This is a genomic window from Pseudomonas sp. Tof1 (assembly GCF_055390395.1).
This window is the reverse complement of sequence record NZ_AP024344.1, coordinates 3,592,860-3,703,636: the sequence shown is the minus strand read 5'-3', so window position 1 is coordinate 3,703,636 and position 110,777 is coordinate 3,592,860. Positions and strand designations below refer to the sequence as shown.

General features: G+C 64.0%; 99 protein-coding genes and 16 pseudogenes (2 of these 115 cut by a window edge). 51 read left to right on the top strand and 64 right to left on the bottom strand.

The genetic code is table 11. The annotated features are described in order from the left end of the window. A protein-coding gene (locus ACZ5KU_RS16510) for an EamA family transporter (RefSeq protein ID WP_464735837.1) crosses the window boundary here: on the bottom strand, positions 1–703 show its 5' portion. It extends 158 nt beyond the left edge of the window; the window shows 703 of its 861 coding nt (coding positions 1–703); its start codon is at positions 701–703; its stop codon lies off the left edge, out of view. Further along, positions 703–1,587: a MurR/RpiR family transcriptional regulator gene (locus tag ACZ5KU_RS16505; protein WP_416769078.1), complete on the bottom strand. Its 885-nt coding sequence runs from the start codon at positions 1,585–1,587 to the stop codon at positions 703–705. Before ACZ5KU_RS16505 ends, ACZ5KU_RS16510 begins: the two co-directional genes overlap by 1 nt. Positions 1,588–1,672: 85 nt before the next feature. On the opposite strand from ACZ5KU_RS16505, the gene ACZ5KU_RS16500 reads away from it, so the two are divergent. From ACZ5KU_RS16500 to ACZ5KU_RS16490, 3 genes are all read left to right on the top strand, one after another. Continuing rightward, entirely contained in the window at positions 1,673–2,410 is a 738-nt protein-coding gene (locus tag ACZ5KU_RS16500) for an oxidoreductase (protein ID WP_464735836.1), read from the top strand. Then, positions 2,407–2,568, top strand: a complete 162-nt coding sequence (locus tag ACZ5KU_RS16495; RefSeq protein ID WP_464735835.1) for a ketopantoate reductase C-terminal domain-containing protein — start codon at positions 2,407–2,409, stop codon at positions 2,566–2,568. Before ACZ5KU_RS16500 ends, ACZ5KU_RS16495 begins: the two co-directional genes overlap by 4 nt. Before the next feature lie 114 nt (positions 2,569–2,682). Next, on the top strand, positions 2,683–3,609 hold the full coding sequence (locus ACZ5KU_RS16490) for a hypothetical protein (protein WP_464735834.1): 927 nt from the start codon (positions 2,683–2,685) through the stop codon (positions 3,607–3,609). 272 nt (positions 3,610–3,881) lie between these two features. Here the strand turns inward: ACZ5KU_RS16490 and ACZ5KU_RS16485 are convergent, their stop codons facing one another. After that, complete coding sequence (locus ACZ5KU_RS16485) at positions 3,882–4,340, bottom strand: winged helix-turn-helix transcriptional regulator (RefSeq protein ID WP_273822980.1); 459 nt, start codon at positions 4,338–4,340, stop codon at positions 3,882–3,884. Positions 4,341–4,437: 97 nt separating this feature from the next. On the opposite strand from ACZ5KU_RS16485, the gene ACZ5KU_RS16480 reads away from it, so the two are divergent. After that, positions 4,438–5,379: an aromatic alcohol reductase gene (locus ACZ5KU_RS16480; RefSeq protein WP_054062463.1), complete on the top strand. Its 942-nt coding sequence runs from the start codon at positions 4,438–4,440 to the stop codon at positions 5,377–5,379. Between the two features lie 152 nt (positions 5,380–5,531). Here ACZ5KU_RS16480 and ACZ5KU_RS16475 read toward each other — a convergent pair whose 3' ends face one another. Continuing rightward, positions 5,532–5,744, bottom strand: a complete 213-nt coding sequence (locus ACZ5KU_RS16475) for a protein L (RefSeq protein ID WP_239688016.1) — start codon at positions 5,742–5,744, stop codon at positions 5,532–5,534. Positions 5,745–5,824: 80 nt separating this feature from the next. Between ACZ5KU_RS16475 and ACZ5KU_RS16470 the strand changes: the two genes are divergently transcribed. From ACZ5KU_RS16470 to ACZ5KU_RS16425, 10 genes and pseudogenes are all read left to right on the top strand, one after another. Beyond that, positions 5,825–7,288: a methyl-accepting chemotaxis protein gene (locus ACZ5KU_RS16470; protein ID WP_464735833.1), complete on the top strand. Its 1,464-nt coding sequence runs from the start codon at positions 5,825–5,827 to the stop codon at positions 7,286–7,288. Between the two features lie 9 nt (positions 7,289–7,297). Further along, complete coding sequence (locus tag ACZ5KU_RS16465; protein WP_017905089.1) at positions 7,298–7,666, top strand: response regulator; 369 nt, start codon at positions 7,298–7,300, stop codon at positions 7,664–7,666. 24 nt (positions 7,667–7,690) lie between these two features. Beyond that, entirely contained in the window at positions 7,691–7,978 is a 288-nt protein-coding gene (locus tag ACZ5KU_RS16460; RefSeq protein WP_054059319.1) for an STAS domain-containing protein, read from the top strand. Between the two features lie 107 nt (positions 7,979–8,085). After that, positions 8,086–8,235: pseudogene (locus tag ACZ5KU_RS16455) on the top strand (Hpt domain-containing protein); the annotation flags it as partial. Positions 8,236–8,487: 252 nt separating this feature from the next. Next, a pseudogene (locus ACZ5KU_RS16450) lies at positions 8,488–10,058 on the top strand (chemotaxis protein CheA); the annotation flags it as partial. Positions 10,059–10,087: 29 nt separating this feature from the next. Beyond that, the gene (locus ACZ5KU_RS16445; RefSeq protein ID WP_464735832.1) at positions 10,088–11,776 is read left to right on the top strand and encodes a methyl-accepting chemotaxis protein; all 1,689 of its coding nucleotides are present in this window, start codon (positions 10,088–10,090) and stop codon (positions 11,774–11,776) included. 1 nt (position 11,777) lies between these two features. Continuing rightward, positions 11,778–12,316, top strand: a pseudogene (locus ACZ5KU_RS16440) (chemotaxis protein CheW). Positions 12,317–12,325: 9 nt separating this feature from the next. Continuing rightward, positions 12,326–13,135 carry a CheR family methyltransferase gene (locus ACZ5KU_RS16435; RefSeq protein WP_054059323.1) on the top strand — a complete coding sequence of 270 codons (810 nt, stop codon included), beginning with the start codon at positions 12,326–12,328 and terminating at the stop codon, positions 13,133–13,135. Beyond that, positions 13,132–13,623: a chemoreceptor glutamine deamidase CheD gene (gene cheD / locus ACZ5KU_RS16430; RefSeq protein WP_054062467.1), complete on the top strand. Its 492-nt coding sequence runs from the start codon at positions 13,132–13,134 to the stop codon at positions 13,621–13,623. Before ACZ5KU_RS16435 ends, cheD begins: the two co-directional genes overlap by 4 nt. A gap of 3 nt (positions 13,624–13,626) precedes the next feature. Continuing rightward, a pseudogene (locus tag ACZ5KU_RS16425) lies at positions 13,627–14,708 on the top strand (protein-glutamate methylesterase/protein-glutamine glutaminase). A 91-nt stretch (positions 14,709–14,799) separates the two neighbouring features. Here ACZ5KU_RS16425 and ACZ5KU_RS16420 read toward each other — a convergent pair. From ACZ5KU_RS16420 to ACZ5KU_RS16355, 14 genes and pseudogenes are all read right to left on the bottom strand, one after another. Continuing rightward, on the bottom strand, positions 14,800–15,879 hold the full coding sequence (locus ACZ5KU_RS16420) for a protein-glutamate methylesterase/protein-glutamine glutaminase (RefSeq protein WP_054062468.1): 1,080 nt from the start codon (positions 15,877–15,879) through the stop codon (positions 14,800–14,802). Beyond that, on the bottom strand, positions 15,876–16,385 hold the full coding sequence (locus tag ACZ5KU_RS16415; protein WP_054059327.1) for a chemotaxis protein CheD: 510 nt from the start codon (positions 16,383–16,385) through the stop codon (positions 15,876–15,878). Before ACZ5KU_RS16415 ends, ACZ5KU_RS16420 begins: the two co-directional genes overlap by 4 nt. Continuing rightward, positions 16,378–17,187 carry a CheR family methyltransferase gene (locus ACZ5KU_RS16410; protein WP_054059328.1) on the bottom strand — a complete coding sequence of 270 codons (810 nt, stop codon included), beginning with the start codon at positions 17,185–17,187 and terminating at the stop codon, positions 16,378–16,380. Before ACZ5KU_RS16410 ends, ACZ5KU_RS16415 begins: the two co-directional genes overlap by 8 nt. Before the next feature lie 13 nt (positions 17,188–17,200). After that, positions 17,201–17,734 (bottom strand): chemotaxis protein CheW, encoded by a 534-nt coding sequence (locus ACZ5KU_RS16405; protein ID WP_054059329.1) that lies wholly within the window; start codon positions 17,732–17,734, stop codon positions 17,201–17,203. 55 nt (positions 17,735–17,789) lie between these two features. Continuing rightward, the gene (locus tag ACZ5KU_RS16400) at positions 17,790–19,427 is read right to left on the bottom strand and encodes a methyl-accepting chemotaxis protein (protein WP_416769075.1); all 1,638 of its coding nucleotides are present in this window, start codon (positions 19,425–19,427) and stop codon (positions 17,790–17,792) included. A gap of 29 nt (positions 19,428–19,456) precedes the next feature. Continuing rightward, positions 19,457–19,978 (bottom strand): chemotaxis protein CheW, encoded by a 522-nt coding sequence (locus tag ACZ5KU_RS16395; protein ID WP_054059126.1) that lies wholly within the window; start codon positions 19,976–19,978, stop codon positions 19,457–19,459. Positions 19,979–20,109: 131 nt separating this feature from the next. Then, a pseudogene (locus tag ACZ5KU_RS16390) lies at positions 20,110–20,785 on the bottom strand (methyl-accepting chemotaxis protein); the annotation flags it as partial. Between the two features lie 105 nt (positions 20,786–20,890). Then, positions 20,891–21,535, bottom strand: a pseudogene (locus ACZ5KU_RS16385) (methyl-accepting chemotaxis protein); the annotation flags it as partial. A gap of 398 nt (positions 21,536–21,933) precedes the next feature. After that, positions 21,934–24,095: pseudogene (locus ACZ5KU_RS16380) on the bottom strand (chemotaxis protein CheA). Next, on the bottom strand, positions 24,095–24,400 hold the full coding sequence (locus ACZ5KU_RS16375) for an STAS domain-containing protein (RefSeq protein WP_054058752.1): 306 nt from the start codon (positions 24,398–24,400) through the stop codon (positions 24,095–24,097). Before ACZ5KU_RS16375 ends, ACZ5KU_RS16380 begins: the two are co-directional and overlap by 1 nt. Positions 24,401–24,413: 13 nt before the next feature. Further along, complete coding sequence (locus ACZ5KU_RS16370; protein ID WP_054058751.1) at positions 24,414–24,782, bottom strand: response regulator; 369 nt, start codon at positions 24,780–24,782, stop codon at positions 24,414–24,416. Between the two features lie 9 nt (positions 24,783–24,791). Next, positions 24,792–25,556: a methyl-accepting chemotaxis protein gene (locus ACZ5KU_RS16365; RefSeq protein ID WP_416773504.1), complete on the bottom strand. Its 765-nt coding sequence runs from the start codon at positions 25,554–25,556 to the stop codon at positions 24,792–24,794. Between the two features lie 630 nt (positions 25,557–26,186). Next, positions 26,187–26,816: a response regulator gene (locus ACZ5KU_RS16360; RefSeq protein WP_416769074.1), complete on the bottom strand. Its 630-nt coding sequence runs from the start codon at positions 26,814–26,816 to the stop codon at positions 26,187–26,189. Next, positions 26,813–28,636 carry a PAS domain-containing sensor histidine kinase gene (locus ACZ5KU_RS16355; protein WP_416769073.1) on the bottom strand — a complete coding sequence of 608 codons (1,824 nt, stop codon included), beginning with the start codon at positions 28,634–28,636 and terminating at the stop codon, positions 26,813–26,815. The genes ACZ5KU_RS16360 and ACZ5KU_RS16355 overlap by 4 nt, the downstream gene beginning before the upstream one ends. A gap of 314 nt (positions 28,637–28,950) precedes the next feature. On the opposite strand from ACZ5KU_RS16355, the pseudogene ACZ5KU_RS16350 reads away from it, so the two are divergent. Continuing rightward, positions 28,951–29,528 (top strand): annotated as a pseudogene (locus ACZ5KU_RS16350) (DUF1349 domain-containing protein). Positions 29,529–29,639: 111 nt separating this feature from the next. Here the strand turns inward: ACZ5KU_RS16350 and ACZ5KU_RS16345 are convergent. Beyond that, positions 29,640–30,083, bottom strand: a complete 444-nt coding sequence (locus ACZ5KU_RS16345; RefSeq protein WP_416769072.1) for a tautomerase family protein — start codon at positions 30,081–30,083, stop codon at positions 29,640–29,642. A gap of 96 nt (positions 30,084–30,179) precedes the next feature. Between ACZ5KU_RS16345 and ACZ5KU_RS16340 the strand changes: the two genes are divergently transcribed. Next, the gene (locus ACZ5KU_RS16340) at positions 30,180–31,151 is read left to right on the top strand and encodes a GlxA family transcriptional regulator (RefSeq protein ID WP_054058759.1); all 972 of its coding nucleotides are present in this window, start codon (positions 30,180–30,182) and stop codon (positions 31,149–31,151) included. A 40-nt stretch (positions 31,152–31,191) separates the two neighbouring features. Here the strand turns inward: ACZ5KU_RS16340 and ACZ5KU_RS16335 are convergent. Next, positions 31,192–31,599 (bottom strand): annotated as a pseudogene (locus tag ACZ5KU_RS16335) (NAD(P)H-dependent oxidoreductase); the annotation flags it as partial. On the opposite strand from ACZ5KU_RS16335, the pseudogene ACZ5KU_RS16330 reads away from it, so the two are divergent. Next, positions 31,584–34,234, top strand: a pseudogene (locus tag ACZ5KU_RS16330) (excinuclease ABC subunit UvrA). The pseudogenes ACZ5KU_RS16335 and ACZ5KU_RS16330 overlap by 16 nt on opposite strands. 157 nt (positions 34,235–34,391) lie before the next feature. Here the strand turns inward: ACZ5KU_RS16330 and ACZ5KU_RS16325 are convergent. Continuing rightward, a complete protein-coding gene (locus ACZ5KU_RS16325; protein ID WP_054058747.1) occupies positions 34,392–34,778 on the bottom strand; it encodes a nuclear transport factor 2 family protein in 387 nt (128 codons plus the stop codon). A gap of 249 nt (positions 34,779–35,027) precedes the next feature. Between ACZ5KU_RS16325 and ACZ5KU_RS16320 the strand changes: the two genes are divergently transcribed. After that, a complete protein-coding gene (locus ACZ5KU_RS16320; protein ID WP_239687990.1) occupies positions 35,028–36,062 on the top strand; it encodes a GlxA family transcriptional regulator in 1,035 nt (344 codons plus the stop codon). A gap of 10 nt (positions 36,063–36,072) precedes the next feature. Here the strand turns inward: ACZ5KU_RS16320 and ACZ5KU_RS16315 are convergent, their stop codons facing one another. The 3 genes from ACZ5KU_RS16315 to ACZ5KU_RS16305 form a co-directional block, all read right to left on the bottom strand. Next, positions 36,073–36,555: a YybH family protein gene (locus tag ACZ5KU_RS16315; RefSeq protein WP_054063202.1), complete on the bottom strand. Its 483-nt coding sequence runs from the start codon at positions 36,553–36,555 to the stop codon at positions 36,073–36,075. A 5-nt stretch (positions 36,556–36,560) separates the two neighbouring features. Continuing rightward, positions 36,561–37,502: a DJ-1/PfpI family protein gene (locus ACZ5KU_RS16310; RefSeq protein WP_464735831.1), complete on the bottom strand. Its 942-nt coding sequence runs from the start codon at positions 37,500–37,502 to the stop codon at positions 36,561–36,563. A gap of 130 nt (positions 37,503–37,632) precedes the next feature. Continuing rightward, entirely contained in the window at positions 37,633–38,379 is a 747-nt protein-coding gene (locus ACZ5KU_RS16305) for an SDR family oxidoreductase (protein WP_054058745.1), read from the bottom strand. Positions 38,380–38,781: 402 nt separating this feature from the next. On the opposite strand from ACZ5KU_RS16305, the gene tatA reads away from it, so the two are divergent. Further along, positions 38,782–39,024 carry a twin-arginine translocase TatA/TatE family subunit gene (tatA, locus tag ACZ5KU_RS16300; RefSeq protein ID WP_054058744.1) on the top strand — a complete coding sequence of 81 codons (243 nt, stop codon included), beginning with the start codon at positions 38,782–38,784 and terminating at the stop codon, positions 39,022–39,024. Between the two features lie 25 nt (positions 39,025–39,049). On the opposite strand, the gene ACZ5KU_RS16295 is transcribed toward tatA, so the two are convergent. The 3 genes from ACZ5KU_RS16295 to ACZ5KU_RS16285 form a co-directional block, all read right to left on the bottom strand. Continuing rightward, entirely contained in the window at positions 39,050–40,846 is a 1,797-nt protein-coding gene (locus tag ACZ5KU_RS16295; RefSeq protein WP_054063203.1) for a sensor domain-containing phosphodiesterase, read from the bottom strand. 149 nt (positions 40,847–40,995) lie between these two features. Next, the gene (locus ACZ5KU_RS16290; protein ID WP_054063204.1) at positions 40,996–42,012 is read right to left on the bottom strand and encodes a polysaccharide deacetylase family protein; all 1,017 of its coding nucleotides are present in this window, start codon (positions 42,010–42,012) and stop codon (positions 40,996–40,998) included. Between the two features lie 12 nt (positions 42,013–42,024). Beyond that, on the bottom strand, positions 42,025–42,582 hold the full coding sequence (locus tag ACZ5KU_RS16285; RefSeq protein WP_081005975.1) for an ester cyclase: 558 nt from the start codon (positions 42,580–42,582) through the stop codon (positions 42,025–42,027). 131 nt (positions 42,583–42,713) lie between these two features. Here ACZ5KU_RS16285 and ACZ5KU_RS16280 point away from each other — a divergent pair, with 131 nt between their 5' ends. Together ACZ5KU_RS16280 and ACZ5KU_RS16275 are read left to right on the top strand one after the other, a co-directional pair. Beyond that, entirely contained in the window at positions 42,714–43,649 is a 936-nt protein-coding gene (locus ACZ5KU_RS16280) for a LysR family transcriptional regulator (RefSeq protein WP_464735830.1), read from the top strand. A gap of 212 nt (positions 43,650–43,861) precedes the next feature. Next, entirely contained in the window at positions 43,862–44,173 is a 312-nt protein-coding gene (locus ACZ5KU_RS16275; protein WP_054058740.1) for a hypothetical protein, read from the top strand. Between the two features lie 135 nt (positions 44,174–44,308). On the opposite strand, the gene ACZ5KU_RS16270 is transcribed toward ACZ5KU_RS16275, so the two are convergent. The 3 genes from ACZ5KU_RS16270 to ACZ5KU_RS16260 all read right to left on the bottom strand — a co-directional run bounded on the left by ACZ5KU_RS16270 (position 44,309) and on the right by ACZ5KU_RS16260 (position 46,267). Continuing rightward, positions 44,309–45,742 (bottom strand): methyl-accepting chemotaxis protein, encoded by a 1,434-nt coding sequence (locus ACZ5KU_RS16270; protein ID WP_464737415.1) that lies wholly within the window; start codon positions 45,740–45,742, stop codon positions 44,309–44,311. Between the two features lie 17 nt (positions 45,743–45,759). Beyond that, on the bottom strand, positions 45,760–45,939 hold the full coding sequence (locus tag ACZ5KU_RS16265; RefSeq protein ID WP_464735829.1) for a hypothetical protein: 180 nt from the start codon (positions 45,937–45,939) through the stop codon (positions 45,760–45,762). Positions 45,940–46,132: 193 nt separating this feature from the next. Continuing rightward, on the bottom strand, positions 46,133–46,267 hold the full coding sequence (locus ACZ5KU_RS16260; protein ID WP_275044505.1) for a hypothetical protein: 135 nt from the start codon (positions 46,265–46,267) through the stop codon (positions 46,133–46,135). A 394-nt stretch (positions 46,268–46,661) separates the two neighbouring features. Between ACZ5KU_RS16260 and ACZ5KU_RS16255 the strand changes: the two genes are divergently transcribed. The 3 genes from ACZ5KU_RS16255 (at position 46,662) to ACZ5KU_RS16245 (ending at position 48,245) form a co-directional block, all read left to right on the top strand. After that, positions 46,662–46,979 carry a hypothetical protein gene (locus ACZ5KU_RS16255; protein ID WP_054063206.1) on the top strand — a complete coding sequence of 106 codons (318 nt, stop codon included), beginning with the start codon at positions 46,662–46,664 and terminating at the stop codon, positions 46,977–46,979. A gap of 125 nt (positions 46,980–47,104) precedes the next feature. Next, complete coding sequence (locus ACZ5KU_RS16250; protein WP_054063207.1) at positions 47,105–47,293, top strand: DUF1737 domain-containing protein; 189 nt, start codon at positions 47,105–47,107, stop codon at positions 47,291–47,293. 181 nt (positions 47,294–47,474) lie between these two features. Next, positions 47,475–48,245, top strand: coding sequence for a PFL_4669 family integrating conjugative element protein (locus ACZ5KU_RS16245; protein WP_416769069.1), 771 nt, complete (start codon positions 47,475–47,477; stop codon positions 48,243–48,245). Between the two features lie 50 nt (positions 48,246–48,295). On the opposite strand, the gene ACZ5KU_RS16240 is transcribed toward ACZ5KU_RS16245, so the two are convergent. The 23 genes and pseudogenes from ACZ5KU_RS16240 to ACZ5KU_RS16130 form a co-directional block, all read right to left on the bottom strand. Continuing rightward, a complete protein-coding gene (locus ACZ5KU_RS16240) occupies positions 48,296–48,700 on the bottom strand; it encodes a TIGR03757 family integrating conjugative element protein (protein WP_416769068.1) in 405 nt (134 codons plus the stop codon). Positions 48,701–48,790: 90 nt separating this feature from the next. Continuing rightward, positions 48,791–51,547, bottom strand: a complete 2,757-nt coding sequence (locus ACZ5KU_RS16235) for a conjugative transfer ATPase (protein WP_416769067.1) — start codon at positions 51,545–51,547, stop codon at positions 48,791–48,793. After that, entirely contained in the window at positions 51,547–51,957 is a 411-nt protein-coding gene (locus tag ACZ5KU_RS16230; RefSeq protein ID WP_054058735.1) for a TIGR03751 family conjugal transfer lipoprotein, read from the bottom strand. The genes ACZ5KU_RS16235 and ACZ5KU_RS16230 overlap by 1 nt, the downstream gene beginning before the upstream one ends. Then, a complete protein-coding gene (locus tag ACZ5KU_RS16225) occupies positions 51,938–53,404 on the bottom strand; it encodes a TIGR03752 family integrating conjugative element protein (protein ID WP_464735828.1) in 1,467 nt (488 codons plus the stop codon). The genes ACZ5KU_RS16230 and ACZ5KU_RS16225 overlap by 20 nt, the downstream gene beginning before the upstream one ends. Beyond that, positions 53,394–54,260, bottom strand: a complete 867-nt coding sequence (locus ACZ5KU_RS16220) for a TIGR03749 family integrating conjugative element protein (protein WP_054058733.1) — start codon at positions 54,258–54,260, stop codon at positions 53,394–53,396. Before ACZ5KU_RS16220 ends, ACZ5KU_RS16225 begins: the two co-directional genes overlap by 11 nt. Beyond that, complete coding sequence (locus ACZ5KU_RS16215) at positions 54,260–54,928, bottom strand: PFL_4703 family integrating conjugative element protein (RefSeq protein WP_054058732.1); 669 nt, start codon at positions 54,926–54,928, stop codon at positions 54,260–54,262. Before ACZ5KU_RS16215 ends, ACZ5KU_RS16220 begins: the two co-directional genes overlap by 1 nt. Continuing rightward, positions 54,925–55,329, bottom strand: a complete 405-nt coding sequence (locus ACZ5KU_RS16210; protein ID WP_054058731.1) for a TIGR03750 family conjugal transfer protein — start codon at positions 55,327–55,329, stop codon at positions 54,925–54,927. The genes ACZ5KU_RS16215 and ACZ5KU_RS16210 overlap by 4 nt, the downstream gene beginning before the upstream one ends. Before the next feature lie 13 nt (positions 55,330–55,342). After that, positions 55,343–55,705: a TIGR03745 family integrating conjugative element membrane protein gene (locus ACZ5KU_RS16205; protein WP_054058730.1), complete on the bottom strand. Its 363-nt coding sequence runs from the start codon at positions 55,703–55,705 to the stop codon at positions 55,343–55,345. A gap of 36 nt (positions 55,706–55,741) precedes the next feature. Next, positions 55,742–55,981 carry a TIGR03758 family integrating conjugative element protein gene (locus tag ACZ5KU_RS16200; RefSeq protein ID WP_054058729.1) on the bottom strand — a complete coding sequence of 80 codons (240 nt, stop codon included), beginning with the start codon at positions 55,979–55,981 and terminating at the stop codon, positions 55,742–55,744. Then, a complete protein-coding gene (locus ACZ5KU_RS16195; RefSeq protein ID WP_081005974.1) occupies positions 55,978–56,307 on the bottom strand; it encodes an integrative conjugative element protein, RAQPRD family in 330 nt (109 codons plus the stop codon). The genes ACZ5KU_RS16200 and ACZ5KU_RS16195 overlap by 4 nt, the downstream gene beginning before the upstream one ends. Positions 56,308–56,409: 102 nt before the next feature. Next, complete coding sequence (locus tag ACZ5KU_RS16190; RefSeq protein ID WP_464735827.1) at positions 56,410–56,658, bottom strand: IncC plasmid conjugative DNA transfer DtrJ family protein; 249 nt, start codon at positions 56,656–56,658, stop codon at positions 56,410–56,412. A gap of 21 nt (positions 56,659–56,679) precedes the next feature. Continuing rightward, positions 56,680–56,884: pseudogene (locus ACZ5KU_RS16185) on the bottom strand (IncC plasmid conjugative DNA transfer DtrJ family protein); the annotation flags it as partial. 136 nt (positions 56,885–57,020) lie between these two features. Continuing rightward, positions 57,021–57,281, bottom strand: a complete 261-nt coding sequence (locus tag ACZ5KU_RS16180; RefSeq protein WP_054058727.1) for a hypothetical protein — start codon at positions 57,279–57,281, stop codon at positions 57,021–57,023. Between the two features lie 7 nt (positions 57,282–57,288). After that, positions 57,289–57,731, bottom strand: a pseudogene (locus tag ACZ5KU_RS16175) (integrating conjugative element protein). Between the two features lie 67 nt (positions 57,732–57,798). Then, entirely contained in the window at positions 57,799–58,356 is a 558-nt protein-coding gene (locus tag ACZ5KU_RS16170; RefSeq protein ID WP_241494382.1) for a lytic transglycosylase domain-containing protein, read from the bottom strand. Then, positions 58,353–59,063 (bottom strand): TIGR03759 family integrating conjugative element protein, encoded by a 711-nt coding sequence (locus ACZ5KU_RS16165; RefSeq protein WP_054060428.1) that lies wholly within the window; start codon positions 59,061–59,063, stop codon positions 58,353–58,355. Before ACZ5KU_RS16165 ends, ACZ5KU_RS16170 begins: the two co-directional genes overlap by 4 nt. After that, complete coding sequence (locus ACZ5KU_RS16160; RefSeq protein ID WP_464735826.1) at positions 59,060–59,743, bottom strand: hypothetical protein; 684 nt, start codon at positions 59,741–59,743, stop codon at positions 59,060–59,062. The genes ACZ5KU_RS16165 and ACZ5KU_RS16160 overlap by 4 nt, the downstream gene beginning before the upstream one ends. Further along, a complete protein-coding gene (gene pilL2 / locus ACZ5KU_RS16155; RefSeq protein WP_464735825.1) occupies positions 59,740–60,273 on the bottom strand; it encodes a PFGI-1 class ICE element type IV pilus protein PilL2 in 534 nt (177 codons plus the stop codon). Before pilL2 ends, ACZ5KU_RS16160 begins: the two co-directional genes overlap by 4 nt. A 174-nt stretch (positions 60,274–60,447) precedes the next feature. Next, positions 60,448–60,753 (bottom strand): hypothetical protein, encoded by a 306-nt coding sequence (locus ACZ5KU_RS16150; protein WP_054060431.1) that lies wholly within the window; start codon positions 60,751–60,753, stop codon positions 60,448–60,450. A gap of 359 nt (positions 60,754–61,112) precedes the next feature. Continuing rightward, on the bottom strand, positions 61,113–63,482 hold the full coding sequence (locus ACZ5KU_RS16145; protein WP_416769059.1) for a PHP domain-containing protein: 2,370 nt from the start codon (positions 63,480–63,482) through the stop codon (positions 61,113–61,115). A 49-nt stretch (positions 63,483–63,531) separates the two neighbouring features. Beyond that, positions 63,532–64,281: an ABC transporter permease gene (locus ACZ5KU_RS16140; RefSeq protein ID WP_419735957.1), complete on the bottom strand. Its 750-nt coding sequence runs from the start codon at positions 64,279–64,281 to the stop codon at positions 63,532–63,534. A gap of 7 nt (positions 64,282–64,288) precedes the next feature. Further along, positions 64,289–65,278, bottom strand: a complete 990-nt coding sequence (locus tag ACZ5KU_RS16135; RefSeq protein WP_054063221.1) for an ABC transporter substrate-binding protein — start codon at positions 65,276–65,278, stop codon at positions 64,289–64,291. A 13-nt stretch (positions 65,279–65,291) separates the two neighbouring features. Continuing rightward, positions 65,292–66,107 carry an ABC transporter ATP-binding protein gene (locus tag ACZ5KU_RS16130; RefSeq protein ID WP_464735824.1) on the bottom strand — a complete coding sequence of 272 codons (816 nt, stop codon included), beginning with the start codon at positions 66,105–66,107 and terminating at the stop codon, positions 65,292–65,294. Positions 66,108–66,250: 143 nt separating this feature from the next. On the opposite strand from ACZ5KU_RS16130, the gene ACZ5KU_RS16125 reads away from it, so the two are divergent. The 4 genes from ACZ5KU_RS16125 (at position 66,251) to chrA (ending at position 69,955) form a co-directional block, all read left to right on the top strand. Then, on the top strand, positions 66,251–66,973 hold the full coding sequence (locus ACZ5KU_RS16125) for a GntR family transcriptional regulator (protein WP_054060459.1): 723 nt from the start codon (positions 66,251–66,253) through the stop codon (positions 66,971–66,973). A gap of 110 nt (positions 66,974–67,083) precedes the next feature. Beyond that, the gene (locus ACZ5KU_RS16120; protein WP_464735823.1) at positions 67,084–67,575 is read left to right on the top strand and encodes a GNAT family N-acetyltransferase; all 492 of its coding nucleotides are present in this window, start codon (positions 67,084–67,086) and stop codon (positions 67,573–67,575) included. Between the two features lie 66 nt (positions 67,576–67,641). Beyond that, entirely contained in the window at positions 67,642–68,583 is a 942-nt protein-coding gene (locus tag ACZ5KU_RS16115; RefSeq protein WP_081006074.1) for a chromate resistance protein ChrB domain-containing protein, read from the top strand. Then, positions 68,576–69,955, top strand: a complete 1,380-nt coding sequence (gene chrA, locus ACZ5KU_RS16110) for a chromate efflux transporter (protein ID WP_464735822.1) — start codon at positions 68,576–68,578, stop codon at positions 69,953–69,955. Before ACZ5KU_RS16115 ends, chrA begins: the two co-directional genes overlap by 8 nt. Positions 69,956–70,096: 141 nt before the next feature. On the opposite strand, the gene ACZ5KU_RS16105 is transcribed toward chrA, so the two are convergent. Then, positions 70,097–70,630: a LysE family translocator gene (locus ACZ5KU_RS16105; RefSeq protein ID WP_464735821.1), complete on the bottom strand. Its 534-nt coding sequence runs from the start codon at positions 70,628–70,630 to the stop codon at positions 70,097–70,099. A gap of 177 nt (positions 70,631–70,807) precedes the next feature. Here ACZ5KU_RS16105 and ACZ5KU_RS16100 point away from each other — a divergent pair, with 177 nt between their 5' ends. Together ACZ5KU_RS16100 and ACZ5KU_RS16095 are read left to right on the top strand one after the other, a co-directional pair. Beyond that, a complete protein-coding gene (locus ACZ5KU_RS16100; protein WP_464735820.1) occupies positions 70,808–70,954 on the top strand; it encodes an Lrp/AsnC family transcriptional regulator in 147 nt (48 codons plus the stop codon). Then, on the top strand, positions 70,951–71,259 hold the full coding sequence (locus ACZ5KU_RS16095) for an Lrp/AsnC family transcriptional regulator (protein WP_464735819.1): 309 nt from the start codon (positions 70,951–70,953) through the stop codon (positions 71,257–71,259). Before ACZ5KU_RS16100 ends, ACZ5KU_RS16095 begins: the two co-directional genes overlap by 4 nt. Before the next feature lie 37 nt (positions 71,260–71,296). Here ACZ5KU_RS16095 and ACZ5KU_RS16090 read toward each other — a convergent pair whose 3' ends face one another. Continuing rightward, positions 71,297–71,842 carry a VOC family protein gene (locus ACZ5KU_RS16090; protein WP_464735818.1) on the bottom strand — a complete coding sequence of 182 codons (546 nt, stop codon included), beginning with the start codon at positions 71,840–71,842 and terminating at the stop codon, positions 71,297–71,299. Positions 71,843–71,900: 58 nt separating this feature from the next. Then, complete coding sequence (locus ACZ5KU_RS16085; protein WP_464735817.1) at positions 71,901–72,653, bottom strand: SDR family NAD(P)-dependent oxidoreductase; 753 nt, start codon at positions 72,651–72,653, stop codon at positions 71,901–71,903. Between the two features lie 108 nt (positions 72,654–72,761). On the opposite strand from ACZ5KU_RS16085, the gene ACZ5KU_RS16080 reads away from it, so the two are divergent. The 10 genes from ACZ5KU_RS16080 (at position 72,762) to argE (ending at position 82,600) form a co-directional block, all read left to right on the top strand. Further along, the gene (locus ACZ5KU_RS16080) at positions 72,762–73,679 is read left to right on the top strand and encodes a LysR family transcriptional regulator (RefSeq protein WP_464735816.1); all 918 of its coding nucleotides are present in this window, start codon (positions 72,762–72,764) and stop codon (positions 73,677–73,679) included. Positions 73,680–73,897: 218 nt separating this feature from the next. Further along, positions 73,898–74,233 (top strand): nuclear transport factor 2 family protein, encoded by a 336-nt coding sequence (locus ACZ5KU_RS16075; protein WP_464737414.1) that lies wholly within the window; start codon positions 73,898–73,900, stop codon positions 74,231–74,233. Positions 74,234–74,442: 209 nt separating this feature from the next. After that, a complete protein-coding gene (locus ACZ5KU_RS16070) occupies positions 74,443–75,936 on the top strand; it encodes an aldehyde dehydrogenase (RefSeq protein ID WP_464735815.1) in 1,494 nt (497 codons plus the stop codon). A gap of 270 nt (positions 75,937–76,206) precedes the next feature. Next, positions 76,207–77,130 (top strand): ABC transporter substrate-binding protein, encoded by a 924-nt coding sequence (locus ACZ5KU_RS16065; RefSeq protein ID WP_416773502.1) that lies wholly within the window; start codon positions 76,207–76,209, stop codon positions 77,128–77,130. A gap of 15 nt (positions 77,131–77,145) precedes the next feature. After that, entirely contained in the window at positions 77,146–77,949 is an 804-nt protein-coding gene (locus tag ACZ5KU_RS16060; protein ID WP_416769055.1) for an ABC transporter permease, read from the top strand. Further along, positions 77,937–78,770: an ABC transporter ATP-binding protein gene (locus tag ACZ5KU_RS16055; RefSeq protein ID WP_054060468.1), complete on the top strand. Its 834-nt coding sequence runs from the start codon at positions 77,937–77,939 to the stop codon at positions 78,768–78,770. The genes ACZ5KU_RS16060 and ACZ5KU_RS16055 overlap by 13 nt, the downstream gene beginning before the upstream one ends. A 192-nt stretch (positions 78,771–78,962) precedes the next feature. After that, positions 78,963–80,282, top strand: a complete 1,320-nt coding sequence (locus tag ACZ5KU_RS16050) for a flavin-containing monooxygenase (RefSeq protein ID WP_416769054.1) — start codon at positions 78,963–78,965, stop codon at positions 80,280–80,282. 56 nt (positions 80,283–80,338) lie between these two features. Continuing rightward, positions 80,339–80,755, top strand: coding sequence for a RidA family protein (locus tag ACZ5KU_RS16045; RefSeq protein ID WP_054063228.1), 417 nt, complete (start codon positions 80,339–80,341; stop codon positions 80,753–80,755). A gap of 13 nt (positions 80,756–80,768) precedes the next feature. Continuing rightward, entirely contained in the window at positions 80,769–81,446 is a 678-nt protein-coding gene (locus ACZ5KU_RS16040; protein WP_054063229.1) for a DUF1028 domain-containing protein, read from the top strand. Then, positions 81,443–82,600, top strand: a complete 1,158-nt coding sequence (argE, locus tag ACZ5KU_RS16035; RefSeq protein ID WP_464735814.1) for an acetylornithine deacetylase — start codon at positions 81,443–81,445, stop codon at positions 82,598–82,600. Before ACZ5KU_RS16040 ends, argE begins: the two co-directional genes overlap by 4 nt. Before the next feature lie 48 nt (positions 82,601–82,648). Here argE and ACZ5KU_RS16030 read toward each other — a convergent pair whose 3' ends face one another. Then, positions 82,649–83,560 (bottom strand): LysR family transcriptional regulator, encoded by a 912-nt coding sequence (locus ACZ5KU_RS16030; protein ID WP_054060473.1) that lies wholly within the window; start codon positions 83,558–83,560, stop codon positions 82,649–82,651. Positions 83,561–83,819: 259 nt separating this feature from the next. On the opposite strand from ACZ5KU_RS16030, the pseudogene ACZ5KU_RS16025 reads away from it, so the two are divergent. The 3 genes and pseudogenes from ACZ5KU_RS16025 (at position 83,820) to ACZ5KU_RS16015 (ending at position 87,885) form a co-directional block, all read left to right on the top strand. Next, a pseudogene (locus ACZ5KU_RS16025) lies at positions 83,820–85,426 on the top strand (GMC family oxidoreductase). A gap of 119 nt (positions 85,427–85,545) precedes the next feature. Continuing rightward, positions 85,546–86,396, top strand: a pseudogene (locus ACZ5KU_RS16020) (helix-turn-helix transcriptional regulator). A 106-nt stretch (positions 86,397–86,502) separates the two neighbouring features. Next, positions 86,503–87,885, top strand: a complete 1,383-nt coding sequence (locus ACZ5KU_RS16015; protein ID WP_464735813.1) for an aspartate aminotransferase family protein — start codon at positions 86,503–86,505, stop codon at positions 87,883–87,885. A 114-nt stretch (positions 87,886–87,999) separates the two neighbouring features. Here the strand turns inward: ACZ5KU_RS16015 and ACZ5KU_RS16010 are convergent, their stop codons facing one another. The 5 genes and pseudogenes from ACZ5KU_RS16010 to ACZ5KU_RS15990 form a co-directional block, all read right to left on the bottom strand. Beyond that, a complete protein-coding gene (locus ACZ5KU_RS16010; protein ID WP_464735812.1) occupies positions 88,000–89,361 on the bottom strand; it encodes a hypothetical protein in 1,362 nt (453 codons plus the stop codon). Continuing rightward, positions 89,358–95,668 (bottom strand): annotated as a pseudogene (locus ACZ5KU_RS16005) (AAA domain-containing protein). The gene ACZ5KU_RS16010 and the pseudogene ACZ5KU_RS16005 overlap by 4 nt, the downstream one beginning before the upstream one ends. 5 nt (positions 95,669–95,673) lie before the next feature. Continuing rightward, positions 95,674–96,327 (bottom strand): 4Fe-4S single cluster domain-containing protein, encoded by a 654-nt coding sequence (locus ACZ5KU_RS16000; RefSeq protein WP_416769049.1) that lies wholly within the window; start codon positions 96,325–96,327, stop codon positions 95,674–95,676. Between the two features lie 2 nt (positions 96,328–96,329). Beyond that, the gene (locus tag ACZ5KU_RS15995; RefSeq protein WP_416769048.1) at positions 96,330–98,162 is read right to left on the bottom strand and encodes an AAA family ATPase; all 1,833 of its coding nucleotides are present in this window, start codon (positions 98,160–98,162) and stop codon (positions 96,330–96,332) included. A 149-nt stretch (positions 98,163–98,311) separates the two neighbouring features. After that, a complete protein-coding gene (locus tag ACZ5KU_RS15990; protein ID WP_464735811.1) occupies positions 98,312–99,586 on the bottom strand; it encodes an MFS transporter in 1,275 nt (424 codons plus the stop codon). A 257-nt stretch (positions 99,587–99,843) separates the two neighbouring features. Here ACZ5KU_RS15990 and ACZ5KU_RS15985 point away from each other — a divergent pair, with 257 nt between their 5' ends. From ACZ5KU_RS15985 to ACZ5KU_RS15975, 3 genes are all read left to right on the top strand, one after another. Further along, positions 99,844–100,437: a LemA family protein gene (locus ACZ5KU_RS15985; RefSeq protein WP_054060480.1), complete on the top strand. Its 594-nt coding sequence runs from the start codon at positions 99,844–99,846 to the stop codon at positions 100,435–100,437. 24 nt (positions 100,438–100,461) lie between these two features. Then, positions 100,462–102,369, top strand: coding sequence for a M48 family metallopeptidase (locus ACZ5KU_RS15980; RefSeq protein WP_416769046.1), 1,908 nt, complete (start codon positions 100,462–100,464; stop codon positions 102,367–102,369). Positions 102,370–102,445: 76 nt separating this feature from the next. Beyond that, positions 102,446–103,348, top strand: a complete 903-nt coding sequence (locus ACZ5KU_RS15975) for a LysR family transcriptional regulator (protein WP_054060482.1) — start codon at positions 102,446–102,448, stop codon at positions 103,346–103,348. 116 nt (positions 103,349–103,464) lie between these two features. Here ACZ5KU_RS15975 and ACZ5KU_RS15970 read toward each other — a convergent pair whose 3' ends face one another. Further along, positions 103,465–104,235 (bottom strand): substrate-binding domain-containing protein, encoded by a 771-nt coding sequence (locus tag ACZ5KU_RS15970; RefSeq protein WP_054060483.1) that lies wholly within the window; start codon positions 104,233–104,235, stop codon positions 103,465–103,467. Positions 104,236–104,313: 78 nt separating this feature from the next. Then, a complete protein-coding gene (gene tcuC, locus ACZ5KU_RS15965; RefSeq protein WP_273820884.1) occupies positions 104,314–105,612 on the bottom strand; it encodes an MFS transporter in 1,299 nt (432 codons plus the stop codon). Positions 105,613–105,983: 371 nt separating this feature from the next. Here tcuC and ACZ5KU_RS15960 point away from each other — a divergent pair, with 371 nt between their 5' ends. The 5 genes and pseudogenes from ACZ5KU_RS15960 to ACZ5KU_RS15940 all read left to right on the top strand — a co-directional run. Beyond that, on the top strand, positions 105,984–107,297 hold the full coding sequence (locus ACZ5KU_RS15960) for an MFS transporter (RefSeq protein WP_192842778.1): 1,314 nt from the start codon (positions 105,984–105,986) through the stop codon (positions 107,295–107,297). A gap of 71 nt (positions 107,298–107,368) precedes the next feature. After that, the gene (locus ACZ5KU_RS15955) at positions 107,369–108,556 is read left to right on the top strand and encodes an MFS transporter (RefSeq protein ID WP_464735810.1); all 1,188 of its coding nucleotides are present in this window, start codon (positions 107,369–107,371) and stop codon (positions 108,554–108,556) included. A gap of 103 nt (positions 108,557–108,659) precedes the next feature. Next, positions 108,660–109,210 (top strand): annotated as a pseudogene (gene phnN, locus ACZ5KU_RS15950) (phosphonate metabolism protein/1,5-bisphosphokinase (PRPP-forming) PhnN). Between the two features lie 271 nt (positions 109,211–109,481). Next, positions 109,482–110,141, top strand: a complete 660-nt coding sequence (locus tag ACZ5KU_RS15945; RefSeq protein WP_054060487.1) for an ABC transporter ATP-binding protein — start codon at positions 109,482–109,484, stop codon at positions 110,139–110,141. Continuing rightward, positions 110,138–110,777: the beginning of an ABC transporter permease gene (locus ACZ5KU_RS15940; protein WP_464735809.1), read on the top strand. 1,850 nt of this gene lie beyond the right edge of the window; 640 of the gene's 2,490 nt are visible here — the first part of the coding sequence; its start codon is at positions 110,138–110,140; the stop codon falls past the right edge of the window. Before ACZ5KU_RS15945 ends, ACZ5KU_RS15940 begins: the two co-directional genes overlap by 4 nt.

Here is a 110,777-nt window from a genome sequence, read left to right as displayed (position 1 = left end):
TGGCCGTGAGAACGAGGACGTAGGCCAGCGGCGAGAGCACGGCGACGATGAGGATCGGCACCGCGTCGGCACGCAGGACGGCAGGGATCCGATGCCGGCGCCGCAGCGCCACGGGGGTCAGCATCAGGCATTGCAGCAGGAGTGTGCCGGCGTAATAGCTCAGCGGCGCCAGGTGCCACGAGGTGACCGAATAGCTGTCCCAGAGGGTGTAACTGGCAATGGTGGCACCCGTTGCTCCTCCCCAGAGCACCCCCGGCCGCGCCAGGCTGTTTGCGCTTCTGAACAGATTGCCGACAACGACGAGAATACCCACGACGATGAGCAACGCGCCGAACATCGCGACCACGGTGATCCGCTCCCCCAGCAGGAGCACCGCGACCAGCATCGTCAGCATGGGCCCCGTGCCGCGGGCGACGGAATAGACCACCCCCAGCTCTGCGCGCTGGTAACCGGCCTGCAGGATAAGGGAGTAGGCGATGTGCAATGTCGCCGAGACGGCGCAGCCCACCACGAACCGCCAATCGAACACCTGCTCACCCATGACCATGAGTGCAATGCCAATCGGCACGCAGAGCAGCGCCGAGGCGCAGCTATAGGCCCAGACGAACAGATAGGTGTCTTCGCGCTTGTATTTGGAGGCGATGTTCCACAGCGCATGGGCTGTCGCCGCGACGAGGACGAGCGCGACAGTGCCCGCGTTCATCAGTTGATGTCGGGCAGGTCGATGCCTGCCCGCTCGGCCCGACGGCTGCGCTGCGGGTCGCGCAGGGCGATGCCCGCGACCAGCGCGTCAATCACCACGAGTTGGGCCAGCCGGCTTCCCGCTGCGGCCATCTGCGCCGGCAGTGGCGCTCCGCCGACCACCAGCGCGATATCCGCGAGGGTCGCCAGTGGCGTGCCGTACTGGTTGGTGATGGCAATGAGCGAGGCCCCGGCAGAGGCGGCTGCATCGGCGATGGCGAGCGTGGATGAAGTGCGTCCGGTCGAACTGACGGCGATGACGACATCACCCGGGCCCAGGAGGCGGGTGGCGATCATCGCCGACAGGTAGTCCGGGATGCTGATAGTCGTGACGCCGACCGCGCGCAGGCGGAAGACGGCGTCGGCGGCGACCGTGGAGGAGGGGCCGGCGCCGAATGCAATCACCTGTCGTCCTGACAGGAGTGTATTGACCGCCTTGTCGAGCGCAGCGAGTTCGAGGGCCCCGCCGAGTGCGGTCAGGGCGTCGGTACCGGCGCGAATGGACGTCTCCAGCACGGCGGCCGACGTCGCGTCCGCGGCGAGGGCTTCTGGCGGTGCGAAGAACCTGGTGGTGCCGCGGGCGCGGGCGATCTCTATCTTCAGTTCGGCGAAGCCGCCGAACCCGATCGCACGCACCGCGCGAATCACGCTCGGCGGCGATACACCGGCCCGGGCGGCAACCTGCGCGGTCGTGCTGGCCCCGACGAACAGGGGATCGGCGAGCAGGACCGCGACGACCTTCGCTTCGCTTGCAGCCAGGCCACCACTACGGGCCTGAATGCTTCCGATCAATTGTCCCAAACGCTCGGCGTCGCCTGTAATATGGTTACTATTTTCCTTTGTCATGCGTAATAGATTACAGTTGCCGGGTTGATAGCACAATCACTGTATGAACCGGTGTTCCGCCTCAGACTCGAAGGAGTGCGTTTCAATGAACCCCACCATCAAAACAACCGTCGCTGTCCTGGGGCCGGGTGCGATCGGCACCACGATCGCCGCGGCGCTGCACGAAGTCGGCCGGACGCCGTTGCTGTGTGGACGTACGCCCCGCGACAGCCTGACGCTGCACGATGGCGATCGACTGATCGTCGTGCCCGGCCCGGTGCAGACGGATCCCGCGCCGATGGATCGACCGGTCGACCTGGTGTTTCTCGCGGTCAAGGCGACTCAAACCGCGGCGGCTGCACAATGGCTGGCGGCGTTGAGTGGTCCGCAAACCGTCGTATGTGTCCTGCAGAATGGGATCGAGCAGTTGGAGAGCGTCACCCCGCATTGCCCGCAGGCGCGCGTCGTTCCCGCGGTGGTGTGGTTCCCGGCCCAGACGCAAGCCGATGGTTCGGTACGCTTGCGTGGCGACGTGCACATCAGCCTGCCAGACGCATCGGCCTCCCACGGGGTGGCGCAGGTACTGCAAGGCACCCGATGCTCGGTGGATCTGGCCCCGGATTTCAAGGCTCTGGCGTGGCGCAAACTGATGCAGAACGCGGCGGCCGGCCTCATGGCGCTCACGCACCGTCGTTTGGGCATGTTCAGCCGGCCCGACATGGCCAGGCTCGCCCTGGACTATCTGCAGGAGTGTCTGGCCGTGGCACGCGCCGAGGGTGCCGAACTGGGCGATGAGGTGCCACAGGCGATCCTCGAGAAGTTTCAGGCAGCCCCGCCGACATGAGCACCTCCATCCTGACGGATCGCGAAGCGGGTCGGCCACTCGAATGGGATATCCGCAACGGTGTCATTGCGCGTCGCGGCCGGGCTCTCGGTGTTCCGACGCCCATCAGCGATGTCCTGGTGCCGCTTCTCGCCGCCGCAAGCGAGGGCCCTGGCTGATCCAGCGGCGCGGGCTGATCGCCGATAATGCTGCCGCCCTTTGACCAGGCGGCAGATTTTTATCCCGGAGTGTGAATCAATAGCCCCCCTCACAGACCAGTAAAGGTGATAGGAATGTTTGACTTCAGCCTGCTCGGGAAGAGCCGATTCGTGCGGCCTGGACCCTTGTGCCTGTTAGCGGTCTTGACGCTGCATGCTTCTTTCTCAAGTGCCCATGCAGTGGATACGCAGCCCGCTCTGGCCGATTCAGGCGCGACCAAAGACGGCTCCACAATGAACGACATTCCACCGCGCCTCCAGTGGACAGCGAACTATGGCTATTGCGGCGAGACAGCATTCATCAGCGCCGGGCTCTACTATGGCCAGTACGTTTCCCAGTTCGATACTCGTGCAATTGCCAGCCCGAATATCAACCAATCGAAACGGGGTAGCCAGCTCCTGTTGGGCGTGAATGATGGGGCCACCGCCGCTCAGATGCGCTTGAAGTCTGTCGAGTGGGACAGCGTTACCACGCCGAACGCCAATGAATTCCTGGCATGGATCAAGGGTAATGTGCTGTCGGGCTATCCGGTCATCATGGGCGTTTACGAAAATCTTTCCAAATTCGAAGTCTCCGGAGATGAACGGGCAGGTGATGATGAGTACGACCATATCGTGCCCGTCATCGGTGTTTCGTCCACAGGGCCAGCCAACCAGTCGGCTACCTACCAGGCCGATGACATCATTACGTTCAGCGATAATGGCCTTTGGTCGCCTGATGGACCGCCGGCCTATCTTTATCGCTTCAAGTTCGGCGCCTTTCAGGCGAGCCGCCAGGAGGCCAATAATGAAAATCGACCGGTGTATTCCTTGCCTCGCGGCGGAAAAAACTATGCTGTGGCCATTACCGGAATCATCGACCGGGACGGGCAGACTCTGCCGGTTCGTCTGACCACCGACGTGAACGAAGAAAGGCCCGTGATGGGCGCCGGTTCGAACACCCGCCCTGCATCGGCGAGGGTCAACCTGACCGTCACGGTGTCGGGCTCACCCCTGGCGTGACGTACACCCTGTACCGCTACGACAGCTTCGACAAGGTGCCCGACGCAGGTTTTAACAAACGAGCGTCCATGGCGGATAAACAGTGGAAAATCAACATCCAGACGGGGTCGACCTACGTGTTGAACGAAACAATACGTTCCGATCAGGTAGCTGTATATCGAGCCGTTCCAGTTACGGCTCCATGAGCCATCTATGCAGAACGGGCATAGATCCAAATGGTCGGGCCGCGCAGAAATGGGGGCAGGGTAAGCCGTTGCTTGTAACGCAAACGATTACTCGGATGTTTCCGGATCGGATGGCATTGACGTGGGGACCTGCCATGAAGGTTTTTTGCCATCCTGGCTGTCGAAAAGGCGACGCGCCTTGCGGAAATCCTCGACGTTTTCGACGACCCAAGTCCAGATAGGGGACATACGCAGCAACAGTCCCCTACCCAGCGGTGTCAGCTCATACTCCACGCGGGGCGGGATTTCACCGAACTCCCGCCGGATCAGCAGACCGTCCCGCTCCATGGCGCGTAGCGTCTTGGTCAACATTCGCTGAGTCACACCCGCCATCTGCCTCTTGAGCTCGGCATGGCGCATCTTACCGTACACCCCCAAGGCATGCAGGATACCCAATGACCAGCGGCTCCCAGCGTGAGCGAGGACTTCCCGCCTGACGCCGTCATCCTCCTCTCTAAGGGTCTGGCAGATAGCTTCTGCCCGGCTGAGAGTTTCATGATCGGTCATTCGTCCCCCCTGGTATCACGCGTGTGCCTTCTTACGAGTGCTGCCTGAATCGTGCAGCATTCGCGCATCCTACAGGCAACAGGTCCCAGGAGAAATCATGACCGAAGTGACCCAGCTTTCCCCCCAATCCATTCTTGTTCTAGGCGCCGGCGAACTTGGCCTTCCGGTTTTGCGCAATCTCGCGCGAGTGGCAAAGCGTAAACCCGGCTCCACCCTCAGCGTCCTGCTCAGGGATTCGACCATCCACACCCAGGTGGCTGAGAAAAAGCGGGAAATCGATGAGCTTCGGCACCTGGGCATCCAGATGGTCGCCGCAGACCTGGTGAATGATTCAATCGATCAGTTGGCTGAAGTGTTCGCACGGTTCGATACCGTCATCGGCTGCGCCGGCATGGTCGCAGGTAGGGAAACCCCGATGAAATTAGCGACGGCAGCCCTCAAGTCCGGCGTGAAGCGCTACTTCCCGTGGCAGTTTGGCGTCGACTTCGAGGTGATCGGCCGGGGCAGCCCGCAGGACCTGTTCGATGCCCAGCTCGATGTGCGCGAGTTGCTTCGCGCCCAGGACAAGACGGAATGGGTCATCATCTCGACGGGCATGTTCACCAGCTTCCTTTTCGAGCCTGTATTCGAGGTGGTCGACTTCGAAAACGACACGGTGAACGCGCTGGGCAGTCTTGCCAACAGTGTGACGCTCACGACGCCAGACGACATTGGTGCGCTGACAGCGGAAATCGTTTTCTTCGAACCTCGCTTGCGCAACCAGATCGTCTACCTATCCGGCGACACTGTGACGTACGCCGAGCTTGCGAGCCTACTCGAACACGTACTGGGACGCCCATTCAAACGTAACGTGTGGACGGTTCCGTACCTGCTTCAGGCGTTGGAGAAAGACCCCACTCATCACATCAAGAAGTACCGCGCGGTGTTCGCCCAGGGCAGGGGCGTGTCATGGCCCAAAGCGGGCACTTTCAACGAGCAGCAGTCGATTCGAGTCACCACCGCCGAGGCGTGGGCTCGGGAAAACCTGGCGGGCCGTTGAGTGCAATAGCCAGTCGCTTGAGGTCCCCGCGGAGGAGGGCGTAGGCCCATGGCGAAACCCACTGGCGAAGAACCCGGCCGGCCTGCCGATGCCTCCCGGTGGGCGCTCTGCTCAAGCATGCTGCCTGGCCACGGGCCGTAGCAGCCACCAGGCTAGTGGGCGGTCTTGACCACCAGGCGCCAGTGCACGCCCACCTTCTGGTCCGAGTGCCGGTGCTGGTTCCGGGGAGGGAAGTGGTCACCCTTGCGGGCGCTCAGTTCCTTGCCACATCCGGTGCAGAGATAGATGCCGGAGACCGGGACCGCAGCGTCGAATTCGTAGCTCAGATTCCACTCGTCCGAGTCACCCAGAAGTGCCATGGCCATCTTTCGATCCCTCATATGATGATGTCTGACTGCATAACGCTACTACCGCTTGGCTCAGGCCGGTTACTGGCATTTTGTCCATGCTGGATGCCCTGACAGGGCGTTCCACAGGTCGGCTACCGGCTGCGGGACAACCGCGTCAGTACAAGGTTTTCAAGGACTTGGCCGTGGCGGCCACGAGGTTCGCTTCCGTGCCCCGGAGCAGTCGGTCGTGCTGTCCAATGGCCATAAACCAGACGGAAGGTACAGGGAAAAGGCTAAAGTGGAGGCATATCTCGCAGATAACTTCTATGTTGTCTGCATCGGCAGTGATATTCAAGGATCGAACTCATGACCCACCTCAGTCCAGCCTTGGTTCCGTTTCTGGTCATCCGCGTTTTCGCTGGTTCGCGTTCATCCCGGTGATACCTGCCGTTATCTGGATTCTCCTGCAATCAACGTCCCCGGCCAACCTGGCGGCCTGCGCGGTGCTGGTGCTGATCGGTTTGGGGGCCTGCGCCTGGAGTGCCGGCTCGGTGCGCGAGGTGCTGCGTCGTTCCACTGCGCGGGGCTTGGCGGAGCAGGGCAGTAAAAATGCAGAGCAAGACCTCATGGCTTCGCGGGCGAAGCTGGATGAGGTGTTGCTGGGGGCCATGCCGATCTGGGCCAAGCAGGTGGAAAGTTCGCGCCTGCAGACAGAGGAGGCGATTGTCAGCCTGGTCAATCGGTTCAGTGGTATCGCCACGCGCCTGGAGGAAACGGTACAAGCCTCGCAGCAGGCGGCTGGCGAACTCGATGGCCAGGCCGCCGACGGCGCGCTCAAGGTACTGGCCCGCAGCGACAGCGAACTGAGCCAGGTGATCGATTCGCTCAAGGCCACCCAGACCAGCCGGGACCAGATGCTCGGCCAGGTGCGGGGGCTTACCGCCTATACCGGCGAATTGCGCACCATGGCCGCCGATGTCGCGGCGATTGCCGCGCAAACCAACCTGCTGGCCCTCAATGCCGCGATCGAGGCGGCCCGTGCCGGTGAGGCCGGCCGAGGTTTTGCGGTGGTGGCCGATGCGGTGCGCAACCTGTCGAGCAAGTCGAGCGAGACCGGCCAGCAGATGTCGGCCAAGGTCGATATCATCAATAACGCCATCACCCAATTGGTGGAGGCTGCTTCCAGCAGCGCCGACCAGGACAGCCATTCGGTGGGTGAGTCCGAACAGAGCATCCAGCTGGTACTCGAACGCTTCCAGAACATCACCGGGCGCCTGGCCGACTCCGCCGACCTGCTCAAGCAGGAAAGCTACGGGATTCGCGACGAGTTGACCGATGTGCTGGTCAACCTGCAATTCCAGGACCGGGTCAGCCAGATCCTCAGCCACGTGCGCGACAACATCAGTGCCTTGCACGATCACCTGCAGCAGGTCAGCCAGGCGCCGGAACGGGCCGAGGCCATCGACGTGCGGCAGTGGCTGGCGAGCATGGAGTCCACCTACGCCACCGACGAACAGCGGCGCACGCATCATGGTGCGGTCGCCACTCAGCAGACTTCACAAGACATTACCTTCTTTTAGGAGCCCATCATGGCGAAGAACGTATTAGTGGTCGACGATTCCAGCAGTGTGCGGCAGGTGGTTGGAATCGCCCTGAAAGGCGCCGGTTACGACGTGATCGAGGCGAGCGATGGCAAGGACGCGCTGAGCAAGCTCACCGGGCAGAAGGTGCACCTGATCATCAGTGACGTGAACATGCCGAACATGGACGGCATCACCTTCGTCAAGGAGGTGAAGAAACTGGCCAACTACAAGTTCACGCCTATCATCATGCTGACCACGGAGTCGCAGGAATCGAAGAAGGCCGAAGGCCAGGCCGCCGGTGCCAAGGCCTGGGTGGTCAAGCCGTTCCAGCCGGCGCAGATGCTGGCGGCGGTTTCCAAACTGATCCTGCCCTGACACTCCGATCGTGAGGAGGCTGCCATGTCCGTCACCCATGAAATCGTCGACGATACAGCTCGTGTCGGCATCGAAGGCGAGCTGACCATCTACACGGTCGCCGAGCTGGCGTCTGTGCTGTTGCCGAAGATTGGCGCGGCGCCGCGCCTGGAGCTGGACCTGTCGCAGGTCACCGAAATGGACGGTGCCGGGTTGCAGTTGCTGGCGGTAATCGAGCGTGAAGCCGGCCTCGGCGGTACGGCCCTGAGCCTGACCGGCAAGAGTCAGACGGTCATGCAAACGCTTCAACTCTGTCGCCGCAGCGCCTTGTAGCCGGCGCCGCGACCGTTTATCGATCGACAAGGAACGTCCAGGTGAGCATCAATCTCGATCAGGCACAGCAGACTTTCATCGTGGAGGCGCGTGAACTGTTGCAGACCATGGAGCAATCCCTGCTGCAACTGGAAAGCGAGCCTGGCGATCAGGATGCCATCGGCGCGATTTTCCGCGCGGCGCACACCATCAAGGGCTCTGCCGGCCTGTTCGGCCTCACGCCAATCGTCAGCTTTACCCATATCGTCGAGGATGTGCTCGATCGCCTGCGCGATGACAGTGTGGCCGTGGACGCCGCGCTGATCGCGCTGCTGCTCAAGTGCGGCGACCATATGCTTGAGCTGATCGAGGTGGTCGCCAACCGCGGCGAGGCGCTCGAACCGGCGGCGCTGGAGCGGGAAGCGGCCTTGCGGGCGGCGCTGAGTGTCTACCAGGCGCCTGCCGAGGCTGTCGAGCACGTTGAAGTCGCTGCAGCCGAAGCGGATGCGGGCACCCACGACGAGGTGCCCTGGCACATCTCCTTGCGCTTCGGCGTGGACGTGTTCCGTAATGGCATGGACCCCCTGTCGTTCCTGCGCTACCTCGATACCCTGGGGCGGATGACCCAGGTGACCACCCTGACCGATGGCATCCCGGCCCTGGAAAGCTGGGATCCGGAGAGCTGCTACCTGGGTTTCGAGATCGACCTGTATTCCACCGCCGCCAGTCATGCCACCCTCAATGAAGTGTTCGACTTCGTGCGTGACGAGTGCGAAGTGCGCATCTTCATGGTTGATGAGGCCCCCGGGGACCCTGTTGGCAGGGATGTCGCGCTGTCTGAGCCGCAAGCCGCGCTTGCCGTCCCCAGCGCCTGCCGGCGGCCAGCAAATCCAAACCCCTGGATGGCAACTATGTGCGGGTCAATGCCGACAAGCTCGACGAGTTGATCAGCCTGGTCGGCGAGCTGGTGATCGCCAGCGCCGGCGCCAGCCTGCTGGCCCGCTCCTGCAACAACGATCCGTTGCAGGAGGCCACTTCGAGCGTGTCGGGGCTGGTGGAGGAGATCCTCGATGGCGCGCTGCACCTGCGCATGATTCCGATCGGCGACACGTTCAACCGCTTCCGGCGCGTGGTACGCGACGTCAGCCAGGAACTGGGCAAGGACATCGAGCTGATCATCAACGGTGCGGAAACCGAGCTGGACAAGACGGTGGTGGAGAAAATCGGCGATCCGCTGATGCACCTGCTGCGCAATGCCATGGACCACGGTATCGAAAGCGCCGAAGCCCGGCGTGCGGCCGGCAAGCCGAGCAAGGGCCACCTGAGCCTCAATGCCTATCACGACTCGGGGAGCATCGTCATCGAAATCGCCGACGACGGCGCCGGCCTGAACCGCGAGCGCATCCTGGCAAAGGCCCAGGAGCGTGGGCTGGTCGCCAGCGGTGCGGTGCTCACCGACCAGGAAATCTACAACCTGATCTTCGAGGCCGGCTTCTCCACCGCCGAGGCGGTGACCAACCTGTCCGGGCGCGGCGTGGGCATGGATGTGGTCAAGCGCAATATCACCCTGCTGCGGGGCACCGTCGACCTGGACAGTCGTCCTGGCGAGGGGACCGTGGTGCGCATTCGCCTGCCGCTGACCCTGGCGATCATCAATGGCTTCCTGGTGGGCCTGGACCACGCGACCTACGTGATCCCCCTGGACATGGTCCAGGAATGCGTCGAGCTGGATGAGCACCAGCGCCAATCCAGCCGCAGGCAGGGCTATCTGGACCTGCGAGGCGAGGTGTTGCCCCTGGTGGACCTGCGCGAACACTTCAGGCACGAGGGGCCAGCAGCCCGGCGGCAGAACGTGGTGGTGGTGCGCTATGCCGAACACAAGGCCGGCCTGGTGGTGGACGAGTTGCTCGGTGAGTTCCAGATCGTGATCAAACCCCTGGGCAAGCTGTTTGGCGCACTGCGTGGTATCAGCGGCTCGACCATCCTGGGCAGCGGTGCGGTGGCCCTGATTCTGGATATACCGGCCTTGCTCAGCCAGATCGTACAACTGGAGGCCCGTACGGCCCAGGCACCTTTGTCGTCTCCTGTCGTTGGTCGCTGAAGTCTTTGCATTTCCATGGAGGTTCCCCGATGAAATGGTTCTACAATCTGAAAATTTCAATCAAGCTGATCAGCTCTTTCCTGGTGGTCCTGGCGCTGACCGCAGCCATGGGAGCCTTCGCCATCGTCCAACTGGGCAGCGTCAACCAGGCGGCCCAGGACATCCGGGGCAACTGGATGCCCTCCATGCGCGCCGCAGCAGGCATGCGCTTTTATGCGGCCAACTACCGGCTGAAGGAAAACCGCCACATCTCCACGGAGGTGGCCGAGGAAAAGGCCCAGGCGGAACGCGAAGCCGCCGAGGCGCGCCAGCAGTTCGAAACCAGGCTCGACACCTACGAGAAACTGGTCTCGAACGACGAGGACCGTCAGCTTCTCGATAGCGTCAAGAGCGCCTGGGCCACTTACCTGGCGGGCAGTCAGAAAGTGTTCGAGCTGTCCCGGCAGAATGAGGAGGCTCAGGCCCGTGGCGTGCTGCGCGGCGAGTCCAAGGTGCATTTTGACGAGGTGACGGGGCGCCTGGAGAAAATGATCCTGCTCAACGACGCCGGCGCCACATCGGCGGGTGACAAGGGGGCGGCGTTGTACGAAAGCTCACGCCTGTCGATCGTTGCGGCCCTGATCGTGGCGCTGGTGGTCGGCCTGGGGCTGGCCCTGTTCATCGCCCGGATCATCTCGCGTCCGTTGCGCCATGCCGCGGCTGTCGCCGAGCATCTGGCCCAGGGCAACCTCAACGCCCATATCGAACCGGGCGCCAAGGACGAGACCGGCATGGTACTCAATGCCATGCGCAACATGGTCGGCAAACTGGCGCATATCATCGGCGACGTACGCAACGCGGCCGACAACCTGGCCAGCGCTTCGGAGCAGGTCAGCGCCACCGCGCAATCGATGAGCCAGGCCACCAGCGAACAGGCGGCCAGCGTCGAGGAAACCAGTGCCTCGGTGGAGCAGATGAGTGCCAGCATCAACCAGAACACCGAGAACGCCAAGGTCACCGATGGCATGGCCAGCAAGGCTGCCAAGGAAGCCACCGAGGGCGGCGAGTCGGTGCAGCAGACCGTGGTGGCGATGAAGAAGATCGCTCAGCGCATCAGCATCATCGATGACATCGCCTACCAGACCAATCTGCTTGCCCTCAATGCCGCCATCGAGGCCGCACGGGCCGGCGAGCATGGCAAGGGCTTCGCGGTGGTGGCTGCCGAGGTGCGCAAGCTGGCCGAGCGCAGCCAGGTGGCCGCCCAGGAGATCGGTGAGCTGTCCTCCAGCAGCGTGGACATGGCCGAGAAGGCCGGCAAGCTGCTCGATGAAATGGTGCCGTCGATCACCAAGACCTCCGACCTGGTGCAGGAAATCAGCGCCGCCTCCGAGGAACAGGCCGCCGGTGTCTCGCAGATCAACATGGCGATGACCCAGCTCAACCAGGTCACCCAGCAGAACGCCTCGAGCAGCGAGGAGTTGGCCGCCACCGCGGAAGAAATGAGCAGCCAGGCCGAGCAGTTGCAGCAGGCCATGAGCTTCTTCGTGCTCGATTCCACCGCCAGGGCCGCTCAGGTTCGCAGCCCCGACAACCCGGCCACGTGTCCGACCGCCAGGCTACGCGGCCAGTGGCGCAGGCACCGCGCAAGGCGTTCGCCCACAACATGGCCGAAGCCTTGGACGAATCGGAGTTCACCCGCTTCTGATCGCAGGATCGAGGCCGGCTCAAAGGGAGAATGACATGGGCGCTGTAATGACCACCCGCCACACTGCGATCGCGACAGACGAGGATGCGCAATACCTGACCTTCATACTCGGCGGCGAGATGTTCGCCCTCGGCATTCTGGGCATCAAGGAAATCATCGAGTACGGCAGCCTCACCGTGGTGCCGATGATGCCCGCCTTTGTGCGCGGCGTGATCAACCTGCGCGGTGCCGTGGTGCCGGTGGTGGACCTGTCGGCCCGCTTTGGCCGGGAAACCTCGACGATCACCCGGCGTTCCTGTGTGATCATCATCGAGGCCCGGAGCGAGGAGGGTGAGCCCCAGGACATCGGGTTGCTGGTGGACACCGTCTCTGCGGTGCAGGACATACCGGCCGACCAGATCGAACCGCCACCCAGCTTCGGTGCGCGGATTCGCGCCGATTTCATCAGCGGCATGGCCAAGGTCGACGGCAAGTTCGTGATCGTGCTGGCGGTGGACAAGGTGTTGTCGATTGACGAGATGTCCAGCCTCGCCGAGGTCGCCCAGGCACCGGGCTCGACCTGGACGCGCGTTAAGGTTCGAACATGTCAGACACCGCTTCTCTGGATGATCGTGAGTTCGGCCAGTTCCAATCCTGGTTGTACCGCGCGGCCGGTATCAATCTGTCGGTCGCCAAGAAGGCCCTGGTGGCCGGGCGCCTGTTCAAACGCCTCAAGCATTTCGAACTGGAGACTTACGGCGAGTACTTCAGGCTGATCATGAGCGATCAGAATATGGGGGAGCGGCAGGTCGCGCTGGATCTGCTGACCACCAATGAAACCTATTTTTTCCGCGAACCCAAGCACTTCGACTTCCTGCGTCAACAGGTCCTGCCCAAGGCCGCGCCAGGCAAGGTGTTTCGCGTGTGGAGCGCGGCCAGCTCCTCCGGCGAGGAACCCTACAGCCTGGCCATGACCCTGGCCGAACATCTGGGGACCACGCCCTGGGAGGTGGTCGGCTCGGACATCAGCACCCAGGTACTGGCTCGGGCGCGCACCGGGCATTATCCCATGGAGCGCGCTGGCACCTTGCCCACGCCGCTGCTGACCAAGTACTGCCTCAAGGGTGTTGGCCGCCAGGAGGGCACCTTCCTGATCGACAAGGCCCTGCGCAACCGGGTCAATTTTGTCCAGGTCAACCTCAATGAAAGCCTGCCCGAGCTTGGTGAGTTCGAGGTGATTTTCCTGCGTAACGTCATGATCTATTTTGACCAGAAGACCAAGAGCCAAGTGGTGGCCCGCCTGCTGCCGCGCCTGAAGTCCGGTGGTTACTTCATCATCAGCCATTCGGAAAGCCTCCACGGCGTGAATGACACGCTCAAGCTGGTGGCTCCGTCGATTTATCGCAAACCATGAAAAAGCCCGTAGATGTGAGTGAAGTGATATTGGCGCCAGGGCAGGTCAGCTTTGCCTCCCGGGCGACGCGCCTGCGTACCTTGCTGGGATCGTGCGTGGCGTTCACGTTCTGGCACCCGCAACGGCTGATCGGCGGCATGTGCCATTTCATGCTGCCGGCACGCTTGCGCCGCGGCCAGTGTCTGGACGGCCGCTATGCCGACGAGGCGGTCGAGCTGCTGTTGCGGCACGCGCGCGCCCACGGCACCACGCCGCAGGATTACCAGGTCAAGCTGTTCGGCGGTGGCGAGATGTTCCCCGAGCAGCGCCGCGCCGTGTCGACGCAGGACGTGGCCCGTCTGAACATCCGCGCGGCGCTGGACCTGGCCGAGCAGCATCGGTTGCACCTGGCTGCCCAGGACATGGGCAGTACCGGCTACCGCACGATTGTATTCGACCTGTGGAACGGCAACGTCTGGGTCCGGCATCAACCAATGGGAACCCTCTAGAACATGCCTAACAGAAAAATCAGCGTGTTGCTGGTCGATGATTCGGCCGTGGTGCGCCAGGTGCTGCTGACGATCCTCAACGACACGCCGGATATCCAGGTCATGGGGGCCGCCTCCGATCCGATTTTCGCCATGGACAAGCTCGCCCGGGAATGGCCGGACGTGATCGTGCTGGACGTGGAGATGCCCCGCATGGACGGCATCACCTTCCTGCGCAAGATCATGAGCGAACGGCCGACGCCGGTGGTGATCTGCTCGTCCCTGACCCAGAAGGGCGCGGAAACCTCTCTGCAGGCGCTGTCGGCCGGCGCCGTGGAGATCATCACCAAGCCGACCACCGGGTTGAAGAACTTCCTGATCGACTCGGCGGCCGAGCTGGTCGGGGCGATTCGCGCGGCGGCCAATGCCAACGTCAGGAACCTGGGCAAACGCAGCGCCCCCGTAACGCCTGCGCCGGTGCCCGCCAGCAAACTCAGCGCGGACGCGATCCTGCCCGCGGCCACCGGCCATGCCATGGCACAGACCACCGAACGCATCGTCGCCATCGGCACTTCCACCGGCGGGACCCAGGCTCTGGAAACCGTACTGACGGCGTTGCCGCGGGTGTGCCCGGGGATGGTGGTGGTGCAGCACATGCCGGAGAAATTCACCGCCTCCTTCGCCGAGCGCCTCAACAGTCTGTGCCAGATCGAAGTCCGGGAAGCACGCAACAACGACCGCATCCTGCCCGGCCTGGCCCTGATCGCTCCGGGCGGTAAACACCTGATGGTGACCCGTAGCGGTGCCTTTTACCACGCCCAGGTCATCGACGGCCCCTGGTCAACCGCCATCGTCCGTCGGTGGACGTGCTGTTTCGCTCCGTGGCCAAATTCGCCGGCAAGAACGCCACCGGCATCATCATGACCGGCATGGGCGACGATGGCGCGCGCGGCCTCAGGGAAATGCTCGACGCCGGCGCCACCACGGTGGCCCAGGACGAAGCCAGCTGCGTGGTGTTCGGGATGCCCAAGGAGGCGATCAAACTCAATGCCGCGCAGCGGATCATGGCGCTGCAGGACATTCACCAGGCGATTCTGCATAAGTGAATGGACGTGCTGCCAGTCGTGACGGATGGGGTGCCTCAACCCTCCTGACAGCTTTCAACCACCCTGGGGGGGCTGGCGCCGAGCGTTGAACTCAGGGATGGTAGCCCTTGAGGATGTAGGCCGGGATTTGCTCCAGAGGAATCTCCCGGTGCACCGCATCCAGCTTGCGAGCCTCCTTGGGCATGCCATAGACCACGCAGGAAGCCTCGTCCTGACCGAGGGTGTAGGCACCGGCGTCGTACATTTCCCTGAGCCCGCGCGCGCCATCGTCGCCCATGCCGGTCATGATGATGCCGGTGGCATTGGCGCCGGCAGAACGGGCAACGGAGCGGAACAGGACATCGACTGAGGGTTTGTGCCGGGATACCGGAGGGCCGTCGACGATATCCACCACATACTGTGCGCCGCTTCGTTTGAGCAGCATGTGGCGGCCGCCGGGGGCGACCAGGGCGCGGCCGGGAATCACACGGTCACCGTGGCGCGCCTCGCGCACTTCGATCTGGCACAGACTGTTCAGGCGTGCCGCAAAGGCGGCGGTGAACTTCTCTGGCATGTGCTGGACGATAACGATACCGGCACAGACCCGCGGCAGGGCGGTCAGCACATATTCCAGGGCCTGGGTGCCACCGGTGGAGGTGCCCAGGGCGACGATGCGTTCGGTCGTGCGGATCATGGCCGCCGATCCACCCTCGGGCAGGATCGCGTCGGCTGTGAGTTTGGGGGGGACGGCGGCCGAGGTGTGCGCTGCCGTGCCGACCATTCGCCCCAGGCTCGCCTGGGACGCAGCCTTGATGGCATTCACCAGCTCTTCGGTGGCCTCGATCAGGAACTGGCGCAGGTTGCCCTGGGGCTTGGTGACGATGGCGACTGCGCCGGCCGCCAGGGCCTCGATGGTGGTGGCGGCGCCCTTTTCGGTCAGGGTCGAGCAGATCACCACCGGGGTTGGCCTTTCGACCATCAGCTTCTTCAGGAAGGAAATGCCGTCCATGCGCGGCATTTCCACATCCAGCACCAGCACGTCCGGCCAGTTCCGGTTCATCCGCTCCAGTGCGAACAGCGGGTCGGCGGCGGCACCGATCACCTCGATGCCATTGTGGCCTGACAGACTGGCGGTCAGTACCTGACGCACGACTGCTGAGTCGTCAACGATCATCACCTTGATGTTTTTCATGTTGAGCGGGCCTCGTCATGCCGACTGGCAACTTGTTGAGGATGGGGTTGGCGCAATGCGATGTTGCCGCTCCACACGTCGAAGATCAGGCTGCGGTAGCCTTCGCCACCCACATCGCGTGCGTGGCAGGTCAAGCCATGGGCGGCCAGCAGTACCAGGCCGGCTTCGATGTTTTTGCGCCCGATGTGCTGGCGGCTGCGGCTTTCCAGCATGTTGCCGCCGCCGAACAGGCTGATCCGGTAGTCCCTGGCGTGCGTGCCACTCATGCGCACTTCCTGCAGCAGTTGATGCAGGGCGACATCGGCGTAGCGACTATCCGGTTTCTGATTCGGATGGCTGCAGGTCGGCAGCAGGTAGTGGCACATCCCGCCCAGCAGCGCCGCGCGGTGCCAGAGCACAATGGAGACGCAAGAGCCCAGCAGTGTGCGCAAGCGGGTGTAGCGGTCGCCAAAATACAATTCGCCCGGCTGCAGGAACACCTCGATGATGCCCTTGGGCTTACGCATGGGACCTCCGGTAGATCGAAGGGCGTACCGACTGCAACTCATCGCAGATGCCGTTGAGGCTCTCCGAATGGCTGATCAGGAAGTAACCGCCCGGACGCAGGCGCGCGCACAGGCGCTGTACTACCTGGCGCTTGGTGTCGGCGTCGAAGTAGATCATCACGTTACGCAGGAAGATCACGTCGAATGTTCCGACTTCCGGCAGCGTGTGGTTTAGGTTGATCTGGCGGAACTGCACGCGCTGCTTCAGCGCCGGCTCCAGGGTGAACAGGCCGTCGTTGCGACCGGTGCCCTGCAGGCAGAAGCGCTGGCGCAGGTCGCTTGGAATGCCTTGGGCATCGTCCAGGGGGTAGAGACCGGCGCGGGCCTTGTCCAGGATGCGGGTGCTGATATCCGAGGCCAGGATTTCCCAGGGCCGGCTGCGAACGGTGTCGGCCAGCAGCAGGGCCAGGGTGTAGGGTTCTTCTCCGCTGGAGCAGGCCGCACTCCAGATACGCAGCGGACCGCTGCCACGCTGCAGCTCCGTGCCCAGTTTCTCGCGCAGAAAGTCGAAATGCCTGGGCTCGCGGAAGAAGTAGGTCTCGTTGGTGGTGAGCAGATCGACAGCCATTTGCAACTCGTCCTTGTCCTTCATCAACAACCGGTAGTAGTCGCCGTAGCTGCCCAGACCAAAGTGGCGCAGGCGCTTGCTCAGCCGACCGGCGATCAACTGGCGCTTGGCCTCGGACATGGCGATGCCGGCGATCTCGTGGATCATGGCGCGGAACTGGTGGAATTCGGGGTTGGAGAGGCTGAGTTCGGTCATGGCGGGCTCCTGGTCAGGCCGACAGCGGCATGTTGCCGGCCCGGCCGACCTCGACCAGTCCCTGCAGATCGTCCAGGGACAACACCCGGCCGATGTCCAGCATCACCACCAGGCGGCCGTCGAGCTTGGCCATGCCGTGGATGAAGTCGGTGCGGATGTGGGCGCCGAAGCTGGGAGCAGGCTCCATGTCCTGGGTATTGATCTCGATGACGGCATTGACCGCCTCGACAACGATACCCATCACCTGGCGCAGATCATCGCGTTCCACCTCCAGGATCACGATGCAACTGCGCCGGTTGAGGGTGGTCTGCCCGGCACCGAAGCGTTGGCGCAGATCCATGATAGGTACTACGCCGCCGCGCAGATTGATCACCCCGAGAACGCACGACGGCATCATGGGGACGGGGGTCAGGCTGGCGCACTCGATGATCTCGCGTACGCTACGGGTGCCGACGGCGAAGACTTCCTCGGCCAGGGTGAAGGTCAGGTACTGCTGGGGTGCATCCGGCAGGGCGGCGTCGCCGGAGCGGCTGAAGAAGCTGGACATGCTGCGCTCCTGGGGGCACGGGCGGGTGCCCCGGTCACGGGATCGAGGGGTTGAATCAGTGCTGGAAACGGACGAACCCGGCGGGTACGGCGTCATCGAACAGGTCGTCGTCACTGCTTTCCACGACGCGGCGGGGAGCCTTGCGTGCGATGCCGACCTTACCCTTGGCGCCGGCTTCATGGCTGGCCTTGCCCGAAGAGCCGACCTTGAAGAAATCCATCAACTGTTGCAGTTGTTCGGCCTGGCTGCTCATCTCCTCGGCGGTGGCAGCCAGTTCTTCGGAGGACGAGGCCGACTGCTGTGTGATCTCGCTCAACTGGCTCATGGCGGTATTGATCTGGCTGACACCGGTGGTCTGCTCTTCCGAGGCGGCGGCGATCTCCTGTACCAGGTCGGACGTCTTGGTGATCGAGGGCACCATCTGGTCCAGCAGAGTGCCGGCGCGCTCGGCCAGGGACACACTGCTCTTGGCCACTTCACTGATTTCCTGTGCGGCCACCTGGCTGCGTTCGGCCAGCTTGCGCACTTCGGCGGCGACTACGGCGAAGCCCTTGCCGTGTTCACCGGCACGGGCGGCCTCGATGGCGGCATTGAGGGCCAGCAGGTTGGTCTGGTAGGCGATGTCATCGACGATGCTGATCTTGTCGGCGATGGTCTTCATCGCCGAGACGGTGTCGCGTACGGCCTGGCCGCCCTCACTGGCTTCGCGGGCCGCCTTGCCGGCCATGCCGTCGGTGACCTTGGCGTTTTCGGTGTTCTGGGCGATGGAGGCGGACATCTGCTCCATCGAGGCACTGGTTTCCTCCACAGACGCGGCCTGTTCGGAGGCACCCTGGCTCATGCTCTGGGCGGTGGAGGAAATCTGCTCGGAGGCACTGCTCAGGGCGTCGGCGTTGCTGCGTACCTCACCGATGATCTGGCCGAGTTTCTGCGTCATGTCCCGGATAGCGGCCAGCATGCTGCTGGTGTCGCCGCTCTTGGTCTGGACGTTGACGGTGAGGTCGCCAGCAGCGACGCGGCTGACCACCTCGGCCGCATAGGCGGGTTCGCCACCGAGCTGGCGCAACAGGTTGCGGGTGATGAACCCGCCCAGCAGGGCAATGACCACCAGGGTGATGATCGACACGGTGATGGAGATCAGCGCGGCCTGGTGACGGGTGGCGTCGGCACGCAGGGCGGCATCTTCGGCCATCTTCACGTTGTAGTCGCGGTGTTTGTTGAGTATCTCGCGCAGTGGCTCAAGCACCTTCTGGGTCAGGTCGATCATGGCATCCCGCGCTTTTTCGTTCTGATTGGCGCGAGAGAGTACAAGTATGGCCTCTTCACCTTGGACCAGGTCGGCAATCGCCTTGCGGTCGGTGTTCAGCAGTTGTTGATCCTGCTCGTCGGCGACCAGTTGGGCATACTTGTCAACGGCTGCCTGGACGTCGCTTTTGGTGGACTTTATAGCGGTATCGATATCCGCCATGGCCTTGTCGTCAGTGGTGAGAATGTGGCTGTAGACCAGTTGAATCTCGGTATTCACCGCGTTACGCAATTTGTTCAAGGCCACGATACTCGGTACCGAGTTTTCGTTGCCGAAGTTGGCGGCGGTGAAGACCTGATTCATCTGCTGATAGGAAATCCCCGAGAGCAGGAGAATGCCGAGCAGGGCAGACATCACCAGGAGGATCATTTTCTTGCTGATAGTCATTTTCATAACTCCTGTGCGCATCTGCGCAATCAAATGAGAGACAGTCGGGAGGGATTGCGTTGGCCGGCCAGCGAGGCGATCTGATCGACGTTCAGCACCTGCTCCATGCGCAGCAGGGTGAGGAAGCGTTCGTCCACGCGGGCCAGGTCTTCGATGTATTCAGGGGGTACGCGGCTGCCGAAGGCCGGAGCCTGTCGCAGCCAATGCGGTTCGATCTCGGTGACGGCATTGACCGAGTTCACCAGGGCACCCATCAACTGGACCTCATGGCTGTCCTGTAACTCGACGATGACAATGCAGGTGCGTGATCCCAGTTCGGTATTGCCGAGGCCGAAGCGCTCGGCCAGGTCGATGATCGGTACCACGGCGCCCCGCAGGTTGATCACCCCGCGAACCAGCGGCGGCATCATCGGCACGGCGGTGATGGCGTGGAACTCGAGGATCTCCCGCACGTAGCGGGTGGCTACGCCGAACAGGTCACGACCCACCCTGAAGGTCAGGTACTGGCGCTGTTGTTCTTCGTTGGCGACCGGTGTCGGATCGATGCTCATGAGTCAGCTCCTGAAACGGACAAAACCGCTGTCCTGCTCGTCGATGTGAAGTGCCGGGGCGCTGCGGTAGGCTTGCGTCGAGGGCAGTTGCAGACGCGAGACATTTCCCAGGCTGACGGTGTCAGCCAGTTGAAAAAAACGCATCAGTTCCTGCAGGCTGTTCGATTGCACGGTCATTTCCTCGGATGTCGCTGCAAGTTCCTCCGAGGCGGCCGCATTCTGCTGGGTGATATCGCTGAGTTGAGTCATGGCGGCACTGATCTGGCTGACACCGGTGGTCTGCTCTTCCGAGGCGGCGGCGATCTCCTGTACCAGGTCGGACGTCTTGGTGATCGAGGGCACCATCTGGTCCAGCAGGGTGCCGGCGCGCTCGGCCAGGGACACACTGCTCTTGGCCACTTCACTGATTTCCTGTGCGGCCACCTGGCTGCGTTCGGCCAGCTTGCGCACTTCGGCGGCGACTACGGCGAAGCCCTTGCCGTGTTCACCGGCACGGGCGGCCTCGATGGCGGCATTGAGGGCCAGCAGGTTGGTCTGGTAGGCGATGTCATCGACGATGCTGATCTTGTCGGCGATGGTCTTCATCGCCGAGACGGTGTCGCGCACGGCCTGGCCGCCTTCACTGGCTTCGCGGGCCGCCTTGCCGGCCATGCCGTCGGTGACCTTGGCGTTTTCGGTGTTCTGGGCGATGGAGGCGGACATCTGCTCCATCGAGGCACTGGTTTCCTCGACCGAGGCGGCCTGACTCGACGCGGCCTGGCTCAGGCTTTGCGCGGTGGCGGAGATTTCCTCGGCGGCATTGCTGAGCATGCCGGTGGACTGGTGGACCTGACCGATGACGTCGGCCAGTTTGCGTACCGTCGCATTGAGCGACTGTTGCAGCTCGTCCAGATTTCCGTTGTAGCGGCCGTTCATGGTGCGTGTCAGATCGCCGCTGGCCATCCCTTCGATCACGCTCATGGCTTCGCGCAGCGGGGTGACGATGGCTTCCAGCGTATCGTTGATGCCGTTGACGATGCGGCGGAAGTCTCCTTCATGGCGATTGGCATCGGCGCGGGTGTCGAGGCGACCGTCCAGGGCGGCCTGGCTGAGCATCTGGGTGTCTTCGATCAAGGCCTGGATGTTGCGCCGCAAGGTCTCGATGCTGTCGTTGATAAAAGCCTTCTTGCCTGGGAACTGCTCCAGCGGTGCGGTCAGGTCCCCCTCGCTGAAGGCCTTGATGCAGGCCATCGCCTTTTTCTTCACGCTGATATGGCCTGCGACCATGTCGTTGATGCCCTGGGCAATTTCTCCATAGCTGCCCTGAAAGCGCGAGGCATCGATGACTACGTCGATGTCGCCCTTGTCGTGCTCGTCGGCCATGCGGCGCATTTCGCTCAGCAGGCTGGTGAGGTTGCCACGCAAGGTCTCCAGGTTGTCGTTGATGAAGGCTTTCTTGCCAGGGAAGGCCTCCAGGGGAGCGCCCAGGTTCCCTTGGGCGATCGAGAAGACGCAGGCCATGGCCTTTTTCTTCACGTCGATATGGCTCGCCACGAGCGCATTGATGCCTTGGGCCATTTCACCGTAGAGGCCTGGCAGGCGGGTGTTCAGGGTGACATCGATGTCACCGCGTGCGTGTTCTTCAAAAACGTGTTGCAGGTTCTGTGCAAGCCCCTCTATCTGAACGCTGAGCTGTTGCAGGGAGCCTCGCAGTGAGCCGGCGATGGCGGGTGTGGGCGGTGTGGGGCTGGTTTCTCCACGCACCAGTTGCTGACCCAACTCGACCAGTGCCTGGAGGTCACCGCCGAGCTGGTTCGCCAGGCTGCGTTGCAGTAGCCATCCCTGAAGAGCGATGGCAATGGCTGCCACGATGGCGATAGGCATTATCACGGCGGCTGCCAGGTTCGATGCCAGGGTCAGGGTCATCAAGGCGAAGAGAGCGGTCGCGGTCAAGGCCAGGATGCGAATGGTGATGTTCATGGTTGGCTACTCCATTGGGGAAGGGCAACGCCTGAGGCAGTGGGGCGAGCGGGCTGTGTGAATTGAGCGAGCAAGCCGGGGATATCCAGGATCAACGCCACGGCGCCGCTGCCCAGGATCGTGAAGCCGGAGAGGGCCGGGACCTGCCCGAACACCTTGCCCAGCGGCTTGATCACGGTCTGGAATTCGCCCAGCAGTTGATCCACCACCAGGCCGGCACGCACCCCGGCATAGCTGACGACCACCACGTTCTCCCGACGGGGGCGCGGGCTGGTTTCGTCGAAGAGGTTGCGCAGGCGGATGAAGGGCAGCACGTCACCGCGCAGGTCCAACTGATCGAGGTCGTCGAGGTCGACGCTGGGCAGTTCGATGCATTCCTCGACCATGTCCAGGGGACCACGTAGCTGGAAGTGCCGACGCCGATCAGGAAGCCGTCGATGATCGCCAGGGTGAGCGGCAGGCGAATGCGCACGCGGGTGCCGACGCCCAATTGGCTGTCGAGTTCCACGGTGCCGCGCAAGGCGGTGATGTTGCGCTTGACCACGTCCATGCCGACGCCGCGGCCGGAGATGTTGCTGATCTGTTCGGCGGTCGAGAAGCCGGGCTCGAAGATCAGGTTGAAAATGTCCTTGTCCGGCAGTTGCTGGCCTTCGCTGACCAGGCCGCGCTGTATGGCCTTGGCGAGAATCTTCTGTGGGTTGAGGCCGCCACCATCGTCGCTCACTTCGATGACAATGCCCCCGGCCTCGTGATAGGCGTTCAGGCGCACCACGCCCTGCAGTGGTTTGTCGCTGGCCTGGCGTTGTTCGGCCGACTCGATGCCATGGTCCATGGCATTGCGCACCAGGTGGGTAAGCGGGTCGCCGATCTTCTCGACCACTGTCTTGTCCAGCTCGGTGTCCCCGCCGCTGATGTACAGGACGATGTCCTTGCTCAACTCCTTGGAGACGTCGCGCACCACCCGCTGGAAACGATTGAACGTGGTCCCGATCTGTACCATGCGCAGAGTCAGTGCGGAGTCACGCACTTCCTCCACCAGGCGCGAGAGCGTCTCGGCGGATTCGCTCATGCTCACCAGGCCGCTGCCCTGGGCGAGCATGCGGGTGTTGGCGCCCGCGATGATCAGCTCGCCCACCAGGTTGATCAGTTGGTCCAGCTTGCCGGCATCGACGCGTATCAGGTTGGCTTCACCGGAAGCACGCGTGGTTTCCTTGGCGGGCTTGCCCACGACGCTGCTGTCGCTAGGGTCGGCGCTGCCCGCTGCGTCGGGGACGGTGGCTTGCGTGGATTCGGTGGCTGGCGTGGCGCTTAGTTGGGCCAGCTCGGCCTCGCTGAGGGTGCCGCAACGCAACAGGCGCTGGCGCTGGGCATCGCCTTCGTCGAGTTGTTCGGCCAGCAGCTCGGCATAGCGGGCAAGCGAGTCGCCGGGGGCCAGTATGCGGATACGTCCGTCCTCACGGACAAAGTCGAAGGCGCCTTCGATCACCGCCCGGTCGGCCTCGCTGGCGAAGGCCACTTCCAGGCCCAGGTAGCAGGCTTCCGGGTCAAGCGCGTCGAGCACGGGCAGGTGATCGACTACCGGCTCGACGTGCCGCAGCTCACCAAAGGTGCGCAGGTAGCGAACGAAGGCTACCGGGTCCATCCCGTTGCGCAGGCTGTCGATACCAAAGCGCAGGGACAGGTGCCAGTGCCGGCTGGCAACCCCATCGCCGGATAGCGTCGCCGGCTCTACGGAGGCTGGAGCGGTGTGTGCGGCCGCCACGCCCAGGTACTGGCTGAGCCGTGCCACCAGTTCCGCTTCATGAAGGCACCTGTCTTGCGGCAGTTCGGTCAGGTCGAGTCCCTCGGCAACATGGTCCACCAGGCCGGTGAGGTGGTCGCCCACCAGCAGCATCAGGGCACTGAGATCGGCGCTGAATGGCAGCTCGCCGGCGCGGACGCGGTCCAGGACGCTTTCGGCCACATGGGTGAAGGCGACGATGGAGTCAAAACCGAACAGCCCGGAGGAGCCCTTGATGGTATGGGCGGCACGGAAGATGGCGTTGATGAGTTCGGGGTCATCCGGGGACTGCTCGATCTGCAGCAACGCATCCTCCATTTGCAGCAGCAATTCCCGGCTTTCGGCGATGAAGGTGCCGATCACATTGTCGAGATTCATCAGTGCGCCCCTTCGACAGGGAGCAGGTCACGTAGCCCGCTCAGTTGCAAGATCTCGGTCATGGCCGCGCTGGCCCCTACGAGGCTGAGGCTGACCTGCTGGCGGCTGGCTTCCTTGCAGGTCGCCAGCAGCAGTTGCAGGCCGGCGCAGTCGACTTCCTCGATGGCGCTGAGGTCCAGGTGCAGGTCGACGGCGCCCCGCAAGGCGTTGGCCAGCAGGAGCTTGGTGTCGGCAGCGGTATAGATCGTCAGTGCGCCGTCCAGGGCCAGGTGGCGACTGCCATCGGTGGTTTTGAGTGTGTTCATGGTGGTCTCCGGGTCAGGGCAGGATCAGCTTGGAAACGGCCGTCAGCATCTGCGCCGGCTGGAACGGTTTGACCACCCAGGCCTTGGCGCCTGCAGCCTGGCCTTCGGCCTTCCTGGCGTCGCCGGACTCGGTGGTGAGCATGATCACAGGGGTGAACTTGTAGGCCGCCAGTTGCTTGACGTTCTTCACAAACGTGATGCCGTCCATGTTCGGCATGTTCACGTCGCTGATGATCAGGTGCACTTTGCGCCCGTCGAGCTTGGTCAGCGCGTCCTTGCCGTCAACGCCTTCCAGCACTTCGTAGCCGGCGTTTTTCAGCGTCATGCCAACCACTTGGCGGATGGAGGCGGAGTCGTCGACGATCAGAATGGTCTTGGGCATGGCCTGTCCTCAGAAAAAAGTGATGTCGGAAGCGGAATCGGCCACGCCAGCACCGCTCTTGCGGCCGCTGTGGATGGCGTGCTGTTCGGGTGTGGTGTAGGTGCGAGAGAGTTCGTCGAGCCAGGAGCGGGCATCCACGTGGCGGGCCTCTTCCTCTTCCAGATGCAGGGCCAGGCGTCCGATGTCGTCGCGCATGTGGCCGAGCATCTGGCTGACACGGTCCTGGAACTGCAGTGCAACGAGCACCTCGCCGATCTCTTCTCCAACCGCGGCGTTGTCGTTGTGCAGGGCGTTGCCCTGTTCCACCAGGCGGTTGGCACTGGAGTGGAAGAGGGCGATCACCTGACGGATCTCCTGGCTGGCCTGCTCCAGAATGCCGGCATCACGGCTGGCATGTTCGTTGGAGAGCTGCAGGGCACGTTCGATGGCGTCGCTGACGGTCTCGATCGTGTCGGCAATTCGCTGGCCGGTTTCCTCGGAGAGGGTGGAAAGCTTGCGCACCTCGTCAGCGACCACGGAGAAGCCACGACCAGCCTCGCCGGCCCGTGCGGCTTCTATGGCGGCGTTGAGCGCCAGCAGGTTGGTCTGCTTGGCGACATCACCCACTTCCTTGGCCATCGTGCGCAGTTGGGCGGTGTAGCTGTTCAGCCGCTCCATTTCCTGCAGCGTGCGCTCCTTGCTGGAGAGCGCCAGGCGCAGTTGGCTGACGATGCCAGCGAGTTCCGCTTCACTCTGGGCGAGCAGATTTATCAGGGAGTCGCTGTCGGCTTGCATGCCGTTGGAGGCTGCGGCGCTGATGCGGCCGGCCAGGCGGGAGAAGCGTTCAGACAGCGCCTCAATGGCGGTCTGGGTCTGATGGCGGGCAGATTCGATCTGCGCCGACCAGATGGGCGCGATGCGGATGCACAGCTCCGCCAGTCCCCGGACATGCCGTTCGGCATCGACACAAGCGCTTTCGGCGAGCAGCTCGCTCTCGGCACGGCTCAGCCTGTGTTCGTAGGTGTTGCGGTAGCGGGCGAGGACGAAACCGAGCAGCAGAGTAGGCGCACCAGCCGCCAGGGCCCAGGCCGGAGAGGGAAACCGACTGGCCAGCCAGAACAGTACCGCGCAACCGAAACCGCAAAGGGCGATGGGGCGCCAGGAGGTACTGGAAGTTTGGTTTGGACTGGTCACTGTCACGCTCCTTCAGAACACAAGACCCGCCGAGGTGTCGTGCTGCGGGGGTGTGCTCAGAATGGGCGTGCGGTGCGCTGGGTTCTATCGTCCTTTCCCGGTGATGGCATAAGGACATCTTTCTTTTGTGTAGGGATTTCCTTAGGGCAGATGTTACGGCTGTCTAAAGGCAGGCCACGGGCGCTGTGCCACAGGGTGCCTGTGAGGCGACGGGCTTCCTGAAGGGGCGGGTCAGGCCGTCAGGCCGTGGGCCATGGCGTACTTGATGATCTCGGCGTTGCAGGTGAACCCCATCTTCTCCATCAGCCGAGCCTTGTGGGTGCTGACGGTCTTGTTGCTGATGACCAACTGGTCGGCGATCTGGTTGACGCTCAGGCCCTTGCCCAGTAGTCGCAGAATGTGAAACTCGCGATCGGAGAGCTGAGTGGCGGCATCGTCCGAGGGGCTGCTGCTGGCGAAGGCGAGCTGCTCGGCAATGCGCGGGTCCAGGTAGCGGCCACCTCCTACAACCTTGTGGATCGCGGCGAGAAGGGTTTCCGGGTTGTGGTCCTTGGTCATATAGCCGTTGGCGCCGGCGCGCAAGGCGCGCTGGGCTATCTGTGCCTCGTTGTGCATGCTCAGGACCAGAATGGGCAGGTTCGGATAGCGGTTATGCACGCGGCTGATCAGGTCTTCACCACTGAGGCCGGGCATACTCATGTCCAGCAGTAGCAGGTCGCATTCACCCTCGCGCAGCCGTTCAAGCACCTGGGCGCCATTCTCGGCCTCCGCCGCCACCTGAAGACGGGTGTCGAACTCGATCAACTGCTTGAGGCCGCCACGCATGATGGCATGGTCGTCGGCTATGAAAATTCGGATCATACGGTCTCCCTGGGCCCGCTGATGGGAAAGGTGGCCTGTACCGTGGTGCCATGGGCCGGATGGCTGAAGACCACTACCTCACCACCCAGGCTGGCACCGCGCTCGCGCATGCCGGCCAGTCCGAAAGAATGCTTGCCGACGCTGGCCGGGTCGAATCCATGACCATTGTCGGTAATGTCAAGGACATAGCGGTCGTCGACGTACTCGAGGCTGATGATCGCACGAGTGGCACCGGAATGGCGTGCGATGTTGGTCAGGGCTTCTTGCACGATGCGAAACGCAGTGGTGGCCTGGCTGTCGTCCAGGGGCGGCGTACCGCTGGGGGCCTGCAATTCACAGACGATGTGAGTGTGGTGGCTGTGGAAGTCGTCGATCAGCCATTCCAGGGCGGGATACAGGCCCATGTTGAGCACGGCGGGTCGCAGGCTGGTGGCAATCGAGCGGACCACGCCGATGGTGCGGTCGCACAACGCCATGAGCGATTCAACGCCATCGCCAAGTCCTGGTGCCTGCTCGCCGTGTTTCAGACGCAGCAGGGAGATGCCCATGCGCAGGGCTGTCAGGTGCTGGCCCAGTTCATCGTGAATTTCCTGGGCGATCAGCTTGCGCTCTTCTTCACGGGCGCTTTCCCGGCGGCTGGAGAGTTCGCGCAACTGACGGTTGCTGGCGGCCAAACGCCGTTCCGCCTTGCGGATGCCGCTGATGTCGCGTGCCACCGAGATGACGCTGGTGATCTCGCCATCCGCGTTCCGCTCCGGCACAAGCTGAATGAGGTAGTGGATCTGTTGTTCGGTCGGCCCGTCGATTCCGTGGATCAGTTCTTCCTCCATGGGCTCGCCTTTGGTGGCAACCTGGCGCACCAGGTCGGCCATGATATCGACTTGGGAATTGTCGCCGAACGCCTCCCTTGCCGGTCGGCCGCGTGCCTCTACCAATGGCAGTCGGCAAAGCGCTTCCAGGGCCGGGTTGGCATAGATCAGACGGAAGTCCGGGGTTAGCCGACCGATGGCATCGGGGGTGTTCTCGATCAATGCTCGCAACTGCCGTTCGTTGCGCAGGAGGGTGCCCGCGATATGCCGTTGTTCGGAAAGGTCGTGGATCAGCGCCAGGCAGTATGTGTGTCCGTCGTAACGAAAATGGCTGAACTGAATGGTGACATAGCGGGAGGATTCCTCGCCAGGCACCGTCAACTCGCAACTGAACACCCGTTGGTTTTCCGGGGCCTCTTGCAGGCTCTCATCGTCAGTCAGAAGGTCCGCCAGCTTGCCTGCAACCGGTCCCAGGAGCGCTGCCAAAGACTGCCCCAGCAGACGCTGGCGCGTCTGTGCGCAGAGTCGGCAGGCGGCTTCATTGAGGTAGCGTATGCAGCGCTGGCTATCGAGCAGCAGCACTCCATCAGCGGTGAAGTCCAGAGCGTAGCTCAGTAGGTAAATCTGCTCGGCGCGATGGCGATAGCTCAATGACGGTTGTAGGCGAATCATGCAGTGGGAGGGGGTGCCGGTGTCGTCGTTGATCACTTGCATGCCCAGGTGGACCCATTGGTTATCACCTTCTGGTATAGCCAGCCGGATCTCGCCGACCTCCAGGCCTGAATGCCGAACCCGTACCCGCTCGAAGGCTCGGAGCACGGCTTGGCGGTCACGCGGGTGCAGCAGGGACTCCAGCGAGGCGCCCAGCAGGTCCGACTCGGAGCGGCCGAGCATTCCCTTCAGGGCGGGATTGACATGCTGGATCCGACCGTCCAGCTCCAGCAGGGCCAGGCCCACCGAAGAGGACTCGAACGCCCTGCGAAAGATACCTTCTTGCGTGCAGTTCTCCATGACCGCCTCGACCATCTTGTTATACGACCGCAGGAGTATGGATCATCTGTCCATGAAGCAAGTGGCTTGTTGAAACTTTCTTGACCTTGGCGCATCACTTAGGGAACTGAGCTATCTCAGGTATTTCGTTGCCATAACAGAGCAAGAGCAGCCGAGACCGGGCCTCTATCCGGGTCAAGGGACGAGGGAGGCAAGACCAGTCTTGTTGATCAAGTCGTAATCGCTCACCAGCAAACCTCGGTGATCAAGTGGTGGAAAGCATTTTAGGGCATAAAAAGGCAGACGCAGCGCTCGCTCGGAGATTTGAAGAGTCCATTTGGCGCAATACCCGCTGGCTCAATGAGCCGCGCCATTATCTCGCGTATTCAGACGATTCGCTGGAGATGATGACCCATTTTCAGACGGATTTCTGGCGTGAAACCCACTATGGCTTCATACGGGACAGCGGACACTTCCTGGCGTTTGAAACCGATGGAGGCTTTACCGCACAGATCAGGATCAACGCCGATTTTCGTGAGCTTTACGACCAGGCGGGAATGATGGTCCGGCTCAATGAGGAGACCTGGGCGAAAGCGGGTATGGAATTCAGCGATGGCCATCCAATGATCAGCAGCGTCCTGACCCAAGGCAAATCGGACTGGTCGCCAGCGGCCTTTACTGGAGACCCCGCCGACTTCTGGCTCCGCATGACGGTATCCGAAGGTGTGCTGCGTGTGCAGTATTCGACCGATGGGGTGAGTTGGCCACTTCTCAGGCTTGCACCGTTTCCAGAGGCAAAAAGTTACCAGGTCGGCCCGATGTGTTGCACTCCGCAGCGAGAGGGTTTGAAGGTGAAGTTTTCCGAGTGGTCGTTGACCCCCCATTGGGTCGAGATCTGCATGATTTGAGCTAGTCGACAGGTCGAAGGCCGGCGATTAAACAATGCATCGAGTTGGCTGCCGGCGCTGTCCAGGTTCTTCGGTTTTTTCGATTGTACCCAGGCGTTGATGAGGATTTCTGTCTGTCAGGGGGCAAGATGCCCATAACCGGCGGCACGGGTGAAATCGGCAAGATGCCAAAGGCTTCCGTTCGCTCCCCAGGTGCCATCGGCGACGTCCACCAGTTGTATCGATGTCATCAGCATGCGCCGATCATTCGGTTCCCGGCATTGTTCGACGGCCTGGTGCAATGCCTGCACATAGTTCTTGCGCATCCGCTCGTCCAGAACACCGGCCGGCACCTTGACCCTGAGGATGCAGGGAATGGCCTGGGCATGCAGGTTCACGCCACCGCAGAACCAGTCTTCAGCTCGAACCTCTTCGATGAGTACCCAGCACAGGGCGCGCTGGCGGGGGGCATTGCCGATGTGTTCGCAGGCGATTGCGACCTCGCTGACGCGCTGCAGCAGGCGCTCGCGTTGCGGCTCACTGAACGCTCCGCAGGGTACCTTGATCAGGATATTGGGCATGGCTGAAACCTTGTCGATGGAAGGAGGTGCTATTGGGCCAGCTCCCCGACCGCTGCAACAGTGACCGATCTGTCTCTTTTCGTGCATAATCGGTCAATGCATGATTTCACCCTTATCGTCACACCGGGTGCATTCGCCTCCAGCGTCTGCGCCACCCTGGATATCCTCGCCACCGCGAAAGCCGTTGCGGAGCGTCGCGGCCTGGCCACGCCACGTTGGCGTGTGTGCGGCCCTCAACCCGGATGGGTGGGAGTGGGGCATGGTCTGCAGTTGCCCGTGGAGCCATTCAAGGCCGAGGTCGAGGACAACTCCTGCTGGGTCATACCCGGAATCGGGGTCAGTGATAGCGGGATGCTCGAGCAGCGCCTGAAGGAGCCCTGGGTGGCTCCCTTGCTGGGGGCGTTGAACTCGCACATCGCAAACGGCAAGGAGGTGGCCGCCTCCTGCTCGGCGGTCTTTCTGCTGCAGGCGGCGGGGCTGCTGGAAGGCCGGAGCGTGACGACTTCCTGGTGGCTGGCTCCGCATCTGCAGAAGATGGCAACGGGCTGTCGTGTCGACCCGGATTTCATGGTGCTGGCCGATCCTCCCCTGACCACGGCGGGTGCCGCGTTCGCTCAAACCGATCTGATGCTGCACCTGCTACGCAGGCGTCTGTCGCCTGAAATAGCCGATTGGGTGAGCAAGGCCCTGCTGCTGGATCGCCGGCAATTGCAGTCCCCGTTCGTAGTGCCCGCCATGATGGTGCAAGGCAATGCCCTGGTCTCACACCTGACCGCACAGATCGAGGCTTCTTTGCCGGATCTACCGGGAGTGAGGGCCCTGGCCGCGAGTGTCGGCATGTCCGAGCGGACCTTGTCGCGCCACGTCCACAAGGCCACGGGGCACTCCACCCGGCAACTCATCCAGCGGGTGCAGTTGCACAAGGCGCGGGCACTGCTCGAATCCGGCGAGCACTCCGTCGAAGCCGTCTCGGCACTGGTCGGATACCAGGATGCAACTGCGCTGCGGCGTTTGATGCGTCGGTTGTTGAACGCAACTCCGCAACAGTTGCGCCTCTCTCCGAGATGACCTCGGTACGCCCCCCATCATCGTCACTGCCGTTGTCGCTTTCCTCGTACGCCCAGCCCATCGAAAACACACGGTCGATCCAGCCTTTGAGCAAGGCGGGGAATGACCACCAGCAGATCGGGTAGACGATGGCCAGGGCATCGGCACGCTCCAGTCGTTGCTGCTCAGCCGCGACGTCAGCCGGCGCCGCTGCCTGCTTCATGAAAAGCGCCTGGTCCGCCCGGTTGAAGCGCGGATCGAGCCCTTCGTCAACAACTGCGGCTTGAAATCTGTGCCATTGCACCCGCGCAACGCACCGACCACACTCACGAGCCAGACGGGGTATCGCGAAGGAAACCGTTGCCCGCTCGATAATGCGGCATCGCCAGCATGAGTTGCGGTTTACCCGCACCTTCAGCGCGTTGCCCTCCACGAACAGCAGGACAGGAACACATGCCAAACCCTTCATACGGTGAATCCTCATGCAGCGCTGCGGCCAGTGGCCAGGTGGAAGTGCGTGGCGCGCGGGAACACAACCTCAAGAATGTGGATGTCGCCATCCCACGCAATGCGCTGGTGGTGTTTTCCGGCGTGTCCGGCTCCGGCAAGTCCTCGCTGGCGTTTGGCACAATCTACGCCGAAGCGCAGCGGCGCTACTTCGAGTCGGTTGCACCGTATGCGCGGCGACTGATCGATCAGGCGGGCGTACCTGATGTCGATGCCATCGACGGCCTGCCGCCAGCGGTGGCGCTGCAGCAGCAACGGGGTGCGAGCAATGCGCGTTCCTCGGTGGGCAGCGTGACCACACTGTCCAGCCTCGTGCGCATGATGTACTCGCGTGCCGGCACTTATCCGGCCCATCAGCCGATGCTCCATGCCGAGGACTTTTCGCCGAACACGCCGCAAGGCGCCTGTCCGGCCTGCCATGGTCTGGGTCATGTGTACGAGGTGACAGAGGCCACCATGGTGCCCGATCCCTCGCTGAGCATCCGTGAGCGCGCCATTGCGGCCTGGCCGCCGGCCTGGCATGGCCAGAACCTGCGCGACATCCTGGTCACTCTGGGCTACGACGTCGATCGTCCCTGGAAGGATTTGCCGAAGAAGGACCGGGACTGGATTCTTTTCACCGAGGAGACACCCACGGCGCCGGTCTATGCGGGCCTCACGCCGGCCGAGACCCGTGAGGCGCTCAAGCGCAAACTCGAACCCAGCTACATGGGGACCTTCACGGGCGCCCGGCGCCATGTGCTGCACACCTTTGCCAACACCCAAAGCGCACTGATGCGAAAGCGCGTATCGCGCTACATGGAGGGCCGGCTGTGCCCGGCCTGCCATGGCAAGCGACTCAAGCCCGAGGCGTTGTCGGTGACGTTTGCCGGGCTGGACATCGGCGAGTTCATGCAAATGCCCTTGGATCGCTTGGCGGCCTTGCTCGAGCCTGTTGCCCTGGGCGATTTCCCCGCTCACACGGCACAGGAAACGAGCGATCGCGAGGTGACACGGCGTGACCGTGCCGAGCGTGCCGCCAACCGTCGAACGGTTCATGCGAGCGCGCCTGACGTGCGGCGCACCAGCACGCTTTCGCAGGAAAAGCGTCTCGCCGCGCAGCGCCTGGCGGGTGGTGTGATGGCCCGTCTGCGCCAGCTACGCGGATTGGGTTTGGGCTACCTCACCCTGGACAGGGCGACGCCGACGCTGTCGGCTGGCGAACTGCAGCGTTTGCGCCTGGCCACGCAACTGAGCTCCATGCTGTTCGGCGTGGTATACGTGCTGGACGAACCTTCGGCGGGCCTGCACCCCTCTGACAGCCAGTCCCTGTACGACTCACTGGACACACTGCGCGATGCCGGCAATTCGGTCTTTGTCGTGGAGCATGACCTGGATCTGATGCGTCGTGCGCAATGGCTGGTGGATGTCGGGCCGGACGCGGGAGAGCGTGGCGGCCGCGTGCTTTACAGCGGTGTGCCGCAGGGGCTGCGTGAAGTTGCCGAGTCGCATACCGCGCGTTATCTGTTCGACGAGATCCCCGCGCCGCTCAGCCTTGAGCGCGAACCGGCCGGATGGCTGGAACTGCACGGCATTCGGCGGCACAACCTGCATGGCGTGGACGCCCGCATCCCGTTAGGGGTGTTGACGGCGGTGACGGGCATCTCCGGGTCGGGCAAGTCCAGCCTGTTCGCCCAGGCCCTGCCGGAGTTGCTGCTGCTGCACCTGGGGCACGAGCCGCAGGACGATGCGGCGGAAAGTGCCGAGGGTGAAGGCCCCACCGTGCTCGAGGTTACCGGCGGTCATCTGGCCGGAGACCTGGAGGTTGTCCAGCGCCTGGTTCAGGTCGACCAGAAGCCGATTGGCCGCACGCCACGTTCCAACCTGGCCACCTACACCGGTTTGTTCGATCACGTGCGCAAGCTGTTCGCCGCCACGCCGGATGCGCGCCGTCATCGCTATGATGCCGGGCGGTTTTCCTTCAATGTGGCAAAGGGGCGTTGCGAAACGTGCGAAGGGGAGGGGTTCGTCAGCGTGGAGCTGCTGTTCATGCCCAGTGTCTACGCACCATGTCCGACCTGTCATGGCGCGCGCTATAACGAGGCCACGCTCGCCGTGCGCTGGAATGGGCGCAATATCGCCGATGTACTGTACATGACCGTGGAAGAAGCCCATGACTTCTTCGCGGGCGAAGAGGCCATCGCCCGCCCGCTGCGGCTGTTGCGTGAGATCGGCTTGGGTTACCTGCGACTGGGGCAGCCCGCCACTGAATTGTCCGGGGGGAAGCGCAGCGCATCAAGCTCGCCACGGAGCTGCAGCGAAGCCAGCGAGGCCGCAGCCTTTACGTGCTCGACGAGCCGACGACCGGACTGCATGCCGCGGATGCCGACCGCCTGCTGCTGCAGTTGCAGCGCCTGGTCGAGGCCGGCAACACGGTGGTGATGATCGAGCACGACATGCGCGTGGTGGCCCAGGCCGACTGGGTGATTGACGTGGGGCCAGGGGCCGGGGACACCGGTGGTCGTATCGTGGCGGCCGGTACGCCCCGGCAGGTAGCGATGGCGTCGGGAAGTCGGACGGCTTCGTTTCTTGCCGAGGCGCTCAGGCGCGTGCAGTAGGAGGGGCATGCTGTCGGGGGCCCGGTACAGGGCATTCTCTGAGTAAGTCACTGCCGGGGCGCCTGACCAGGCTCTGCACGACATGTATCTGCGCTCACCCAGGCTGCGTTGAAAACCGCCTTGCCTGGCCTTCGCTCGAAAGTATTTCGTACAAACCCTAGTCATACCGTTGGAAAATCTTGGAGATGATTTTCCACTGGCCATCAACCTTCAGCAGCGAAAGAAAATCGTGGAAGCTGGCGCCCATGACGTCGTTTTCCATGTCCACACGGACAACGGCGGCGGTGGGCGCAATAGCCAGGATATCCAGGCGGCTGCGAGCATTCGGTGACGCTCCCAACGACTCGAAAAAACTTTCGAATACGGGAATGGCCGGTCCCTGAAGCAGGTCATTACCGCTGTAGCCCCACATGATGGCGTCCTGGTGAAAGGCGCTGTTGATTCGCGCGATGTCTGCCGTGCGATAACCCTCGATATAGGCTTGTGCTGCCCGAATCACTGCGTCGTATTCGGTGGTGGCGATGGGTTTCAGATGTGAAGTCATGATTTGGCCTGCATGTGTCAGTGGTCATGGCCGGCGTAACACCTTGTGCGCTGATGAGCCGGCTGAAACGGGCTGATGTTTCCAAGCCCAGGTTTCGGGGCGTGCCCCTCAATGAGAGGCGTGGCCTATCCAGGCCCGCTTCAGGGGGCAGCGTCCGACTGACTCTACGGACAGGCTGGCGCAGCACAAACGACGTTTTTCCCTCATTTCAAGCCATATTGGAGCAGGGTCCATTGGCTCCTTGTCGGAATGATTTACCATCAGTTCATCGTGGATCTTTCCTCCCTGCTCCTGGAACAACTGATCATGCATCGGATCGGATTCTTCGTTTGCCACGGCCATGACGCGCTCGATCTCGCCGGGCCACTTTCGGCGTTCAACCAGGTGGTCACTGTGGCAGGTCAAAGTCCCTATGAGCTGTGCGTGGTGTCACTGACGGGTGGAAGCGTGTCGGGAAATACGGGACTGCCCATCGAGACTGCGGTTTATGAGGGAGAAACCTTCGATACCGTGGTTTTCGTCGGGGGGGACATCGCTCCGATGCGGACCGTCGAGACGGTCATCGCCGCGAAAGTTCTGAGCGCGAACGCTGCCCGGGTGGCCAGCGTCTGCACGGGGGCGTTTCTGCTGGCCGAGACCGGGTTGCTGGACGGAAGAAAGGCAACCACTCATTGGCGATATGCAGCGCAATTGCGGTCCAACTTTCCCAGAATCAAGGTCGAGGCCGACAGTATCTACATCATGGATGGCCATGTCTGGACTTCCGCCGGTATCGCCTCCGGGATAGACCTTGCCTTGGGGATGATCGAGAAGGATATGGGCGCCGACGTGGCGCGTGGGGTCTCAAGGTTATTGGTGGTTCCCTACCGTCGTCCGGGGGGACAATCCCAGTTTTCCGAGATGTCGCAAATGGACCCGCAATCAGACCGGATTCGGATTGCATTGAATTTCGCCCGTGCCCATCTGGCTGAGCCACTGCCGGTAGAACGGCTCGCTGACGCTGCTCGACTGAGCTTGCGGCAGTTTGGACGGGCCTTTCGCCGAGAGACCGGAGAAACGCCTGCAAGGGCGGTGGAGCGCCTGCGGGTAGAAGCAGCGAGGCTGCGGTTGCAGGATGGCAGTGAGCCGATCGAGCAGATTGCGCTGGCGGTGGGATTTGTCGATCCGGAAAGGATGCGCCGGGCCTTCATCAAGATCCATGGTCATCCACCCCAGTCTATCCGGCGCCAACGCAGAGACGGGCTGAAAGAAGATGCCCAACCCGCCCCTGCGTGTGTGGAGTGACCTTCAATGCTCAGGGGTTGAGCGGCTTCGCAGCCTCATTATCGTTCCACATGTCCCGATGAAGTTTCCATTCTCCGTTCTGTTTCAAAAAGATCAGGATCTGTTTGCCCCGGTACTGGACCTTGCCCGTGTGATCACGAACAACCGCATCTGACACTTCGGTAACCGCCCGGTCATCGCCGTAGAACTCGTAATCGCTGAAGGTGACCGTATTGGGCTTTTTGCCCACGAAGGCCTCTGTAAAGTACGCAACAATCGCGGCGGGCCCCACGACCCGTTCCCCACCCGGTTGCAGCAGTGCGCCATCTTCGGTGTACAAGCGCCCGATGGCCTGGTAATCCCCGTTTTTATACGCTTGGGCCCAGCGAATGTTTTCAGCCTTGATAGCTGTTTCGGTCGCAGGCTGCACATTCGCGGCGCACGCGAGGGAAGAAGCTGTGGTGAGCAGGATGGCAGCGGTTGATACAGTGATTTTCCGTGTGATGATCGGCATGTGTTTCAGTCCACAATTTTTACATCAGAGGTGACCAGGAGGCTGACCAGGGGCCGGCCTCCTGGCGTGGAGACTTCATTTGACGCCTGGAATCCGAGCGAGCCCTTGGATGCTCCGGGAAGGTCCTTGTCGACCATGGCAATCACCTCGGGCCTGGCGTCTCTTGGGTGACCAGAGTGGAATGGCGGCGCAGGATCGTATTCGATCGCCAATTGCGTGAACTCGGCAGCTGTTTGGCCTCGCAGCTTCGCTGCGACGCGCAGAGCAAAGTCGATACCTGCTGTCACACCGCCACCACTCATGAAGCGGCCGTTATCGTCTTCCACGAAGCGATCAGGTACCGCAATCGCGCCGTACTCGCCAAGCTTGTTGATAAAAGCCCAGTGGCAGGCGCTTTTCTTGCCATTGAGAATACCGGTGGCGGCCAGAACCAGGGATCCGTTACACACCGAGGTGACGTGTTTGGCGCTTTCGGCCAGGCGGCGGATCTGTTTCTGATATTCCGGTTGCATCGGGACCGACAGATCCGACCCTCCAGGAACAAGAATCAGATCCGTTTTTTCGATATCAGCCAGGCGTTCGGTGTTTCCATAGACGACCCCGAATTCCAACGTCACGTTTCCACCCTTGACGCTGGCATAACGCACCTGGGTATTGGGAAGCCGGTGGAAGATTTCACTCGGGCCAGCAAAGTCGAGCAGTGTTCCGCCATCGTAAGTGACTATCAAAATAGTGAGCGGGTCATCAGGGGACATCGCGGCAGGCTGGTTCGGCTGAGCCAAAGGTTTTGCAGTGGCGGCAGATGCTGACGCGACAGGAGCAAGCAACGTGCTTGCGCCGAACATGGCGCCCAAGGTCGCCACGCTGCCGAACTTGAGAATGTTGCGACGGGAATGCCCAGCCTTTAATAACTGGTCGAAACCCTTATCATCATTTTTGTCAGTCATGATAAAAGCACCCATATTGTGAATCAAAGTAAGCAATACCCAGCCAATCAAACATTACAGTGGGTTGTAATGGCGGCTGGCATATTGAAGAGGAACGGGTAATGCGCTCGGGCGTAACTTGCCCCATGAGTCAAAGCTGGGATGCGCCGCCGTCTACCACAAGCTCAGTGCCGACCACGTAGGAAGATTCGTCACTTGCGAGATACAGGGCTGCATAGGCGATATCCTTGGGTTCACCCATGTGGCCGACAGGAACAAACTTCGCAAACTCGCTTTTGAAATGTTGAAGATCTTCTTCGGGCATGCCCCATTTCGACAAGAGAGGTGTGTTGATTCCACCAGGGGCAATCGCATTGAAGCGGATCTTGCGATCCAGAAACTCGAAAGACCAACTGCGTGCGAGGGACCTCACTGCCGCCTTGGCCGCAGCGGTCAGGGAAATATTGTGCTTGCCCGTCTGGGCCACGAAAGAGGTGTTCAATATGAACGATGCCCCCTGACGCAGCGCTGGCAGCACGGCCTGAAGTGTGTACACCACGCCCTTGACGTTGATATCCATGATGTCGTCATAGAGAGCGGCATCTATATCGTTGAGGGGCGAGGGCAATGCACAGCCGGCGTTAGCGAATACAATGTCCAACCCGCCAAACTTTTCATGCACCTGAGCCGCGATCTTGCGCATATCGTCGAGCGAACGTACATCACCCTTGAGAACCAGGGCGTCCTCGCCCAGTTCAGCCTTGATTTTTCCAAAAATTGTATCGTCGCGACCGGTCACTGCAACTCGGGCACCTTCTGCAATGAACAACTTGGCAGTCGCCAGGCCAATTCCGCTGGTGCCACCCGTGATAAGTGCCGTCTTGTTATCAAGCCTCATTGGATCTTTCCTTACGTAGTGAATGATTGTCCAAGGAATGAGAGCGCCTTGTTGTGCTGGCGCTGGTGGGTGTGTTTCAGCATGAATTATGAGACGGGAGTGCAATGGCACAAAGGACTTAAAACCCTCATTTCGCGACACCGGAAAGGCTGGCAAGGCGGATATCCCGGATCAGCCTGTATAACGACAAGTTGCTCACCGTGGTTGGTGAATCCGCAATGTGCGGATTATTCAACTTGCGCCTGTCCGGCCCGGCAGTATTTCCATCAGGGTGCACAAAGGAGCCAGTCGCAATATGGCCCGAAACGAGGGAAATACGTCGTTTGCGCTTGATGCAGTCATACGTAGTCTTGGGGCAGGGCGAGAGTCCACAAGGCTTGAAATATAGATGAGGCGTTCTGAATGGGCATTTTCGACTGGAAGCACTGGATGGTAATACTGCTCGTTGCAGTACTCATTTTCGGAACTAAAAAGCTGAAAAATGCGGGTGCTGATGTGGGGGAATCCATCAAGAGTTTTCGCAAGGCCATGAGCGACGATGAAAGAACTTCCGATGAAGCGACAGCTCGGCCGTTGGCTCAGCCACAGACTATCGATGGTGAAACTCATCAGGTTGTAGAGCCTGTCAACAAGGCGCAGGCCTAGACCTTCGAGCTCCAGCTCGGCCCGTTCAGAGGCCGAGGGCGACCGCCGCCGGCCTGTCGCCGCCTGCCGGCAGGCTGGGGTTGAAACCCAGGGCAATGTCATCGGAGGGGCGGGTGAAGTGCGCCAGAGGCAGGGGCCGGCTGAGGAAATACCCCTGGGCTTCATGGCAACCGTATTCGCGCACCAGGTTCAGGCAGCGGAAGGTTTCGATACCTTCGGCCACGGTGCGGTAGCCCAGCTCATGGGCCAGCTGGAACACCGAACGGGCGATGATCCGGTTGCGTGGGCAGTGCTCGAGGTCGGTCACCAGCGACTTGTCCAGCTTCAGCACATTGGCGGGTATTTCATGCAGGTAGGCAAAGTTGCTGTAGCCGGTACCGAAGTCATCGATGGCCACGTCCACGCCCAGTTGGCGCACGGCCGCCAACTGGGTGATGACCTGCGGGTCGGCCCTGATCCATTCGCCTTCGGTGATCTCCACCTCCAGCCGTGGCGGCGCGATATGGTAATGCTGGCAGGTGCGGCTCAGGGTGCGCGCGATGTCCAGGCCCTTGAAGTCCTGGGCCGAGAGGTTGATGGCCAGACGAACCTCGTCGTCGTTCCAGGCCGCCAGTTCGCTCAGGGCGCGGTCGATCACCCAGCAGGTCACGCGGCTGATCTGTCCGGCGCCTTCGATCAGGGGGATGAACTCGGCGGGCGAGATCATCCCCAGGCGTGGGTGCTGCCAACGGATCAAGGCTTCGGCGCTGAGCAGGCGGCCATCGTGCAGGCTGAAGCGCGGTTGGTATTCCAGGTACAGCTCGCCATTGTCCAGTGCCGTGGGAAAGTCATTGAGCAGGGTGAACGCCCGGCGTTGCGCACGATCCTGGGTTTCATCGTAAACCGCCCAGGGACCATGGCGCGAAATCGCCAGTTCGACCGCATGGGTGGCCTTGCGCAACAGGTCGGCCGCCGGCTGGTTGCCGAGTTCGCAAGTGGCGACACCGATGCTCATGGCCCGGGGCGCGAATGGCTCGCTGACCAGTGCCACCAGGGCACGAAACAATTCCTGCTGGCGAGGGGCGCGGCAGTTGAGCAACACGCAGAAGTCCCGTTCGCTGATGTGATAGAGCTCGGCCACGCCCTCCAGGCGCTCACGCAGGCGCTGGGCGGTTTCGCGGCGTCGCGATTGGCCGCTACTGACCCGCTCCTCCAGGGCCAGGCGGTCGTCGCCGTAGCTGTCCTGAAGCCGCATGACCATCAGCAGGCGCGCCGTGGCATCGGCGTCCACCAGGCCCTGGGTGTCGAGCATGAACTGCAGCAGGTTGGGCAGCCGGCTGACGGGGTCGCGGTAGCGCAGCGATTGGCTCTGCTCGATCTGCACCATGACCATTTCGGCGAAGTCTTCCAGTGCCGTCAGCTCGTGGGGTTCCAACGGATGCGGGGCCTTGTCGATGATGCACAGACGGCCCAGGGCCTGCCCGTTGCGGTCGCGCAGCGGTGCGCCGGCATAGAAGCAGATGCCATCGGTGGCCGTGACCAGGGGGTTGTGGCCGAAGCGCGCGTCCTGCCGTGCGTCGGGCACGTGCAACACCCCCGGGCGGTCCAGGTGATGGCGGCAAAACGACTGTTCGATGGGCGTTTGAGGCGCATCGAAACCGACACGGCCGGCAAACCACTGGCGGTCCTTTTCGACCAGCGAGATCAGCGCCGTCGGCACCTTGAAATAGGCGGCCGCCAGCCGACAGATGCGGTCGAAGTTCTCGTTTTTGGCGGTCTCCAGCCATTGCAGGGCGTGCACGGCCGCCAGGCGTTGCTGTTCGGCGTCGAAAGTAGGGGGCATCAGGCGCTCCTGGAGGGCGACAATGACCCTGGGCAATGGCTAATTGATATTTAAATGCTATCAACTTACGACCACCCCCCTTCGGGAAGGTTTCACACTGGCACCGACCTTCTTTCCGATCGCCTTCGCCGCCGTTTTCAGGCAGCAGCTCAGAGGGTTTCCTTCTCGCGCACGGTCAGCGGACTGCTGGCCACGAACCGGGCGATCTCGTCCTTGCGCATGAAGGCGACGCCGGCCCTGCTCTTGGCATAGGTGATGAATTCGTCCCACACGCTCACCATCTGCGGGGAACCGCTGATGCGATCGTGGGCGCTGATGGACATCATGCGGCGGCGCGATCGCGCTTCCTCATACAGCACATCGAAGTCCCGCTTGATCTGCGCCAGAAATCCGTCCGGCGAGTAGTTGCGTCCCTCGATCAGCAGGATGTCGTTGTTGCGCAGGGTGTAGGGGACGACGATGAAGTCCTTGCCGTTGACCTGCTCGATAAACGGTTCGTCGCGACTGAGGTCGTCGATGTGGTAGAGGTAGCCCTGTTCCTGCAGCAACGAGAGGGTATTGGGGCCGCGACGAAGCCAGTTGCAGTTGTAGCCCACGGGGCGCTGGCCGGTCACTTCCTCGACCATGCGAGTGCCCTCGGCGATGAACCGGCGCTCCTCCTCGCGGCTCATCGCGTACTGCGAGCTCCAGCGCGGGCCATGGCCTGCGGCTTCGTGGCCCCTGGCAACGATTTCCCGGGCCAGCTCCGGGTGGCGGCGCGCGGCCTCGCCGATCATGTGGGAGGTCACTTTTACGCCGTGGCGATCCCAAAGGTCGAGCAGGCGCGGAACTCCCTCCCGATAGCCATAGGCGAACCAGGTGTTGGTCGCGGCATCCGAAGGCACGTTGGCCGGGAACTCCACCTTGGGGAACGGGCTGTCGGTGCCTTTGGGGGGCTGGCCTCCTGCCTCGAACTGCATCGAAATGGAAACCACCAGGCGGGTGTCGCCTGGCCAGAATCTGCCATTGGCGTCATGTGGCTGGGTGGCCACTGTCTTCTGCGGACCGGCCTTGGCGCCGGGGAGCATGGACGCGGTGGCGATGCCGCCGGCCAGCACGCCGGTCTGCTTGAGGAAACGGCGCCGGCCGCTATCCGGCGCCTTAAGGGATTGTTCTGTCGAGGCCATGGGGGATCTCCGTTATCTGGCCACCAGGCCGGCTTGTTGAAGGAACGTCAGGTTGTCTTCCAGGTGCCAGTTTTCGGCGATGCGTCCGTCGGCGACCCGATAGATGTCGGTCGCGATGAAGTCGATGTTCTGGCCTTGTCCCGGCTTGCCCATGAAGGTGCCGGTGAAATGGCCCGTGAAGTGCAGGTGCGTGACCACCCGGTCGCCGGCCACGATCATCTGGCGGATTTCGCAACGCAGGTCCGGCACGGCGGAGCGGAAGGCCTTCGACGCGGCCAGCACGCCTTCGATGCCCTGGGCACGGCCGCCAGGCAGGGTCTTGTCGGAGAACGTCGGTGCCAGGGCCTGGCGCGCCATGGCTTCCTCACCGGTGTTCCAGAATGTGCCGTAGCGGCTGGCCGCGAGGGTTTGTGCTTCGAGCGTCTTCTTCGGCAGGCTGCCATCGACGACCAGGGTCGCGGGTTGGACGAGTTCGCCGGATTGGGCCAATACCGGTGTGACCACGGCCCCCAGGATGAGGGCGGGGATCAGGGCGGCTGCACGAAGCCGTCGGTGAGAGTTGAAGGGCATGGTGGTCTCCTGGATTCGGGAAGTGGGGGGCGGCGCTGGTGTGCGGCCTGTCACCATGGTTACTCAACAAATCGTCGTCAAATACCGGTATTCTTTGAATGGATCCTTTCCAATATTTTAAGAGTTGACGGATGATCGACAACCTGCCAAGCCTGCGCACCTTCGTGCGCGTCGTCGCCGCCGGCAGCCTGTCGGCGGCTGCGCGAGAGATGGACCTGTCGCTGGCGATGGTCAGCAAGCGCCTCACGCAACTGGAGCGGGAGCTGGGGATCCGTCTGCTCCAGCGCACCACGCGAAAGCAGGTACTGACAGAGGAGGGGGAGCTGTTTCATGCCGAAGCCGTTCGGATACTGGCGGCCATCGAACAGGCGGAGGCGGTCATCTCGGGGAGATCCCAGGCGATTGATGGCACGGTCCGTCTGAGCGCTCCCGTCGAGTTCGGACGGCAGTGGATCGCCCCCGCGATTGCCGCTTTCCAGAAGAGGCATCCCAAGCTGCGCGTGCAATTGGAGTTTTCCGACGTTGTCGTCGATCTGCTCGATGCCAACATCGACCTGGCCATCCGTTTCGGCAACCTGGCCGATTCATCCCTGATCGCCCGCCCGTTGGCGCCGAATTTCCGGGTGTTGTGCGCATCGCCGGGCTACCTGAGGCAGTTCGGTGAGCCCACTCATCCCAATGAGCTGGTTCATCACCAATGCATCCTGATCGGCAGCCGCCCTCGAGCGGTGTGGACCTTCGATGGCGAGGAGCCTCTGTCGGTGCAGGTCACCGGGACGTTCGTCACCAATGACGGCAGCGCGGCCCATGCGCTGGCGCTCGAAGGGGCCGGTATTGCGCGCAAGTCGATCTGGGACGTGGGCGACGAAATCCTCGACGGCCGGCTGAACAGGGTGCTGCCGACGTTTGCCATTGCGGCGGCACCGTTGAATGCGATCTACCCGACGGGACGCCACCTGGCGCCGCGTGTGCGGGCATTGGTGGAATTCCTGGGGGATCGGCTCGGCAAGGCATGGCGCTGGGAACGCATGCGCCAGGTTGGGGCTGAAGGCTTGCAAGCCAATTAATGGTTTCTGACAGGGATCGCCCGCTGTTTCTGCGGCGAGCTGCTGAGGCCTGCAAACAGGCAGTACGGGGCCATTTGAGTCACGACTGGGTTCGTCGCCTACCGGGGTCGGATCACGACTGACCATAACGACTAGTCAGAAAGAATGATGGAAGTTCGGCCCGCTGCCCGCTATAGCTGAAGGGCAGCAAGGGTCTTACAAGGACGCGCAAGATGATGATTTCTCTGATCACCCGGCTTATCGCAGGTTGCGGCACCGGTGCCGTCACCTATGACATCCTGCAGAGCGCGGCACCGGTTTTTCTTGAAGAAACCGAAGACCGGGATATTTACCGGGTGGTGCTTCGTCGGGGCGAGTTTCGGTACATGAAGGATGCGCCCTGTTTCGGCGGTTTCGATGCCGAGCTTGCCATGGGGTCGACCCTTTGCGGGGAGGTTCTGGGATCCCTCTCTGACCATGCGGCTGTCGGGGGCAATACCCCGGATCTGCTGGTGTTGAGCGTCAAGGCGAGGAGCTGGGGCTGATTGGGCGGAAGGGGGCGGGACGCAACCATCCTCGTCTGTCCCCGACCTTCCTGAAGGCTGCTCGACCTCCCACAGGCCCCGGTCGAGCAGCCGACTGGCAAGGCGCACTTCCCTGTGCTGTCGCCCGGCGTGCCCTCAGAGCACGAACACGTTCACCTGCTTTTCCAGGTTATGCGCCAGTTGCTGCAGGGCTCGGGCGGTTTCGCTGGTCTGTTCGACAGCCTGGCTGTTCTGCTGAGACATCTGGGCGATGCGCTCGACGTTGCGTGCCACATCCTGGCTGGCAGCGGTCTGTTCGCGCAGGGCCAGGGAAATCTGGTCCACCACACGCACCACATCGCTCGACGACTGGCGAATGTTGACGATGGCTTCACCCGCCTGTTGAGCCTGTTCGACACCGCCTTTGACCTGGTTCACGCCGATATCCATGCTGCCGACCGCGTCCCGGGTCCCGAGCTGGATTTTTTCCACCATCTCGGTGATTTCCTGGGTCGAGTTGGCGGTGCGTTGTGCCAGCAGCCTGACCTCATCGGCCACCACGGCGAAGCCACGGCCCTGCTCGCCGGCGCGGGCCGCCTCGATGGCCGCATTGAGTGCCAGCAGATTGGTCTGTTCGGCAATGCCCTTGATGACGCTGACAATGCTGGAGATATGCTCGGCATGCTGGTCGAGCTCGGCGATCTGGGTGGCCGAGGCCTGCACGGTCTCGGCAATCAGGCGCATGCTGGCCAGGGTCTCCTGGATGACACTGCCGCCCTCGCTGGACTGGCGTCCCGACTCGCTGGAGAGCCTGTGTGCATCGCCCGCGTTGTCGGCCACATGGTTGATGCTGACCGTCAGTTCCTCCACCGTGGCGGCCATGGAGGAGGCCGACTGTGACTGCTCGTGGGTTGAGGCCGAAAGTTGCAACGAGGCGCTGGAAATACTCTCTGAGGCGCTCACCAGCTGTTGGGCACCCCGTTTGATTTCACCGATCATGGCGCGCAGGCGCTCCTGCATGGTGGCGAAGGCCTGCAGCAGGATACCGACCTCATCACGCCCGTCGCTGGTGATGCGGCTGTCGAGGTGCCCATCGGCAATGGTTCTCGCCACATCCACCGCCTGGCGGATGCGCCCGACCAGGGTGCTGGACAGCGACCAGGCAATGAGCATCGCCAGCACGGCCGCTGCCAAGCCGCCGCCGATGAGAATGGTCAAGGCGGCGGACTTGGCGTCGTACATGGCGTTGGCGCGGGAGTCCTGCAGGGCTTTTTCGGTATCGCGCAACTGAGTGACGAGCTGGCGCATGGCGTCCATCTTGGCCTTGTCGTGGCCGGCCGCGATCTGGTCGCTGATGACGCCGATCGCTTGCCGACCCGCATTGATCTCCTTGCGCAGGGCGATGTTGGCCTGGACGTCATCGTTCATCCATTGTTGGTACAGGGTGCGCAACTGCTCCAGGCGTGCCTGCTGCTGAGGGTTGTCGGCGGTGGCACTCTTGAGCTGGCCGTAATAATCATCGAAGGCTTTTTCGCCCTGTCGCAGGGGCTCCAGAAAGCTGTCCCGGCCGGTCAGCGCGTAGCCACGCATGCCGGTCTCGATATTGATCAGACTGCGCAGCACGGCCCTGACTGGTTCAGGACTTCGTAGCTGTGGATGTTGCTTTTGACGCTGCTGCTGACCTGATCGAAGCCACGCAGGGCCGAAAGCACCAATATCACGATGATCAGCAGCACCAGGCCGAAACCGGCGTAGAGCTTTTGTGAAATGCTCAGATTGGAAAACATAGGAAGGCTGCTCCCGAACCGTTGACTGAATGCTTCACCAACGCTTGCCATGAGAGGGGCGAAGTGATGGCTTAATGATGACTAATTGGCATCAGCGGTCGGACTTTTCTTGTACAGAAAAAGTTCAATGTACAAGTTATTTTTTGCGAGATGAGGGATGGACCGCCTGCACGTTCGCCTGTTTTTCAGTGGCCTACTCTACCGTGCAGATCCAGCGGTGATTGTGCCGGTAGGGCGCTCGCGTAAACGCCACATCGGATACCAGGTTCATGCCGCGCTGCTGCAGGGCCTTGGTCAGTTGTACGAGTGTCTCTGCTTCGATAGTCATTGCTGTTACCTCGTCAGATTGACTGCGCTCATGATTCCTGACCAGTAGATCAGGTCGCTGATTCATTTTTTCTGCGGGGCGATGGGTCACATTGTGGTCCTGGGCGGGCAGTGCGCCCCTGAATACTCGGCCGATCCAGGAGTTCCTGGCGCGATTGTTCAGGCTGCTCAACGGACGTATGATCGAGGCGGAGTCGCTGAGACTCGCACCTTTACAAGGACACGAGCATGGAAAAGTACTTCGATAATTCAGGCCTGTTCAAGGCTGCTTCGTATCACTGCAACCAGTCCCTGGATGGCGATATCGCCCGCTGGGAACTGAAAAACATTGCGTTGAATACGAAGGAGTTTTTGATATGTCCAAAGAATTACTCGGAGTTTCTGCTTTAGGCCTGATGGTGGTGGGTGAGTTTTGTGCAATCTACAGCGAGGTGGTAACGGCCAGGCTTGCCCAAACCGGAAATGTCTCATGGGAGGCATTCAGCGTTCCGGTGCTGATCATGTGTCTTGCAGGGCTGTGCCTGCTGGGCGCCTATTGGCTAGGTTATGCGGCGGTCGGTGACATCTGGGTCGTCACGGTGGTCTCGGTTACGTCCCTGTTGATCCTTGAACCCCTGGTGGTCTGGTCCCTGTTCGGTGAAGTGCCAGGGCGGGGTGCCCTGATCGGCTTTTGCCTGGGTGCCCTGGGCATGTTCTCCACCGTGATGCTGTAATTGCGGATGACGGCCCGGCAGTCTGCTGCCGGGCCGGGTTTCCATACTGGTTCGTCGTGATAATCTGCTGCTTCAATGCCTCGGTTTGAGGTGAGGCTTCCTTATCGATTCAAGCAGGTGCTCCCATGCAGACCCTCCCTCCAGAAGGCCTTCCACGCTATCGTTTGCTGACCGGCAAGGATGACGCCAAATTTTGCCATCGCGTGTCGGAGGCATTGGCATTGGGTTACCAGCTTCACGGTTCGCCCGCGGCCACCTTCAACGGTGAGCATGTGATCGTTGCGCAGGCGCTGATCTGGAACCCGGACAAGTAACGGCGCCACCGCTGGGGGAGCCGGCTTGCTGGCGATGGCGGTCGATCGGGCGGCGCAGGGCTTGCAGGAAAGTCGCACCGCCGACGGCTGAAAACCGCACGCTTGCGGTTCTGTTTTCCGGCTGCTGGCGGTTTTGTTCCTGATGACACTGGGGTCCCGATACCCCAGCCAGGAGCAAGCAATGTTCTATCCCATCGAAAGCAGACTCGGCCCGTTGCGCAGTGCCATGGAGCTGACCTTGCACACCTTTCATGCCGTGCAGATCTGGCAAGGCAGGGCCGCCAGCGAGGAGAAGACCGCGATCATCGGTTTTGGCGGCTTTCTCGGCGCGATCCGGAACGTGACGCGTGGCGCCGAGCAGGGCGATCCGTATGCCGACCTCTGGATGTTGCGCATCCAGGAGAAACTGCAACGCTGCAAGGCCGAGCTGGCACTGATCCAGGACAACCTGGAACTGCTCATGAGGGCCTTTCCGGACGCGATCAGCGCGGAGGAAAACTTCAGTATCCGGCCCGTCAGGTTGCCGATCGTCATCACCACCCAGTTCGGTTATCTGGCGATGTATCTGCTGATCACCTACGACAATATCGTGCGCCGCCTGCTGCACGCCTACCACGTTGCGCTGATCGATCGACGGGAGATGGAGAGCCGGATCCATGCCGGTGGTCGCCTGTTGCGCGGCCTGTTCGGGTTTCCCCGCAGGTACCGCCATTCCGGGGCGACCCGGGTCGATTTCGCGTATGACAACGACCAGGCCCGGCAGGCCAGGAAGCTGTTCGGCGAGTTGCCCATGGAGGTGCTGGATGGCACACGGCGGGCGGATTTTGCTCCGCCTCTCGTCCGTGACCGGGTCATTGAGGAAGCTGGCGATGTGGTCGAACAGTTCCCGTGGCTCGCGCCTGCGCCCAAGGCCAACGGCTATCAGGCGCCCGGGCTGACGACCGGCGATTGAGTCCCGCGATGTCCCTCAGCTACCCAGCCCATCCCGGCTGGGTAGTCTTTTTATCGGGCAGCGCTCCTGAATCGCCCGATCCTGTCCAGGGCACGCTCCAGGTTCGGATCGCCATACACGACATACTGACGGTCGACGACGACGGCCGGAATCCTGCTGATCCCGAGGCTCCAGGCATCGACGATGTCCTGGTGGGCGCGGCTGATGTTGGCGGAGACCTCGGCGCTCATGATTTCCCCGAAGGCCGCCTGGGCTTGTGCCGGGTCGGCAGGAAGATTTTCGAAAAGCGCCACCTCCAGCTGATCGAGGCGATCAAGATGAATCAGGCGCGTATCCGCCGACACATCAACCGGGTGCGCCGAGTCGGTGATGACCCAGGTCTCGGCCAGGCAAGGGGAGAGGCAGGCGAACAGCACGGCAGGGCTGCACAGTCGCAGCAGAGGATGAATATTCATGACAAGGATCCAGGTGACAGAAACCTCAATCCTCGGCAAAACGCCCGTCGCTGACAGCCGGAAAACTGCTCTGCGCCGGGCGGCTTTTGCTCACGGCCGCTCTCCCTGTTCGCCGCCGTGGTCGGTGCAGGCCGCGCCGCTGGCGATACCGCGCGCCCGGTCCATCCGCTGCGCCACGACCATGGCCGCTTCCAGTTCGCTGATGCCTTGGGCATTCATCAGTTCGTGACGCTCGGCCTTTTCCTCCGGTTCCGTCATCGCCATGGTCAGGTAGAGGCTCGGTGGCACCGCACGAAACAGCACCTCCATCGACTTGGAGAGGATCACCCCTTCGGTGAACTTCCCGGACTCCTTGCGCGCCGACAGCATCAGGGTTTTCTGCGCATCGGTGAGCGCGCGGAAGCGGGCGATCTTGTTGACCTCGTCCGGCGGCATATTCAGGCAGATCCACCACTCGATCATGTTCAGCATCGGCTTGGCGGCCTTGGGCAGGTCGTCGACGTTCTGGGTGGCGAGCCAGAACCAGGCACCCAGCTTGCGCCACATCTTGGTGATCTTTACCACGTAGGGCGACAGCAGCGGATTCTTGGTGATGATGTGCCCCTCGTCGGTGACGTTGATGATCGGCCGGCCGAGCATCTGGTCGCGTTCGGCGATGTTGTTCACCGTGTTGATCAGCGAGATGTAGGCGATCGACAACTGCGCGTTGTAGCCTTCGCGGGCGTAGGTCGCGAGGTCCACCAGGGTGATGTCGGCTTCCGGCCAGGGCGAGCCGTCGCGGTTGAACAGATCGCCGTCGGCGCCCTGGCAGAACATGTCCATGGCATCGGCCATCTCCTGCAGGCGCAGGCGACGTGGCTCCGGCAGGTCGCTGTCCTGGCCCATGTGCCGCAGGGCATCGCGGACGTCCTGGGTCAGCACGGTCTTGCCCCGGGCGGTGCATACCTGGGCAGCGTTGAGAATGCTCTGGCGAATCAGGCTGCGGTCGGCGCGAGTCAGGCGCTGTTCTTCCTTTTCCTCGCCGCCGGTGATCATCAGGCGCGCGGTGATCTCGAGTTCGCCCAGCACGTCGCGTTCGTCGTCGTTGTCCTCGGCGTCTTCGAGCTCGTCAGCCTCGGCCAGTAGCGCCTGGCTCGCCGTGTTCACCAGACGGTGGGCGTCGGCGAAGGGCGCCAGGCTGACACCGGAGCCGGGAGCGAGCTTGACCCGATGCACCTTCAGCCCCAGGCGCCGGGCGAAGTCGGCGAACAGCCCGAAGCTGTTGCCGGCCTCGGCGATGAACAACCGTGGCCGGTAGATGGCGACGACCTGGTTGAGCAGGTTGTTGAGGGTGGCCGACTTGCCGGCACCGGTCGGGCCGAACAGGAACAGGTGGGCGTTCATCTGCCGGTCGAGCCGGTTGAGCGGATCGAAGGTCAAGGGCCCGCCGCCGCGGTTGAAGAAGGTGAACCCCGGGTGCCCGGTACCTTCGCTGCGTCCCCAGACCGGCGCCAGGTTGGCGACGTGCTGCACGAACATCAGTTGGGTGTACCACTCGCTGTGACGCATGCCGGGGTTGAACACGCAGGGCAGCCAGCGCAGGTAACTGTTGAGCGGGGCGACTTCGTGTTCGTCGCGCACCGGTTGCAGCCCGGCGTTGAGCATCACGTTGTTCAATTGCAGGGTACGTCGGTCGAGCTCCTCGACATGCTGGCCGCGCAGGTAGAAGGCCACGGCGCCGCGATAGAGCTTGTGGGCGCTGCCCAGGTGCGAGCGGGCCAGTTGCACATCGTCCCGGGTCTGTTCGGAGGCGAGGGTGTCGCCCACGGATTTTTTGGCCAGGTGATTGAGGTGGTTTTCCAGGGTGTCCTGCGGGGTGATCACCAGGGTGATGCAGAGTACGGTGTCCTCGGGCATCTGGTCGAAGAGGGCATTGATGGCATCGCCGCCCTTGGGGGTTTCCCCGGTCAGGTGGCCGGTCATCGGCGGCATGCGCAGGCGGTCGAGCACGATCACGCGATGAGGCATCCGATCGAAATACCACAGGCCGTGTTCCACGTCCGAGCGGGGCTGTTCGAAGAACAGACGCTGGGCGAAGTCGCTGCCGCTGGCCAGCGCCAGTTCGTCCTCGGCGGCGTCCGGCGGATAGTCGGCCTGTTGGTAGAAGCGCTGGCGGTCTTGCGGTGAGTCGCCCAGCAGATTCGGCTGTGGATTGAACCAGTGCAGCAGCCAGCGGTGGATCTGCGCGCCATCGAGGCGACGGGCCTTCACGCCGGCATTGCCCAGGCCGCCGACCAGGCGTTCGCAGAGGCTGTTGAGGGCCTGCTCGCTGCCTTGGCCGCGTTGCAGCGGCGTGCCCTTGCTGCGCCGGTACACCACCAGGCGGATCTTGCGGCATTGACCGCGCCACGGGAGTTGGGTGACCGTCGTGTCTTCGAACAGACCTCCGGACTGAGACAGCGCCTCCAGGTGCTGGCCGAACATCCGCAGGTAGCACTCGCTGAATGCCGAACCGCGGGCACGCGGCTGGATGTAGGCGTCGAGCGTGCCCAGATAACCGCTCCAGTCGGTTTCGTCCTGGGCATAGAGCTGCAGCACCCAGGGCTGTTCCTCCAGTTCGTCGAAACTGTCCTGCAGGGCGTTTTCCAGGGCGTCGCGCACGGTGCGCAGCCAACTGGCCTCGCGGCCCTCGGTGCCGATGGAGGTCAGTTCGAAGAACGCCGCGACCGACTCGCCGTCCTCCAACAGCAGGCACTGCGATTCGGGCAGGTATTCCACCCACGGCAGCAGCTCGACGAAGCTGGGTGTCACGTCATAGAGGGCCTGCTCGTCGGCCTGGGTGGCGGGGCCTTTCTGCCTGGCTGGCATCAGTAGTCCTCCGTACGTTCGCCGGGCAAGGCGTACTGCACCCGTTGGTAGAGCGGAAATACCGTGCTGTAGCCCGGCACCGGTACCGGATCGGAGCCGGCCAGGTGCGGGAACACGTACAGGACCAGGTCCGGGTTGGGCAGGCGCCGGAACTGGCTGTGGATTTCGTTCCGGGCGGTTCGGCTATAGGCCTGCTGGTCGCCGGTGCGTTCTTCGAGTGGGCGGCGCAGGGTCTGACGGATCTCCACAAGGTGATGGTCCAGGGGGGCCTGACCGGATTGGCTGTCCCAGATATCGGCCATGGTCTGCGGGCCGTGGGGCAGCAACTGTTCCTTGTCCGTCGTGCAGCCACAGATGAACAGGGCGCCCAGCAGCAGGCCGGGCAGGGGCTTAATCGAGGGTATTGGCATGGCCTGTTCCTGCGAGTTGCCGCACCTGGCGGCCGAGGGTTTCGTAGTCGATCTCCAGTTGCCGGTCCAGATGCACGGCGACCTGGGCACCCGGCTGTACGTAGACCGCGGCAAAGGCCTGGCCATACAGCTTGTTGACCCAGTCGCCGACGTCTTTCACCCCGCCGGAGAGAATGCTGTTGAGCGCCGAAGGACCGGCTCCCACGGTGGCACCGCCGGGGGTGATCACGGTGCCGGTATCGGCCCTGTCGGCTTCGAGCAGTGCCGCCACACCGGCACCGGCCGCGGTGATCAGGCTTCTGCTGCCCAGGTACTGCTGGGCGTTGGAGCGCCGTTCGCCGGCGATGCAGGGCACCCCATAGGGGTCGCTGAGCCAGCCGATGCCACCCTGGATCCTGCCGGACGAGGGGTTGGCGGACGGGCTGCTGCCCTGTCGGCCGGTCAGCTTCTGCGGCGTTGGCAGGGTGCGGATGCGGCCGTCGTTGAAGACGAAGGTCAGGCTGACGATCTGCCCGCGTACGCAGGACAGGGTCCAGTCTCCAGCGGCGGTACCGCTGAGCACCGCTCCGGCGACGTCCGGCAGGTCGATGCCATTGGCGGTGAGGTTGTCCGCGCCGATCAGCACCTTGAACGGGTAGGGGTCATTGACCACGCCATCCACCGGAACCCGGCCAACCAGCGCGGTCATGGCGATGGAGCCGGTCAGGGTGCTGTTTTCGGGGAGGGTATAGACGCGGTTGACCGGTGCCGGGTCCTGGCCGCTGGCGATGTTGCGACCGGTCACGCCGGTGTTCTCCTTGTGCTGGCTTTGTCCCGGGTCGATGGCTTCGCGCAACCGGTCGGGGAACTGCAGGCCCGCTGCCGGTTTGCCGGAGCCGGCAGGCACCGGCTTGCCCTGGGCATCGATGGCGGTGGCGTCCTGGGGTTCGGTCCAGACCAGATCGTCCTGGGCGAAGCGCGTTTCGTCGCCAGGTTCCAGGCCCAGGCCAATCGGCAGGTCGGAGTCCTGCCGGCCGATGAAGCGCGTCGACAGCCTGTCCTGCAGATCCTCCAGCAGGCTCTGTTTCTGTTGGGGACTCAGGTCCTGCCCGAGGCCTTGCGGTGTGCGTTCGAGCTCGGTGTTGAGAATCTTCTGGATACGCTGATCGAGATCGCCGTCGCGCTGGCGCAGCCGGGTATTTTCCTCCTGTTGGCTCTTGTTTTCCGATAGCAGGGCCTTGAGCTCCTCGCGCATGGCCTTGGTCTGGGCAACCAGGGTCGCGACCGTGTCGTGCGGGGTATCGCCGTCGATGCCCAACTGTTTCATCTCCTCTGGAGTCAGGCGGTGTCCGCTCGGGTCGGAGCGGTCCCGTGTGGCGTCCTTGTCGGAACAGGCCCGGAGCAGGCCAAACAGCACCAGCAACACCAGGGGCAGGAGCAGCCATTTGAGCAGGGCATTACTTTTCATCGGCATTCCCGTGCTTGGCGTGGCGGCGAGGGCGCGCATCGATCGGACTGAGGCTGGGCAGCAGCGATTGGGCAAGGTCCCGTCCCCGTGTCACCAGGTAGACCACCGTCGTGTCGCTCGGCTGCCGCGCGGGGCCGAGGTAGGGGTGCTGGAAGGCGGCGCTGATGAAGTCGCCCTGCAGCTCGCGCGGATCAAGGGGCAGGGCGGTGCTGGCGAGGTTCTGCAAGCGGACGGCACTGACAATGTGCTCGTCCAGTTGCCAGGCGCCCAGCAGGCTCGCCGAGAGGGGCTGGCCGGGCAGCAGGCTCGACAGGTCCGGCGCACGCCGCAGTTTCATGGCGACCACTCCCGGCAAGGGTTCCACCGTACGTAGCGGGACATAGAGGTTCTGCGCGGCATAACGGGTGAGTGTGACCGGTATCGGTGTCTCCCGTGGGGCAACGGTTTTGCCCGTCTGCGCATCGGCGTCCTTCACCGCAGGTGCGGCGTAACGCGTGGGCACTGCGGGCGCCTTGACGATCCGGATGGGCTCCAGGGCAGCCGCGCCCTGGGGGGCGCTGGCGGCGATATCGATCAGGATCAGTTCACCGCTCTGCACATCCTGCAGTTGCAGCCGGGTCGGCTCGATCGGCACGTTGGCGCGCAGGTACAGAGTGCCGCCGGTGCTCTGGATCCGCAGCTTGTCGCCCAGCGAGCGGGGCACGCCGACCCGCACGTTCCGGTCGATGAACAGCACCCGTTCCTGGCCGACCTGCAGCGGTACGGCCAGGGGCAGTCGCTCCCAGGTCATCAGTTCGACGCCGTGGGACGTGCCGATGCCCAGCCAGAGGGCGGCTAAAAGCAGTGAGCGGCGCATCAGTCGTCTCCTTTCCGAGGGTCGGTGCTGACGCCCGACGGCCAGGTGCTGATGCGCTGCGGGACGCCGTCGTAGCAGTCCAGGGCCAGGCCGAACGGATTCTTCTGCGGGTCGATATCCCGACGTACCACCTTGAGCGGGTAGCGCACGAAGCTCTGCTTCACTCGCTCGGAACCGTAGAACTCCTCGGTGGCGAGATCGAGATTGAGTACCCACCGGTCCCGCCCCAGCACCTTGACCCGCTGCTCCGGGGCCTGGCCGTAGCTGCGCTCGGGAATCTCGAAGACGCCACGAGTGCGGCTGCGCAATTCACCGGCGACCTGGCGCTGCTGGAAATCCTGCTCCAGCAGCGACTTGCACGCGGGGGTCAGGTAGGCGGAGAGCTTGTGGATGGCGCGCAGGTAGTCCTTCTCGCCGTCCGCGGGCCAGCGGTTGAGTTGCTGGAAGATATACAGCCCGAAGGTATAGACCGATTCCGGCGGTACCTCCCACCATTTGCGCGTGCTGCCCGAGCGCAGGTCCGGCGGGATGTTGATGGTCAGGTTCCGGGGTGCCTCCCACCAGCCCAGGCCCAGCAACAGCGCCACCCCGAACAGCAGGCCGCAACTGGCGCGCAGGGAGGTGACGTGGGCCTGCAACCGACTCACTTCGTTCTTGAAATGGCTCATGGGCGAGGGCTCCGGCGCGTGCTCCACAGGCCCGAGCGGTTCACCAGGTCGTGGCCGCCGACCCAGGCGGCCGGTACCGCTGAGCGGGTTGCCAGGTACCACTGCAGGTAACGGTACAGCCAGGTCTGCGGCTTGCCGCGTTTATGGCGCCGCAACAGTCGGCCGCCGACGAACAGCCCCAGGCCCATGCACAGCACGATGCCCGAAGGCATCAACGCGATGCTCTGCAGCAGTATCGCCGCGACGGTACCGAGACCGGCGCCGACCAGGGCGGCGGCGATCAGGGTGATCCACATCTCGTCGGCGGTGAGCCCGAGCACGATGACGGGTTGGTGGTTGAGGCGCGAGGGCAGAAAACGAATGGTTCCGTCGGGCAGGCAATGATCCGGGTCGTGTGTCATCGCAGTCATCTCCTCACAGCACCTCGGTGCCCTTGGTCAGCAGCCAGATCACCACCACCAGCAACAGGGCGCCGACGCCGCAGGTGAGGCCGAACTGGCCCCAGGTCTTCCTGCCGTTCTGCACCTCGGAGTAACTGCTGTAGGCGTGGTAGGCCACGCCACAGAATGCGGCGGCGGCAATCGCCAGGGCGATCAGTGCGACGATGTCGTAGCCGTGGTTCTGCAGGGTCTGGATGATGCCGTTGCCCTCGCCGCGGCTGGGTGGTTGCAGCTCGGGCAGGGCGGCGAGGCCCGTGCCGGGTGTCAGGGCCTTGCCGGCGGCCAGGCAGAGGGTGAAGGGACGGAACAGTTTCCTGAAGAGCGAGAGGATGGTCATCGGGGCCTCCATGGCGTTGTCGAAATTTGCGCAAAATCACCGCAACAGCAGCAGGGTGAGCAGGATGTAGATCAGCAGCACCTTGATCGTCAGTCCGGCGAACCGGCCCTGGGATAGCTGGCCGCTCGCCCAGCCCCGGTAGGCGCAGGCGATCGCCCAGGCGGCGAAGATCAGGGCGACGGTCAGGGCCAGGCCGGTCAGCAGGCCGGCGCTCTCTTGCGGGGTGAAACCGCTCATGGCCTGGAAGGCACTGAGCTGCGAGGGGGTCATGCTCATGGCGTTTCCCCGGCGGCACGGGTGTAGTGCCCGCTCGGCTCCGGCACGGCACGGGGCTGCGCCCGCGCTGGCGAGAGATAGTGTTCGATGCCTTGGCGAATCAGCTCCAGGTCGGCGGAAAGCTGCGAATAGTCGAAGTTGAACCGGGCGTGCTCGTCAGTGGGCAGGGCGGCGTCGGTGTACACCTGCCGGTTCATGGTATCGAGCAGGCGCAACAGCCCGGCCAGACGGGTGCGCTCATGAGCCGTCGGCTCGGCCTGGGCCAGGCCGGTGGCCAGGCCGAGCAGCGCCAGGAGGTAGTGCGGGTATTTCAAAGCATGGGGCATACAGGCGTTCCGCTCGAAGAAAGTTCGCTGAGCGTGCCGCAGACGCTGGAGGGGAACAGCCGGAAAACAGGATCGGATGGCGTGGGTTTACGGCTCTGGCGCTTACAGATATTTCTTGAAGCTGCCGACCGAGATGCTCACCGCCAGACCCAGGGCCAGTGCCCCCGGCAGTGTCACCAGCAGCGGATTGACGCTGAACGGCAGCGCGGGGTAAATGATCCATGGCGCGACCCAGAGCGGCGCGATCAGCCGCTTGGCGCGGTGGTAGATGAACCCCGATTCCCTGCCGGCGCCAAAGCGCCGCAGGTCCCTGCGCACCAGGCCATCCACCACGGCGCCGAGGAGCACCATCAGCACCGCCCGACCGGCTGATCCAGTCGATCAGCCCGGTTCTCTCGAAGCACCATTCGTACACCTGCGTGATGATCCACCGGGCCGTCTGTTCGGGCTGCTCGAGCAGCAGGCTTGCGGGGTGTGCAGCGCAGATCCACGCCAACTCGCGGTCGAGCATGTCCCGCGAGCGCTGCCAGCCTTCTTCCGGCCAGAACAGCAACAGGCCGAACCACTCGCTCAGCACGCTGAAGAACAGCGCCACCAGCAGGATGCCGAACAGGCTGAAGGGCAGTTCCAGGATTTTGCCGAGCAATCCCTTTTCACGTGTTGATTGCGGGTGTCTGGCGGTGGGTGTGGTGCTTGGCACGGGCTCGCTTCCTTCAATGAATCGCGACTTCACGCAGCTCGAAGCAGAGCAGCAGTGTCCCGGCCAGCGGGTCGCGAACTTCGATCCCCCGGGGGCCGACCCACCTTGGGCTCAGGCCGTTGTCCTCCAGCAGGGGGTAGAGGGCCTGGCCATCGAGCATTCCCAGCTGGGCGAGGCCGAGCAGATCGCTCAGTTCAGCGCAGATGGCCGGCACCGAGGCATGGGGCGCCCATACTGCGACGAAGCGCAATTCCACCCGGGTCGGCCACTTCATCGGGGCCTCATTGATCCAGGCCGGTTTCGGTCACCAGCACCGGGTAATGCTCGATACCCAGGCGCCGGGCGAGGTCATCGGCTGAGGCCGGGGCCATGTCCAGGCCCTTGCGAGCAGGCGCAACTCGGCCAGAGCCGGCAGCCGTTGCACGTTGACCACCAGGCCGACCGCCTTGAGGTCGCGCAGTACCTCGACCCGTTCCCGCAGCCAGTGTCGCGACAGCTCGTCATCACCCACCAGAAAGATCGGCCGCAAGCCGGGGATGTTGTGGACGCGAGGTGCGATCCGCCCGGGTTTGAGGATGACAGAGCGGACCGGCAGCATGTCCGCCTCTGCGTAGGGGCTCACGCGCACGGTGGGCAGTTGCATGGCCTTACCCGGCCGTGGCGCTGCGGACAGGTTGAGTGAGCGGTAGTAGGCCAGCGCGGAGGTACCGCCCAGGTCCTCCACGACCTTGAGCTCAGCCTCGGTCGCAAAGGGAACCAGCAGCATCAGGGCGCCGAGAGAACGAAGGGTTTCATGGGGTGTTCCTTCCTTGAACCAGTCCATGTGAAACGCGCGCCAGCTGGCGCGCGAAGGCCTTGCGATAGCGTTCGGCGGGCGCACCCCCGACGGGCCGGTGATAACGCCCGGCGGTGGTCACCCAATCGATGCCGGGCTCCTTGTGCTCCAGCAGCAGGTGGGTGACGACGCTCAGGTTGCGGTACGGGTCCAGCGCCTGGCAGGGGTGAGTGAAATGTTCGCCGTTCCAGCCCAGGTTGACCTGGCCGAGCCCGGCGTCCACCCGTTTGGCGCCGACCTCGTGGATCGCCAGCAGCAGGGCGCGGCAGGCTGATCGACGGTCGGCGAAGCGCCGGGCCTCGCCGGCGACATTCAGGGTCCAGGGCCAGGGTATCAGCCGGCCGCGCAGCCGGGCGCCACTCTCCTGCAGGGCCAGCGCGTACAGCACCTGCGCCGGCACCGGGGTGCCTTGCGTTGCCCAGCGGTAGGCCAGGGGGGGCGCCGCAGCGACCGGCAGGCTCAGCAGGCCGGCAACGGTCAGAACGCCCCACAGGCGCAGATGGCCCGGGCTCATTGCCGTCGCCATTGACCGTTCACCGGGCGCATCACGGCGGGAACGGGCCCGCTGTCGCCCAGGCGGGCCCAATGCCCGGCATCATGGTTGAGGGTGATTTCCCGCCGCCGCACCTTCTGCGGATCGATGCCGGCCTGCCTGGCCCAGTCCCGTAGCAGGCTGTCGTTGCCGCCGTTGTCGAGCAGGTAGAGATCGAAGCGCTGGCCATCGCGTTGCAACTGCCCGACGCGGGTGATGCAGCTTTGGCAGCCGGGTTTCACGAAAACGGCGAGCCGGCCGGCGGCCTCGACCGGTGAAGCCAGAGCGGCGCTGCCGATCAGGTTCACTGGCAACTGATCGGCGTACAGCCGTTTATAGGCCCTGTCGTAGGCCCTCTGGTAATCGAGCAGCTTCTGCAGGCGGGCGAATTCGGCCTGAGCCTGCATCTGCGCATAGCGCTCCTGCTCAGCGGAGTCTCGTGCTTCGATGCCAAGGGCCGTCAACGGGTCGAGTTGGGGGGAGTGCACACCCAGCGGGCCTTCCATCAGGCGACGATAGCGCTGCCATTCTTCCTGTTTGAGCCCCCATTCGGCGGCGCGCTGCTGGTCGAGGGTGCTTTGCCGGTAGAGGCGATCTGCCTCGGTCGTCTGAGTGACGGGTTGTGCCATGACCGGCACCGACAGGAGCAGACCGCTCAACAGCCACCCACATCGTTGTTCGTCCCTCATGGTATCGACACCGCCGTGGCAGATCCGTCAGGCTTGACCCAGTGGGCCTTTCCCGAATCCAGGGCGGTCAGGCGCCAGCCCTGGAACAGCATGCCGGGCCGCAGCAGGTGCACATCTCCCAGCCGTTGCAGGCCCTGGGGCAGGACCGCCAGAAATGCCTCGCCCGCCCGGGACTCAAGGCCCAGGAGGGTGAAGGGGGGCGGGCTGGGCTTGGCGCTCACGGGGTTTGTCTTACGAGCTTTCGGCCTGGTTGAGGCACCGGGTGGCGCAGCCGCGGCCGTCGGCGTGGCGGGGCAGGTCGAGGAACACTTTTCCACGGTGGCCTGGAGCATCAGCAAGGTGCCTTCGCTGTGCTGCAAGCGGGTGCTCATGGCCGTCAGGTCCGCGGCAAGGCTGTCGACGGTGCGAGTGGTCGTCTCCAGCGCGCTCAGGCGCTTGAGCAGCGACTGCTGCGCGTGCTGGAAGTCTTCCTTGAGCACGCCCTTGAAGGGCTGCATGCCTTCCAGTTCATGATCGATCCGTTGCAATTGCTGTTGCAGGCTGTGTATCCGCTCGGCGGTCTGTCTTGCCTGCATCGCGTCCGAGAGGGTCGAGAGCCGGTCGGCGAAGAACACCGCACAACCCACCACCAGCAGCACCGTTGCGCCTTGTACCAGTGCACTGCGTGAAGGCCGTTTCATTCTCGGCCTCCGGCCAGCGACGTCGCGCTGAAGCAGATGCGCCTGGCGCGCTCGTCGATTTCCACCTGCCAGGCCGGCCCGGCCAGGGCCAGCAGGGCGTTGCCGACCGTGATCGGGCCCAGCCGGTAATGCGCGGCGGGCAGCGGGTGGGCATACAGCACTTGCACCCCCTCGGGCGCGGGGCACAGGCGATAACCCGAGCGGCGCAGGACATGGATCATGGCGTCCTGGACACTGGGGTTCAGGTGATCCGGTATGCGGATATCGATGACCTGGCGCAACAGATCCAACTGGTCGGCCCGTGGCGCGGTGTTGACCAGGGTGTAGCGCGCCAGTCGCAGTGGCGGTGACAGCTCGGGGTGCAACGGACGGTCCCGGGACACAACCGGCAGCAGCGCCCCCGCAGAGTCACTGAGCCCGGTGGACGCAGGTGGCGGTTCTGGCGAGACGCAGCCGGTCAGCGCGATCGCCGCCAGCGGCACTGCAAGCGTTACAAGAGCGGCCAGGGGCCGGGTAGGGGAGCCATGCATCCAGGTGTCCTCACGCGGTGTTGAGCACAGGGTTGCAAACCTGCGAGACCGTCACCGTCAGGAAACTGGATTGCGATGCGCGTTATTTCAGGCGGCCTCTGACCGCGAACAGGAAAAAGCCCGCCGAAGCGGGCCTTTTCTTGAGGTTGTGCCCGGGGGCGAGAATCGCGACGGTCACCCGGGCCATTCTTCCTTGAGCGAAAGCAGCAGGTACGGCAGCCCGTTTTTCCTATTCAGCAGGCTGAGCACCAGTTGCAGACGGAACCGTTTCCCCTTGAGCGGGCACAGGTCGAAATGCACCTGCTCGGCCTCAGGTTGCCGGTTGTGGGCCTTGGCCGCTGCGCCAAGCAGCTCCCGCAGGCGGATTTCGAAGGTTGACCCCCGTTGGCCCCTGTAGTCCTTTACGGCTTTCTTCCATAGCCGCGGGGTCAGGATAAGGGCGTGCCTGAAGGTAGCGCCCGCCTGTTGCGGTTGGGACATATGACTTCTCCTGTTGGAGAGAAACCACCGGTCCCGACCGGGAGGTGATTTCCCGGTTGAGGTAACAAGACGATGCAGCAGGTCACGCCCGTATGCTTGAGCGTCTGCCCTGGGCGGATGCAAGAGTCGGGGAGAACAGCGCAGTCACAGTGAGGCTTCCATCGACGGAGGTCGATCGGTCGCATGACTGGAAGCGCTGCGACCTGGAGGCGGACCCTACGCAATGGCGTATCGTAGCCCCTCGGATCCAAGCTACATCGGCATGGTGCTGAAGATGTCAGCGGTATGCCCCCACACAATGAATAATGCTGTGGGGGCTGTCAAAACCCGATCTGCTACAGGTTCTTTCGGGGCCACCCTCAAAGTGTGACGAATAGCGCCGAGGTCCAGACCCGCGACTGGTCACGCTGGCGGGCGCTGATGAACAGCGGATGTTCACGGCCTTTTTCCAGGTTCAGCGAGTTCAGCTCGATCCGTCCCGCCACTTCGCGTGGTAGCGGCGCCTCGCTGATCTGTTCCAGCGAAACCTGCAGCTCGGCACCCGACAACGGCTTGACGAACGAGCCGCTGGCCAGCAGTTCCTCGCCGCTCAGATGCAGCGTCACCGTCGGGGCATGCACGTGCGCAGGCGGTGTGAGCGGGTCGCCGACCTTGACGTAGCCATCGATCCGCAACTGCACGTTGAGGTGGGCGCCGGCCAACTGGGAAATGTCGATTTCCAGGCTGTCGGTGTCGCCGTTGGTGTCGGTCTTCAGGGCCAGGGTGGTGGCGTCCTTGCGCCAGGCCACCTGTTCGGGGTGGTCGGCACCGAGGAAGCGGAAGGCGTTGATGGTTGCGCCGGTGAGGCTGATCTCGCCCGTCCAGTAGGCGCCGCGGTAGCGGTCCTTGATCCGTGCACCGCCCAGGCGCAGACGGATCCGCCGTGGCGACAGGCCGGCCTCTGCATGCAGGTTGCGCGACCAGATGCGCTGTTCGCCACGGAACAGTTCGATCTGTTCCCAGCCGGCGTCGCCCAACAGCCGGTAATCCAGGGCGGTTTCACCGTTGACCGTCAGCACATCGCCCATCAGGTGCTCGCCCAGGCGCAACACCGCCAGGCTGCGTTCGCCGGTGGTCGCGAAGGTGTGGCGGGCACGCAGGGCCCGGCCGACGCCGGCCCGGTCGAAGCTCTCGGCGATCACGCCGGTCAGGCCGCCGCGCGAACCGAACACCGCCGTGGCCGGTACACCGCCGCCGCAGCGGCCCTGGTGCTCGTCGCTGTTGGCCGCGGCACCGACCCGGTAGCCGCGCTGCAGCGCTTCGGCGTAGACCCAGTGGAACTGGCCCCAGGCCGAGCCGACTTCCACCAGGCGCTCCAGTTCGGGGTGGTGCCAGTCGAGGTTGCAACGTCGACCACCGACGTGGGGCATCATCAGGTGGCCTTCCGGGTTGTGCGCGTAGGCCGCGTACAGCTCATCCACCGGCCAGGCACCGGGCTTGATGGTGCCGGCGGTGAACTCGTTCCATTCGAAGGACCGCACCAGGCGTCCCTGGGCATCGAACGGGAACTGCGGCTTGCCCTCGTGGAGGAACACCACGTTGCGGTCGCCGCCGGCGCAGGAGTTGCCGCACCACTCGGTACCCGGATAGCAGACGAAACGCCCCGGCTCGTTGAGTTCGTGGATCAGCTTGACTGCCGCATCCCAGCGCTGCTCGGTGATGTTGAAATCGTTGGCGGTATAGCCGAGCACATCGAGGCCGGCGACATCACGACCGTAGCTGAGGTTGTACAGGGTGTCGTTGGTGCCCACGGTGTCATCGGAATGCACGTGCAGGTCGGCATACAGTGGCCGCAGCGTGCCGAGTGCCGCATCGACATTGACGAACGCCGAGCCGGGTTGCACGCCGGCCTGCCCGGTGACGGCCTGGATCGACCATTCGCCCTGCGCCGTCAATTCGATGGTCGGCACCCGCAGGATCGCCCAGCCTTCGCCGGCCAGGGTGAAGGGCAGGCGCCGGATCTGCTGCGCAGGCCCGGCCAGCGTGAGTTCGCCGGTCAGTGGTGTGTGTCGGCAGGTGTTGCCCCAGGCGTCGTCCGCGCGTACCAGGAGGTCGAACGGCTGGCCTTCGCCGACCAGGCGCGGGGCGATCACCTGCAGTCGCTCCGGTGCACCGGGAATGATGTCCAGCAGCAGGTCGCCCGGTACTTCGGCGAACTTGGAACTGCCCAGTGGGTCGATGAACAGGCGCAGGCGGAAGTCCTTTTCGACGAAACTCTGCACGCGGGTGCCGGCACCTCCCTGGCGGCGGTCGCCGAGGCGGATGATGATGCGGTCGCCGGGGTTGAGATAGCCGTCGACGATGTCGATCAGGATGGCCTTCTGGAAGGGCCGCTCATGGCCCTTCTGGTCGAAGCGCACCTTCAGGTGCTGCACCGTGGCCGGGCTCTGGCCCGGCACCAGGTCACCGGCCTGGTACTCGGCGCTGACATAGTTGGCCGCCGTCGGGTCGGAGGTCTGGAACAGCGCCCAGTCCGAGTAGAACTTGAACGCCAGCTTGAGCCAGGCGCCGTCGGCCAGGCCGCTGGCACCGACCTCGTAGACGAAAGTGATCTCGTCCCACTGGCCGGCCACCAGGGTCTGGCGGTCGCACTGGATGCTGCCGAGGAAGGGGCGTGCCTTGTTGCGTTCGTAGAGCCCGCTGGGGGCGATGTACGGGCCGGCGTCACGGGGATCGAAGGTCTGGCTCACGGGAATACCTCGTTGGAAATCGCAAACGTGATGGGAACGGCGGGGCGCCTCAGGCGGCCCGCCAGGATTGGTAGTGACGTTCGAGCCGGCGGAACACCAGGCTTTCCATCAGCCAGGCGAGCAGGCCGATGATGACGATGCCCAGCAGCACCTGGCTGCTGTTGCCGATCTGGCCGCCCATGGAGACCATCCAGCCGATGCCCTGGGAAGCGCCGATCATTTCGGCGGCCACCAGCGCGCGCCAGCCCTGGCTGAAGCCGATGCGCAGCGCGGCGGTGAGAAACGGCAGCGACGCCGGCAGGTAGATGTGCAGCAGCAGTTGCAGCGCAGTGGCGCCGAGGGTCCGGGCCGCGCGGACTTCGCCGTCGCGGATGCCCAGTACGCCCTCCTGCAGGGTGACGATCATCGGGAACACGGCGGCGATGAAGATCACCAGCATGATCGAGAAGAACCCGAGGCCGAAGATGATCAGGATCAGCGGTGCCCAGGCGATCGGCGGGATCGCCATGAACAGGCTGTTGAGCGGCGCGACGAACTCGCGCAGGCGCCGCGACAGGCCGGCGGCAGTGCCGACCAGCACTGCGACGATCACCGCGCTGGCGAAACCGACCAGTTCCTCCAGGGCGCTGGCGCGGAACTGCTTCCACAGCGAGCCGTCGTCGATCCAGCGCAGCGCCTCGGCGGCGACCACCCAGGGTTGTGGCAGCACGTAGCTGGGGAAACGGCTGGCCAGGACGATCCAGACCAGCAGCAGAAAGGGCAGCGAGGCCCAGCCCCAATGGGGTCTTGGCAATTTCATCGGCGGCTCAACGGGAGGCTTTCTGCAGGTAGGAGGTGTCCACCAGGTCCTTCAGGGGCACCGTGGTGTTCATGAATTTGAGCGCGTTGGAGTAAGCCATCAGGCGCTCGATGAATCGCTGGTCGGCGTCGCTCAGTTCGGCCGACCAGCCCAGGCGCTTGCGCGCTTCGGCGACGATGGCCCGGCCGTCGGCCTGGGTGCCGTCGGGGCGCTGCACCGGCTCGAGGCGGAACGCGTCGGCGATGATCGCGTTGGATTCGCTCGGGTGCTCGTTGAGGTAGGCAATGGCCCGGCGGTGGGCGCGCAGCAGTTTCACCACGTCCTCGGGACGCTCACGCAGGGTTTGCGGCAGGCCGATGACCACGTACCACGGGTATTGCGGCAGGGCCTGGTTCACATCCAGCAGCAGGCGGGCCGAGCCGCGCAGCAGGGCCTGGCTGACGAAGGGTTCCCAGGAGAAGGCGGCGTCGACGAGGCTGCGGTCGAGGGCGGCGTTCATGTTGCCTGGCGGCATGTCGACGATGTCCAGGTCACTGTCCGGATTCAGCCCGGCGCGCTCGCCGAGCACGTAGCCGCGCAGCAGCACGTCCATGCCGCTGCCTTTCTTCACGCCGGCCAGCTTGTGGCCCTTGAGCCCGGCCAGGTCGTGGATCTGGCTGTGGGCACCGGCCAGCACGGCGGCCTGGCCATAGTTGACCTTGGCCAGGATCACGCTCTTCAAACCCCGCGTATACCACTGGTACACCGGCGGTGCGCCGACGTAGGCGACGTCCAGCTCGTGGGCCGCCAGGGCCTGCTGGATCACCGGGCCGTCGCCGAGGGCCTTGATGTCGACGTCCAGTCCTTCGTCACGGTAGTAGCCGAGCTTGTCGGCGATCAGTACGGGGGCGTTGGCCATGGCGAACACGTAGCCGATGCGCAGCGGTTCGGCTGCCTGGGCCGGGGCCAGCCAGGAGGTCGCCGCCAGGGCGACCGGCAGAAGCAGTTTCTTGATCATGTCGGGCTCGTTGTCAGTGGGTGGAGTCGATGCGCAGGGGGGAAGCGGCCATGACCTCGCTGATGCGCGTCATCAGGTCATTGCGGTAGTCGAGAAACTCGGGCAACCGGCGGGTCTCGAGGTTGCTGCGCGGGCGCGGCAGGTCGATGGCCAGCTCGCTGTGAATGCCGCCGGGGGCAATGTTCATGACCACCACGCGATCGGCGAGAAACACCGCCTCGTCGATGTCGTGGGTAATGAACAGCACGGTCTGGCCCAGGGTGGCCCACAGGCGCAGGGTTTCCTCGTTCATCGCCGCGCGGGTGATCGCGTCGAGGGCGGCGAACGGCTCGTCCATCAATAGCACCTCGGGCTCCAGCACCAGGGCCCGGGCCAGCGAGACGCGTTGCTGCATGCCGCCGGAGAGCTGACGCGGCAACTGCCGTGCGGCGTGCTCCAGGCCGACCAGACGCAGGTATTTCAGGGCCTGCTGGCGTTGCTGTGCCGCGTCGCCACGACCGGCGAGCTTGAGCCCGAAGCGCACGTTCTCCAGGGTGCTGAGCCAGGGAAACAGCTGCGGGCTCTGGAACACGTAGCCCAGCCTGGGCAGCTCCGGCCGGGTCGGCAGGCCGTTGACCAGCACCTGGCCGGCCTTAGGTTTCTGGAAACCCGACAGCAGGTTCAGCAGGGTGGTCTTGCCGCAGCCCGAGGGCCCGAGAATGGCGACGAACTCACCAGGGCGAGCGCGCAGGTTCAGCCCCTTGAACACGGCATGGCCGTTCGGGTAGGCGAATTCGACATCCCGAACGCTGAGGGCATCGGGGGGCAGGTAAAGTTCGGCATGGGACATGGCAAGCGGCACCGAGTCATCTAGAATAGGCAATGCTTGGAATAATACGTATTAATACAAGTTGTCCCAAGACTAAATGGTCATAACCTTAGAAGCGAAGCGCCATCACCGTGCTTCATTCATTCCAACGGATCGGTAATCACGTGACTCTCCAGCGAGCAAGCGCCACCTCTCTCTACGAACAGATCGTCCAGCAACTGCTGCACGAGATTCAGCAAGGGCATTACGGTACCGACGGCAAGCTGCCGTCCGAAGCGGAGTTGATGGCACGTTTCGCCGTCAGCCGGGTGACCATCCGCCTGGCCCTCGGCAAGCTGGAAGAGGACGGCGTGGTGGAGCGCAAGCAGGGCAAGGGCACCTTCGTTGCCGCGCAGCAGGTTCGGCACAATCTGGATGCGCTGCGCAGTTTCCATGAGTCGTTGCTGCTGCAAGGGCTGCAGCCGACGATGAGCATGCTCGGGCATGAGCGCATCCCGGTGCCCGATGAATTGCGTAGCCTGTTCGAGGGCCATTGCGTGAAGGTCGAGCGCCTGCACTGGGTCGATCAGGAGCCAATCGCCTATGCCTGTAGCTATCTGACGGATGAACTGCGCGAGGTCGATTGGCAGGAGATGGCGCAGGTGCCGTTGTACTCGGTGCTCGAACGCACCACCGGGCGGGCGGTGATCCGCGCCGACATGGCCATCCGTGCCCGCGAAGCGGACAAGACCCTGGCCGCGCACCTGGGCGTCAAGCGCGGCACGGCCCTGCTGGTGATGGAGCGCACCTCCTGGTTCGACGATGACCGCTGCTGCGATCGCACGACCTTCTTCATCCGGCCGGAGCGTTATGCGTTCGTGCTCAGTGGGGTGTTCAAGAGCCGGTGACAGGACGGCGGGCTCCCCTGTCCAGGCGCGGTGCAACAAGGCTTGAAGCCAGGTGGGCGTCGAGGCTGATACCATTGCGCGATCATTGGTTCACTGTCTGGAACACCTTCATGAGCACCCCGTATTTCCGCCAACCCGTTGCCCAGGACGCCGAGCGCTGCTACGAGATCGAGATCGGCGCCTACGAGGGCGACGAAGCCGCCACCCTGGAAAAGATCCGCACCCGGATCGTGCAGTACCCGCAGGGTTTCCTGATTCTCGAGGTCGATGGCGGCATCGTCGGCTTCATCAACAGCGGCTGCGCCCATGAAGTGGTGATGTCCGACGAGGCGTTCAAGGAACTGGTCGGTCATGATCCCGTGGCACCCAATGTGGTGATCATGTCGGTGGTGGTCGACCCCGTCCACCAAGGCAAGGGCTACGCCAAGGTGCTGATGAACGAGTTCATCGCGCGCATGAAATCGCAGGGCAAGCAGACCATCCACCTGATGTGCAAGGAACAGCACGTCGAGCTGTACCGCAAGATGGGCTATGAGTACGTACGACCGTCGCCATCGGATCACGGTGGGATGGCCTGGCATGAGATGGTCATGTCGCTCTGAGTGGCTTGTAGAACCGGAGTAGCATGGTAGAGTAGAGCTAATAACAAATTATGTTTGAGGCTCTACATGAAAAGTTGGCTGCTTCTCGTGCTGGGGCTGCCTACCGCAAATTCGACCGAGCGCATGCGGGCCTGGCGGGCGCTCAAGGCGTGTGGCGCCAGCGTGCTGCGCGATGGGGTGTACCTGTTGCCCGAGCAGGCGGCTGGCCGGGAGGCGCTGGAGTCGGTAGAGCGTGAGGTCCTGTCCATCAACGGCACCGCGTACCTGTTGCGGGTCGATGACGACGGCGAGCGGTTTTTTCCGCTATTCGACCGCAGTGACGAGTACGCCAAACTGCGCGAGCAGATCGCGGCCTGTCAGCACCAGCTGACTTGCGACAACGCCCTGCAGACCGCCCGGCAGGTGCGCAAGCTGCGCAAGGCCTTCGCGCAGATCGGCACGATCGACTTCTTCCCCACGCAAGCCCGGCAACAGACTGATGAAACCCTGCAAGGGCTGGAAACGGCGATCAGCCGCACGCTGTCGGCGGACGAGCCCAGTCGTGGCGACGAAACGCTTCGCCTGTTGGCCATCGCGGACTTCCAAGGTCGCCGTTGGGCAACTCGCAAGCGACCGTGGGTGGACCGGCTGGCCAGCGCTTGGCTGATTCGCCGTTTCATCGACCGAAGCGGTGAGATTCTCTGGCTGGACACCCCCAGCGATTGCCCGGCCGACGCGCTGGGCTTCGACTTCGATGGGGCGACCTTCAGCCACGTCGCGGAGCGTGTCACCTTCGAAAACCTGCTGGCCAGTTTCCAGCTGGATGACCCTGCGCTGAAGCGCATCGCGGCGCTCGTTCACTATCTCGATGTGGGCGGCCAGCAGCCGGCCGAAGCGCCCGGTATCGAGCGGGTGCTGGCGGGGTTGCGCGAGAGCCTGGTTGACGATGACCAATTGCTGCTGGCCGCGAGCGGCATCTTCGACGGCCTTCTGGTTGCTTTTGCAAACGACGAGAAAAAACATGACTGACTCCCCTGTACGCGCCGCCGGGCAGGCGGCCGAGGCAAGGCCGCCCGTGAGCCTGTTCGAAGCCTTCCTGTTCTGGTTGAAGCTGGGCTTCATCAGCTTCGGCGGCCCCGCCGGACAGATCTCGATCATGCACCAGGAACTGGTCGAGCGCCGCCGCTGGATCAGCGAGCGGCGCTTCCTGCATGCCCTCAACTACTGCATGTTGCTGCCGGGGCCGGAGGCGCAACAGCTCGCCACCTATATCGGCTGGCTGATGCATCGCACCTGGGGCGGGGTGATCGCCGGGGCACTGTTCGTGCTGCCGTCGTTGTTCATCCTGATCGCCCTGGCCTGGATCTACGTGGCGTTCGGTGAGTTGCCGGTCGTTGCCGGCCTCTTCTACGGCATCAAGCCCGCCGTGACCGCCATCGTGCTGCAGGCCGCCCACCGCATCGGTTCGAGGGCGCTGAAGAACGCCTGGTTGTGGGCCATCGCCGCGGCGGCCTTTGTCGCGATCTTCGCCCTCGATGTGCCATTCCCGGCCATTGTCCTGGTGGCGGCGCTGGTGGGGTACCTGGGCGGCCGTTTCCTCCCGGACACGTTCGTCATCGGCGGTGGACATGCCGCGGCGAAGTCGAGCCATGGTCCGGCGTTGATCGACGATGACACGCCCACCCCCGAACATGCGCGCTTTCGCTGGGCGCACCTGCTGCGCCTGTTGGTGATCGGCGCGGCGCTCTGGGCGTTGCCCATGGGGCTCTTGGCCGCCGCATTCGGCTGGCAGGGGACGCTGACGCAAATGGGCTGGTTCTTTACCAAGGCCGCCTTGCTGACCTTCGGGGGGGCCTACGCGGTGCTGCCTTATGTTTATCAGGGTGCGGTCGGCCACTATGGCTGGCTGTCGCCGACCCAGATGATAGACGGCCTGGCCCTGGGCGAAACCACGCCGGGGCCGTTGATCATGGTAGTGGCGTTCGTCGGTTTCCTCGGTGGCTACCTGCAGCCGATGTTTGGCGCCGACCAGCCGTTTCTCGCCGGTGCGGTCGCCGCCAGCCTGGTCACCTGGTTCACGTTCCTGCCGTCGTTCCTGTTCATCCTGGCCGGTGGCCCGTTGGTGGAGTCCACCCACAATGAGCTGAAATTCACCGCGCCGTTGACCGCCATTACCGCGGCGGTGGTCGGGGTGATCGTCAACCTGGCGCTGTTCTTCGCCTACCACGTGTTCTGGCCGGACGGCATCGAGCGCCATACCGACTGGCCGTCACTGATCATCTGCGTGACGGCGGCCGTGGCCTTGTTCAGGTTCAAGCGTGGGGTGATTCAGGTGTTATTGGGGTGTGGCCTGGTCGGCATGCTGGTCTATCTGGTGCGGCATGGGCTGCTGGCTGGTTGAACGGTCCTGCGCTGAATGTGCAGCGACCCTCGAACTCTAGTGACCGCCGTAGGCACGCACAGTATTCTCCCACGCCGATGGTTCGTAGGAAACCGACTTAATCTCGGAAGGCCATTTCGTCTCTTTACCAGGTGTTACGAGCTACACACTCGTCAACCGCAAAATCGCCGGCAGGGTCGCCAACAGCAGCGTCACCGCCATCCCCGCATTGAAGACCAGCGCGAACCGTGGCCGGGTCAGCAATCGGCGAAACGCCACCCCACCCACCGCCCAGATGCCCACGCAGGGAATCGACAACGCCGTCAGCAGCGCCGCCGCGATGCAGAGATTCACCACGTGGTTTTCCACGGGAATGTAGGTCGCTGCCGCACTGATCGACAGTGCCCAGGCCTTGGGGTTGATCCACTGGAACACCGCGCCACCCACGAAGCCCATCGGCGGACGGCTGTCCTGATGCAGTTCCAGCGGACCGCTGCTGGCGATCTTCCAGGCGAGCCAGACGATGTAACCGGCTCCCAGCACCGCGAGCAGGGTATGGATGACCGGCACCGCTTCGAACAACTCGCCCAGGCCCAGCCCGAGAATCGCGAACTGCACGCCCACCCCGAAGGCGATACCGGCCACCAGTGGCAGGGTGCGCCAGACGCCAACCCGCGCACCCGATACCAGCACCATGGCATTGTTCGGGCCGGGGTGCCGGTCATGACCACACCAAAAAGCAGAAACGCGACAAGCACCGTGAGATCCGTCATGAACACCTTCAACGAGCGGTAAAAGAAGGTTGCTATTTTATTGTTTGAATCGCGCACATTGGTTGCATAATGGTGTTTGGATTTGGCTTTGGCGCAATAAATGACAGATATCGACAAAATTGACCGAAAAATATTGCGCGAGCTTTCCCGGGATGCGCGGCAGACCAATGTGAAGCTCGCCGAACGGGTGGGATTGTCTGCTTCGGCGTGCCTGCGGCGGGTGCAGGAGCTGGAGCGCTCGGGGTGATCACCGGCTACCGGGCGGTGATCGACAGGAGCAGGCTGGGCGCCGGCTTTGTCGTCTACGTGACGGTCGGGCTGTCCAATCACACCAGGGAAAGCCTCAAGGCATTCGAGCAAGCGATCAGCCAGTCGCCGGACGTGGTGGAGTTTCACACCATCACCGGCTCCATCGAGTACCTGTTGCGGGTCGAGGTCGCGGACATCAAGGCCTACAAGACCTTTCACACCGATGTGCTGGGAGTGCTGCCGCACGTCTCGTCGATCACCAGCCATATCGTGATGGATTCGCCGAAGAACGAACGCCCTTGAACCAGGGCGCTTGCGATCCGCATCGGCGCTGTTTCGGTCAATTGGCCGGCAGCGACACCAGCTCGATCTGCGAACCCCATGGTGTCAGGAAGTAGAACCACTGCACGCCATCGGGGTTGGTGATCGGCTCGTTCAGGACTTTCAGGCCCTTCGCCTTGATCACGGCCAGGCTGCGAGCCATGTCTTGGATCCGCAGGGCGAAGTGAGTGGCGCCGATGTCGTCCTCATGGGGTTGCAGGTGGTTGATCTTTGGCCCCTTGTACTGGAACAGCTCCACCTTGGCGCCGCCTTCCAGTTGCAGCATGACGAAGCGTTCCAGTTCGCTGGACTGATTCCAGCGGAACTGCTTCTTCCACTCGGCCGGAAGGGCACCCGGACGAATGTCCGAGATCACTTGGGCTCCCACCAGGTCGGTGAAGAGTTTCACCGCCGAGTCGATGTCGGGTACGTTCATGCCAACGTGGTCGATGGCCGAAACCTGCAGCGCCTCAGGGGTGGTTGCCGGAGTGCCGGCTGTGGCGGCCTGGGCCATCGAGACCAGGGCCAGGGACAGTGTCAACAGGGCAATTTTTGCTGTTTTCACGGGATATTCCTTGGGATGTAGGGTGACGAGGCCGCAGTGGCTGCGGCCTCCGTGCGGATCAGATCTGCGCCTGGCCACCGTCGACAAACAGCTCGGTACCGTTGACGAAGCTCGCGTCGCTCGAGGCCAGGAACAGTGCGGCACTGGCGATCTCTTCCGGCTCACCCACGCGTCCCTGCGGAATCTGCGAGGCCAGGTAGTCGAGCAGGCCTTTCTGCTGCGCCGCATCCGGGCCGGCCAGGTCGACCAGGCCAGGCGTACGGGTGGCGCCAGGGCTGATGGTGTTGACGCGCACGTTGCGGTCCTTCAGATCGAGGATCCAGTTGCGGGCGAACGAGCGCACGGCAGCCTTGGAGGCGGCGTACACGCTGAAGGCCGGGGTGCCGGAACTGGCGGCGGTGGAGCCGGTGAGGATCACCGAGGCGTTGTTGGCCAGCAGCGGCAGGGCCTTCTGCACGGTGAACAGCACGCCCTTGACGTTGCGGTCGAAGGTGTCGTCGTAGTGCTCTTCGGTGATTTGCCCCAGTGGCAGCATCGAGCCGCCGCCGGCGTTGGCGAACAGCACGTCGATGTGGCCGCGCTCGGCCTGGATGCGCTGGTAGAGGGCGTCGAGCTGGTCGAGGCGGGTCGAGTCGACCTGCACGCCAGTGGCGTTGCCGACCTGGGCCACGGCGGCGTCCAGTTCGGCCTGGCGGCGGCCGGTGATGTAGACGTGGGCGCCTTCCTGGGCGAAGCGTTTGGCGGTGGCCAGGCCGATGCCGGTGGTGCCGCCGGTGACGACTGCGATTTTGCCTTCAAGTTTGCCGATCATGGTGTTTCTCCCGTTGGGTAGGTGATGTGTTGCGAGATGGGAAAAGCTTATCGACGGGCTGATTTTTTCAAAATAGAATTGTCTGAAATCTATCGTTGCAGAAATGAAATGAGCAAATTGCCCGATTTTGAGGGCCTGGCGATGTTCGCCAAGGTCGCTGAAGAAGGATCGTTCGCTGCTGCCGCCCGGGTCATGGGGGTGTCGGTGCCGACGGTGTCGCGTGCGGTCGCCAGGCTGGAGGAGCGCTTGGGTGGCCGGTTGTTCAACCGTACCTCGCGCCAGTTGTCGCTGACCGAGTTCGGCCTGAGCATGGCGGCGAAGGCTGGCGACATCTACCGCCAGGCCGAGGAGGTGGAAAGCGAAGCGCAGGAGCTGTCGGTGCAGCCACGCGGGCAGGTACGCCTGGCGATCCCGATGTCGTTCGGCCTGCGCTGGATCGCGCCGCTGATGCCGGAACTGATCCGGCGCTTCCCCGAACTGTCGGTCGACCTGCATCTGTCCGATGCCTCGGTGGACCTGATCGCCGACGGCTTCGACGCCGCCTTGCGGATCGCCGCGTTGCCGGATTCGTCCCTGGTCGCCCGGCGGCTGTGTGCCGTGACCCAGTTCCTGGTGGCGTCGCCTGCCTATCTGGAGCAACACGGTCAGCCACGGCATCCACGGGAACTGGCCAACCGGCGGTGCCTCAGTTATGCCTACCGGGCCCGCACCCAGGTCTGGCGGTTCAGCCACGACAAGGGGGCTGAAGAAGATGTCGTTCCCAGCGGGCCGCTGCGGGTGACCAACTCCGACGCGATGATTCCGGTGCTGCTGGAAGGACTGGCGATCGCCGAATTGCCGGAGTTCATCGCCAGCGAATACCTTGCCGATGGTCGCCTGGTGCGCCTGCTGCCGGAATGGAGCATGACCCGTGGCGGCTTGTATTTCGTCACGCCGTCGGCACGTACGCGGCCGGTGAAGATCAGGGCGCTATCGGACTTTTTCGCCGAGCATCTCAGTGAACCTGCCTGGCGCTGGCCCAGGTAGAGCAGGGGCCATGATCGCGACTTTCGTTTCATAAATGAAAAGATGGATTTCTATCTTTAATGTTTTTGCTAGAAAGGGCCTTCGCTAGAGTGGAGTGCGTCGCCGCCGGTCACTGGCGGTAAACGAATCGACCACTCGAGGACTCCTCCGATGAAAACTGCCGTGCAACTGTTCCAGAACTACCTGGACGCCATCCAGAACCCCGCGCCGCCGCCGAACTGTTCGCCGAGGACGGCGCCCTGGAAATTCCCTACCTGAAATCGCTGGGCATCACCGACCGTGTCGAGGGCCCGGAGCAGATCGAGGCCTTCATCGCCTCACTGCTGAACAGGGTTCCGGCGTTCAAGTTCCGTCGTATCCGCTTCCTGATCGATACCTCGGACCAGGCCTTTGCCGAGTACGACGTCGAGGCGCCGGTGCCGGCCACCGGGCGCATCTACCGCCAGTCCTACGCCGGTCGGCTGGTGGCCCGTGACGGCAGGATCCAGTTGCTGCGCGAGTCGCTGGACACCGTCGCCGCCGCCACCGCCTTCGCGCCTCGCGATGCCGTCTGATCGCCTTTCGCGATTCCGCAGGGCCTGGCTGCGCAACAACCCGTGGGCCGGCCGGTCCGGCTACGTCTGTAAGGCCTTAGCTTTTTCCTGTTCAGGCAACAGGAAAAAGCTGGTTTCGCCGCGCGCCGGGTTCCCACCAGAATGCACTCCGACCCCGGGAGTACGTCGAGTGACGGCCCCGGATACACCACGCAACGCCTGGAGTGCGTATGAACGACCTCGACTATTGGCAGCAGCGGGCCGCCGGCCTGAGTTTTTGCGACAAGGCCCTGATCGATGGCCGGCCGGTCAGCGCCGCCGATCGTGCAACGTTCGACGCCATCAACCCGGCCACCCACCAATTGCTGGCCCGCGTGGCGTCCTGTGGCCAGGCCGAGGTCGACCTGGCGGTCAGCAGTGCCCGTCGAGCCTTCGAGCAGGGGCCCTGGGCACGCATGGCGCCGGGTGAGCGCAAGAGAGTGATGCTGCGCCTGGCCGAACTGATCATGGCCAACCGTGAAGAGTTGGCCCTGCTGGACTCGCTGAACATGGGCAAGCCGGTCATGGATGCCTACAACATCGACGTGCCGGGTTCGGCTCACGTCTTCGCCTGGTATGGCGAGGCGCTCGACAAGCTGTATGACCAGGTCGCGCCGACCGCGCCCAATGTGCTGGCGACCATCACCCGCGAAGCCCTGGGAGTGGTGGCGGCCGTGGTGCCGTGGAACTTCCCGCTGGACATGGCCGCCTGGAAGCTGGCGCCGGCACTGGCCGCCGGTAACAGCGTGGTGCTCAAGCCCGCCGAGCAGTCGCCATTCTCCGCGCTGCGCCTGGCCGAACTGGCCCTGGAAGCGGGGCTGCCGCCAGGCGTGCTCAACGTGGTGCCGGGCCTGGGTGAAAACGCCGGGCGGGCGCTGGGCCTGCACCCGGACGTGGACTGCCTGGTGTTTACCGGTTCGACCCGGGTCGGCAAGTACTTCATGCAGTATTCCGCCCAGTCGAACCTCAAGCAGGTGTGGCTCGAGTGTGGCGGCAAGAGCGCCAACCTGGTGTTCGACGATTGCCGGGATCTGGACCTGGCGGCGCAGAAGGCCGCGTTCGGGATCTTCTTCAATCAGGGCGAGGTCTGCTCGGCCAACTCGCGACTGTATGTGCAGCGCTCGATTCACGACGAGTTCGTCGAGCGTCTGCAGGCCCAGGCCCGCCAGTGGTTGCCCGGCAATCCCCTGGATCCGGTCAGCCGCGCCGGTGCGATAGTCGACGCCGGGCAGAGCGCGCGAATCGTCCAGGCCATCGACCGGGCGCGCGAGGAGGGTGCCCGGCTGGTGTGTGGCGGCCGGCGCCTGACCATCGACGGCTCGGACAACTTCATCGAACCGACCATTTTCGCGAACGTCGACAGCCGGATGAGCCTGGCCCGCGAGGAGATCTTCGGCCCGGTGCTGGCGATCAGTGCGTTCGACAGCGAGGAGCAGGCGGTGCGTCTGGCCAACGACAGCATCTATGGCCTGGCGGCTTCGGTCTGGAGTGATGACCTCAATCGTGCGCACCGGGTTGCGCGGGCGCTGAAGGCCGGTACGGTGTCGGTGAACACGGTCGATGCGCTGGATGTGACGGTTCCGTTCGGCGGGGGCAGGCAATCGGGTTTCGGGCGCGATCTGTCGCTGCATTCGTTCGACAAGTACACCCAGCTCAAGACCACCTGGTTCCAACTGCGTGGTTGAAACAGCCGTTATGTTTTTCCTATATCCACTCCATATATTTGATGCTTTCTGAGTAGGTATTCCTGAGGGAATATTGAAACACCACAGTGACAAGTTGCCGCCGGCTCTTTCGAAGCGGGCGCGATGCAATCCTCTTTTGGCCCATGGCCGGTACTGCCAGATAAATAACAACCAACCCAATAGGCAGCGGGAGTGCGTTTAATCATGTCAAACATCTTGCGTGGACTTTCCTTTCGTAAAACTCTCCTGGTTTCGGCACTGGCCGTGGGCATGGCCGGTACCGCGCAGGCGGGGTCGTTGTCCATCGGTCACACCACCTGGGTCGGCTACGGTACCTTGTACCTGGCGCGCGATCTGGGCTACTTCAAGGAGCAGGGGCTGGACGTCACCTTGACCACCATGGAAGAAGCGTCGATGTACATGGCCGCCCAGGCTTCGGGCAAGCTTTCGGGCTCCGCCTCGACCATCGACGAGATTCTCAAGTACCGCAGCAAGGACTTCTGCTTCCGGGCGGTCGCCGCTCTCGATGAAAGCCACGGTGGCGACGGGGTGCTGGTGGGCAAGGACGTCACCAGCCTCAAGGACCTCAAGGGCAAGCCCATCGCCGTGAACGAGGGCTCGGTGTCGCAGTTCTGGCTGTCGTACCTGCTCAAGCAGAACGGCATGAGCCTGGCTGATCTGGATGTGCAGAACATGACGGCTGACGATGCCGCCACGGCGTTCATCGCCGGCCGCGTGCCGGCCGCGGTGACCTGGGAGCCACACCTGTCGCTGGTGCGTGAAAAGGGCCAGGGCAAGGTCCTGGTCGACAGCAGTGCCACGCCGGGGGTGATCGTCGATGTGGTCGCGCTGTCGTGCGATGTGATCGACCGGCAACCCAACGATGTCAAGGCGCTGGTCAAGGGGCTGTACAAGGCCGTGCAGTACACCCATGACCACCCGGAAGAAGCCTACAAGATCATGGCCAAGGGCGTGGGTGGCTACCTGGCCGACCCCAAGGAACTGGCCGCGGCCGCCAAGGGCGTGCGTTTCTATGACCAGGCCATGAGCGAGGCCTTGCTGGGCACACCCGGCAAGCAAGGCGAGATCGCCGGCATCATCCGCCTGGCCGACGACACCTGGAGCAGCCTGCAGAACAAGACCCTGGACGTTTCCTACGGCGACCTGGTCGACACCCGTTTCGTCAAGCAATAAGGCGGAGGCTCCCTGATGATCGATCGTCAATCCTGGGGCAGTCGCTGCCTGACCCCGAAAGTCGAGCTGCCGGCAGCCCTGGTGTTCAGCACCAGTGCGCTGGGCTGGCTGCTGGTGTTCGGCCTCTGGGCCGGGCTGTCCTACGGCGGTGTGGTGCCGTCGATGTTTCTGCCCACGCCAGGGGCGGTGGTCGAGGCGGGCCTGCGCCTGGCCGCCGACGGCACCCTGGGCAAGCACGTGCTGGCCAGCGTCGAGGTGGTGCTGATCGGCTTTGCCGTGTCCTCGCTGGTCGCCGTGCCGCTGGGGTTGCTGATGGGCAGCTTCCGGGTGGTGCAGGCGTTCCTCGAGCCGCTGGTGAACTTCATCCGCTACCTGCCGGTGACGTCCTTCGTGCCGCTGTTCATCCTCTGGATCGGCATCGGCCTGGAACAGCGGGTCGCGGTGATCATCTTCGGTACCTTCTTCCAGCAGTTGGTGATGGTGGCCGACGTGTCCAAGGGCGTCTCCAGGGACCTGATCAACGCCTCCTACACCCTCGGTTCCAGCCGTCGCGACGTGATCGTGCATGTGCTCGGCCCGGCTTCGCTGCCGGGCGTGCTCGACACCTTGCGGGTGACCATGGGCTGGGCCTGGACCTACCTGGTCGTCGCCGAACTGGTCGCCGCCTCCAGCGGCCTGGGCTACATCAGCCTCAAGGCGATGCGCGGCTTCCAGGTCGACGTGATTTTCCTCGCTATCGCGGTCATCGGCCTGCTCGGCCTACTGACCGATCAACTGTTCCGGGTGCTTCGGCTCAAGGTGGTGTCATGGGCGCAGTAACTGCAATGCAAATGCCGGTCAACCCGGTGAAACAGCCGGTGGGTGCGCAGCCGCGACTGCAGGTGGATCAGGTCTGCCTGCGCTACCGCAGCCCTGACGGCAATATCTTCACCGCCCTGGAGAACGTCTCGCTGAATGTGCCGGACCAGCAGTTCGCCGTACTGGTGGGGCCTTCCGGCTGTGGCAAGTCGAGCCTGCTCTACCTCACGGCCGGGCTGGCCGAACCGACCTCCGGCAAGATCCATGTCGGCGGGCAACAGGTGCGGGGGCCGGGCGCGGACCGCGGCATGGTGTTCCAGAGCTATACGCTGTTTCCCTGGCTGAGCGTGCGCGACAACATCGCCTTCGGCCTCAAGCGCAAGGGCATGGCCGCCCGGGAGCGCAAGGAGATCGTCGATTACTACCTCGACGAAGTCGGCCTGACGGCTTTCGCCGAGCGTTATCCCAAGCAGCTCTCGGGCGGCATGATGCAACGGGTGGCCATCGCCCGGGCCTTGGCCAACGACCCGCAGATCCTGCTGATGGACGAGCCTTTCGGCGCGCTCGACAGCCAGACCCGCATGCAGATGCAGCAACTGCTGCTCAGGGTCTGGGAGCACAGCAAGAAAACCGTGGTGTTCGTCACCCACGACATCGACGAGGCCATCCTGCTTGGCGACCGGGTCTACGTGATGGGCGCACGACCGGGGCGGATCAAGCGCGAACTCAATGTGCCGATGCCGCGCCCGCGTGACATGGACATGGTGATGGAACGCGAATTCATCGAGATGAAGCGCGACATCCTCGGCCTGCTGCATGACGACTTGCAAGTCGCCCATTGAGGGGGAACTTCCAAACCTGTTTCACGGGTTTGGAAGTTGTTTTATCCGACTGTCTGGCGATATCGAATAATTATAGTCAGGCACAAGTTTAATAATAATTTACCGATGACCAGGCGCTACTTGATCTGCTGCAGCCGGCTCGCAACTACTGTTCATTCAAATACACCAAAGTCCTGGTGAAGGATATAACTCATGTCATTGGATAACATTGAAATCGATACCCTCGTGGTGGGTGCCGGCCAGGCCGGTGTGGCCATGAGCGAACACTTGAGCAAACAGGGGGTGCCTCACCTGGTGCTGGAACGCAGCCGCATTGCCGAAGCCTGGCGCACCGGCCGCTGGGACTCGCTGGTGGCCAACGGACCCGCCTGGCATGACCGTTTCCCGGGGCTGCAATTCGACATCGATCCCGATGGCTTTGCCGGCAAGGATCAGGTGGCGGCCTACTTCGAGACCTACGCGAAAAAGATCAACGCACCGATCCACACCGGTGTCGAGGTCAAGCGTGTGACGCGTCATGCGGGGCGTCCGGGCTTCACGGTGGAGACCTGCTCAGGCACGATCCGTGCGCAGCGCGTAGTCGCGGCGACCGGTCCGTTCCAGAAACCGCTGATTCCGGCCATCGCCCCCAGGGATGAGCGCCTGTACCAGATCCACTCGGCCCAGTACTTCAACCCGCAGCAACTGCCGGAAGGGGCGGTGCTGGTGGTCGGTGCCGGTTCGTCGGGGGTACAGATCGCCGACGAATTGCAGCGCGCCGGCAAGCAGGTCTATCTCTCGGTCGGCCCGCACGATCGTCCGCCGCGTGCCTACCGCAACCGCGACTTCTGCTGGTGGCTGGGCGTGCTCGGGCTGTGGGATACCGAGACCATGCAGGCCGGCCGCGAACACGTGACCATCGCCGTCAGTGGCGCCCGAGGCGGCCATACCGTGGATTTCCGTCGCCTGGCCCAGGCCGGCATGATCCTGGTCGGGCTGACCGAGTCCTTCAACGGCAGCACGGTGACGTTCAGGCAGGACCTGGTCGACAACCTCGACAAGGGCGATGAAAGCTACCTGGCTCTGCTCGACGCCGCGGATGCCTACATCGAACGCAACGGCCTGGACCTGCCGCCGGAGCCGAGCGCCCGTGAGCGCGTCGGCGATTCGCCCTGCATCACCCGGCCACTGCGTGAGCTGAACCTGGCCGAGGCCGGGGTGAACTCGATCATCTGGGCCACCGGCTACGCCGTCGACTACGACTGGCTGCAGGTCGACACCTTCGACGACAAGGGCAAGCCACAGCACCAGCGCGGTGTCGGCAGGGAGCCGGGGATCTACTTCGTCGGCCTGCCGTGGTTGTCGCGTCGCGGTTCGGCGTTCATCTGGGGCGTGTGGCACGACGCCCGGCATGTGGCCGGCCACATCGCCACCCAGCGTTCCTACCAGGACTACGAGGACGCCGCCCAGCGCCAGGCGGCCGGTGCCCTGTCCGTCGCCAGCGCGCCCGTGTCCCAGGTCGCCACCGCCTGATCAACCCCGCTAGGCGCGCCCCCGGGCGTGCCTCGCCCTTTTCGAGGAAACCTGCAATGGCCACACCGACGCACACCCGTATCCGCATGTTCAATACCAAGGAAACCTACCCCAACCAGACTCTGGACAACGACCTGTGCCAGGCTGTGCGCGCCGGCAACACGGTGTACGTGCGCGGCCAGGTCGGCACCGATTTCGCCGGCAACCTGGTGGGCCTGGGGGATCCGGCCGCGCAGGCCGAGCAGGCGATGAAGAACGTCAAGCAACTGCTGGAAGAGGCGGGCAGCGACCTGTCGCACATCGTCAAGACCACCACCTACATCATCGATCCGCGCTACCGCGAGCCGGTCTACCGGGAAGTCGGCAAATGGCTCAAGGGCGTGTTCCCGATTTCCACGGGGCTGGTGGTGTCGGGCCTGGCCCAGCCGCAGTGGCTGATGGAAATCGACGTGATCGCCGTGATTCCCGACTGACAGGAGCCTTGCCATGACCTTTTCCATCGTCGCCCGGTGCGAAAGCACCGGTCAGTTCGGCATCGCCATCAGCTCGTCGAGCATTGCTGTCGGCGCCCGTTGCCCCTGGCTGCGTCCCGGCGTGGGCGCGGTGGCCTCGCAGAACATCACCTTGCCGGCATTGGGGCCGGAAGCCCTGGACGAGCTCGAGCAGGGCCTTTCTCCTGCCCAGGCGCTCGACCGGGTGCTGACGCGCAACGGCTACAGCCAGTACCGGCAGATCACCGTCATCGACCATCTGGGGCGCACCGCGCATTTCAGTGGCAGTGAAACCCTCGGCGTGAACAACGCCGTGAGCGGTGAACAGTGCGTGGCGGCCGGCAACATGCTGGCCAGCCCGGCGGTGATCGAGGCGATGGTCCGCAGCTTCGAGCAGGCCGAGGGCCAGTTGGCCGATCGCCTGCTGGCGGCGATGCAGGCCGGACTGGGCGAGGGCGGTGAAGCCGGTCCCGTGCATTCGGCGGCGCTGGTGGTGGTCGGCGAGCTGCTCTGGCCGATCGTCAACCTGCGCGTCGACTGGGCCGATGAGGATCCGCTCGGCGAACTGGGCCTGCTGTGGCAAGCCTACCGTCCGCAGATGCAGGACTACATCGACCGCGCCCTGGACCCTTCGCGGGCGCCCGGCTACGGTGTGCCGGGAGATGATCGATGAGCCTCAGCCGCGAGTTGCTGGCGCGGCTGGTGGCGTTCGATACCACCAGCCGCGAGTCGAACCTGGCGCTGATCGGGTTCGTGCGCGACTACCTGGCCGAACTGGGTGTGCCCTGCGAACTGATTCACAACCCCGAGGGGAGCAAGGCCAACCTGTTCGCCACCATCGGCCCGGCGGATGTGCCGGGCATCGTCTTGTCCGGGCACACCGATGTGGTGCCGGTCGACGGCCAGGCCTGGACGTGTCCGCCGTTCGAGCTGACGGAGCAGGGCGGCAACCTCTACGGGCGCGGCACGGCGGACATGAAGGGCTATATCGCCTGTGTCCTGGCACTGGTGCCGGCGCTGGTCGACAGTCCCTTGCGCCTGCCGGTGCATATCGCCTTGTCCTATGACGAGGAGGTCGGTTGCCTCGGCGTGCGTTCACTGATCGAGGTGTTGCGTGGGCGGGCGGTCAAGCCGCTGCTGTGCGTGATCGGCGAGCCGACGCAGCTCAAGCCGGTGCTCGGGCACAAGGGCAAGCTCGCCATGCGTTGTGACGTGCAGGGCGCGGCCTGCCACTCGGCCTACGCGCCGCAAGGGGTCAATGCCATCGAGTATGCCGCCCGGCTGATCGTCGAACTCGGTCGCCTGGGCGAAGCACTCAAATCTCCCGGCCAGCATGACGGGCGCTTCGATCCGCCGTTCTCCACGGTACAGACCGGCGTGATCCAGGGTGGCAAGGCCTTGAACATCGTGCCAGAGGATTGCCGGTTCGATTTCGAGGTGCGCGCCTTGCCACAGATGGACCCCTGGCAAGTGGCCGAACAACTGCAGCGGTACGCGTCCGACACCCTGTTGCCGGCGATGCGCGCGGTCAGTGCCCAGAGCGACATTCGCTTCACCGAGTTGTCGAGCTATCCGGGGCTGGCCACTTCGGTCGAGAGCCAGGCGGCCGGTTGGGTGGCGCAGTTCTGTGGTTCGCGCGAGTTCGGCACGGTGGCCTTTGGCACCGAAGGCGGGCTGTTCGACCAGGCGGGTATCCCGACCGTGGTCTGCGGGCCGGGCAGCATGGATCAGGGGCACAAGCCCGACGAGTTCGTCAGCCTGGCGCAGTTGCAGGCCTGTGACCAGATGCTGGAGCGGGTCCTGGCTTTCGCTTGTCAGGTCCGATGACGGCCCCATGCGGAGGTTGCGTCGGCAACCTCACGCCCCCTGCGGCACTCACTTCTGTAGCCGCGCCAACTCCTCGATGCAGTACTCCACGAACAGTTGCGCCGGCTTGGTCAGTTGCGAGCGTCTCGGCCAGGCGGCCGACAGGCCCGATCCCGTGACGGTCTCCGCCAGGGGGATGCAGGCCAGTTGCCTGCCGTCATAGGTGTAGTTGGAGAAGGGTCGGGTGACCAGGATCGAAAAGCCGAAGCCCTGGGCGACCATGCCCCGGACCATCTCGATCGAGGGGGAACTGAAGGTGATGTGCGGGGTCAGGCCGCGCTCGGTGAAGATGCTGACGAAGTAGGTCCGGCTGGGCAGGGTCCCGAGCAGGATCATCGGTTCGAGGACCAGGTCATGTAGCGACACCTTGGCCTGATGGGCGAAGCGATGATCGGCCGGCAGCAGCGCATAGGGTTGTTGCGGCGGCATCAGCGGCGCGGTCTCGATGGTGTGGTCCAGGTCGTGCTCGAAGAGCATCGCCAGGTCGATGCTGCCGCTGGTGAGCGCCTGGATCAGCTCCTGCTGTTCGCCATCGCGGATCCGGATCTCCACGCCCGGCCAGCGTTCGCGGAAGCCGGCGATGAGGCGCGGCAGGTACAGTGGCGCCACCGTCTCGTAGCAACCGATATCGATCTGTCCGGCCACCACATCGTTGTCGGCCAGGGCGTTCTGCTCGAACTCGTGCGCCATGCGCAGCAGCTCCTGGGCCTTGCGGTAGAAGCGGTTGCCGGCCGGGGTCAGCGACATGCCGCTGGCGTGCTGGCGGATGAACAGCTGGACGTTGAAGCTGTCCTCGAGCTGGCGGATGGCAGTCGAGACCGAAGGTTGCGCGATGTAGAGCTTGCGCGAGGCTTCGGCGACGCTGCCGCATTCGACGACGGCGGTGAAGTACTTCAACTGGCGAAGGTTATAGGCGGCCACGGAATCCTCTCATCAGACACCTTGCAGAACCTTATTCAAGCGCACCCCGATGGTGCGTGGTTATAAGTTTTTTCCGGGTAAGGCAGAACATTTTTACTCATTTCCCCCGAGATGCCGCCCCGGCACTATGAAGCGGCCCGATGCCGTCCGGCATCGAAGAACAACACCTACAGGGCAGGCACACCCGTTGCCCATCTGCCAGCAATCTTCATGCCTCGCGTGGTTCAGGCGCGAGCGCCGTTGTCCAGGGGAATGTCTGATGAAGCAGTTCGATTACGTCATTGTGGGAGCCGGCTCGGCCGGTTGCGTGCTGGCCAACCGGCTGAGTGCCCACCCGGAAAACCGCGTCTGCCTGATTGAAAGCGGCAGCCATGACAACAGCGTGCGTATCCAGACGCCGGCCGGGACCATCACCCTGTACAAGAGTCGCAAATACAGCTGGAACTTCTTCTCCACGCCACAGAAGCAGCTCAACAATCGGCGCCTGCACACCCCGCGGGGCAGGATGCTCGGCGGCTCCAGCTCGATGAACAGCATGATCTACATCCGCGGGCATGCCAGCGACTACGACCGCTGGGCCGCCGCGGGTTGCCCGGGGTGGGACTGGAACAGCCTGTTGCCGTATTTCAGGAAGTCCGAACGCAACCTGCTCGGCCAGGACCTGCACTATCACGGTACCCAGGGCGAGTTGTGCGTCGATGTGCCGCGCGACCCCAACCCGGTGTCACGGCTCTTCGTGCAGGCGGCCGAGCGCTGTGGCATTCGCCGCAACGATGACTTCAACGGCGCCCGTTTCGAAGGCTCGGGGCTGTACAACGTGACCCAGAAGGACGGCAGGCGGCTGTCGAGCTTTCGTGCCTTCGTGCAACCGGTGCGGCAGCGGCCGAACCTGACGGTGCTCACCGACTGCACGGTCAAGGGCGTGGTCTTCGATGGGCTGCGCGCGGTGGGGGTGCGTCTGCTCGATGCCCGCGGCGAGTCGGTGATCCGCGCCCGGCGCGAGGTGATTCTCAGCGCCGGAACCCTGGGCAGCGCGCAACTGTTGCTGGCTTCCGGGATCGGCCCGAAGGAGCAACTGATCGAGGCCGGGGTCACGCCGCTGCACGATCTGCCGGGTGTCGGCAAGAACCTGCAGGATCACCTCGACGGCCTGGTCACCGTGCGTTCGCCATCCCCCGGACCCTGGGCTTTTCCCTGGGCGCCTTGCCGAGCATTCTCGCCGCGCCGTTTCGCTACCTGCTTGGCCGCAAGGGCTGGCTGACCACCAACTACGTCGAGGCGGGCGGTTTTGCCCGCACGCCGCTGGCGGGCGAACTGCCCGATGTGCAGTTTCACTTCGTGCCCGGCTACCGCAGCCATCGTGGTCGCCTGTTCGAGTGGGGGCATGGCTATGCGCTGCACACCTGCGTATTGCGTCCGCGCAGCATCGGCCAATTGCGCCTGCAACCGGGAGGGGCGCTGGCCATCGATTTCAACTTCCTGGCCGACGACGAGGATGCGCGGGTCCTGGTCGAGGGTCTGAAGCTGGCGCGGCAGATCCTTGCCGACCAGGGTTTCGAGGCGATTCGCGGGACCGAGATGTTGCCGGGCAGCCATGTGCAGTCCGATGAGCAACTGCTGGCCTATATCCGCGAGCACGCCGCCACGGTGTTTCATCCCGTGGGCACCTGCAAGATGGGCACCGACGCCATGAGCGTGGTCTGTCCGCAACTGAAGGTGCATGGCCTGGAGGGGCTGCGGGTGGCCGACGCGTCGATCATGCCGACCCTGATCAGTGGCAACACCAATGCGCCGTGCATCATGATCGGGGAAAAGGCGGCCGATCTGCTGCTGAGCGCACAAGGGAGCGGCCAGGCCGCGCTGTGACGGCTGAAACCCGCTCACCCCAAAGGGTGATAGGCCGGCACCGCCAGTGATGAGAAGATGCCCCTGGCCGAACACCACCACCGGTATCGGCATGCGCTGAACTGCAAAAGGCCGCCTCGATGGCAAGCAATCGACTGACCACCCAAGACTGGTTCCGCCACATGGCCGACGTCACCTGTGTGATCGGCCAGCCAGGCTTTGTCGATGCCCTGTTCGCGGCGCTGTGCCACCTGGCCCGAGCCAGGGCACCATGGTCTATCTGTTTCCGCGCCAGGGGCTGCCGTCGGCTTTGGCCGAGACCCGGGACGACGGGCCCTGGTTGCCCCAGGGCAGCATCCGCGAGTACATCGGCGGCCACTACCTGCTGTGCCCGTTCTACCGCGCGGCGATGGAAGGGGCGAGCGCCGGCTGCTACCGGCTGGCCGATGTGGCGCCGGACCATTTCAAGCGCAGCGAGTACTACCTGACGTTCTACCAGCACTCGCACCTGGAGGATGAGGTGAACTACCTCGTACCGCTGGGCACGGAACTGGTGATTGCCGTAGAGCTGGCCACCACGGCCACCTACCGTGCCAGCCAACTGCGCGACCTCCAGCGTGTGACCCCGTGGGTGCTGGCCGTGGTCAGCCAGCACTGGCGCCATCTGGAAGGCCAGGTGCTGGGCGGGCGTTTCGAGAGCGCGATCGAGCGACAGATCGGCCGTGCGCTGAACACCTTCGGGGCCTCGGTGCTGACCGAGCGCGAGTGCGCCATCGTGCAACTGCTGCTGCGGGGGCATTCGAGCAAGTCGCTGGCCCGACGCCTGGGCGTCGCCGAGGACACCATCAAGAGTCACCGCAAGAACATCTACGCGAAACTGGACATTTCCTCGCACTCGGAACTGTTCTCGCTGTTCATCAATTCCCTGGCCCAGGCCCGGGACGGTCTGGGCCAGGACCCACTGGCGCACTACCTCGATCACCGACACTGATGGATATCCCGCTGCAACGAGGGTCCTGGCCCGGATGAACACCGGCCATGGGCTTACGGCAGGCTGCTGCCTGGAAAAAGACCACAACGCGATAGGAGTCATGGCCATGAACGCCCCCGTTACCCCGCAACGTACCACCCGCGACTACCAGGCGGCCGACGCCGCGCACCACATTCATGCCTTCCTGGACCAGAAGGCCCTCAATGCCGAAGGCCCTCGTGTCATCGTGCGCGGGGAAGGCCTGCACCTGTGGGACAACGACGGCAAACGCTATCTGGACGGCATGTCCGGCCTGTGGTGCACGCAACTGGGCTACGGGCGCAAGGACCTGACCGCCGCGGCGGCGACCCAGATGGATCGGTTGGCGTACTACAACATGTTCTTCCACACCACCCACCCGGCGGTGGTCGAACTGTCCGAGCTGCTGTTCAGCCTGCTGCCCGGCCACTACAGTCACGCCATCTACACCAACTCCGGTTCCGAGGCCAACGAGGTGCTGATCCGTACTGTTCGCCGCTACTGGCAGGTGGTGGGCAAGCCGTCGAAGAGGATCATGATCGGCCGTTGGAACGGCTACCACGGCTCGACCCTGGCGGCCACGGCCCTGGGTGGGATGAAGTTCATGCATGAGATGGGCGGGCTGATTCCGGATGTGACGCACATCGACGAGCCCTACTGGTATGCCCAGGGCGGCGAGTTGAGCCCGGCGGAGTTCGGCCGTCGCTGTGCGCTGCAACTGGAGGAGAAAATCCTCGAACTGGGAGCCGAGAACGTCGCCGGTTTTATCGCCGAGCCGTTCCAGGGGGCTGGCGGCATGATCTTCCCGCCGGAAAGCTACTGGCCGCAAATCCAGCGCATCTGCCGCCAGTACGACGTGCTGCTGTGCGCCGACGAGGTGATTGGCGGGTTTGGCCGCACAGGGGAATGGTTCGCCCACCAGCACTTCGGTTTCGAGCCGGATACCCTGTCCATTGCCAAGGGCCTGACCTCCGGCTACATCCCCATGGGCGGCCTGGTGCTAAGCAGGCGTATCGCCGAAGCACTGGTGGAGCAGGGCGGGGTATTCGCCCACGGGCTGACCTATTCCGGCCACCCGGTGGCGGCAGCCGTGGCGATCGCCAACCTCAAGGCACTGCGCGACGAAGGTATCGTCAGCCGGGTGAAGGACGACACCGGTCCCTATCTGCAGCGTTGCCTGCGGGAGGTGTTCGAGCGGCATCCGCTGGTGGGCGAGGTGCAGGGCGCCGGGCTGGTGGCGGCGTTGCAGTTCGCCGAAGACAAGGCCAGCCGCAAGCGTTTCGCCAACGAAAACGACATCGCCTGGCGCTGCCGGACCATTGGCTTCGAAGAGGGCCTGATCATTCGCTCGACCCTGGGGCGGATGATCATGGCGCCGGCACTGGTGGCCGGGCGCAGTGAACTCGATGAGCTGGTCGAGAAGACCCGCATCGCCGTCGACCGTACCGCACGGGAACTGGGCCGCCTCTGAGCCCTGCCTGCCGCATGAGCGTCCGGGGTGGCGGCGACGCCGCCCCGGGCCTCGCATTGAGGCGGACGTGCGCCCTGGCCCATCCCGATTGCATTGCTCACGAGGGCCCGGCGATCAGCCGCCGGTCCTGTTCTCTGAACGGCTCGTTTCGAGGGTTTGCTGCGACTCGACAACCGCCACCACCTTGAGCTCGACCTGGCCGACCTCCAGGGCCTGTTCGATGATCAGGTCACCGCCCTGGCTTTTCAGCAGCGTCTGCAGGCGCTGGAACTCGTCACACCAGATGGTCTCGATGTCGCGGTCCCGGGTCTTGTCGCGTTCGTGGCTCATGGCCACGGCACGCACTTGCAGGCGGCCGGTGTCGGCCTTGCCGCCCACTTCGACCCCGAACCCTGGCGTGGCGGTCTTGCGCAGTACCACCCGACCGTTCTGTGCCCAGGCGGTTTCCATGCCTTCGCGGGTCTCGTAGCCGAGGCTCGCAAGCCCCTGCAGCACCGCCTGGCGACGGGCGATGGCCGCCTGTGCCTGCAGGTGGGCCGCGATCACGGCCTTGCATTGCTCGATCAGTTCGTCCATCTGCTGCGGGTCCGGGCTGGCGTGACTGTTTGCGACGCGCTCCAGCAGTGGCTGATGAGTGGAATCCTTGAAGGCGGCCACTTCGTTGGCCAGGCCCTGCAACTGATTGAAACGGGCGCGTTGGTCCTGGTAGCGGCGCGTGGCGTGGGCCAGGTCGACTACCAGGCTGTCGAGTAGCAGGTTGCGGGCCTGCTGGCGCGACTCGGCCTCGGCCTTCCGCAGTTTCAGAACAAATGCTTCGGCCGCTTGTGCACCGTGCAGCAGTTGCAGTTCGGCAATGTGTCGGTCGATGCGCAACAGGCGGACATCCCTTGAACCGTCGAGCTGCTGCCGGGCGATCCAGTCGGCCAGCGAAGGTGCCGGCGCATCGCTCTTCAGTTGCTGGGCGAGGGCGTGTTGCTCTGCGCCGAGGGCTTCCTGTGCGGGTACGCTGGTCAGCAGGGCGAAACCCTTTGCCAGCAGGGTATCCGCGTCTTCACGTCGGGCACCCTGGGCCAGTTCGCCGATCTGCTGCAACAGTTCGCCGGTTACCCGGCCAGGCTTGGCGTGCAGGGCCTTGAGCAGGGTCGCCGCGGTTTCGTGGACACGCCGCTGCTGCTGGCGTTTTTCCGTCGCCCGGATAATCGCCCGTTCCTCGCGCTCTTCCAGGTCACGTTCGAGGAAATCGATTTCGATGGGCACGGCCTTTTGCAGTTCGCGCAGTTGATCCTGTTGCAGCAAGGCGCGCAGGCGTTCATGCCGGGCCAATGTCGCAGCCCGGTCGGCTTCGCTCAGCTCGCCGATTCTGCCGGCCTGCGCCAGCCAGCGTTCGAGGGCGGTTGCCAGGCGCTGAAGGTGAGCCTCGCAGATCGCCAGGATCTCTTCCCGGGTGACGATGCGGACGACTTTCGGTCCACTCATGCGCTGGTCTCCGTGAGGGGCGCCGGGCTGTCCGGCTGGGGTTCGAGGGCAGGTTGCAGGGCGTTCTCGATCGCCGCCCGCAGCCGTGCCCGTTCATTCTCGCCATCGTGGTACCAACCATGGGACGAGACCCGGTGCAGGCTCGCAATGGCCCGGTGCAGCACCGACGGCCGCCAGATTTCCCGGGCCCGGGCGCGGTTCAACAGGGGTGGCAGGGGGAGTCGCATTCGATGCCAATGACATACAGGCCCGTGGCCGGGTTCTCGATCGCGAAGTCCAGGCCAAAGGCATCGCCCTCGTTGGCGCTGCTGGCTTGCCAGCCGAGCGACTGAATGTACTGGCCGACAGTGCTGACGAAACCGTCGCGCGGCTGCTGCTGACGGCGCCGGGCCTCGCCACGGTCGGTCTGCAGGCGGTTGAGCAGGCTGCTGCTGGTGGCGAACTCCCCGGACGACAGGCTCCGGGCATATTCCAGGTAACCCTGCAGGTAGTCGCGGGGGCTGTTGGGGGCGCGGTGGGTGTTGAGCATGTCGGAGATGTCGGCGATCGGCATCGAGGTGACCAGCACCACCTTCCGCCGGGCGCGGGTGACGGCCACGTTCAGCCGCCGCTCGCCGCCTTTCTGCCCGAGCACGCCGAAGCTGCGGCGGAACGCGCCCTGGCTGTTGCGGCCGAAGGTGGTGGAGAAGACGATGATGTCGCGTTCGTCACCCTGGACGTTTTCCACGTTCTTGACGAACACCGACATGTCTTCGCCGTCTTCCAGACGCTCGCGCTCCTGGGCGTAGGCCTGGCGGAACACCTCGTCTTCCTCGGCGCGTCGCTCCAGATGTTCCTCGATCAGGTCGGCCTGCTTGCGGTTGAAGGTGACCACGCCGATGGACGGGCGCTGTTCGTGGGGCTGGCACCAGAGCTCGGCGAGATGCTCCACCACCCGCTCGGCTTCCAGGATATTGCTCTGGTTCTGGTAGAGCCCGTCCACCTGGATCAGCTCCAGCGGCTTGATCCGCAGGATATTGGCCTGGGGATGGCGCACCGGTACGCTCAGGCGGTTGCCGTAGAACGACGCGTTGGAGAAGCCGATCAGTTCGCGGTAGGCCGACCGATAGTGGATCTCCAGGGTGGTGCTGGGCAGTACGCTGCGGGCCAGTTGCAACAGGTCCGGGCAATCCTTGATCTCGCGGCGGTTCCAGGTGTCTTCGAAGGCTTCGCGCTGCTCCTCGTCGGCATCCTCATCCGGCAGGTCGCCGTCGAACAGTTCGGCCTCGTCACTCTCGACCCGGCTTGAGAAGAAGGCCGTGGGCGGCATCTGTTTCTCGTCGCCGCTGATCACTGTCACCCGGCCGCGGTAAAGCGTTGGCAGGGCAAGCTCCACCGGCATCTGCGAGGCTTCGTCATAGATTACGGTATCGAACAGGCCGGCCTTGAGCGGCAGGACGCGGCTGGCCACATCGGGGTTCATCAGCCAGACCGGGCGCAGGCTCATCAGGCCCAGTTCCGAGCCCATTTCGATGAACTCGCGCAGGCGTCGCGAGCGTTTGCCGGTCAGGCGGGTGACATCTTCCCATTGCTTGCGGCTGCCCAGGCGGGCAGGGTCGACGCCCTTGCCGAGCAGTTCGCGGTTGAGCAGGCGCATCTGGATGTCGGCCTCGGCCAGGCCGGCAATCTTCGCCCGGGCCTCGTCCTGGCCGAACAGCAGCTCCGGGTTGGCCTGTTCGATCCGGTGCTTCCAGCCGAGCCGGGCTTCACGATTGAGCAACCGGCGCACGGCGCTTTCGAGCTGGTCGACGGGGAACTGATCGAGCTTGTCCTGGATTTGGCGCAGCAGGGCGAGCAGTTCGAGGTCGGCCTGGCCGAGTTGCCCGACCCGGCCGCGAAAACGCTGGTAGGCGGCCAGTGCGGGCAGGTCCTGTTGCAGTCGGGTCAGGGCCAGCAGGTTGCTTTCGTTGGTGGCGACGGCACGTTCAAGTGCCTGGCGCAGGTCGTCGCCGATCCAGTCGGCCAGGGCCTTGAGCCGGTCCAGGCTGTGTTGTCGTGCACCGTGGCGCACGAGTGCGGCATCGAGGTCCTTGAGCAGCGCCTCGAAGCTCTGCTTCTGCCCCGTAAGAATCGCGGCATCGACCTGTTCGCCACGCGGCGCCGACGCCAGGCCCTGGGCCAGTGCCTGGATCTCGCGCAGGTGGCGGATATCCTGGCTGGTCAGGCTCGCCAGCTCCAGCCGGACGGCCTGGGCAATCGCTTCCAGGCCCAATGCCTGGCGCGCGGCGTTCAGGGCCGCATGCAGAGGGCGGGTGCGGATTTCCAGTTCGGCGGCGGCCAGCAGTGCCGGCACGCGGGAGTCGTCGGCCTGGGCGTCGTGGCTGCGCAGGAAAGCCCGCACCCGCCTGCGCCGCATCAGGTGCAACGGGTTGATCCGGGCCAGCCAGGACTTGGCTTTGAGCACCTGGGCGGTCTGTACCCGCAAGCGCTCCAGTTCCTTGTCGGTCAGGGCACTGAGTGCCGGGGAGTGGGCGGGCAGGTAGTGCGCGGGATCCAGCTGGCGCAGCTGTAGTTCGACATCATCCAGCTCGGCGAGCAGGGTTTCGCCGCGCAGGGCCTGGGCCGTTTCGCTGCGACGGAACAGCGGCAACCAACGGGCCAGCCGCAGGCGCTGTTCTTCCTTCAGGCCCAGCAAGGCCTCGACATGTCCGGCCATCCAGCTCCGGTAGGGCGTGGGGTCGTCGACTTCGAAACTGGACAGGTGTTCCTGCAGCACGCCCTGGCGAGCCGCTTCCGCGGCGACAAACGCCTGCAGGCATTCGGTGAAAGCCTGCAAGGTCGCCGGGTCGGCGGCGAAAGGCTGCAACTGTGCCAGGGCACTGCCTTCGAAACGGGCCGGCAGCCAGAGACGGATCAGCGGTGCGCAGTTTTCTTCAAGGCGCGTCAGGCTGGCGATGTCCAGTCCTGCCAGGCGCTGGCGCAGTGCCGGAAACTCCAGGGGAGGGCTGCCTTGCTCCAGTTCGATCAGTTCTCCGAGCAAGCCGCGGTAACTGATGCCAGTCGCCTCGTCGAGACGATGCAGGCTCTGGTGGAAACGGTCCAGTTCGCCTTCCAGGGTTTCGATGCGTGCCGCCAGGCGTTCGCGCTGGCGCTGCCAGTCGGGGGCCCAGGCCCCCTCGATAAACAGCGCTTCCAGTTGCTCGCGGATGCTGCGAATGACCGGCTCGCGGTCGCGGTTGACGTCATTGAGCATGACGATGCGCTGGCCCAGGCCTTCGGCAACCAGGCGCTTGTGCACCACCTCCAGGGCTGCATGCTTCTGGCAGACGATCAGTAGGCTGCGCTGGCGGCCAATGGCGTCGGCGACCATGTTGACGATGGTCTGGCTCTTGCCGGTGCCCGGCGGGCCCTCGACCAGCAACCCGGGACTTTGCCGGGCGCGCAGGACGGCAGCCTCCTGGGACGGGTCGCTGGCGGCGGTGAAGAAGCGCTGCAGTTCGGGCGGTGTCCCGCTGTCCTGCGCTTCGCCCGGCTCCTTGAGGCGCAGGGCGGTTTCCAGGCCGGTGCCAGCGGGGGACAGCGACCTCAACTGGCGCAGATCCTCGCCGATGGCCTGGCCCATGAAGGTGACATGGAACAGCACGGCGGCGCAGGCCAGTTCGTCCTTGTACGGTGTCACTTCGATGCTGGTCGGCGGCAGCGCGGTCAAGGCCCGTGATCGAGCCGTGGCGAGCATGCCAAAGGCGTCCATCACATCGGCGGCGCGGATCGCCGAGCGGCCCAGCAGTTCTTCGGCGGTCTTGCGCCACTGCTTGCAGGCCTCGGGGCCGAGCAGGCTGTCGAGCGCCGGGTTGAGCCGGACTTCCTCGCGCTCGCCGTCGAAGGCCAGTGCGACCTGGGCGCGGCTGCCGACTTCGACCAGCAGTTTCAGCGGCCACAGCAGCAACGGCACGACGCGTGGGCGGGTATTGCCCCGGGCATCGCGGCTGAGCAGGAACGGGAACCCCAGGTACAACCCGTCGATGCCGGTATCGCGCTTGTACAGCGAGCTTTGCCGGTGCAACGCGTGGAGTCGCGATTCCAGTTGCGTGTTGGCCAGGAAGCTTTCCGGGTCGAGACTCACCGAACGGGCGTTGCGCAGCAACAGGTGATCGAGCAGGGCGGCGGCGGGGCGACGCTCGCTGTCCAGTTCCTGGAGATCGACCCGCGCGGTGGTCTTGCCGATGCTCATGCGTACCAGGGGCCCACGCATCACCGCGGTGACGACCTTCTTCTCGAAGAAATCGAGGATCTGCGAGACGTACTGCTGCTTCTGCGGCTCCAGCCATTGCTCGGCGGGAATCGCCAGCAGCACCAGGGCCTTGGCCAGCGGCATGCGCCGTTCCAGGCGGAACTGCTCCGCCCAGTCATCCACCGCCGGTACGCCACTGCGGGCGAAGCCGCTGATACGCTCGTCGACGGCGCGATACAGATCCTGCCGGCTGTGCTCCAGCAACGCGCTGGCGCTCTGGGTGTCAAACAGCCGGACATCGGCTTCCCTGGCCAGGCCCGCGGCTTGCTCGACGATCGCCGTGGCCGAGCGGAACTGGCTGATGTTCGCGCTGAGCAGGACGATCAGGTCCTCTTCGGCGATCACCCGGCGCTCCGACAGGACCTGCAGCCCAGGATGGTCGGTGTCCGGCAGCAGGCGCTGGCGGTCCTGCCACTGGGCGGCCAGCCGTGCGCGGGAGGTGGACAGCAGGTAGATGCGCAACTGCTCTTCGTCGACCTCGATGTGCTGGTGCAGCGCCCGCTGGCGAACGTTCTGCGCGCGGACGCTGAGCCGCGACAGCCAGCTTTCGGTCTGCAACTGTTCGAGCAGGTCGGGCAGCGAGCCGCTGATCAGCCGGTAACCCTCCAGCGGATGGTCCAGCAGCCAGCCCGGGGTGACGATTTCTCCGCGATGGATCAGCGGGATTTCGGGGTTGAGCAGTTTGAGGGCCAGCATCAGGCGGAAATCGTCCTCGATGCCTTCGTGCTGGGCCACCTGGCGCAAGCCGGCCAGTAGCCGCGGCGCCAGGCCGATGTGTTCGGCCCAGGTGACGATGACGCCACGCAGCAGATGGTCGAGGGCCTGGGCCCAGTGGTCCGCCTGGGCCGCCGCCAGGGCGAATACCGAGGGTTTGCGAAAGCGCTGGCTGCCCAGGGTGATGGCCGCGCCTTCGTCATCATCCCGTTCGCTGTACGACGAGGCCGGAGCCTCTACCGGCAGGCCGTTGAGCCAGTCCTGCACCTGCGGCCACTGCCAGCGCTGGTGCCGGTCACGGGCCAGCAGGCCGCGCAGCAGCAGGTTCAGTTGCGGGTCGAGATCGTCGGGGATCGGCACGCCGTTGGCGAGCACATGAATCAGGAAGGCGTTGGGGTTGATGCCTTCGAAGCAGGCACCCTGGGTCAGCTGTTCGAGCAGGACCATGCCCAGGCTCCACCAGTCCGACGCCGGGGCCACGCCGCCGGCGATCGCTTCGGGGGCCATGTAGCGGCTGGTTTCCAGCGGGGAAACGATATCCAGGTCGAACTCGGACAGCCGCGCCGAGCCAAAGCCGCTGATCACCAGGTCCAGCGGTTCGCGGCTGCGCACCAGCAGGCTGGCCGGGCGCAGGTCGCGATGGCGCAGGCCGGCCTCGTTGAAGGCATGCAGGGCCTGGCCCAGCTCGCCGACCACATGGCGAACGGCGGCGGCATCGCGGACGACGCTGCCGAGGTCGGCCAACGTGCCGCCGGTCAGTTCCTCGATCACCTCGTAGGCGCGCTCATTCCAGCGGCCGGTGGCGAGAATCTCCGGCACATGGTCGCGGGGCAGCCGGCGGATCACGTCGTAGATGGCCGGGTCCGGTTCGGCACCCGGGCGGTACAGGGTCAGAACGGCCTGCTGGCCGCTTTCCTCATGCCGGGCGATGTAGCGCTCGCGGACGCCGTCGGTGCAACTGATCTGCCGCAGCAGGTGCCAACCCTCCACCCGTGTGGCGCTGTCGGGGTGCAGGGGCGCTTGTGGCGGCTCGATGTCGTTCGACGGGGCAGCCGCAGGGCCGCTGCCACACTCCAGGCACATCAGGTCGCCGGCCTCCAGGGGATGGCCATTTTCGCAGAGGGCGGTGAGGGGCGCCGCGGCGACTTCGTCGGCGACCTGGGCCAGTTCGTCCACGGTGACAACCGCTTGGGGACGCCAGCCATCGGGGTGAATGGCCTCGCCGGACAGGTCCCAGCCGCAGGCATGGTCACCGAGGATGCCTTCACAGAAGATTTCCGCGAGCGAGCGCTCCGACTGGCAGTTTGGGCAAAAACGAATCATCCGTATCACTTCCCTTGGCGAGGCCGCGAGGTATGGGCGCTCAGCTGTAGTTGGTGGCCTTGGTCATGGAGCAGGTCGCGTAGCCGAAGCAGGTCGTCACGCCTTGGGATGCCGGCCATCCAGACGCTGCCATCGTCGTCGAACATCAGGTCCAGCGCCTTGTCGGCAGGTATCAGCCGCCGCTCATAGGCGGCCAGACGCGTGCGCCCCCGTTCGGTGAACAGGCTCAGCCGCTGGTTGTCGCTGCCGCGCAAGGCCATCGATTGCGGCTGTTCCTGCCGGTAGGGGTCGCTGATCAGGCCATCAATCAGGCCATGGGCCTGCCGTAGCCTGGGTTCGAGCTGCTCCAGCGAATAGCCGCTGTAGACCAGGATGTCGACGTCGCTCAGGCGGCGCAGTTCACCGAGCAGGGCCAGCAATGCGTCGAACTGGTCGAAGGGCTCGCCACCGGACAGGGTGATGCCTTCGGCCTCGGCCAGCCACGGCTGCAGTTGCGCCAGCAGTTGAGGCAAGCCGATACGCCAGCGGCCGGGCCCCCAGGTGTCGGCGGAAATGCAGCCCGGACAACGAATGCTGCAGCCCTGGAACCAGATGCCCAGGCGCCGTCCCGGCCCCAGTGTGGTGACCGGAAAATGCACCCGTGACAGGCTCAGTTCCATGTTCAGCGACGTTCCAGGTTCAGGCCGTTGGCATCCAGTTCGGTAATCAGGAACGCCTGGCCCGGTTCCGCCTCCTGGTCGAACAGCGCCCTGGACAAGGGGTTGAGCAGACGCGCTTCGAGCTGGTTGCGGATGCCGCGGCCACCGTTGGACAGGTCGCGCAGGCACAGGTCGTGCAAGGTCTGGCGAGCGGCCGGGGCCAGTTCGATGGTCAGTTGCTGGTCGCGCAGGTCGGCGAAGGTGCTATCGACCATCTGGGTGAAGATCTGCTCGGCGACCTCCGCGCGGATAAAGTCGAATACGATGATGTTTTCACCGATGCGGTTGAGGATTTCCGGGCGGTTGAGCACCAGCTTGAAGTAACGGTCGATCTCGCCGTGGACCTTGTCGCGGACCGTTTCATAGGGTTCGCCCGGCAGCACGTTGGCGGCGCGTTCGCCATTCTCACCCTGGCGGTAGATGCCCAGGTTGGAGGTGAACACGATCAGCGCCTCGGAGAAATACACCCGATCGCCGCGGCCGGAGGTCAGTACGCCGTCGTCGAGGATCTGCAGGAACTTGTCGAGGATGCGCGGGTGGGCTTTCTCGATCTCGTCAAACAGCACCACGCTGAAGGGTTTTTCGCGGATGGCATTGGTCAGCTCGCCGCCCACGTCATAGCCGACGTAGCCCGGTGGCGCGCCGATCAGGCGCTGGTCGGCATGTTCGGCGCTGAACTCCGACATGTCGAAGCGGATGTACGCGCTTTCGTCGCCGAACAGCAGGCTGGTGATGGTTTTCGCCAGCTCCGTCTTGCCGACCCCGGTGGGCCCGGCGAGAAAGGCCACGCCCCGCGGGCGGTTGCCCTTGCGGCTGGCGCCGACGCCGGTCATGGCCCGTTTGACGATGTCGAGCATGTGGGTCACGGCATGGGTCTGGCCCTTGACACGCCGGCGCACGATGTCATCGGCCTGGCGGATGCGCTGTCGGTCGATCTTCAGCCAGGGGTCTTCGGTGACGCCGACCTTGTAGCGACGCACGGCATCGGTGATGCGTTCCATCGGCACGTCTTCCACCCGGGCCAACTGGGCGATGGCGCTCAAATCGAGCAACAACAGGCCTTCGGTGTTTTCGACGAAGGCGTCGATGGCCGCCTGCCGCTCCTGCTCGCCGGCGTCGGACTTGCCCGACAGCCCCTTGAGCAGTGCCGGCGCCAACGCCCGGCGGGCCATCTGGTCGGGTTTGGACACGGGTATGTGGCGTAGGCGCGGGTTGTCGACCAGCAGCCAGTCGGGCAGGTCGCCTTCCTTTTCCACCACCCACAGCACGCTGTTGAAGAAGGGTTTGCGCTGTTCTCCGGCCGGGCGGCTGCGGGTCTGGTGCGACAGGACCAGGGCCTGGGTGAACAACTGGTGTTCGGCCGCGCTCAGCGAGTCGTTGCGCACCACCAGGCGGGACGCGAAGTCGACGATCAGGGCGATCGGCTCGCCCGGGCGATTGACCAGGCGTTGCAGGGTAACCCCCAGCAGGTCGATTCCCGCTGGGGCAATGCCGTCTACTGGCGTGAGGCCCAGTTCGGTGAGCAGGGCCTGCCCGGTAGCCGGGTCGCTGCCGGGGCGCCCGAGCATGCGGAAACCGGCGACGGGGTCCCAGGCGAGCACTTGGGCATAGCCGCTGGTGAGCAGCAGATCGCACAGCGCCTGGTTGAAGCTCTGCGCCGTGACGGTGCCGGGCGCCACCTCGCAGGCTTGCAGGTCGCGGATGTTCCCTGACAGGACAAATTGGCTTTTCAGCGGCAGGAAGCGCAACAGGTCGCGCGCCCACCGTGGCTGTTCAAACGGAGCATTCCCTGGCATTGGCGACTCGCAGCGGTAAGGATCTGCGTAGGATGTTACCTACAAGATGTCTTCCTTAATACCCTATTCGGGTCTGAAGAAAGGCATGGCGCGAGGTCAAGGCGGTGGCCCGCATACTCCTGGACGGGTAGCGGGCCCTGGCAGGCGGCCTAGTGCGCCGGGGTAGGCTGTTCCGCGGCCTGGTGGGCCTCTACCGCTTCGGTCAGGTCCTGGGTCATGCGCAGTTCGACGCCGGTGGGAGAGTACTGGGTGGCCGCGGCGAACGGCGCGGCGGCGACCGGCACCGGGTGTGCACGACGGCGCCAGACGAAGAACATCACCAGCGCCAGGTTGAGCACCGCGAAGGCCCAGAACAGCCCGGACGGCCCGGCCCATTCCATCAGCGGTGAAATCGCCAGGGGACTGATCGCCGAGCCCAGCGAGTTGATCAGCAGCAGCCCCTGGATCATTCGCACCAGGGCGCCGGACGGCGCACTGTCCGCCGCGTGGCTGACGGCCACCGGGTACACCGCGAAGACGCCCCCGCCGAGCAGGAACATCACCACCAGCATCGGCCAGCCCGACGCCGGCAGCAGCAGGGTGATCGCCGACAACAGCACGCAGGCGGCGCTCAGGACGATCAGTACGGTCTGGCGGTCCTTGCGGTCGGACCAGCGGCCCACCGGGTATTGCAGCACCATCGCACCGAAAATCACCGCGGCCATGGTGTGGCCGACTTCGGTGACGCTCAGCCCGACCTTTTGCAGGTACAGCGGCAGCAGGGTGTACACCGCGGCAATGATCACCCCGGAGCCGAAGCAGCCCATCACGCCGGTCGGGGTGATGCGGATCAGTTGGCCGGCCGGCAGTGGCTCGGCGCGTTCGACCGGCGGGGTGACCCGCGGAATCATGGCGATCGGCACCAGCGACAGCGAAGCGAGCATCGCCGCGATGGTGAACGGTACGCTTTCACCGGCGTCCATCACCGGGCCGAGGCTCATCTGCCCGAGCAGGCCGGCGCCGTACAGCGCGATCATGTACAGCGCCAGCAGGCGCCCGCGGATCTTCGGCTCGGCCACCAGCAGCAACCAGCTTTCCACCACCAGGTACACCCCGACGAGCGCCCAGCCGCCGACCAGGCGCAGGCCGGACCACACCCATGGGTCGTGGCTCAGGCCCTGCAAGGCGATGGTGACCGCGATCAGTGCGGCGAAACAGCTGTAGGCACGAATATGGCCGATCCGCACGATCAGCCGCTCGTTGAAGACCGAGCCCAGGGTCAGGCCGATGAAGTAGGCCGACGACACGATCCCCACCATGCTGGCGGAGAATCCCATTGCGTCCAGGCGCAGGGTGGTGAGCGAAGACATCAGCGCGCTGCCGATGCTGATGATGAACAGACCCAATAGCGGTGCCAGCGCCATGGTCAATAATTGCACGGACATGATGACCTCAGGAAACGGACGGAGTGACGGTGTTGCAGGCGGGGTCTTATAGGAGTTCTGGGCTGGCAACGCAGGCGCGGATCTTAGCGGGCAGGGTCGTGCAAATGAAGAGGTCGACGCGCGATTTTCGGCATCCTCATCGCCGGTGTGATGTTTTGTCGCAGGGGCGTGAACGGTGGTAGTGGCGAATTCTGCGCCTACCGGAGATTTTGCGCTAACATCGCCGCTCATTTTCCTGACGAAGATAAGGACGTCACATGACCTTCATTCTGATCCTTCTGGTTATCATCGCCCTCCTGGTCTTCTATGTCATCGGCATCTACAACAAGCTGGTGACCCTGCGCAACCGCTTCAAGAATGCCTTCGCCCAGATCGAGGTCCAGCTCAAGCGTCGTCACGACCTGATCCCCAACCTGGTGGAAACCGCCAAGGGCTACATGGCCCATGAGCGCGGTACCCTGGAAGCGGTGATCAACGCCCGCAACCAGGCCGTGACCGGTCTCAAGGCCGCCGCCTCGAAGCCGGGCGATGCCGGCAGCATGGCCCAGCTGGGCAGCGCCGAGGGGCTGCTGAACAGTGCCCTGGGCCGCCTGAACGTGACCCTTGAAGCCTACCCGGACCTCAAGGCTTCCCAGAACATGCAGCAGCTCGGTGAAGAACTGAGCAGCACCGAAAACAAGGTGGCCTTCGCCCGGCAGGCATTCAACGACGCGGTGATGGCATACAACACCTACAAGCAGACGTTCCCGCCGGTGTTCTTCGCTGCCGCCTTTGGACACTCCGCCGATGCCAGCCTGCTGGAGTTCGCCGACAGTGCCGAGATCCAGGCTGCACCCAAGGTGTCGTTCTAATCCGCTTTCATCCACGGACGGTTCATGAATTTCTTTGAACACCAGGACCGCGCCCGCCGTCAAACCGGGCGCCTGGTCCTGTTGATGGCCCTGGCGGTCATCAGCCTGATCGCCCTGACCAGCCTGGCTCTGACCCTGATCTGGCACTTCTATGGCGAATCGGAGAGCCGCCGCAGCGTGACGCCGGTGCTGGACCCGACGCTGGTCGGCGCCGTGGCGGTGGTGGTGATCGGCGTGGTGCTGTTCGGCTCGCTGTACAAGCGCGTGCAGTTGAATGCCGGCGGCAAGCTGGTCGCCGAAAGCCTTGGCGGGCGGCTGATCAACCTGGATCCCCAGGACTTCCATGAAAAGCGCCTGCTCAATGTGGTCGAGGAAATGGCCCTGGCTTGCGGTGCGCCGGTGCCGTCGGTGTATGTCCTCGAAGATGACAGTATCAACGCCTTTGCCGCCGGCCTGAGCCCCAAGGATGCGGTGATTGGCGTGACCCAGGGGGCGATGAGCCTGCTCGATCGCGATGAGCTGCAGGGCGTGATCGCCCACGAGTTCAGCCATATCTACAACGGCGACATGCGCCTGAACATGCGGCTGATCGCCTTGCTCCACGGCATCCTGCTGATCGGCCTGATCGGACACTGGGTGTTGCGCAGCGATAGCGGTTCCTCGCGCCGTTCCTCGTCCTCGAACGACAACAAGGGCGAGCTGTTCAAGGTGGCCGTTGGCCTGACTCTGCTGATACTTGGCTATGCCGGGACATTTTTCGGCAACCTGATCAAGGCTGCGGTCAGTCGCCAGCGCGAATTCCTCGCCGATGCCTCGGCGGTGCAGTTCACCCGCAATCCCGACAGCATCGGTGGTGCCCTGAAGAAGATCGGCGGCCATGCGGCCGGCTCGCAGTTGCGGGCGGCGAATGCCGCCGAGTTCAGCCATCTGTATTTCGGGGCCGGGATCAAATCGGCCATCGACGGTCTGTTCGCCACCCATCCGCCGTTGGCGGAACGTATTCGCCGGATCGAGCCGGGTTGGGATGGCCAGTATCCGCAGGTGAAACGCTCGGGCGACCACCCCGAAGAGCTGGTCGCGCCATCGACGCCGTCTGCTCGCCCGGCCGGGTCGACGGCCTTTGCTCAAGCGGCGGTTGCCCAGTCGATTGCCGCGATCGGCGACCCTGGCCTGGCGCACCTGCAGGAGGCCCGGGATACCCTGCAGACCTTGCCCGAGGCCCTGATCCGGGCTGCCCACGACAGGGAAGGCGCCCAGGCACTGGTCTACGGTCTGTTGCTCGATTCGGTGGAGGTCCTGCAGCAACAGCAACTGGACCTGCTGCGCCCGCATCTGCAGCCGGCCCTGGCCGAGCGCCTGGAAGCCTTGCGGGCACCGTTGCGCGAGGTGCCCCAGGGGCAACGCCTGGCCCTGGTCGATCTGGCGATCCCGGCGCTCAGGCAGTTGGGCCGGGACGAGTTCAACGCCGTTAAGCGTGGCATGGCCTTGCTGATCCGCGCGGACGATCGGGTCGAGCTGCTGGAGTGGACCTTGTTGCGCATCGTCGAACGCAATGTCGAAGGTCTGCGCTCGGTGGCTGGCAAGTATCGCCTGGAGGCGCTGGCCGACGAGGTGGCGCTGCTGCTGTCGTTCCTGGCCCGGGCCGGGCAGGCTGATCCGCAGCGGGCCGGCCAGGCGTTTGCCCATGGCTGCGCCGAACTGGCGTTCGTGGTGCCGGCCTTCAGGGGCGAGGGCGACCTGAAAGCCCTGGAGGCGGCCTTGCATCGCCTGACCGGTTTGCTGCCGTTGCAGAAGCCGGCACTGCTCAAGGCCATGGCCCGTTGCATCGGGCATGACGGCCAGGTCACTGCGGCCGAGGCTGAACTGATGCGGGCGGTGGCCGATATCCTCGATTGCCCGATGCCGCCGTTGCTTGCGGCGGCTCAGGCATGACGCTGCTTCATTGGCTGCATCTATCTGGCTGATCCATGCGTTACACTGATCAATCTGTTTCCGATGAGTGTACGCCGTGGCCATCAACTTCGATTTGAACGATCTGCAGGCCTTTCGCGCGGTGGTCGAGCAGGGCAGTTTCCGCAAGGCGGCCCAGGCCATCAATATTTCCCAGCCGGCCCTGAGCCGGCGGGTGGAAAAGCTCGAGGAAGCCCTTGGCGTGCGGCTGTTCGAACGCACCACCCGACGGGTCAGCCTGACCCAGGTCGGTCGCGCCTTCGCGCCCACGGTGGAGCGGCTGCTGGATGATCTGGACGTTGCGCTGCTGGGCATCACCGATGTCGCTTCGACCCGGCTGGGGCATGTCACCGTGGCCTGCGTGCCCTCGGCGGCGTATTACTTCATGCCCAAGGTGATTGCCCACTATCACCGCCAGTACCCGAAGATCCGGATCAAGGTGCTCGATTCCAGCGCCAACGACGTGCATGCGGCGGTGCTCAGCGGCGAGGCGGACTTCGGCCTGAGCTTCACGGGCAATCTGCAGCCGGAAATCGAGTTCGAGCTGCTGGTGGAGGAGCGTTACGTGGTGGCCTGCCGACGTGATCATCCGTTGGCGCAGCGGGCCAGTGTGAGCTGGAAGGAACTGTACCAGCAGGACTACATCAGCCTCGACAAGACTTCGGGCAACCGTTTCCTGCTCGATCAGGCACTGATTCGTCTCACGCCGGAAAAGCCGGGGGTCTGCGAGACCCGGCACGTCACGACCATGATCGGCCTGGTGGAAGCGGGGCTGGGGGTGGCGGCGGTGCCGACCATGGCGATGCCGGGACCGGAGCATCCGATTCTGACCGGTGTGCCGTTGATCGAGCCGCAGGTGATGCGCAAGGTGGGGTTGCTCAAGCGCCGGGGCCGGGTGCTGACCCCGGCGGCCCTGGAGCTGGAGCGGCTGATCGTGGAAATGAAGCAGCCGGCGGGGTAGTGGGGGTTATGAGGTGGGGGCTGGCCAGGCCGTTTGCGGATGAATCCGGTTCCCACGGACTGTTGTGAGAACCGGATCTGTCCGCGAAAGCGCCAGCATCCGCCGCGCAAAACGGCTCAGCGGCTCACTGAGTCCAGCCCGGTGGCCTTCACCGTCTCCTGGGCAGCCGGGGCAGCCAGATACTGGAGCAATGCCTTCGCCTGTTCCGGGTGTTGTGCATCAACCGGAATACCGGCGGCGAACCGGGTCACCGATTGCACCGACTCCGGAATCTTGCCGACAAAGGTCACCCCCGGTACCGGCAGCAGCTCGCTGACCTGCTGGAAACCCAACTGGTATTCGCCGCTCGCCACCACCGTGCCCACCGGGATCTTCGGTACCATGCTCGCCTTGGGCTTGAGCTGGGCCTCGATGCCCAGGCGCTTGAAGAGCTGCTCCTGGATATACACACCGCTGGCGCTATCGGAGTAGGCCACTGACTTGGCCTTGAGCAGGGTGTCCTTCAATTCCTGCTCGGTGCCGATGGCCGGCTTGGCACTGCCTTCGCGCACCACCAGGCCGATCCGCGAGTCGGCCAGTTCGACCCGCGACGCGGGCACGACCTTGCCTTGCTTGATCAGTTCATCGAGGGCGTAGCCGACCATGATCACCACATCGGCCTTTTCGCCGCGCGCCAGTCGATTGGGGATCGCCTCCGGGGCCTTGCCCATGGACGGGCCGAGCGCGGTGTCGAGGGTGTTGCCGGTTTCGGCGGCGAATTTCGGGCCGAGAATCTTGTAGGCGGCGGTAAAGCCACCGGAAGTCATCACGCGGATTTCCTCGGCCTGGGCGACGCTGCCCAGGGCCATGCTGCCGATCAGGGCGAGTTTCAGAAAGAGTGCTTTCATCACATGTCTCTTCTTGGAAGGGTGGAATACGATGCTGCCCCGTGGGAACCGGCTCCCACAGGGCAGAGGGGGCACAAACTAGAGGGCAGGCTTGAGCTGCATATTCGCCTTGCGATACAGGAACAGCGTCGCGCACAGCGCACAGATGGCGGCAAGGCTCATCCAGTAACCCGGTGCGGCCTTGTCACCGCTGTATTCGATCAGCGCCGTGGAAATCGCCGGGGTGAAACCGCCGAACACCGCGGTCGCCAGGCTGTAGGCCAGGGAGAAACCAGCCACGCGGACTTCCGCCGGCATGATTTCGGTCAGCGCGGCAATCATCGCGCCGTTGTACATGCCGTAGAGGAACGACAGCCACAGCAGCACCAGCAGCATGCTGCTGAAGCTCGGTGCCTTGACCAGCAGCGACAGCGCCGGATAGGCCGTGGCCAGGGTCAGCCCGGCCATGGCCAGCAGTACCGGACGGCGGCCGATGCGGTCGGAGAGCGCGCCGCCCAGGGGCAGCCAGCAGAAGTTGGAGACACCCACCAGCAGGGTCACCAGCAGGCTGTCGGCGGTGCTCAGGTGCAGTACGGTCTTGCCGAAGGTCGGTGCGTAGACGGTGATCAGGTAGAAGGCGGTGGTGGTCAGCGCGACCATCAGCATGCCGGCAATCACCGTGACCCAGTTCTGTGCCAGGGTGTTGAGCACTTCACGCATGCCCGGGCGACGCTTGCGCTGGGCGAACTCCTCGGTTTCCGCCAGGTTGCGGCGCAGGAAGAAGATGAACGGCACGATCAGGCAACCGAGCATGAACGGAATGCGCCAGCCCCAATCGGCCACGGCGCTGGCGGCCATCCACTGGTTCAGGCCATAACCCAGGGCGGCGGCGACCACCACGGCGACCTGCTGGCTGCAGGACTGCCAGGCAACGTAGAAACCCTTGCGCCCCGGTGTGGCGATTTCCGCCAGATAGACCGAGACCCCGCCCAGCTCGGCGCCGGCGGAAAACCCTTGCAGCAGGCGCCCGAGCAGGACCAGGGCCGGAGCCAGCAGGCCGATGCTCTCGTAGCCGGGTACCAGCACGATCAGGATGGTGCCGCTGGCCATGATCGACAGGGTGACGATCAGGCCCTTGCGCCGACCGACCTCATCGATATAGGCACCGAGGATGACCGCGCCCAGCGGGCGCATCAGGAAGCCGGCGCCGAAGACCGCGAAGGTCATCATCAGCGAGGCGAACTCACTACTGGCAGGAAAGAAGGCGGCAGCGATATAGGTGGCGTAGAAGCCGAAGAGAAAGAAGTCGAACTGCTCGAGGAAGTTGCCCGAGGTGACACGGAATACCGCGCCCGCCTTGGCACGGGCGGAACTGGCGGTGGGTGGTGTGGCGTGCATCGTTAGATCTCCAGCGTTTTTTATGGCCTGCATCGGGTGCAGATTTTTATTGGTGGTGATACTGGAGCAGCCTAATAGATTTGATAAGTGCATTTTTAGAATGGATTGATGCATTTTATGGATCATTGCCAGGCTTTTGGTTGGGCGTGCTCCCAGAAAGCGCTAGTTTATCGGGCAGAGTCAGGAGATCACCCTGGGCGGCGGGACGGAGCCAAGCCTGATGTGAGTTCGTACAGTCAGGGTTCAGCAAGATCTGCTCACGGATATTGAGCAAAACGCTATGATCCGCAGGGTAGAGCGGATTTCGGGGGTGTGTGATCAGCGGTTCATCGGGAATTTTCGGGCTGCGCCTGTCGCGCCAGGCCAGTGGCATGTTGGCGATCCTGATCGCCATCGGCCTGTCATCGTTGGACACCGCCATTGCCAACACGGCATTGCCGGCGATTTCCAGCAGTCTGCACACCACGCCCGCCGCTTCGGTGTGGATCATCAACGCCTATCAGCTGGCGGCGGTGGCCACCCTGCTGGCCTTCGCCTCCCTCGGCGGGGTGCTTGGGCATCGCAAGATCTATATGTTCGGCCTGGTGCTGTTCACCGTGGCCTCGGCGTTGTGTGCGATGTCGACCACCTTGACCCAACTGACGCTCGCCCGGGTGCTGCAGGGCATTGGCGGCAGTGCGATCATGAGTGTCAACGCGGCGCTGATCTTCAGTTTGTTCCCGCCGGAAAAACTCGGCAAGGGCATGGGGCTCAATGCGCTGGTGGTGGGTATCTCGTTCGCCGCCGGGCCCACCGTGGCCTCGCTGATCCTGTCGGTGGCCGACTGGCCCTGGCTGTTCGGGGTGAACATTCCCATCGGGCTGATTGCGCTGGCGATGGCGATCCCTTCGCTGCCGCATACGCCGCCCAATGGCCAGCGCTTCGCCTGGGGCACGGCCGGCCTGAGCGCGCTGACCTTCGGTTCGCTGATCTATGCGTTGGGCGAGGGCGCCCAGTTCGCCGGGGCGACGGCGATCTGCCTGGCACTGCTGGTGTGTGTCTGCGCCGGTTACCTGATGATTCGACGGGAGGCCGGGCATCCGGCGCCGATGTTTCCCCTCGATCTGCTCAAGCGGCCGATGTTTGCCTTGTCAGCCCTGACGGCCTTCTGCTCGTTTGCCACCCAGGGCCTGGCGTTCGTCTCCTTGCCGTTCTTTTTCGAGACGGTGCTGGGCCGCGATCCGGTACAGACCGGCTACCTGATGACGCCCTGGTCGGTGGTGGTGGCGTTGATCGCCCCCTTTGCCGGGCGACTGTCGGACCGCTACCCGCCAGGGTTGCTCGGGGGAATCGGCCTGGGCGTGCTGTCGCTGGGCATGTTGTCCCTGGCCTTGCTGCCCAGTGATCCGAGTGCATTGGAGATCGGCATCCGCATGATCATCTGCGGGCTGGGTTTCGGCTTCTTCCAGTCGCCGAACCAGAAGGCGCTGTTGACCAGCGCGCCGCGTGAGCGCAGCAGCGGGGCCAGCGGGACGATCGCCACGGCGCGGTTGCTCGGGCAGTCGACCGGGGCGGCGCTGGTGGCCTTGAGTTTCGGTATCTCGAGCCATGAGGGGCCGATTCTGGCACTGTTTATCGGGGCGGGGTTTGCGGCGGCGGCTTGCCTGGCGAGTTTTTCGCGGTTGGTGGCGCGTCACGACATTTGACGTGCTGGCCCGCCTTTGGCGGTTCGCGGGCAACCGAGCATCGGCCGGCCGCTCCTGCAAGGGGGAAAGGGATGGGCAGGGATTACCTGGCGTTTTTTGCGTCGTTGTTTCTTTCAAGGCTGGCCGATCAGATCCTGTTGTTCATCGTCCCGCTGATGGTGTTCCAGACCACCCACAGTGCCGCCTGGACGGGATTGGCGTTCTTTGCCGAGGCGTTGCCACGGTTTCTGGCCTTTCCGGTGTGCGGGGCCTTGTGCGACCGCTTTTCGCCGGTGCGTATCCTGCATCTGAGCCAGGCCTGCCGGGCCGTGACCTGTGTACTGGCCGTTGCCGGTCACGGGCTGTTCGACGGGATCTACTGGCTGGTTGTGCTGTCGGCGTTGTGCGGGGTACTGACCACACAGGGCATCATGGCCCGGGAGGTGCTGTTGCCGCATATCTTCGCGCGCTACAGCTACACCAGGACGCTGTCCTATTCGCAGATCGCCGACCAGAGCGGCCTGGTGCTCGGCCCATTGTTGGCCGCGCTGCTGCTGGAGGTCATGGCCTGGCAATGGGTGGTGCTGGGCGTGGCCGGGCTGTTCGTGCTGGCCGACCTGGCGATGCTCGCCTGGAAACGCAGCAGCGCGGTCACGCTTCCTGCCTTCGAACAGCAGCCGGGACCCTGGCTGCAGCCCTTGCGCACGGCCCTGGGGCATATCCGCACGCTGCCCGAGTTGCAGAAAATCATCTGCCTGGCGGTCGGGGTCAACCTGATCGTCGGCGTGACCCTGGCGACCTCCGCCACCCTGGTGGTCGGCGTCCACGAGCAGGGCAAGGATTACTATGCCGGGCTGCAGGCGGTGGGCGCCGGTGTGACCATCGCCATCCTGTTCGTGCTGGCACGGATCAGCCTGTCGTTGCGCCTGCTGGGCGGGCTGTCCTATGCGCTGATTCTGCTGGGCGGTTTCATCAGCGGCTTCAGTCCCTCGATCGCAGGGTATGTGCCAGGCTTCCTGCTGGTGATCGGCTTTGACAAGATGTTCAACGTGTACATGCGCAGCGTCCGCCAGCGGGCCATCCCGGTGCAGGATTTCGGCAAGACCGTTGGCGTGATCACCTTGCTGAACAACCTGTCGCAGCCCCTGGCAGGTTTGCTGGTCGGGATACTGGCGGCACCGCTGGGGGCTCGTGGGGTGGTGCTGGTGCTGAGCATGGCAAGCACGCTCATCGGCGTGGCGGTGTGCTGGCGATGGTTCAGGCGCGTACCGACAACCTGATCGCGCCACTGGAAAAACCCCGCTGATTGGATATTCTGTGCGGCGATTATTGATCCGGCCAGCCGCTGCTCCAGGCCTGGCGACAAGTACAGAGGATGTGGTGATGGCGGGCAGGTTGATCTATCTCATCGGGCCTTCGGGCTCCGGCAAGGACAGTCTGCTCGATGCCGCCCGCGATGACCTGGCGCAGCATGGCTGCCGGATCGTGCGACGGGTCATTACCCGTTCCGCCGAGGCGGTGGGCGAAGCGGCCCACGGGGTCAGTGCCGAGCAGTTCGCGGCGATGCGCGAGCAGGGGGCCTTTGCCATGAGCTGGGAGGCCAACGGCCTGAGCTATGGCATTCCCGTTGAAATCGATCAATGGCTGGCTGATGGCCTGGACGTGCTGGTCAACGGTTCGCGCGGCTACCTGCCCCAGGCCCGCCAGCGTTATCCCGACCTGCTGGCGGTGTTGCTGACGGTGGACCAGGCGGTGTTGCGCGAGCGGCTGCTGGAGCGGCGTCGTGAGTCGCCGGCGGAGATCGAGGCACGGTTGGCGCGCAATGCGGCTTTTACCCTCGGAGCCGGAGACGACCGTCGCTGGTGCTGCTGGACAACTCCGGGCCGATCCGCCAGACCGTGACCCGGCTGTTCGCCCTGATCGGCAAGGGGTGAACCCGCCGACGTCCCGGCAGGTGTTGTCTGAAGTTGAAGGGGGGCTGTCCGGCTGCCGTTCATTCCCGACAGCCGCCTGAGCGAGGGCGGCCGGGGCCGCAGCCTGCGGACCGCTGATGGTGGTGTGGGGGCGAGCGCCTGGAGGCGTTGCGAGCCAACTTCCCCGGTTGAACGCGCGTGCAAAATGGTTCGTGATGCCCTATAACGGCTGACATCGTAAAGCCTGGCCTGGCGTTTCGCCAGCCGGGCTTGTCTCGGGAAGAGGTTATCGATGTTGCGTATTCGCGGGTTGAGCAAGGCCTACGCCACGGCCCAGGGACCGCTGGCCGTGTTGCAGGGGGTGGATCTGGAACTGGAGCAGGGCGCGAGCCTGGCCCTGATGGGGGAGTCGGGCAGTGGCAAGAGCACCCTGTTGCATCTGGTGGCCGGCCTGGACCGCGCCGACAGCGGTTCGATCGAGGTCGGCGGGCGTGACCTCTGCCAATTGAGCGAAGTGCAACTGGCCAACTGGCGACGCCAGGACATCGGCCTGATCTTTCAGCAGTTCAACCTGATCCCCAGCCTGAGCGTGGCCGACAACCTGGCATTCCAGGCGCGCCTGGCCGGGCGCCATGATCGGCAGTGGGAGAACCAGCTGATCGAGCGCCTGGGGCTTGGGCAGACCCTGTCGCGTTATCCCGAACAGCTCTCCGGAGGCCAGCAACAGCGGGTCGCCCTCGGCCGTGCCCTGGCGGCCCGACCGCCGTTGATCCTGGCCGACGAACCCACCGGCAGTCTCGACGAGAGCACCAGCGACGAGGTGCTGGATGTGCTGCTGGAACTGCTCGCCGACAACGCCACCAGCCTGTTGATGGTCACCCACAGCGAACGCATGGCCAGCCGCCTGCAGCGTCGAGTGCGTCTGCACGGTGGCCGGCTGAGCGAGTCATGAGGACGTTCTACTGGGCCTTGCGCGCGCTGCTCAGTCACTGGTGGCGGCATCGCGTGCAACTGGCCAGTGTCCTCGCCGGGTTGTGGTTGGCCACGGCCTTGCTGATCGGTGTCCAGGCGCTCAACAGCCAGGCTCGGGACAGTTATGCGCGGGCCAGCCAACTGATCGGCGGTGCGGCGCCTTATCGCCTGGTCAGCCGCGATGGCGGGCATTTCGAGCAGCAGGTGTTCGTCCGGTTGCGTTTGGCCGGCTGGCCGGTCTCGCCGTTGTTGCAGGGGCGTCTGGAGCTGGATGAACCAGGCCAGCCGGGGCATGTCCAGCGCCTGCAGGTGTTGGGCATCGATCCGGTCAGCCTGCCGCGCGACAGCAGCCTGGCCGGTCAGGCCGTGGACAGCGAATCGTTGCTGGCCTTCATCGGCGTGCCGGGGCAGACCTGGGTGGCGGCCGATACCCTGCAGCGCCTGGGGCTGAAGGTCGGCGAGCGGCCACGCACGCCGCAAGGACTGCTGCTGCCGCCTCTGGCCCTGCGCCCGCAACTGCCGCCCGGCCTGCTGCTGATGGATATCGGTGCCGCCCAGCAGTTGCTCGATGCCCCGGGGCAGTTGTCACAACTGTTGCTGGCGACCGACTTTGCAC

Excerpts from the sequence above, each read along its gene's own strand:
- ACZ5KU_RS16505 (WP_416769078.1), bottom strand. The coding sequence starts at position 1,587 with ATGACAAAGGAAAATAGTAACCATATTACAGGCGACGCCGAGCGTTTG.
- ACZ5KU_RS16500 (WP_464735836.1), top strand. The coding sequence starts at position 1,673 with ATGAACCCCACCATCAAAACAACCGTCGCTGTCCTGGGGCCGGGTGCG.
- ACZ5KU_RS16495 (WP_464735835.1), top strand. The coding sequence starts at position 2,407 with ATGAGCACCTCCATCCTGACGGATCGCGAAGCGGGTCGGCCACTCGAA.
- ACZ5KU_RS16490 (WP_464735834.1), top strand. The coding sequence starts at position 2,683 with ATGTTTGACTTCAGCCTGCTCGGGAAGAGCCGATTCGTGCGGCCTGGA.
- ACZ5KU_RS16485 (WP_273822980.1), bottom strand. The coding sequence starts at position 4,340 with ATGACCGATCATGAAACTCTCAGCCGGGCAGAAGCTATCTGCCAGACC.
- ACZ5KU_RS16480 (WP_054062463.1), top strand. The coding sequence starts at position 4,438 with ATGACCGAAGTGACCCAGCTTTCCCCCCAATCCATTCTTGTTCTAGGC.
- ACZ5KU_RS16475 (WP_239688016.1), bottom strand. The coding sequence starts at position 5,744 with ATGGCCATGGCACTTCTGGGTGACTCGGACGAGTGGAATCTGAGCTAC.
- ACZ5KU_RS16470 (WP_464735833.1), top strand. The coding sequence starts at position 5,825 with ATGCTGGATGCCCTGACAGGGCGTTCCACAGGTCGGCTACCGGCTGCG.
- ACZ5KU_RS16465 (WP_017905089.1), top strand. The coding sequence starts at position 7,298 with ATGGCGAAGAACGTATTAGTGGTCGACGATTCCAGCAGTGTGCGGCAG.
- ACZ5KU_RS16460 (WP_054059319.1), top strand. The coding sequence starts at position 7,691 with ATGTCCGTCACCCATGAAATCGTCGACGATACAGCTCGTGTCGGCATC.
- ACZ5KU_RS16445 (WP_464735832.1), top strand. The coding sequence starts at position 10,088 with ATGAAATGGTTCTACAATCTGAAAATTTCAATCAAGCTGATCAGCTCT.
- ACZ5KU_RS16435 (WP_054059323.1), top strand. The coding sequence starts at position 12,326 with ATGTCAGACACCGCTTCTCTGGATGATCGTGAGTTCGGCCAGTTCCAA.
- cheD (WP_054062467.1), top strand. The coding sequence starts at position 13,132 with ATGAAAAAGCCCGTAGATGTGAGTGAAGTGATATTGGCGCCAGGGCAG.
- ACZ5KU_RS16420 (WP_054062468.1), bottom strand. The coding sequence starts at position 15,879 with ATGAAAAACATCAAGGTGATGATCGTTGACGACTCAGCAGTCGTGCGT.
- ACZ5KU_RS16415 (WP_054059327.1), bottom strand. The coding sequence starts at position 16,385 with ATGCGTAAGCCCAAGGGCATCATCGAGGTGTTCCTGCAGCCGGGCGAA.
- ACZ5KU_RS16410 (WP_054059328.1), bottom strand. The coding sequence starts at position 17,187 with ATGACCGAACTCAGCCTCTCCAACCCCGAATTCCACCAGTTCCGCGCC.
- ACZ5KU_RS16405 (WP_054059329.1), bottom strand. The coding sequence starts at position 17,734 with ATGTCCAGCTTCTTCAGCCGCTCCGGCGACGCCGCCCTGCCGGATGCA.
- ACZ5KU_RS16400 (WP_416769075.1), bottom strand. The coding sequence starts at position 19,427 with ATGACTATCAGCAAGAAAATGATCCTCCTGGTGATGTCTGCCCTGCTC.
- ACZ5KU_RS16395 (WP_054059126.1), bottom strand. The coding sequence starts at position 19,978 with ATGAGCATCGATCCGACACCGGTCGCCAACGAAGAACAACAGCGCCAG.
- ACZ5KU_RS16375 (WP_054058752.1), bottom strand. The coding sequence starts at position 24,400 with ATGAACACACTCAAAACCACCGATGGCAGTCGCCACCTGGCCCTGGAC.
- ACZ5KU_RS16370 (WP_054058751.1), bottom strand. The coding sequence starts at position 24,782 with ATGCCCAAGACCATTCTGATCGTCGACGACTCCGCCTCCATCCGCCAA.
- ACZ5KU_RS16365 (WP_416773504.1), bottom strand. The coding sequence starts at position 25,556 with ATGCAAGCCGACAGCGACTCCCTGATAAATCTGCTCGCCCAGAGTGAA.
- ACZ5KU_RS16360 (WP_416769074.1), bottom strand. The coding sequence starts at position 26,816 with ATGATCCGAATTTTCATAGCCGACGACCATGCCATCATGCGTGGCGGC.
- ACZ5KU_RS16355 (WP_416769073.1), bottom strand. The coding sequence starts at position 28,636 with ATGGAGAACTGCACGCAAGAAGGTATCTTTCGCAGGGCGTTCGAGTCC.
- ACZ5KU_RS16345 (WP_416769072.1), bottom strand. The coding sequence starts at position 30,083 with ATGCCCAATATCCTGATCAAGGTACCCTGCGGAGCGTTCAGTGAGCCG.
- ACZ5KU_RS16340 (WP_054058759.1), top strand. The coding sequence starts at position 30,180 with ATGCATGATTTCACCCTTATCGTCACACCGGGTGCATTCGCCTCCAGC.
- ACZ5KU_RS16325 (WP_054058747.1), bottom strand. The coding sequence starts at position 34,778 with ATGACTTCACATCTGAAACCCATCGCCACCACCGAATACGACGCAGTG.
- ACZ5KU_RS16320 (WP_239687990.1), top strand. The coding sequence starts at position 35,028 with ATGATTTACCATCAGTTCATCGTGGATCTTTCCTCCCTGCTCCTGGAA.
- ACZ5KU_RS16315 (WP_054063202.1), bottom strand. The coding sequence starts at position 36,555 with ATGCCGATCATCACACGGAAAATCACTGTATCAACCGCTGCCATCCTG.
- ACZ5KU_RS16310 (WP_464735831.1), bottom strand. The coding sequence starts at position 37,502 with ATGACTGACAAAAATGATGATAAGGGTTTCGACCAGTTATTAAAGGCT.
- ACZ5KU_RS16305 (WP_054058745.1), bottom strand. The coding sequence starts at position 38,379 with ATGAGGCTTGATAACAAGACGGCACTTATCACGGGTGGCACCAGCGGA.
- tatA (WP_054058744.1), top strand. The coding sequence starts at position 38,782 with ATGGGCATTTTCGACTGGAAGCACTGGATGGTAATACTGCTCGTTGCA.
- ACZ5KU_RS16295 (WP_054063203.1), bottom strand. The coding sequence starts at position 40,846 with ATGCCCCCTACTTTCGACGCCGAACAGCAACGCCTGGCGGCCGTGCAC.
- ACZ5KU_RS16290 (WP_054063204.1), bottom strand. The coding sequence starts at position 42,012 with ATGGCCTCGACAGAACAATCCCTTAAGGCGCCGGATAGCGGCCGGCGC.
- ACZ5KU_RS16285 (WP_081005975.1), bottom strand. The coding sequence starts at position 42,582 with ATGCCCTTCAACTCTCACCGACGGCTTCGTGCAGCCGCCCTGATCCCC.
- ACZ5KU_RS16280 (WP_464735830.1), top strand. The coding sequence starts at position 42,714 with ATGATCGACAACCTGCCAAGCCTGCGCACCTTCGTGCGCGTCGTCGCC.
- ACZ5KU_RS16275 (WP_054058740.1), top strand. The coding sequence starts at position 43,862 with ATGATGATTTCTCTGATCACCCGGCTTATCGCAGGTTGCGGCACCGGT.
- ACZ5KU_RS16270 (WP_464737415.1), bottom strand. The coding sequence starts at position 45,742 with ATGCGTGGCTACGCGCTGACCGGCCGGGACAGCTTTCTGGAGCCCCTG.
- ACZ5KU_RS16265 (WP_464735829.1), bottom strand. The coding sequence starts at position 45,939 with ATGTTTTCCAATCTGAGCATTTCACAAAAGCTCTACGCCGGTTTCGGC.
- ACZ5KU_RS16260 (WP_275044505.1), bottom strand. The coding sequence starts at position 46,267 with ATGACTATCGAAGCAGAGACACTCGTACAACTGACCAAGGCCCTGCAG.
- ACZ5KU_RS16255 (WP_054063206.1), top strand. The coding sequence starts at position 46,662 with ATGGTGGTGGGTGAGTTTTGTGCAATCTACAGCGAGGTGGTAACGGCC.
- ACZ5KU_RS16250 (WP_054063207.1), top strand. The coding sequence starts at position 47,105 with ATGCAGACCCTCCCTCCAGAAGGCCTTCCACGCTATCGTTTGCTGACC.
- ACZ5KU_RS16245 (WP_416769069.1), top strand. The coding sequence starts at position 47,475 with ATGTTCTATCCCATCGAAAGCAGACTCGGCCCGTTGCGCAGTGCCATG.
- ACZ5KU_RS16240 (WP_416769068.1), bottom strand. The coding sequence starts at position 48,700 with ATGAATATTCATCCTCTGCTGCGACTGTGCAGCCCTGCCGTGCTGTTC.
- ACZ5KU_RS16235 (WP_416769067.1), bottom strand. The coding sequence starts at position 51,547 with ATGCCAGCCAGGCAGAAAGGCCCCGCCACCCAGGCCGACGAGCAGGCC.
- ACZ5KU_RS16230 (WP_054058735.1), bottom strand. The coding sequence starts at position 51,957 with ATGCCAATACCCTCGATTAAGCCCCTGCCCGGCCTGCTGCTGGGCGCC.
- ACZ5KU_RS16225 (WP_464735828.1), bottom strand. The coding sequence starts at position 53,404 with ATGAAAAGTAATGCCCTGCTCAAATGGCTGCTCCTGCCCCTGGTGTTG.
- ACZ5KU_RS16220 (WP_054058733.1), bottom strand. The coding sequence starts at position 54,260 with ATGCGCCGCTCACTGCTTTTAGCCGCCCTCTGGCTGGGCATCGGCACG.
- ACZ5KU_RS16215 (WP_054058732.1), bottom strand. The coding sequence starts at position 54,928 with ATGAGCCATTTCAAGAACGAAGTGAGTCGGTTGCAGGCCCACGTCACC.
- ACZ5KU_RS16210 (WP_054058731.1), bottom strand. The coding sequence starts at position 55,329 with ATGACACACGACCCGGATCATTGCCTGCCCGACGGAACCATTCGTTTT.
- ACZ5KU_RS16205 (WP_054058730.1), bottom strand. The coding sequence starts at position 55,705 with ATGACCATCCTCTCGCTCTTCAGGAAACTGTTCCGTCCCTTCACCCTC.
- ACZ5KU_RS16200 (WP_054058729.1), bottom strand. The coding sequence starts at position 55,981 with ATGAGCATGACCCCCTCGCAGCTCAGTGCCTTCCAGGCCATGAGCGGT.
- ACZ5KU_RS16195 (WP_081005974.1), bottom strand. The coding sequence starts at position 56,307 with ATGCCCCATGCTTTGAAATACCCGCACTACCTCCTGGCGCTGCTCGGC.
- ACZ5KU_RS16190 (WP_464735827.1), bottom strand. The coding sequence starts at position 56,658 with ATGGTGCTCCTCGGCGCCGTGGTGGATGGCCTGGTGCGCAGGGACCTG.
- ACZ5KU_RS16180 (WP_054058727.1), bottom strand. The coding sequence starts at position 57,281 with ATGAAGTGGCCGACCCGGGTGGAATTGCGCTTCGTCGCAGTATGGGCG.
- ACZ5KU_RS16170 (WP_241494382.1), bottom strand. The coding sequence starts at position 58,356 with ATGAGCCCGGGCCATCTGCGCCTGTGGGGCGTTCTGACCGTTGCCGGC.
- ACZ5KU_RS16165 (WP_054060428.1), bottom strand. The coding sequence starts at position 59,063 with ATGAGGGACGAACAACGATGTGGGTGGCTGTTGAGCGGTCTGCTCCTG.
- ACZ5KU_RS16160 (WP_464735826.1), bottom strand. The coding sequence starts at position 59,743 with ATGAAACGGCCTTCACGCAGTGCACTGGTACAAGGCGCAACGGTGCTG.
- pilL2 (WP_464735825.1), bottom strand. The coding sequence starts at position 60,273 with ATGCATGGCTCCCCTACCCGGCCCCTGGCCGCTCTTGTAACGCTTGCA.
- ACZ5KU_RS16150 (WP_054060431.1), bottom strand. The coding sequence starts at position 60,753 with ATGTCCCAACCGCAACAGGCGGGCGCTACCTTCAGGCACGCCCTTATC.
- ACZ5KU_RS16140 (WP_419735957.1), bottom strand. The coding sequence starts at position 64,281 with ATGAAATTGCCAAGACCCCATTGGGGCTGGGCCTCGCTGCCCTTTCTG.
- ACZ5KU_RS16135 (WP_054063221.1), bottom strand. The coding sequence starts at position 65,278 with ATGATCAAGAAACTGCTTCTGCCGGTCGCCCTGGCGGCGACCTCCTGG.
- ACZ5KU_RS16130 (WP_464735824.1), bottom strand. The coding sequence starts at position 66,107 with ATGTCCCATGCCGAACTTTACCTGCCCCCCGATGCCCTCAGCGTTCGG.
- ACZ5KU_RS16120 (WP_464735823.1), top strand. The coding sequence starts at position 67,084 with ATGAGCACCCCGTATTTCCGCCAACCCGTTGCCCAGGACGCCGAGCGC.
- ACZ5KU_RS16115 (WP_081006074.1), top strand. The coding sequence starts at position 67,642 with ATGAAAAGTTGGCTGCTTCTCGTGCTGGGGCTGCCTACCGCAAATTCG.
- chrA (WP_464735822.1), top strand. The coding sequence starts at position 68,576 with ATGACTGACTCCCCTGTACGCGCCGCCGGGCAGGCGGCCGAGGCAAGG.
- ACZ5KU_RS16105 (WP_464735821.1), bottom strand. The coding sequence starts at position 70,630 with ATGGTGCTGGTATCGGGTGCGCGGGTTGGCGTCTGGCGCACCCTGCCA.
- ACZ5KU_RS16100 (WP_464735820.1), top strand. The coding sequence starts at position 70,808 with ATGACAGATATCGACAAAATTGACCGAAAAATATTGCGCGAGCTTTCC.
- ACZ5KU_RS16085 (WP_464735817.1), bottom strand. The coding sequence starts at position 72,653 with ATGATCGGCAAACTTGAAGGCAAAATCGCAGTCGTCACCGGCGGCACC.
- ACZ5KU_RS16080 (WP_464735816.1), top strand. The coding sequence starts at position 72,762 with ATGAGCAAATTGCCCGATTTTGAGGGCCTGGCGATGTTCGCCAAGGTC.
- ACZ5KU_RS16070 (WP_464735815.1), top strand. The coding sequence starts at position 74,443 with ATGAACGACCTCGACTATTGGCAGCAGCGGGCCGCCGGCCTGAGTTTT.
- ACZ5KU_RS16065 (WP_416773502.1), top strand. The coding sequence starts at position 76,207 with ATGGCCGGTACCGCGCAGGCGGGGTCGTTGTCCATCGGTCACACCACC.
- ACZ5KU_RS16060 (WP_416769055.1), top strand. The coding sequence starts at position 77,146 with ATGATCGATCGTCAATCCTGGGGCAGTCGCTGCCTGACCCCGAAAGTC.
- ACZ5KU_RS16055 (WP_054060468.1), top strand. The coding sequence starts at position 77,937 with ATGGGCGCAGTAACTGCAATGCAAATGCCGGTCAACCCGGTGAAACAG.
- ACZ5KU_RS16050 (WP_416769054.1), top strand. The coding sequence starts at position 78,963 with ATGTCATTGGATAACATTGAAATCGATACCCTCGTGGTGGGTGCCGGC.
- ACZ5KU_RS16045 (WP_054063228.1), top strand. The coding sequence starts at position 80,339 with ATGGCCACACCGACGCACACCCGTATCCGCATGTTCAATACCAAGGAA.
- ACZ5KU_RS16040 (WP_054063229.1), top strand. The coding sequence starts at position 80,769 with ATGACCTTTTCCATCGTCGCCCGGTGCGAAAGCACCGGTCAGTTCGGC.
- argE (WP_464735814.1), top strand. The coding sequence starts at position 81,443 with ATGAGCCTCAGCCGCGAGTTGCTGGCGCGGCTGGTGGCGTTCGATACC.
- ACZ5KU_RS16015 (WP_464735813.1), top strand. The coding sequence starts at position 86,503 with ATGAACGCCCCCGTTACCCCGCAACGTACCACCCGCGACTACCAGGCG.
- ACZ5KU_RS16010 (WP_464735812.1), bottom strand. The coding sequence starts at position 89,361 with ATGAGTGGACCGAAAGTCGTCCGCATCGTCACCCGGGAAGAGATCCTG.
- ACZ5KU_RS16000 (WP_416769049.1), bottom strand. The coding sequence starts at position 96,327 with ATGGAACTGAGCCTGTCACGGGTGCATTTTCCGGTCACCACACTGGGG.
- ACZ5KU_RS15995 (WP_416769048.1), bottom strand. The coding sequence starts at position 98,162 with ATGCCAGGGAATGCTCCGTTTGAACAGCCACGGTGGGCGCGCGACCTG.
- ACZ5KU_RS15990 (WP_464735811.1), bottom strand. The coding sequence starts at position 99,586 with ATGTCCGTGCAATTATTGACCATGGCGCTGGCACCGCTATTGGGTCTG.
- ACZ5KU_RS15985 (WP_054060480.1), top strand. The coding sequence starts at position 99,844 with ATGACCTTCATTCTGATCCTTCTGGTTATCATCGCCCTCCTGGTCTTC.
- ACZ5KU_RS15980 (WP_416769046.1), top strand. The coding sequence starts at position 100,462 with ATGAATTTCTTTGAACACCAGGACCGCGCCCGCCGTCAAACCGGGCGC.
- ACZ5KU_RS15970 (WP_054060483.1), bottom strand. The coding sequence starts at position 104,235 with ATGAAAGCACTCTTTCTGAAACTCGCCCTGATCGGCAGCATGGCCCTG.
- tcuC (WP_273820884.1), bottom strand. The coding sequence starts at position 105,612 with ATGCACGCCACACCACCCACCGCCAGTTCCGCCCGTGCCAAGGCGGGC.
- ACZ5KU_RS15960 (WP_192842778.1), top strand. The coding sequence starts at position 105,984 with ATGTTGGCGATCCTGATCGCCATCGGCCTGTCATCGTTGGACACCGCC.
- ACZ5KU_RS15955 (WP_464735810.1), top strand. The coding sequence starts at position 107,369 with ATGGGCAGGGATTACCTGGCGTTTTTTGCGTCGTTGTTTCTTTCAAGG.
- ACZ5KU_RS15945 (WP_054060487.1), top strand. The coding sequence starts at position 109,482 with ATGTTGCGTATTCGCGGGTTGAGCAAGGCCTACGCCACGGCCCAGGGA.